The sequence below is a fragment of the Amycolatopsis sp. MtRt-6 genome (genome assembly GCF_017308975.1).
Classification (GTDB): domain Bacteria; phylum Actinomycetota; class Actinomycetes; order Mycobacteriales; family Pseudonocardiaceae; genus Amycolatopsis.
Map to the genome: position 1 here is coordinate 1 of NZ_JADWPD010000014.1, position 111,215 is coordinate 111,215.

Below are 111,215 nucleotides of genomic sequence, written 5' to 3' on the forward strand. Positions count from 1 at the left end.
CTCTCCAGGCCCTCGAACATCCCGACCTCGTCCGCGTGCACCGTCACCCCGCGATAACTCTCGGGCACCGGCAACGAGCCGACCACGGCCGCCTCACCGGTCAGGATGGCCTGCTGGATCTCGCCGAGCTGCGTCATCGGTTCCTCCGCGGAGATGGGGGGCGTTGGCGGCAGAAATTACTCGCCGGTAACACGCGTCCACAACTGTACGAGACGGACAGCACGATTACACGCCGAACTGTGATCGGGCAGACTTGACCGGTCGGCCAGTCAAGCGGATCATCGACGTCGGGTACACCCACCCGACCAGCAGTTTCACCGACGGAGGTGAGCACGAATGAGTGAAGTCTCTACGCGCGCGTGGTCCCGGCCCCACGACTGGGCCGAGGTCGTCATCGGGGTGGTCGCCGCTCTTTCACCCCTTTGGCTGAGCACGGACACGACCGCGATGTGGACGATGGTCGTCCTGGGCGTGCTGATCGCACTCGACGGCCTGGTTTCGCTGGCGATGCCGGGCATGGTCTACGGCGAAGGCATCCAGATCGCGCTCGGCGTGCTGCTCTTCATCGCGCCGTGGGTGATGGGGTACACGGAGTTCAACGGCGCGTCCTGGACGTCCTGGATCGCCGGGGTCCTGACGGTCATCGCCGGCGCGGCAGCGATGCCGGTCGCGAACGCCGCGCACCGCACGGCAGGACAGCACTGACAACACAGGAGGCACAGGCATGACCGAGGATTCGGCGAAGGAGCGCATCCTCTGCGCAGCCGAGGCGCTCTTCGCCGAGTCCGGCTTCGACGCCACCCCGACGTCCCGCATAGCGGAGCAGGCGGGTGTGCCGAAGGGGCTGGTGCACTACTACTTCCGCCACAAGTCCGACCTGCTGACGGCGCTGGTCGAGCGCCTGCCGGACGAGCGCATCGAGCCGGCGGTGGTGGTGGTCCCCGGCGACCTGGTGGGCAGCCTGCGCCGGCTGGTCCGCGAGCTGGACCACCGGTTCAGCAGGTCGTTGGGGCTGTCGCACCTGCTGTGGCGGGAGGCGGACACGCACCACGTGGTCCGCGACGCGCTGCACGAGCGGTTCCAGGTGCTGGTGAGGCAGGTCCGAGCGGTGATAGTGGCGGCGACGGGCGGCGGGTTGCCGACGGCTGATGTGGACCGGGCATCGGGTCTGCTGGCCCGGGCGGTGAGCCACCGGCACGCGACGGCCCGGCACTCGGAGGATGACCTGCCGGCGGAGTTCGACGGCGAGTTGACGTTCATTGCGGACGCCTTGGCGTCCAAGTCCGCGCCGGCTTAGCCGGGCCGCGCCGGCTTAGCCGGGCCGCGCCGGTTTGGCTGGGCTGGGCTGGCTTGGCTGGGGCTGGGCTGGGCTGGGCTGGGCTGGGTCGGCTTGGCCGAGCTGTGCCGGCTTGGCCAGGCTGCGCTGGTTGGGCTGCGCCGGTGGCCGGGCTGGCTTCGCGGAGCTGCGCCGACTTGACTGGGCTGCGCCGGTTAGCCGGGCCGTGCGGGCTTGGCCGGGCCGGGCTGGCGGCTGTGCCGACCTGGCCGGACTGCTTGACGCCCGGGCCGGTTCGGCGGGCTGGGCCTCGGGCGTGCCTGCGCCGCTCAACCTGGCGTGTCCGCGCTCGAGGCCCGCGGTCGTCCCGTCGGCGGTTGCCGGTGCTTGGCCGCCCGCCCAGGGCTCGCCGGCGTGCCCGGCCGTGTCCCCGTTGCTTGTTACGGGCGTGCGGCTCCGCGTCGAACCGTTGTGCCGGAACGGGTCAGTGCTCCGTCGCTTTCTTGGCCGGCTCCACCAGCTCCACCAGGACTCCGCCCGCGTCCTTGGGGTGGATGAAGTTCACCCGGCTGTTCGATGTGCCCCTTTTCGCCTCCTCGTACAGCACGCGCAGGCCCATTTCGCGCAGGGCCGCCGCCGCTGCGTCCACATCGGACACGCGGTACGCCACCTGCTGCAGGCCCGGGCCGCTCTTGGACAGGAACTTGCCGATCGCCGAGTCGTCCCGGATCGAGGCCAGGAGCTGGATCTGCGTCTCCGTGCCCGCCGAGCCCGGGGCGCGCAGCATCGCCTCGCGTACGCCCTGCTCCTCGTTCACCTCCACGTGCGTGACCTCCAGGCCGAAGTGCGCGCGGTGGAACTCGATGGCCGCGTCGAGGTCGGGGACCGCGATGCCGACGTGGTCGATGGCCGTCACGAACGGCCGCAGGGCGTCATTCATGGAGGCAGGATAGGGGACCCGCGGGCCGCGTCGAGGCGGAATCGGCGCGTGCCTCGCCTCACACTGGCTCCATCAAGAAGCCCTGCTCCCGGGTATGGTCGGGAAAACTGCCCATGCGCCGATGCTTGGAGGACGCCGTGTCCGGTTCCGTGATCCTGGGTGCCGCCCGTACGCCGATCGGGCGCCTGCTCGGCTCCCTCAAGGACTTCACGGGCGCTCAGCTGGGCGGGGTCGCGATCAAGGCGGCCCTCGAGCGCGCCGGGGTGTCCCCGGACGCCGTGCAGTACACGATCATGGGCCAGGTGCTGACCGCCGGCGCCGGGCAGATCCCGGCCCGTCAGGCCGCGGTCGCCGCGGGCATCCCGATGGACGTGCCCGCCCTGACGATCAACAAGGTCTGCCTCTCCGGCCTCGACGCCATCGCGCTCGCCGACCAGCTCATCCGCGCCGGCGAGTTCGACCTCGTCGTCGCCGGCGGCCAGGAGTCGATGACCCAGGCGCCGCACCTGCTGCCCAAGTCCCGCTCCGGCTACAAGTACGGCGACACCTCGCTCGTCGACCACATGGCCCACGACGGCCTCTTCTGCGCCTTCGACCAGGTCGCCATGGGTGCCTCGACGGAGAAGTACAACGCCCGCTACGGCGTCACCCGCGAACAGCAGGACGCGTTCTCCGCCCGCTCCCACCAGCGCGCCGCCGAAGCCGTCAAGAACGGCTACTTCGCCGACGAGATCGCGCCGGTCTCCATCCCGCAGCGCAAGGGTGACCCGGTCGTCTTCGACACCGACGAGGGCGTCCGCGCCGACACCACCGCCGAAGGCCTCGCCAAGCTGCGCCCGGCCTTCGCCTCCGACGGCACCATCACCGCGGGCTCGGCCTCCCAGATCTCCGACGGCGCCGCCGCCGTGGTCGTGGCCAGCCGCGCGAAGGCCGAGGAGCTCGGCATCACGCCGCTCGCCGAGATCGGCGCGCACGGTGTCGTCGCCGGGCCCGACGCGAGCCTGCACGAGCAGCCGTCGAACGCCATCCTCGCCGCGCTGGCGAAGGCGAACCTGACCGCCGACGCACTCGACCTCGTCGAGATCAACGAAGCCTTCGCCGCGGTCGGGCTCGTCTCCACCGAGAAGCTCGGCCTCGACCCGGAGAAGGTCAACGTCAACGGCGGCGCCATCGCCCTCGGCCACCCGATCGGCGCCTCCGGCGCCCGGCTCGCCGTGCACCTGATCCACGAGCTGCGCCGCCGCGGTGGCGGGCTCGGCGCGGCCGCGCTGTGCGGTGGCGGCGGCCAGGGCGACGCCCTCCTGCTGCGGGTGCCGTCCGCGTAAGTGGCCGGACCACTCGACCTCGACGACCTCGTCGGCCGCGCGCGGGACGGACAGCCCCGTGCCGTCGCGCGGATGCTGTCGCTCGTGGAGGACGCCCACCCGCGCGTCGCCGAGATCGCGCGGGCGCTGACCCCGCACACCGGGCGGGCCCGGGTCGTCGGGCTCACCGGCCCACCCGGTGTCGGCAAGTCGACATCGACCTCGGCGCTGCTCACCGCGTTGCGCGCGGAGGGCAAGCGGGTCGGGGTGCTCGCGATCGACCCGTCTTCGCCGTTTTCGGGCGGGGCATTGCTCGGCGACCGGATCCGGATGACCGAGCACGCCACCGACCCCGGCGTGTTCATCCGCTCGATGGCCACGCGCGGGCACCTCGGCGGGCTCTCGTGGGCGACCCCGCAGGCGGTGCGGGTGCTCGACGCCGCCGGCTTCGACGTGGTGCTGATCGAGACCGTCGGCGTCGGCCAGTCCGAAGTGGACGTCGTGAAACTGGCCGACACCACGGTGGTGCTGCTCGCCCCGGGCATGGGTGACGGCATCCAGGCGGCGAAGGCCGGCGTGCTGGAGATCGCCGACGTCTTCGTGGTGAACAAGGCGGACCGCGAGGGTGCCGACGCCACGGTGCACGACCTCAAGCAGATGATTTCGCTGGCCCGCCGGGAGATCCGGGGACCGAGCTGGCGCCAGCCGATCGTGCGGACCGTCGCGGCGAAGGGCGAAGGCGTCGACGAGGTCGTGCAAGCGCTGGCCGCGCACCACGACTGGCTGGTGGCGCACGGCGAGCTGGCCCGGCGCCGGGTGGCCCGGGCGCGCGACGAGGTCGAGGCCATCGCGCTCCGGCGGCTGCGGGCCGAGCTGGTGGACCTGCGCGGCGGGGGACGGCTCGCCGGGGTCGCCGAGCGGGTCGTGGCGCGGGAGATCGATCCGTTCGCCGCCGCCGAAGAGCTGATCGCGGACCTGCGGGGTTAGCGCACGCCGGATCGCCGACGCGAGCCGTGTGAGCAGAAACCGTGCCACTGCAACGGTTCTTCGCCGAACTGCCATGATGCCCTCCCTGCGTCCGCGACGGGTTTGCCGCGTGCCGACCATCGTGCGCCGGGGGTCCGACAATTTCCGGGGTATCGGCCGGCAGGTTCACCCGACCGGCTGACACGGGCGACTTTCGCCGGTTCTGGCTGTCGGTGCCGCGCCCTAGACTGCGGGGCGCTCCGGAACCGGGCGATCACTGGGAGGGCGTGCAGGATGAAGAAGACACTCGTCACCGCGCTGGCAGCGGGCGCGTTGTTCGTGGCCGGGAACGGCGTCGCCACGGCGGCCGACGCGCCGCCGCCGAAGACGACCCACGGGCCGTGCCAGTACACCGAAACCCCGGACGAACCGCCCGCGCGGCCGGTGCCGCTGCCGCCCGACCCGCGGCACACGCCGAACCGCGGCCAGGTCGACGTCGCCATCCCGACCAGCCAAGGTGCGCTGCCGCTGAAGCTGGACCGCGCGAAGGCGCCGTGCACCGTGCAGAGCTTCCTGCACCTGGCGCGGCACCGGTTCTACGACCACACGGTGTGCCACCGGCTGACCGCGTACCCGACGTTGAAGGTGCTGCAGTGCGGCGACCCGACCTCGACCGGCGAAGGCGGGCCGGGCTACAAGTACAAGGACGAACTGCCGGTCGACCTGCCGCCGGCGCCGACCGACCCGACCGGCGCCCGGCGCGTCTACGCGCGCGGCCTGCTCGCGATGGCCAACGCGGGGCCGGACACGAACGGTTCGCAGTTCTTCGTCGTCTACGGCGATTCCGCGCTGCGGCCGAACTACACGGTGTTCGGCACGGTCGGTGCGGAAGGGCTGAAGACGCTCGACAAGGTCGCGGCCGGCGGGATCCAGCCGACCGCGGAGGACCCGGCGCCGGTCGACGGCACGCCGGTGCTGCGGACGGAACTGCTTCGGGTTCGGCCGGACTGCTGGTTCTGACCGTGGTCGCGGGGCGCGCCGCGTGGGGGGCCCCGGCGGCCCCGGGGGGGGGGGGGGGGGGGTGGGGGGGGTCGAGGGCTCGCGGGTGTGGCGCTCGTACTTGTTTGGGGTTGGGGGGGGGGGGGGGTGGGGGGGGGGGGGGGGGGGCGCGCGGGGGGGCGCCCCGCGGCTCCCCGGGGGTGCTCGGCGGGGGATTCGGCGTGATCCGGCGGGCTTCATGCGTGATTGAGGGGGCATCACGCGTGATTGGAGGGGCATCACGCGTGTTTGGGGGCGGACTTGGGTGGTGGGGCGGGGGTCAGGGGGTTATTTCTGCCAGGGCCTCCACCAGGTTTTGGGTTGCTCCGGTGAACGCGTGTTTCGGGGTTGCCGCGTAGCCGACGATGAGGCCGCCGGGGGCGTTGGGGGTCATCCAGTGGCCGGCGAGGCCCTCGATGCCGATGGCTCGGCGGCGGCAGGCCGCCAGGGCCGTGGCCTCCGACGGGCCGTCCGGGGGGAGCATCAGCAGCAGGTGCAGGCCCGCCGCGATGCCGTGCGGGCGCACCGAGTCCGGCAGGGCCGCCAGCAGGCGCGTTCGGCGCGAACGGTACTCCGCGCGGCTGCGGCGGACGTGCCGGTCGTAGGCACCCGAGTCGATCAGCTCGGCCAGCGCCAGCTGGTTCAGCAACGCCGGGCGGGAACCGCTGTCGGCCATCGCCGCGCGGACCGGCTCCACCAGCGAACGCGGCAGCACCAGCCACGCGAGCCGGAGGGCCGGGGCGAGCGTCTTGCTCGCCGTGCCCGCGTACACCACCCGCTCCGGCGCCAGCGCCTGCAACGCCCCGACCTGCTGGCGGTCGAAGCGGAACTCGCCGTCGTAGTCGTCCTCCAGCACGAACGCGCCCGACTCGCCCGCCCAGCGGGCCAGTGCCGCGCGGCGCGGCGGGGCCAGCGTGACGCCGGTGGGGTACTGGTGCGCCGGGGTGACGACCACCGCCGGACTGTCCAAAGCGGACACGTCGAGGCCGTGGCCGTCGACGTCCACGCCGACTATTCGCGGGCCCTGCGCCGCCGTGATCGACCGGTACAGCCCGAGCGAAGGGTTTTCGAACGCCATTTCGCGCGTACCCAAAGAGAACAAGGCTCGGGACACCACCGCGATGGCGTGCGAAAACCCGTGGCACACCACGATCCGCGCCGGGTCGGCGACCACTCCGCGAGCCCGGGCCAGGTACCCGGCGAGCGTGTCCCGCAGCTCCGGCGCGCCCAGCTCCGACTCGTAGCCCAGCGCCGACGCCGGCGTCCGCAGCAGGGCCCGGCGGGTGGCCGTGAGCCAGGCCTGCCGGGGGAACGCCGTCAGGTCCGGACGGCCCGGCCGCAGGTCCCAGCGCGGCGCCGGGTCGCGCGGGGCCTGCCGCGGCGCCGACTGGGGCAGCGATCCCGCCGTCGCCACCCGGGTCGGCGCGCCCTGGGCCGTGCGCAGGTAGCCCTCGGCGGCGAGGTCGGCGTACACGCGGGTCACCGTGCCGCGGGCGACGCCGAGGTCGTGGGCCAGCGCGCGGGTCGAGGGCACCGCCGCGCCCGCCTGCCAGCGGCCGTCCCGGATGGCCGCGCGGATCGCCGCCGCGAGCCCGGCGCGGCCGGAAGCGGGCTGCCAGCCGAGGTGGACGTCGAGCCCGGAACTGGACCACGATTCCGTCATGTGACTGGACCATACTCGTGGACCAGTTCGCACTAGCCTGGACGGCATGACCAAGCGAATCGGGCTCGGGGGCGCACCCGAGCTCTACCAGGCGATGGCGAACCTGCAGGCCGAGGTGAACAAGGCCGGCGCCAACGCGGGGCTCGACCCCAAACTGCTGGAACTGGTGAAGAACCGCGCGTCGCAGATCAACGGCTGCGCGTACTGCCTCGACATGCACTCCCGCGACGCGCTCGAGCTGGGCGAGTCGCCGCGGCGGCTGTTCGTCCTCGACGGCTGGCGCGAGACCGACCTGTTCACCGAGCAGGAGCAGGCCGCTCTCGCCCTCACCGAAGCGATGACGAAGCTGTCGGCGACGCAGACCGTGCCCGACGACGTCTACGAGCAGGCCGCGAAGGTGTTCACCGAGGACCAGTACCGCGCGGTGGCGTGGGAGATCATCGCCATCAACAGCTGGAACCGGATGACCATCACCAGCCACACGCCGCTGCCGAAGCGGGACGCGTGAGCGCCGCCGCGCTGAAGGCGCTGCACGTCCCCGGCAAGCCGCTCGTCCTGCCGAACGTCTGGGACGCCGACACCGCGAAGCTCGTCGAGGCGGCCGGGTTCCCCGCCGTCGCGACCAGCTCGGTCGCCGTGGCGGCCGCGCTCGGGTTCCCCGACGGCGAGCAGGCGCCCGCGGCCGAGATGTTCGCCGCCGCGGCGCGGATCGCCAAGGCGGTCGGTGTCCCGGTGACCGTCGACGCCGAGTCCGGCTACGGCCTCTCCGGCGCCGAGCTGGCCGGACGGCTGTCCGACGCCGGCGCGGTCGGCTGCAACTTCGAGGACACCGACCACGCCACCGGCGACGTCCGGCCGGTCGCCGAGCAGGCGGAGCGGATCGCCGCCCTGCGTGCGGCGGCGGGCGACGGCCTGGTGATCAACGCCCGCGTCGACTCCTTCCGCGGGGTGGACCCGGAGGAAGCGCTCGAAGCGGGCATCGCCCGGGCGAAGGCCTACCTCGAAGCGGGCGCCGACTGCGTCTACCCGATCCACCTGCGGACGCCGGAACTGATCGCCGAGTTCGTCCAGGGGGTCGGCGGGGCGGTCAACACGGCCGCCTGGCCGGGCAGCCCCGGTCTCGGAGGCCTCGCCGAACTGGGGGTGGCGAGGATTTCGCTGGGCGGCGGGCTCTGGCAGCACCTCCGGAAGCAGTTCGAGGCCGCCGTGACAGGCGTCGCGCAGGGCAAACTGCCGTACTGAAACATGGCCGAAGGCCGCCGCGAGGGGATCGGGAACACCCTCGCGACGGCCTTCGGGGTCGGTGAAACTAGTGCGCGACGGCCTTCTCGGCGCCCGCGCCGGTGAGGGAGCGGACCTCCATCTCGGCGTACTTCTTCTCGTCGTGCTCCTTGGACAGGATCGTGCCCAGCCAGCCCAGGATGAACGCGGCCGGGATCGAGACGATGCCCGGGTTGCTCAGCGGGAACCAGGCGAAGTCCGCGGTCTTGATCATCGACGTGCTCTTGCCCGACACCGCGGGCGAGAAGATGATCAGGATGACCGTGATCGCCAGGCCGCCGTAGATCGACCACAGCGCGCCCTGGGTGTTGAACCGCTTCCAGAACAGCGAGTAGAGGATCGTCGGCAGGTTCGCCGACGCCGCGACCGCGAACGCCAGCGCGACCAGGAACGCCACGTTCTGCCCGTTGGCCAGGATGCCGCCGCCGATGGCGACGATGCCGATCACCACCGCGGTGATCCGGGCGACCTTGACCTCCGAATCCGGCGACGTCTTGCCCCGCTTGATAACGTTCGCGTAGACGTCGTGGGCGAAGGACGCCGACGCCGTGATCGTCAGGCCGGCGACCACCGCGAGGATCGTCGCGAAGGCGATCGCGGAGATCAGGCCCAGCAGCACCGGCCCGCCCAGTTCGAGCGCGAGCAGCGGTGCCGCGGAGTTCACCCCGCCCGGCGCCTTCTTGATCGCGTCCGGCCCGACCAGCGCACCGGCGCCGTAGCCGAGCACCAGCGTGAGCAGGTAGAACAGGCCGATCAGGGCGATCGCCCAGACGACCGAGCGGCGCGCGTCGCGGGCCGTCGGCACCGTGTAGAAGCGCATCAGGACGTGCGGCAGGCCCGCCGTGCCCAGCACCAGCGCGATGCCGAGGGAGAAGAAGTCCAGCTTCGACGTGCCGGTGGCGCCGTACTGCTTGCCCGGGCCGAGCAGCGACTCCCCGGCCTTGCCCGCCTTGTCGACGGCGGCCTGCAGCAGGCTGGAGAAGTTGAAGCCGTACTTGCCGAGCACCCAGAGGGTGATCGCGAGCGTGCCGACGATCAGCAGCGCGGCCTTGATGATCTGCACCCAGGTGGTGCCCTTCATGCCGCCGATCAGGACGTAGGCGATCATGACGACGCCGACCACGGCGATCACCACGGCCTGCGCGAAGCTGCTTTCGACGCCGAGCAGCAGGGCCACGAGGCCGCCGGCGCCCGCCATCTGCGCGAGCAGGTAGAAGAACGACACGGCCAGCGTCGACGTCGCGGCCGCGGCCCGCACCGGGCGCTGCTTCATCCGGAACGCGAGGACGTCGCCCATCGTGAACTTGCCGGTGTTGCGCAGCAGTTCCGCGACCAGCAGCAGCGCGACGAGCCACGCCACCAGGAAGCCGATCGAGTAGAGGAAGCCGTCGTAGCCGTTGATCGCGATCGCGCCGGCGATGCCGAGGAACGACGCCGCCGACAGGTAGTCACCCGAAATGGCGATGCCGTTCTGCGGGCCGGTGAACGCGCGACCGGCGGCGTAGTAGTCCGACGCCGTCTTCGTGTTGCGGCTGGCCCGGAACACGATCACCAGCGTGATGATCACGAAGAGGGCGAAGACACCGATGTTGAGGAGCGGGTTGCTGCCCTCAACGCTCGCGGCGAGGGTGGCGTTCATTCGTGCTCCTTTGCAGTGCCCTTTTCGATGTCCTCACGGATCTTCTCGGCGACCGGGTCCAGCTTCCGGTTCGCGTAGCGGACGTAGAGCCCGGTGATCACGAACGTCGAGACGAACTGCAGCAGGCCGAAGATCAGGCCGATGTTGATGTTGCCGACGACCTTGGTGCTCATGAAACCGTGCGCGTAGTCCGCGAGGAGCACGTACAGCAGGTACCAGACGAGGAACACCGCCGTCATCGGGAAGACGAACCGGCGCAGGCGGCTGCGCAGTTCGCGGAACTCGGTGCTCTCGTGTGCTCGTTCCCAGATCGTTTCTGAGGTCTCCGGGGGCCCGCCGGTGCCCGTCGTGCTCATCGCTGCTCCCTGCGACGCTGCGGAAAGTGACCTGCGACACCGTAGGGACGTGTGAGAGCTGAGTGAAGGTTCAACGGTTCAACAGCCGGGCCAGACGACGAACGGTTGACGAACGGTCGCGCGGCCGGGACGAACGGGGTTCGTCGAGGTGCAGGCGCAGCATGGCCGACGTCGACCAGGCGGGTGGCCTGCCCCGCAGCGAGACCAGTGCCATTACGCCGAACGCCAACGGTACCGACCAGGGTGCCGGTTGCTGCACCAGGATCGCCACCCAGCCGCGCAGCGGCGGCCCGGCCAACGCGAACAGGATCGAGCCGGACGACGCCACCAGCCCGGTCAGCACGCCGGCGATCCCGCCGGTCGCGGTCAGCCGCGGCCACCAGATGCCGAGCACCAGCAGGGGGCAGAAGGTCGACGCGGCCACCGTGAACCCCCACGTCACCAGGACGCCGGCGTCGAGCGAGGCCGAACGCAGCGCCAGCAGCACCATCACCCCGGCGACGCCGAACACGGCGATCCGCAGCCGGCGCAGCCCGCCGGGGACGAGGTCGTGCGCGAGCGCGCCGGACATCACCAGCAGCAGCCCGAGCGACGTCGCCAGGAAGGCGGCGAACGCGCCCGCGGTCAGCAGCGCCGTGAACAGCCCGCCCGCCCAGCCGCTGTCCACCTGGGCCGGCAGCGCGACGACCACGGTGTCCGTCGCGCCCGAGAGGTAGAGCCCGGGGACGAGCACCCGGCCGAGCACGCCGTAGACGCCCGGGAAGAGGTAGAAGACGCCGAGCAGGGCGACGGTGATCGCGGCGGTGCGGCGTGCGGCACGGCCGTCCGGGCTGGTGTGGAAGCGCATCAGGATGTGCGGCAGGCCCATCGTGCCCAGCATGGTCGCGATGAGCACGGCCCACGTGCCGAGCAGCGGGTAGCCCTGGTCGCCGAGGTCGAGCAGCGGGCGCTGCCAGTCGGGGCCGCCGAGCGCGGCGCCGCCGCGGACCGCCGGGACGGCCGCGCCCGTCCCGAACACGACCTCGTCCTGGCTGTGCGCGGTGAACTCGCCCGGGGGCAGGATTTCGACGACGCCGTTGCGGCGCACCGGGGTCGGCTCGCGGATCTCCATGGTGACGTCGACTTCGAACCGCACCGGCGTCTCGCGGGCGAAGTGGGTGAACTCGACGGGGTTGAGCGCGTCGGTCCGGTTGACCGCGCCGGCCTGCAGCACCAGCCAGATCGCCGGGATGAGGAACAGCACCAGCTTCAGCACGAACTGGAACGCCTGCACGTACGTCGCCGCGCGCATGCCGCCCAGCGCCAGGGTGACGCTGACCGCGGCGCCGGCCACCACCACGCCGACCCAGTACTGCGTGCCGCCGACCGCGGCGAGCACCAGGCCGGCGGTGCGGAACTGCGGGACTACGTAGATCGTGCCGATCACCAGCACGACGACGGCGGTGAGGCGGCGCAGCGCGGGGGAGTTGAGTCGGGCTTCGGCGAAGTCGGGGACGGTGAGGGCGCCCGACCGCCGCATCGGCGCGGCGACGAGCACGAGCATGGCGATGTAGCCGGCGGTGAAGCCGACCGGGTACCAGAGGGCGCCGATGCCGTCCTTGACGACGAGCCCGGCGATGCCGAGGAAGGAGGCCGCGCTCAGGTACTCGCCGGAGACGGCGGCCGAGTTCACCAGCGGCGAGATGCGGCGCGAGGCGACGAGGAAGTCCGACGTCGTGCGCATGGCGGCGACCCCGCGGACGCCGATCAGCAGCGTCACGAGCACGACCGGCGCGACGGCGAGCGCGACGCCCACTACCGTCCCCTGCCGTACTCATGCGCCCCAATGTGGCCTTCGGTGCGTTGGACGCACCGAAGGCCACATTGGGTGCGTTGGACGCAACCAAGGCCACATTGGGGCGCTCGGGTCACTGGTCGTCCTCGAGGCGCTCGGCGCGGCGCAGCTGCCAGCGGGCCAGCAGCGCCATCGCGGGGTAGGGGAGGACCGCGAGCATCAGCCAGGACAGGGGAATGCCCAGGAGGCGTACGGAGTCCAGGGCCGGGAAGAGCGCGAAGACGCCGGGGAGGCCGAGCAGCAGCGCGAACATGAGGACCAGCGCGGGGATGCCGCGACGGCGCTGGGCGGTGTAGAGGGCGGTGGCGCGCTGGGTGTCGCCCGCGGGGAGCCGGGGCTGGCGCCAGCGGCCGCGCGACCGGCGGCGGGCGTGGGCGAGGCGGGTCTGCGGGCTGGTGACGGCGACCCGGCGGATCTTGCTCATCGCGAGTCCGGCCGGGCTGCGGCGGCTCGGGGGTGCCGGTCGCGGCCGATCGCGGGCCGGCCGGGCCCGCGGGCGGGGGCTTCAGGCCGCACGCCGCTCATCGCGAATCCGATCCGAGCTGGCCGCGCTGGGCCGCCTCCAGCAGCCGGTCGCGCAGGTCGCGCGCGTGCCTGCGGCTGACCGGGACGTCGCCCGCCTCCGTGTGGGCCAGCAGGCCGCCCGCCGTGTCGCTGCGCAGCTCCAGCACCGCCCCCACCGCCAGCAGGAACCCGCGGTGGACCCGGCTGAACCCGGTGCCCTCCCAGTACTCCTCCAGCCGCGAGATCGGCATCCGCACCAGGTGGACCCCTCCTCGCGTGTGCAGGCGGACGTAGTCGCCGTGGGCCTCGACGAACAGGACGTCGTCGCGGCGGACGTACCGGGTGCGGCCGCCCGACTCGACCGGCAGGGCGGCCATCGCGTCCGGGATCGGCCGGGACGCCGGGGTCGCCATCCGCAGCACCTTCGCCAGCGCCGCCGACAGCCGTTCGGTGCGGACCGGCTTGAGCAGGTAGTCGACGGCGCCGATGCCGTACGCCGCCACCGCGTGGCCGTCGTGCGCCGTCACGAACACGATCACCGGTGGCTCGCTCAGCTTCGCGAGCAGCGACGCGAGTTCGAGCCCGTCGAGGCCCGGCATCGAGATGTCGAGGAACACCGCGTCGAAGCGATCCGCCTGAAGCAGCTTCAACGCCTTCAGCGCGTCACCCGCCCCGACCACTTCGCCGACTTCGGGCGCTTCGCGCAGCATGGTGCAGAGTTCGTCCAGCGCGGGCGGCAGGTCGTCGACCGCGAGCACGCGGAGCCCGGTCACGGCAGCACCCCCGGCTGGAACCGCGGGACGCGCACGATCACCCGGGTGCCCGCGCCGACCTCGGTTTCGACGGTCAGGCCGTACCAGGCGCCGTAGACGTCCCGCAGCCGTCTGTCCACATTGGCCAGCCCGAGCCCGGCCGGGTCGTCCTCGCCGGTGCGCCCGGCCAGGATGTCCGCCGCCCGTTTCGGGTCCATCCCGACCCCGTCGTCTTCGACGAAGATCACGCAGTCGTTCCCTTCCGCCTGGCCGTGCACCTGGACCTGGCCGGTGCCCGACCGCGGCTCGATGCCGTGCCGGATCGCGTTCTCCACCAACGGCTCCAGCACGAGGTACGGCACCGCGACGGCGAGGATCTCCGGCGCGACCCGCACCTGGACGCGCAGCCGTTCGCCGAGCACCGCCTTCTGCAGCGCCAGGTACGTCTCGATCGCGCGGAACTCCTCCGCGACCACGGTGTACTCGCCGTGGCGAGCGAGGCTGTAGCGGGTGTAGTCGGCGAAGTCGAGCATGAGGTCGCGGGCGCGGTCGGGGTCCGAGCGCACCAGCGACGCGATCACCGTCAGGGCGTTGTAGACGAAGTGCGGTGACATCTCCGCCCGCAGCGCCCGCAGCTCGGCCTGCGCCGCCTGCTCCGCCGACGCCTCGAGCCGCCCGCGCTCCAGCGCCTGCACGACGAGGTCGGCGGCCTGGGCCGCGACCGCCTCCCGGACGTCCCCGACGACCAGCAGCGCCCCGGCCAGCTCGTCGCGGACGTGCAGCGGCAGCACCAGGACGTCCGGCGCGGACTCCGGTTCCTCGCTGTGGAGCACGCTGTCGAGCACCCTCGCGACGACCGCGTCCGGGCCCGGCCGTCCCGACCACAGCAGGGACCCGGACAGGTCGGTGAGGCCCAGGCCGGGGAAGCCGAAGAGCCGGCGCAGGTGGTGCGCGGCGCGGCGGGCGGCGGTGCCCGCCAGGCCGTCGCGCAGCTCGTCGGTGACGCGGCGGGCGGCGGCGAGCACCGGCAGCGGGTCGGCGCGGGACGCCGGGCGCAGGTGCACGGTCTTCGGGCCTCCCCTCGGCGACGGTGTCCAGGGCAGTAGATCCTACGGCTACGCGGGGCCGTCGCGGTCGGCCAGCACCTGGGCGTGGCGGCGGAAGCGGCGCCAGGTCCGGTAGTGGTCGATCGACGTGACATTGCCGAGCAGGCTCGAGTTCGCCGGGTACGGCCGGTCCGGCAGCGAGATCCACCCGGTCGTGCGAGTCTCCTTGACGGCCACCGGCACCGGCCGGAACGTCGTCGGGTCGAGGCCGTCGCTGTGCCGGACGACCTCGTCGAAGAACCACGCCGACGTGATCAGCGCCAGCACGCCGCGTGACGCCTTGAGCGCCTCCTTCAGCGGCTTCGCCTCCAGCAGCCGGAACGTCTGGTTGATCGCCGGCGCGGTGACGCCGTGCTCGTCGTAGGCGATCTCGCCCGCGTGCAGCGCCATCCGGAGCCGGATCCGGGCACCGGGGTCGTGCGTCCGGTTGTGCCGGTGCAGCGCGACGGCGAGCGCGGCGGGCAGGAACTCGACGAAGAGCCCCTTCGGGACCTCCGGCGGGACGAGGACGAAGACGCCGTCGCCGCAGTCCTCGCGCCGGCAGGCCGCCCACGGGACGCCGGCGTCGTCGAACGCCCGGCACAGCGCGCGGTACAGCCCTTCGCGCAGCGCCAGCCGGTGTGGTGTGGTCCTGCGCTGGTCGCCGTAGCCCTCGACGTCCACGGCGAAGATCGTCCGGTGCATGGCCGGCCGCTCGTACTTCATCGCACCCTCCCTGCGATCATGCATTTGGAAGTGCAGATGCATGTGCAGATGAGTGTGACGCCAGACACCCGTCCGGGCAAACGGACAGTGCGGTGAGCGGTTCCCCCACCGCGGTGACCGGCAGGCAGTGTTCACCGGCGGTGAACACCGCTGGTCAGGGCCCTGTGAGCGGCGCGCACCACCCACAGGACCCTGACGGACGCGATCAGCAGCTCTGCTTGTAGAAGTACTGCGAGTTGGCGTCCATGTCCGCCTTGGTGATCGAGTGCAGCTCCGCGGTGAGGTTCCGCGTCACCGGCTTGCCCTCGATGGCCGCGACGGCCTGCTGGACGCCCTGGGTGCCGATCGCGGCCGGGTCCTGGGCGATCAGGGCCTGGTACTGACCGTTCTTGAGGCCTTCGACCTCGGACGGGCTCGCGTCGAAGCCGACCAGGTTGACCGCGCCGACCTTGCCCGCGTTGCGCAGGCCGGTCGCCGCGCCTTCGCCGGTGTTGAGGTTGGTCGCGAAGATGCCGATGAGGTCCGGGGTCGACGACAGGGCCGCGGTCACCTTGGACGCCGCCTGGTCGGGCTCGTTCTGGGTGAACTGGACGCCGATCGACTTGAGGTTCGGGGTGTTCTTCAGCTCGTCCTCGAAGCCCTTGGCGCGGGCCGCCGTGGTGGAGGTGCCCGCGATCGTGTCGAGGACCAGCACCGAACCGCTCTTGCCGGCCGCGAGCTTCGCCATCGTCTGGGCGGCGAGCCTGCCGCCCGCGGTGTTGTCCGAGGACACGGACGACACGGCCACGCTCGTGTCCTTCAGCGAGGTGTCGACCTCGACGATCTTCGCGCCGCGGTTCTTGACCTGCTGGATCGGCGCGAGCATCGCCGTGTCGTCGGTGGGGGCGATGAGCAGCGCGGCCGGCGGGTTCGAGCCGAGCGCGTTGACGAGCTGGGTCTGCAGGGCCGCGTCGAACTTCTGCGGCGCCTGCGTGGTCAGTTCGTAGCCGAGCTTCTTCGCTTCGGCCTGCGCGCCGCACTGCAGCGAGATGTAGAACGGCTCGGCCTGCACACCCGGGATGAGCGCGAGCTTCTTGTTCCCGGGCTGGGCCTGATCGCCGGACCCGGTCTGGCCGACCGTGCCGGAGCCGCACGCGGTGAGCAGCGCCGCGGCGGAGACCACGGCACCCAGGGCGGTGAGAGTCTTGGTCAGCTTCATAAGCACCTCTTTGTACTCAGTGGGGAACTCAGCGGGAATTGCGCCGGCGGCGGCGTCGCTGGTCGAACCAGACGGCGGCGATGAGGACCGCGCCGACGGCGATCATCTGCCAGAAGTCCTGGACGTGGGTGATGTTGAAGCCCTTCTTGAGCACGGCCGGGATGAACACGCCGATCACCGTGCCCAGCACCGAGCCGACGCCGCCGAACAGGCTTGTGCCACCCATCACGACCGCGGCGATCGCGTTGAGGTTGTCGGTGGTGTGCGCCGAGATCGTGGTCGACGCGTAGTACGCCAGCGAGAGGAACCCGGCGATGCCGGCCAGGAACCCCGTCAGCGTGTACACCTTCAGCAGGTGCCGGGTGACGCCGATGCCGGCGCGCCGCGCGCCCTCGGCGTTGGACCCGACCGCGAAGGTGTACCGGCCGAACTTCGTCGTGTGTAGCAGCCACGCCCCGATGAGCGTGATCACCACGGCGACGATGACCAGGTTCGGCACGACGCCGAACGACGTGCCGTAGCCGAGGGTCTGGTTGAGCGCCACCGGCACGCTGCGCACGTCCGACCCGTTGTTGAGCAGGTAGGCCGCGCCGAGGGCGGCACCCATGGTGCCGAGGGTGACGATCAGCGGCGGGATCCCCGCCACGGCGATGAGGAACCCGTTGACCAGGCCCCAGACGGTCCCGGCGACGACCGCGGCGATCAGGCCGGCGGTGATGACGCCCCAGCCCGCGTTCGACGCGTTGCCGCCGGACATCGCCTCCATCACCTTGCCGGCGACCATGCCGGCGAAGATGAGCACCGAGCCGACGGACAGGTCGATGCCGGAGGTGATGATCACGAACGTCATCCCGACCGACAGCACCAGCAGCACCGACGTCTCGATGAGCAGTGTCTGGAAGGTGAACAGCGTCGGGAACTCGCCGGGGGCGATCGCGCTGAACACGACGATCAGCGCGACCAGGACCAGCGCGATCCAGAACGTGTTCGCGCCGGCCAGGCGCTTGCCCAGCGGCCGCTTGCCGAAGCCCGCGTCGGGAGCTTCCTGGATGTCCTTCGGGGGACTGGACACGCTCACGCCGCCTCCTCCTGCACGAGTGCGCCGGTCATCGCGGCGACGAGGTCTTCGAGCTTCGTGTCCGAGCCGGCGAACCGGGCGACGCGCTTGCCGAGCCGCAGCACCTCGACGCGGTCGGCGACCGACAGCACCTCGGGCATGTTGTGGCTGATCAGCACGACGGCGATGCCCTTGTCGCGCACCTTCTTGATGACGTCGAGCACGCGCTCGCGCTGCACGACACCCAGCGCGGCCGTCGGCTCGTCCATGAACACGACCTTCGACGCCCACACGACCGAACGCGCGACCGCGACGCTCTGCCGCTGGCCGCCGGACAGCGAGCCGATCGGGACGTCGGTGCTCTGCAGCGTCACGCCGAGGCGCTGGAACTCCTCGATCGCCCGGCGCCGCATCTCGTTCTTGTCGAGCATGCCCAGCTTGCCGAGGATGCCCTTGCGGTGGATCTCGCGGCCGAGGAACAGGTTGGCCGCGGGGTCGAGCTCGGGGGCGACGGCGAGGTCCTGGTAGACCGTCTCGATGCCCAGCCGCCGGGCCGTGGTGGGGGAGTCGAAGTGCACCGGCGCGCCGTCCAGGAGGATCTGCCCCGACGTCGGCTGTTCCGCGCCGGACAGGCACTTGACCAGCGTGGACTTGCCGGCGCCGTTGTCGCCGATCAGGGCCGTCACCTCGCCCGCGCGGGCCTGGAAGGACGCGCCGCGCAGGGCTTCGACGGAGCCGTAGCGCTTGGTCAGGTCAACCGCGTCCAGGAGGATTTCGCTCATCCGTGCCTCTCTTCCGGCGCCGGCGGGCGGCAGCGGATCACCGTCGCCGTGCCGGACAGCTCGGTCTGGCCGGCGTCGAAGGGGACGACGTAGGTGTCGCCCTTCGCCAGCGCGTGCTCGCCGCCGTGCTCGGTCCGCAGGGTGCCTTCGCCGTCGAGAACGACCAGGACGGCGAAGGACGGATCGAGTGACAACGTTGTCATCTTGTCGGTGCGCAGCTGTTCGGCTCGGAAGAACCGCTCCGATCCGCCGGCCAGCAGGTCCACAGTGGACGCGGGGTCGCCCGCGGTGCGCTTGATGATGGTCTCGAGCCGGTCGGCGTCCCAGCCGGACGTGTCCAGCGCCTCGATGGCGGTGTCGAAGCCGAGGCCGAGGTGGCCTTTCTCCGGCGAGGCGAGGAAGTCGCGCCACTCGATGGTGAGCGAGAAGTCCGTCGGCTGCTGCAGCTCGACGACGAACACGCCCTCGCCGATCGCGTGCGGCAGCCCGGCCGGGATGTAGACGGTGTCGCCCGCGGACACCGGGATGCTGTTCAGCGCGCCCAGCATCGACGGCACGTCCTGTTCGCGCGTCCACTCGGACACCGTCGCCTTCGACAGCGTCTCCTTGAAACCCGGGTAGACACGCGGGTCGTCGCCGTGGGTGCCGACCACGATCCACGCCTCGGTCTTGCCGAAGTGGGAGTCGAAGTGCCGCTTCGCGAAGGTGTCGTCGGGGTGGAAGTGCACCGGCAGCCGCTGGCCCGCGTCGAGGAGCTTCACCAGCAGCCCGGTCGACGTCCCGAGCGCCTCGACGTGCTTCGCGCCGAGCCAGCCGTTCGCGTTCGCCTCGACGGCGTTGCGCAGCCAGGCGCCGCCGGGCAGGCGGGTGAGGCCGTTGGTCTCCTGGCCGAACATCGTGGTCGCCGAGGCGACCCAGTCCTCCGGGCCGAACTTCTTGTCCGAAGACGCGCCGCGCAGCGCCGCGATGGCGTCGCCGCCGCGGTAGAACTGCGGCGGCTGGTTGGCGGCGAGCCGGATCGGTTCGAGGGTCACGGGGCGACCTCACCGGAACCACGGGCGACGAGATGCACGGGCAGGACTACCTTTCTGGGCGGGGACTGGTCTCCTTGGACGCGGGCGAAGAGCAGCTCGGCCGCGGCGTGGCCCAGGGCGCTGACGTCGTGCGCGACCACGGTGACCGGCGGGTTCAGCAGGTCCGCCAGCTCGAAGTCGTCGAAGCAGACCATCGCCGGGCGGCGTTCGGCGTGCGCGAGCGCGCGCAGGAGGTGCACGGCGATCCGGTTGTTGCCGGCGACCACCGCCGTGGCGGCGTCCGGCCCGGTCAGCAGCCGCCTGACGGCGTCGCCGATCGCGTCCGGTGTCGGTGTCCCCATCGAAACCAGCGACTCGTCGTAGGAGATCCCGTTGCGCACGCAGCCTTCGCGGAACCCGCGCAGGCGCTCGGCCGCGGTGAAGATGTCCGGGCTGTCGCCGAGGAAGGCGATCCGCCGGTGCCCGTGCTCCGCCAGGTGCGTGACGGCTTCGATGGTGCCGCCGAGGTTGTCCACCAGCACGGTGTCGGCCACGATGTCGCCGGCCGGCCGGTCGATGAACACCACCGGCGTGCCCGCGCGCATCTCCGGCACCAGGTAGCCGTGCTGGAGCCCGGCCGGGACGACGAGGATGCCGTCCACCCGCCGCGCGCAGAACTCCAGGACGAGCTCGCGCTCGCGGTCGGAGTTCTCCTCGGACGAGCCGGTGAGCACCTGGCGCCCGAACGACGTCGCGATGCGCTCGACCGCGCGGTTCAGCTCGGAGTAGAAGGGGTTGCCGACGTCCTCGACGATCAGCCCGATGGTGCCGGTCGTCGACCCGCGGCGCAGGTTGCGCGCGCCCAGGTTGCGCCGGAACCCCAGCTGCTCGATGGCCGCCATGACCCGCTCGGCGGTGTCGGGGTGGACCGCCGGTTCGTCGTTGACCACGCGCGAGACGGTCTTGATGCTCACGCCCGCCAGCCGGGCCACGTCGCTCATCGTGGCCCGTCTGCTCGCGGTGCGCGTGCTGCCGTCCCGGTCCCGGCCGAGAGGAGACAACGTTGTCATAGTGACCGGGATTGAACTCCCCGACCGGCGCCTTGTCAACGCTTCGTGCGTGGATTGTGCCGATTCGGTTCCGCGATCGGCGGATCCCGCTGTCCGGAAGTGGACAGGTCTTCACGTGTCCCTTGACTGTCCGGTGAGCCGTTGCCGAAGGTGGCCCGGCGCGACAAGGTTGTCATGTCACCCGGTTCCGGTCGCGCTGACGAGGTGGAGAGGCGATGGCCATGGCGCGAGCGCGCTTCAGAGCCGGTTTAGCTTTCCTGACATTGGCGGTGACCGCGGCGGTGGCTCCCGCCGTGCCCGCCGCGGCGGCCACGAGCACGGATTTCGCGAAGTGGGTCAACCCCTTCGTGGGCACCCGGCCCGGCGGGGCCGACCACGGCACCGGGGGCGGTGCCGGCAACACGTTCCCGGGCGCGGTCGCGCCGTTCGGCATGGTCCAGTGGAGCCCGGACACGGTGAAATCCCAGCCGGGCGGCTACTTCTACGACGACGACGCCCTGACCGGGTTCAGCCTGACGCACCTGTCGGGCGCGGGCTGTTCGACCTATCAGGACATTCCGTTCATCCCTTATGTCGGTGAAGTGACGACTTCCCCGGCCACCGACCCGGGCCACTACACGTCGAAGTTCTCGCACGCCAACGAACACGCGACGGCCGGCGCGTACGACGTCACCCTCGACAGTGGAGCGAAGGTCGAGCTGAGCGCGACCCAGCGCACCGGCTCGGCGCGCCTGACGTACCCGGCGGGCGCGTCCTCGACGCTGCTGGTCAACACCTCCGGCTCGGTCAACGGCACCGACGACGCGTCGATCACCATCGGCAAGGACACGATCAGCGGCTGGGCCACGAGCGGCCGCTTCTGCGGCGCGCGCAACAGCTACCGCGTCTACTTCTCGGCCAAGTTCGACACGCCGTTCGCGTCGATCGGCACCTGGAAGAACGGCGCCGTCACGCCGAACAAGGCCGCCGAAACCGGCGGGGCCGGGGCGAAGGTGGCGCAGCCCAACGGCGTCGACGCCTCGATCGCGCGCCCGGCCAAGGTCACGCCGCAGAACACCACCGTCAGCGGCCCGGGCAGCGGCGGGTACGTCACCTTCGCCAACCTCAACGGGGCCCAGGTGAACGTCCAGGTCGGACTGTCCTTTGTATCCGTCGACGGCGCGAAGGCCAACCTCAAGGCGGAGAACACCGGCAAGTCGTTCGACACGGTCGCGTCGAACGCGCGCAAGGCGTGGAACGCCCAGCTCGGCAAGATCGCCGTCACCGGCGGCTCCGACGCCGATATGACGACGTTCTACACCTCGCTGTACCACTCGCTGATTCAGCCGAACGTGTTTTCCGACGTCAACGGCCAGTACATCGGCTTCGACGGCCGGATCCACACCGCCGACACGGGCCACGCGATGTACACCAACTTCTCCGGCTGGGACATCTACCGCTCGGAGATCCCGCTGCTGGCGACGATCGCGCCGAAGGAGACGTCGGACATCGTCCGGTCGATGATGGCCTACGCCGAACAGGGCGGTTCGTGGGACCGCTGGACCGTGGCCAACGACTACACCGGCGTGATGAACGGCGACCCGTACCACATCATCGTGTCCAGCGCGTACGCGTTCGGGGCGCGGGACTTCGACGCCCGGAAGGCGTTGCTGCTCATGATCAAGGGCGCCACCCAGCCGACCCAGGGCTACACCGAACGGCCCGGCCTGGACGACTACCAGAAGCTGGGTTACGTGCCGGGCGCCGGCGCGGACACCCTCGAATACACCAGCGCGGACTTCTCCATCGCCCAGTTCGCGAAGCGGCTTGGCGACAGCGCGACGTACACGACGTTCATGAAGCGCGCGCAGTACTGGCAGAACCTCTACAACCCGGGAACCGGGCACCTGCAGCCGCGCAATGCCGACGGCTCCTTCGCCGGCACCTACGACCCCGCAAGCTCGCAGGGCTGGGTCGAGGGCAACGGCGCGCAGTACGACTGGATGGTGCCCTACGACCTCGGCGGCCTGGTCACGGCGTTCGGTGGCAACACCGCGGTCCAGTCGCGGCTGGACACCTTCTTCACCCAGCTCAACGCGGGCACGCAGGAGCCGTACGCCTTCATGGGCAACGAGCCGAACTCCAACGCGCCGTACGTGTACTCCTACGCGGGCGCGCCGGCCAGGACCCAGGCGATCGTGCACCGCTCAATGGACGAGCTGTACAACCCGCGTCCCGAAGGCCTGATCGGCAACGACGACCTCGGCCAGATGTCGGCCTGGTACGTGTGGTCGGCGCTCGGCATCTACCCGGAGATCCCGGGCCGCGCCGAGACGCTGCTGGTCACGCCGCGCTTCTCCCGCGCCGTGCTCACCACCGGCGCCGGCAAGAAGATCACGATCAACGCGCCGGGCACCGGCGACTACGTGGGCAGCCTGAAGGTCAACGGCGGCGCGGCCGCGAAGGCGTGGCTGCCGGAGGCGCTGATCTCCGGCGGTGGCACGCTCGACTACACCCGCTCCGCCACGGCGACCTCATGGGGGAGCGCGGCGGCCGACGCCCCGCCGTCCTTCCGCGAGCAGGAGAAGCCGAGCCTGTCCTTCGTGGACCCGGCACGGGCGGTAACGCCGTCGGGGTCGACGTCCCAGGTCTCGGTGGGTGTCCAGGACCTCTCCGGCACCGCCCGGAGCTGGACGTACTCCGCGGGCAGCGTCGACGGGATCACGCTGACCCCGGCGACCGGCGGCATCGCGGTGCCCGCCGCGGGAAAGGCGAGCGCTCAGCTCACGGTCAGCGTCCCGGCCGGGCTCGCCGACGGCGCCCGGCGCATCCCGGTGACGTTCTCCGCACCGGGCGTGGCCTCGTCGCAGGCCGTGCTGACCGTGCTCGTCGCGCAGCCGGACAGCTGGCTGGCCACGGTGAACAACGCCGGCATCTCCCCGGACTCGAACTCGGGCGCGGCCAACTTCGACGGCGGCGGCTGGAGCTACTCCGCCGACGCCCTCGCCGCGGCCGGCGCCACCCCGGGCGGCACGGTGACCAGTGACGGGCTGAAGTTCACCTGGCCGACATACCCGGCCGGGGACCCGGACAACGTGGTCGCGGGCGGCCAGACGGTGAACGTGAGCGGGGCCGGGCGGCTGGCGCTGCTCGGCTCGGCGTCCAACGGCAACGCGTCGGGCACGCTGACCGTCACCTACACCGACGGCAGCACGTCCAACGCCACCATCGGGTTCTCCGACTGGACGCTCGGCGGCGGCAACGCCCAACCGGCGTTCGGCAACCGGATCGTGCTGTCCACGCCGTACCGCAACGCTTCGGGCGGTGATCCGCAGCCGATCCGCACGATGGTGTTCGGGACCAACCCGATCACCCTCGACGCGGGCAAGACCGTGGCGAGCGTGACGCTGCCGTCCAATGTCAGCGGCGGTGCCCTGCACGTCTTCGCGATCGGAATCGGCGCATGAGGGGCAAGATCCTGGCGGGTTTCCTGACGCTCACCGCGGCCGCGACGGGGCTCATCCCCGCCGCGGCCGCGGCCGGCGGGGACGCCCTGGACGCCGTCAACACGTTCATCGGCACGCAGGACGAGGGCAACACGTTCCCCGGCGCTTCGGCGCCGTTCGGGATGACGCAGGTCAGCCCGATCACCTCGCACTACGCCGGCTACCGCTACACCGACACCGCGATCCGCGGGTTCGGGCACTTCTTCCTGTCCGGCGCGGGCTGCTGGGAGCAGGGCGGCCTGGTCTCGACGTTGCCGACGACCGGGGAAGTGGGTCCCGGCAAGGCGTTCGACACGACCAAGCCGGCCACTTTCGACCAGAAGCAGTACGTCTCGCCGTTCACCCACGACGGCGAAGTCGGCAAGCCCGGCTACTACAAGGTGCGCCTGACCGGCTACGGCGGCGTCGACGTCGAGACGACGGCGGCGACGCGGGCGGGTGTCGAGCGGTACACGTTCGCGAAGCCGGGGGACGCCAACGTCTTCGTCAACGTCGGGCAGGCCAACGACAAGGAACCGGTGACGGGCAGCAGCATCCGCGTCGTCGACGACCGGACCGTCGAGGGCACCGTGGAGTCGCAGGCGTTCTGCGGCGGCAAGGCCTACACGACGTACTTCACGACGAAGTTCGACAAGCCGTTCAAGGCGTTCGGCACGTGGTCGCCGGACGGCGGCACACCCGGCTCGCGCTCCTCCGCAGGCGGAGCGGGCCTGCGTGGCGCGTGGCTCACGTTCGGTGGCGGGCAGGTGACCGCGACCACGGCGATCTCCCAGGTCGACGCCGCCGGCGCGCGGGGGAACCTCGCGTCGGAGCGGATCCGGTCGTTCGACGCGGCCAAGGACGCCGTCCAGCGCACCTGGCGGCGTGAGCTGTCCTCTGTGGACATCAAGGGCGGGACGACCGACGACCGCACGGTCTTTTACACGTCGCTCTATCACGCGCTGCTGCAGCCGCTGACGGCCAACGACGCCGACGGCCGCTATTACGGCTTCGACAAGAAGGTCCACCGCGCGGTCGGCTGGACGTACTACGACTTCTTCTCGCTGTGGGACACCTACCGCACGCAGAACCAGCTCCTGGCGTTGCTGCGGCCGGACCGCGCTCGCGATATCGCCAAGAGCATCCTGGCCATCCACGACCAGGGCGGCTGGCTCCCGCGGTGGGCGTACGCGAGCCAGGAGACGAACACGATGACCGGCGACCCGGTCACGCCGTTCCTGGTCGACCTCTGGCGCTTCGGCGCGTTGCCGGGCGAGGAGATGCACGCCTACCAGGCGCTGCTGCAGAACTCGCGCGAGCTCCCGCCCGCTGCGTTGCCGTTCCAAGGGCGTTCGGGCAACGAGAGCTACCAGAAGGACGGATTTGTCCAGTACGACCCGAATTTCCCGAAGAAGGGCCAGGACACCGATCCGAACCACGGCGCTTCGGCCACCCTGGAGTACGCGCTCGGTGACTGTTCGCTGTCGGTGATGGCGGCCGCGCTCGGCAAGGAGGACGACGCCGCCGCGCTGGCCGCGAAGGGCCGGACCTACCGGACGTTGTGGGACGAAACGCTGACCGACCGCGGCTTCACCGGCTTCTTCCGGCCGAAGGTGCTCGGCGGCGCGTGGTTCTCGCCGGCGGACAAGCCCTACAGCCCGCAGAGCCAGGACGGCTTCCACGAGGGCACGGCCTGGCAGTACCAGTGGCTCGTGCAGCAGGACGTGCCCGGGCTGGTGCGGCGGATGGGCGGCCCGGCGGCCACCGGGAAGCGCCTCGACGACTTCTTCGCCTACGACGAGCTCGTGAAGAACCCGGCGACGGCGGTGCGCGAGAACTGGGTCGTCGGTCCGTACGACTACTACGACCAGTTCCGGTACAACCCGAACAACGAGCCGGACCTGCACTCGCCGTGGATGTACGCGCTCACCGGGCAGCCGTCGAAGACGTCGACGGTCGTGCGGGCGGCGCACACGCTGTTCACGAACGCGCCCAACGGCGTCACCGGGAACGACGACCTGGGCACCATGTCGGCGTGGTACGTCTTCAGCGCGCTGGGGCTGTACCCCGCCGTCCCGGGGACTGGGAACTTCGTGCTCAACGCTCCGCGTTTCGCGAAATCCGTCCTGCACCTGGAGAACGGGCGCGACATCACGATCCAGGCGCCGGGTGCTTCCGGTTCGCGGCTGCAGTACGTGTCGTCCCTTCGCGTGGACGGCAAGGCCAGTGACCGCGTGTATGTGAACGTCGACCAGTTCAACCGCGGGACGACGCTCGATTTCGGGCTCACCGGCGACGCGACGGCGAAGTGGGGGACGTCACCTTCGTCCGCCCCGGCTTCGCCCTGCGCGGAGTAGACAGCGGCGCTCACGGCCGTGGTTCAGACCACAGTGGACCACGGCCGTGAGCATCGTCACGGGCCCCGGTGTTCCCGTGAGGGCCGTCACGCCTCACACTGGTCTCAGCACGTCCGACAGCGCCGTTGACGTCCACAGGCAGTCCGCCGTGGACGGTGCCGTCGGACGTTTGTCATGTCACGAACCAACGTGGTGAGACCCCACAGGAGGAAGAAGTGTCCAGCAAGGCCGCTCTAGTGTTCCGCGTGGCCGCGGTAGCCGAAGCCCTCTCCTGGGCCGGGCTGCTGGTCGGGATGTTCCTCAAGTACGTCGTCCACGCCTCCCACGAGGGTGGTGTGCCGGTCCTCGGCATGGTGCACGGCGTGATCTTCGTCCTTTATGTGGTGATCTCCCTGTCCGTGGCGAAGCCGCTCGGCTGGCGCCCGAAGACGCTGGTGCTGGCCCTGCTGGCGAGCATCCCGCCGCTGTTCACGTGGCTGTTCGAGAAGTGGGCGCTGCGCAACGGCAAGCTCGACGGCCCGCAGCGGCTGTCCCACGGCGGTGTCGGCCTGTTCCAGGCGAAGGAACCCGTCGCCGCCTGAGTTCCCAGGACGTGAGAAAGGGCTCGCACTCCGGTGCGGGCCCTTTCTGCTTACTCGCTGAAGTCGCCGGCGGCGCGGCGCACCTTGGTCAGCAGGTCCGTCAGCTGTTCGGTCTGCCGTTCGGTCAGCCCGTTCAGCCCGAAGTCGATGGCGGTGACGGCTTCGGTGGCGGCCACGCGGCGGTGGCGGCCCTCGTCGGTGATCTCGACGAGCGTCGTGCGGCGGTCCGTCGGGTGCGGCACGCGCTTCACGAGCCCGTCGCGCTCCAGGCGGTCCACTATGTTGGTGACACTGGTGGGGTGCAGCTGGAGCCGCTCGCCCATCACCCGCATCGGCAGGCTGGCGCTGCGGGCGAAGGTGAGCAGCACCAGCGCTTCGTACCGGGCGAAGGTCAAGCCGTGCGGCTTGAGCGCGCCGTCCACCGCGGACTGGATGATCTGCTGGACCCGCATCACCCCGGTCACCGCGGCCATGGTCCCGGAGGGCCCGATCCGGTCCTCCCAGATCCGGGCCGCGCGGGCGATCGGGTCGAACGGCAGCGGACGGTTCATGACACGCGAAGTTACCAGCGGGTACCGGCGGGTGTCGCACGACTGGCGGAAATGACCACGAAGAAGGGACTTCCGAGCATGATCGTCGCGTTCAGCGTGAGCCCGTCCGGCGGGGAGCCGGACGGCGGGGTGAGCGAAGCCGTGGCCCGCGCGGTGAAGGTGGTCCGCGAGTCCGGGCTGCCCAACTCGACCAACGCGATGTTCACGAACATCGAAGGTGACTCCTGGGACGAGGTCATGGACGTGGTCAAGCGCGCGGTCGAGGCGGCGGGCGAAGGCTCGTCCCGGGTCAGCCTGGTCCTGAAGGCGGACATCCGGCCGGGCTTCTCCGGTCAGCTGGAGGCGAAGGTGGACCGGATCGAAGCCCACCTCCGCGAGTCCTGAGCCCAGAGCGCCCCAATGTGGCCTTGGGTGCGTTGGACGCACCGAAGGCCACATTGGGTGCGTTGGACGCACCGAAGGCCACATTGGGTGCGTTGGACGCACCGAAGGCCACATTGGGTGCGTTGGACGCACCGAAGGCCACATTGGGTGCGTTGAGCGCACCGAAGGCCACATTGGGGCGCTTGAGCCGGGTCAGGGGAGGGGCGGGGTGAAGGCGACCGTCCACCGGCCGTCTTCGCTGGTCACCGTCAGCGGGTAGGTGAACGGCCTGCCGTCGCCGAGCGCGCCCGAGACGGTCGCGCGGGTCGGGGCGCCGGCATCCGGCCCCAGCTCGACCCGCACGTCGCGCACCCCGCGGCCGGCGAGCACCGAGACGTAGTCCTTCGCGAAGTCGCCGCCGCCCGAGCCGGGGTAGTCGAGCAGATCGGCCAGGGCGTCGGCGTCGTGCCCGGAGAGGGCGGCGGCGAGCCGGTCGCGCAGTTCGGCGGGCGAGGTGGCCCCGGGGTCCGGTTCGTGCACGATGAGCAACGTCACCGCACCGATCCAGACGACGGCGGCCACGATCGACAGGACCACCTTCACGTCACGCCGGATGTGCACCCGGCCGAGCCTGCCCCAGCGCCGCCGTCCTGCCAAGCGGACGGGGCGCGCGGGTGCCGAACCCCGCGGCCCGCCGTCCTGCCCAGCGCGAGGGCCGGGCACCCGGTGAAACTCCTCCGGCGCGCGTGCCAGGATGGAACCGTGACACAACCACGCGGATCTGCAGCGAAGTCAGCGGCCCTGTCCGCCGCCCTGTCCGGCGCGGTCGACCTTTCCGCGCTCAAGGCCCGTGCCGAAGCGGCGCAACGGCAGCCGGCGGCCCCGCCCGCCCGCCCGGCCGGTGACGGGCCGCCGCGGCCCGGCTCCGGCGAGAGTGGCGCCGTGATCGATGTCACCGAGGCCACCTTCCAGGCCGAGGTCGTGGAGCGGTCCCTGCGCCAGCTCGTGGTCGTCGACCTGTGGGCCGAGTGGTGCGGCCCGTGCAAGCAGCTGTCCCCGGTCCTGGAGCGGATGGCCGCCGAGTCCGGCGGCGCGTGGGTCGTCGCGAAGGTCGACGTCGACGCCAACCCGCGGATCGCGCAGCTGTTCGGCGCGCAGTCCATCCCGACGATCGTCGCCATCGCCGGCGGCCAGCCGGTCGACGCCTTCTCCGGCGCGCTGCCCGAGCCCGAGATCCGGAAGTGGATCAACTCGCTCCTGGACGCCCTGCGCGACAAGCTGCCGGGCATCCGCGACGCGGAGGCGGCCGCCGGCCCGGTCGAGGAGCCGGAGGACCCGCGCTTCACCGAGGCGGAGGAGGCCTTCGAGCGGGGCGACTTCGCCGCCGCGCAGGCCGCCTACGAGCGCATCCTGGACGTCGAACCGGCCAACGAGCTGGCCAAGAACGCCCTGGCCCAGGTCAAGTTCACCGCTCGCGCCGAAAGCGCCGACCCGGACGCCGTCGCCAAGGCGGACGCCGACCCGTCCGACCTGGCGGCCCAGCTCGACGCGGCCGACCTCGAGATCGCGGCGAACGACGTCGAAGCCGGCTTCAAGCGCCTGATCGACACCGTCCGCCGCACGGCGGGCGACGACCGCAACAAGGTCCGCGAGCACCTGGTGGCCCTGTTCGACCTGTTCGACCCGGCCGACGACCGCGTCATGAAGGCCCGCCGCGACCTGGCGAGCGCTCTCTTCTAAGACGAAGGGGCCCCCACCGCGCGGTGGGGGCCCCTTTCACAAAGCGTCAGGCGTACGCCTTCGAGCAGACCGACGAACCTTCGAGATACCCCTTGCGCAGCGCCTCGACCCGGTCGAAACCGCTGTCCGGGCGCTTCCCGTTGACGTCCGCAGACACGAGGCTCTCCGGCTGCAGCAGGTCCGCGATGGCCTCGTCGAGGTCACCGGCCGAAAGCCGCAGGTCGCCCGGGCGGTTGGTGAACGCCGCCCACGCGCCCACCAGGCACGCCGTGCGCAGGCCCGCGTTGGCGTTGTCGATCGACGCGCCGACGCCCTTCTGGATGCCCAGCGCGTACCGCGCCGCGACCTCCGAGAACGCCGCGAAGTCACCCATGCCGCCCGGGTCCTCGCCCTTCATCTCGGCCTCGCGGTCGATCGGCTGGGCGAGCTGGGCCAGCTTGGCCATGTCGATGCTCACCGTGTTGTCGTCCGGGCAGTACGACGCCGGCGGCGTGGTCTGGCAGCTGCCGCTGTCGGTGATCTCCGGCGCGGCCACCCCGGCGCCCTTGAACGCCTCGTCGAGGCTCTTCTTCAGCAGCGCGACGGTCTGGGCGTTGAACTTCGCGTCGCCCTTGCCCTTGTCGCCCTTGTCGAACGGGCGCTCGGTGAGCCGGGGCTTGATGTTCTCGGCCGTCATCCCCGCGCACTCCTTCGGGCCCTTCTCGAACCCGGCCTGGAACGCGTAGGTGCGGTCGAACGCCGTGCCGTGCGCGCCCTTGTCGGCGGCGCTGGTGCCCGCCTGGTCGCGGATCAGGAACATCGACGCCATCACCTGGTTGAGGCCTTCGGACGTCGACACCCGGTAGTACTTGCTCTTGTCCTCGGCGACCCAGCGGAAGTAACCGCCGGCGAAGCAGTCGGCCTGCTGCTCCTTGACCACGGTCGGGGTGTTCTTGGCGATCCCCGCCTTGTCCCCGAGCCGGTACTGGACGGCGTGGCCGAACTCGTGCGCGAGCACGACGACCACCGACATCGGGCCGAACCGCTGGCGCAGCATCGGCAGCAGCACGCCGCGGTCCCACGCCACCGAGTCGTCGACCGGGCAGTAGAACGCGTTCACGAGCTTCTTCACGCTGCCGCAGCCGGTTTCCTCGGTGTCGCTCTGCGCGTCGTAGGACAGCAGGGACTTCACCGGCTCGAACTGGTCGCCGAAGTTGGCCGGCAGCGTCTCGGCCCAGTAGGTCTGGACGTCGGCGATCGCGGCCGTGGCGAGCTTGTCGTCCTCACCGCCGTCGGCGTTGCGGACGTTCAGGTCCGGCGTCGGCGCGTCCGGCTTGAGGCCGCTCTCGAAGTGCGTCACCGGCAGCCCGGAGACCGAGCCCGCGCCCGTGTCCTTGGCCGGGTCGCCGCTCGCGCCGCCCTTGCTGTTGCACCCGCTCACGGCGACCGCCGCGACGGCCAGCAGCGCGACCAGCGCCCGCCGTCCTCCCCCTGGGATCATTCTGTTCACTCGCTCTCGTGCCCACCCGGTACCCGACGGGCAGGACCATACCCAGGGCATACGCGGAGCGTGCACGTTATCCCCGAACTACTCCCTGCGCAGGCCGGGCGGCGGCCCGATATCGTCGCTTCCCATGCGTGCAGTCCGCCGGTTCACCGTCCGCGCCAGCCTCCCGGATTCCCTGTCCGGCCTGGGCGCGCTGGCCACCAACCTGCGCTGGACGTGGCACCCGCCGACGCGGGACCTGTTCGCGTCGATGGACGCCGAGCTCTTCAACGCCGTGCGCGACCCGCTGCGGATGCTCACCGCGCTGCCGCCGGCCCGCCTGGACGAGCTGGCGGTCGACGACGATTTCCTCGAGCGTGCGAGAACCGCGGCCGAAGACCTGGAGCAGTACCTGACCGAGCCGCGCTGGTACCAGCAGCGCGACGACGACGGCCTGCCGCCGGCGGTCGCCTACTTCTCGATGGAGTTCGGCGTCACCGAAGCGCTGCCGAACTACTCCGGCGGCCTCGGCGTGCTGGCCGGCGACCACCTCAAGGCCGCGTCCGACCTGGGCGTGCCGATGGTCGGCGTCGGCCTGCTCTACCGCAACGGCTACTTCCGCCAGTCGCTGTCGCTCGACGGCTGGCAGGTCGAGCACTACCCGGTGATCGACCCGAACGCCTTCCCCCTGGAACTGCTGACCGCGGGCGGCCGCCCGGTGCTGATCGGCGTCGCCATGCCGGGCGGGCGCGAGCTGTGCGCGCAGATCTGGCAGGCGCGCGTCGGGCGCGTGCCGCTCCTGCTGCTCGATACCGACACCGAGGCCAACGACGAAGACCTGCGCGGCGTCACCGACCGGCTCTACGGCGGCGACGCCGACCATCGGCTGCGGCAGGAGATCCTGGCCGGCATCGGCGGCTTCCGCGCGGTGCGGAAGTACTGCGAGCTGACCGGGCACCCGCAGCCCATGGTGTTTCACACGAACGAGGGACACGCGGGGTTCCTGGGCCTCGAACGCGCCCGCGAGATCGTCCAGGCCGACGGCCTCGCGTTCGACGAAGCCATGCCCGCGGTCCGCGCCGGGACGCTGTTCACCACGCACACGCCGGTCAGCGCGGGCATCGACCGCTTCCCGGTCGACCTGGTGCAGCGCTACTTCGCCGACGGCAGGCTGGTGCCCGACATCGACCCGCGCCGCGTGCTCGCGCTCGGCGCCGAGGACAACCCCGGCCTGTTCAACATGGCGCACATGGGCCTGCGGCTGGCGCAGCGCGCGAACGGCGTCTCGCAGCTGCACGGGCGCGTCACGCGCAAGATGTTCTCCCGGCTGTGGCCCGGCTTCGACCACGACGAGGTGCCGATCTCGTCGGTGACCAACGGCGTCCACGGCCCGACGTGGGTGGCGCGCGAGCTGAGCACGCTGCTCGGGCGCGAGTGGGGCCTCGACGTCGGCGAAGGGCCGCTGCGCGACGGCGTGTCCGACGCCCAGCTGTGGGAACTGCGGCGCGAGCTGCGCGAGAAGCTGGTGCACGAGGTGCGGCGCCGGGTGCGCGCGGCGTGGCTGCAGCGCGGGGCGTCCCCGCTGGAGCTGGGCTGGGTCGACTCGGTCTTCGACCCCGACGTGCTGACCGTCGGGTTCGCCCGCCGCGTCCCGACCTACAAGCGGCTGACGCTGATGCTGCGCGACCCCGACCGGCTGCGGACGCTGCTGCTGCACGAACAGCGGCCGATCCAGGTCGTCGTCGCCGGCAAGTCGCACCCGGCCGACGAGAACGGCAAGCAGCTGATCCAGCAGATCGTCCGGTTCGTCGACGGCGCGGACGTCCGGCACCGGATCGTCTTCCTGCCCGACTACGACATGTCGATGGCCCGGTACCTGTACCGCGGCTGCGACGTCTGGCTGAACAACCCGGTGCGGCCCCTGGAGGCGTGCGGGACGTCGGGGATGAAGTCGGCGCTGAACGGCGGGCTCAACCTCTCGATCCGCGACGGCTGGTGGGACGAGTGCTACGACGGCAGCAACGGCTGGGCGATCCCGACCGCGGACGGCGTCGCCGACCCGCTGCGCCGCGACGACCTCGAGGCCGCGGCGCTGTACGAGCTGCTCGGCCAGCAGATCGCGCCGCTGTTCTACGACCGTTCCGACGGCGGCGTGCCCACGGGCTGGCTGTCGATGGTGTGGCACACGCTCGAGACGCTGGGCCCGCGGGTCCAGGCATCCCGGATGGTCCGCGAGTACGTCGACAACGGCTACCTGCCGGCGTCGAGGATGGTGGCGGCGGCCACGGGCGACGGCTACCGCGGCGCGCTGTCGCTGGCGGACTACCGCACGAAGCTCGAGGTGTCGTGGCCGCGGCTGCGCATCTTCGACTCGGAGCTGCTGGTGGCGGCGACCGAGCCCCTGGTGGTGGGCACCGAGGTGACGATCAGGGCCCGCATCGACCTGGCCGGCCTCGATCCGTCCGAAGTGGACATCCAGGCGGTGGTCGGCCGCGTGGGCGACGACGACGAGCTCCGCGACCCGGTGACGGTCCCGATGACCGGCGACGGCATCGGCGCCTTCTCGGCCCGGGTGAAGCTCCCGCGGCCGGGATCGATCGGGTACACGGTCCGGGTGCTGCCGAAGCACGGCCTGCTGGCGACGCCGGCGGAGCTCGCGCGGGTCGTGCTGGCCTGACGCCGCCCCGTGCGGGGCGGCGCCGGACGTCACTCACCGGTGGGCCGCCGTGCAGCAGCAGGTGCTCGGCCGCCGGCAGCCGGCATCCTCGCGCGGTGGTTCGCGGCGCACCTCGCCGGGCCGGTGCCGGGACCACCACGTGGCGGCCATCGTGGCGGTCAGGCCGCCCGCCAGGAAGGCGAGCGCGGTGACGAGGACGATCAACGTGTTCTCCACGGTTTCTCCCGGGTTCGCGGGCCGCTTTCGCCGCGGCCGTCGAAAACCACGGTAAGCAAGCGCCGCCATTCCGAGCCCGTGATCAGCGCTTTCGGTCAGAAACACGTCATCGAACGGACGTACGGTTTGCCGTGACCGGAAAACCGGTCACGGCAAACCGATCGGACGTCGCTCCGGAACTGTCCACAATCTGGCAAAACCGCAGGCAGGGGCGGTTTGCTGAACCCGTCCGCGGAAACGAACACACAGTGCGCAAAAGGCGAAACGGTCCTTTATGATGTTCACTCCGGTGAGGGACGAGGGGGAACCATGATCGGCACGGCTCAGCCCGGAACCGGCGGCGTGCCGTCCGCTGCCGCGATCGCCCGGGCCGCCGACGCCGCCGCGGGCCTGCAGAAGGGGGACGGCGTCCGGCGCCTCGACCTCCACGGCGATCTGGGTCCGGACCTGCGGCACATCTGGCACATCGCGGCCGGAGACCCGCCGTCCCGGGTGGCCGCGATCGTGTTCCTGCGGCTCGAGGCCGTCCTCGACCGGCTGAACCGGGCGAAGCTCGAAAAAATCGTCCGGACCGCGTACAACACGGGTACCCGCCCGCTCGCCGGCAACAAGGGCGACCGGTTGAGAAGCCTGCCCGACGGCCCTTCGCCACGAACCTGCGACCGGCGGCTGGAGCCGTTCCAAAAGCTGCTGGCGAAAAGCCTGGCCGGTCCGCAGCCGCGGCTCGACCCGGACGAACTCCGCCGGGCGGAACGCCGGTTCGAACCGCAAGCGGCGATCGCGGAATCCGGCGCGCGCGAAGACGGGCCCGCCGCGCTCAGCGTTCCGCGGAGCGAGGTCGACCATTTCCTCCGGTCGTTCGCGGTCCATTCCTGGTGTGCGCCGGCCGGCCGGGACGGCGATCCGGTGACCGTGGCACTGGGGGCGCGGGGCTCCTGGGTCTGCGTCTTCGACACCCCGGCCAGGCTGGCCGGCTACCGCGCGGCGACGGGCGCCCCGTGGCCGGCGGAGGTCGTCCGCAAAGGACGTGAGCTGGTCGGGACCGCGCTCCTGCGGCCGGAGCCCGCCGGCATCCTCGTCAACCCGAGCGACCGGCGGGGTACCGGGACCGCCGAATCGCTCGCCCTGCCCCCTGCCGTGCTCGTCGGGCTGATCACCGCCCACCGCTGACGACAAGGACCATTCGCGAATGAACGGCTTCGAAGCCGATCCGATCCTGCTGCGCGCCGCGGGGAGCCGGGTCCGCGCGCTGACGAAGGAATCCGCCGACCGTCCGGCACTGCGCTACGCGGCCCGTCCGGAACTCGTCGGCGACGTGCTGCTCGGCGCGGCGCTGAAGGAGTTGCAACGGGCTTCGTCCGCCGCGGCCGAGGTGCTCCTGGCCGACGCCGACGGGCTCGGCGAACGGCTCGAGCTGGCCGCCCACCGGTACGCCGACCACCAGGACGACGTGCGCGACCGGCTCGACCGGATCGCGCGCGGCCTCCGCGCGGCGGGCTGAGCGGCACGACATGGCAGCGGACCAGACGTGGTCACCCGGGACGATCAAGCTGCTGCGCGACGAAGCCGTCCGGCTCGCCGACATCGCGACCACGCTCGACGACCTGGCTTCCGACCTGCGGTCGGTGGAGCCCGAAGGCTGGGCCGGCCGGGCCGCCGACGCCTACGGAGAGCTGCGGGACCGGCTGACCAAGCAGTGCCTGACGGGCGCCGCGGCCTACGAAGCGGCGGCGGGGGCCGCCGACGACTACGTTCAGATCCTCGCCGAGCTGGAAGGACGCCGTCGTCACGAGACCGCGTCCGACGCCCTCGCCCGGCTCGAGCAGCAGCGGGTCGAGGCCGCCGAGCGCCTGGAAGCCGTGTGGCGGGCGGCCACGGAGGAGTTCGAGGCGATCCGTACGGCGCTGCCCGAGCCCGTCACCGCTCCGGCTCGGCCGGCCGCCGCGGTGCCGGAGAGTGGGCCCAGGGAGGCGCGTCTGCCACGGTTCGGCGACCCGCAGTACGTGCAGGACCTCTCCGACGCCGTTTTGGAGTACTTCGCGCGCCCAGCCTGACCTGGAGTGCGCTCCAGCCGGAAATCACGCCGCGCGGAACGCTGAGCAAAGCTAAGTTGGAGGCATGCGCTTCGGAATGTTCGTCCCGCAGGGCTGGCGGCTCGACCTGGCCGGCATCGACCCCGCGGACCACTGGAAGACCATGCTCGGCCTCGCGAAACACGCGGAGGCGGGCCCCTTCGAATCGATCTGGGTCTACGACCACTTCCACACCGTGCCGGTCCCGACCGAGGAGGCCACGCACGAGGCGTGGTCGCTGATCTCGGCGTTCGCGGCCGCGACGGAGACCATCCGGCTCGGGCAGATGTGCACCTGCATGGGCTACCGCAACCCGGCCTACCTGGCGAAGGTCGCGGCGACGGCCGACCTCATCTCGGGCGGCCGGGTCGAAATGGGCATCGGCGCGGGCTGGTACGAGCACGAGTGGCGGGCGTACGGCTACGGCTTCCCGTCCGCGGGCGAGCGGCTCGGCCAGCTCGACGAGGGCGTGCGGATCATGCGCGACCTCTGGACGACCGGAACGTCCACACTGGACGGCAAGCACTACCAGACCAATGGCGCGATCCTCCGCCCGCTGCCTCCGCAGGAGGGCGGTATCCCGCTGTGGATCGCCGGCGGCGGCGAGAAGAAGACGCTCCGGATCGCCGCGAAGTACGCGCGGTACACGAACTTCTTCCCGGAGCCGGAGGCGTTCACGCGCAAGTCCGAGATCCTCGCGGCGCACTGCAAGGACGTCGGCACCGACTTCGACGCGATCGTGCGCTCGGGCAACGTCAGCGTCGTCCTCGGCGAGACCGAGAGTGACGTCCAGGAGAAGCAGGCCTGGCTGAAGGCGCACTACGCGAAGTACGTCCCGGCCGAAGACGCCGAGCGGGCGGTCGCCACCTTCGCGAGCGGCCCGACGGCCGGCACCCCGGAGCAGGTCGCCGAGCACCTGGCCGCGTTGGGCAAGCGGGGCATGTCGTACACGATCGTCAACTTCCCGGAGGCCGCGTACGACCGGACCGGCATCGACCTGTTCACCAAGCACGTCGCTCCGGCCCTGGCGGACTGACAGCGCCGGCCGAAAAACTGTCGGTCCCCTTCGGTAGCGTGGAAAACGGGGGCTGCTAAGGCACCGCCGGGCTGCCGCCGTCCTGCACGGGCAGGCCGGCGGCGGCCCAGGCGCGGAACCCGCCTTCGAGGTCGGTCGCTCCCGGCAGCCCCAGCCGCTGCAGGTCCGCCGCCGCCAGGCTCGACGAATATCCCTCGTTGCACACCACGATCACTGTCGAGTCCGGCGTCACCGCGGGCAGCCGCCACTCGCTGTCCGGCGCCAGCCGCCATTCCAGGTGGATCCGCTCGACGATCACCGCGCCCGGGATCTCGCCCTCCGCCGCGCGGTTCGCCAGCGGCCGGATGTCGACCACCAGCGCGCCCGCCTCCTGCAGCTCGCGGGCCCGGACCGGTGTCACCCGGTCCAGGCCGGACCTCGCGGAAGCCAGCAGCGAATCGACAGCGCTCATGACCGGACGATAGCGGGCAGCGGCGGGATTTCGGCCGGAACGTCGGCGAGCGAGGCGTACTCCCGCGTCGCCACCAGCGGCGGCGAATACGCGTGGACGCTGGCCGCCGGCCGGTCGCCGAGGCCGGTCACCTGGTGGGCGCGGCCCGCGCCGAAGCCCAGGCCCTCGCCGGCGGCGTGCGTCCGCCGCCGGACCGGGCCGCCCGGGTAGCGGTACTCCTCGCCGAGCTCGCCCTGCAGGACGGTGAACGACCCGGACGCGCCGCCGTGGTCGTGCGGCTTCGTGTGCTGGCCCGGCAGCCACGACAGCAGCCACAGCTCGACGCCGTCGGTCAGCGCCAGCCGGGCCCACCAGCGGCGGTCCTCGTCGAACCGCAGGATGCCGCGCAGGCCCGCGGTCAGCTCGGTGGTCACGGTGGTGGTCAGGTCGGCCAGCTCGCGCGGCGTCCAGAGCAGCCGCGACGGGTGCAGCAGCTCGGGCAGCAGCGGGTCGGTCAGCTGCGGGTGGATCTCGATGGGCGGGCGAACCAGGGACGTGGTCAACGCGGGTGCTCCTCGCAACGTGGAGTGAACGGGTCGCGGGGTCAGCGCGGCACCGCACGCGTCACACGAGGACGCGAGGGATCAGCGGAGCCGCGCCCGCGTACACCCGGCCGAAGCGACGAGCAGCAGGTCGATCGCGCGACGGCGCCAGAACGAGCCCCGGGTCACCGGGGTCACGGGCGCGTCGGCGGACATACGGTGATACTGCCACACGCGGGCCGCCGGGCCGCGGCGTTCCATGTCGTGGAACACGCGGCGACCTGCGTGTTCACCATCTCACCCGGGCGGGTGCGCACGCGCGCGCGACGGCAGACAGAATGGGCCTCGTGAGCGAGCCGATCCAGCCCAGCGAACTTGACGACCTCGTGGTCCGGATGGCCGGTGTCGGCGTCCGCCGCGGGACCAACGACCTCCTCGCCGGCCTCGACTGGACCGTCGAACTGGACGAGCGCTGGGTGGTGCTCGGCCCGAACGGCGCGGGCAAGACCACCCTGCTGCGCCTGGCCGCGGCCGAGCTGCACCCGACCACCGGCGAGGTCGACCTGCTCGGCGAGCGGATCGGCAAGGTCAACATCTTCGACCTGCGTCCCCGCATCGGCTTCACCTCGGCCGCCATCGCCCAGCGCGTGCCGGGCGAAGAGCTGGTCAAGGACGTCGTGGTCAGCGCCGGTTACGCCGTGCTCGGCCGCTGGCGTGAGGAGTACGACACCCTCGACATGGCCCGCGCGACCGAGCTGCTGGAAGCGATGGGCATCGGGCACCTGGCCGAGCGCACCTTCGGCACCCTGTCCGAGGGCGAGCGCAAGCGGACCCTGATCGCGCGGTCGCTGATGACCGACCCGGAGATGCTGCTGCTCGACGAGCCGGCCGCGGGTCTCGACCTCGGCGGCCGCGAAGACCTGGTCGCTCGCCTCTCCGACCTGGCGATGGACCCCGACGCGCCCGCGTTGGTGCTGGTCACCCACCACGTCGAGGAGATCCCGCCGGGCTTCACCCACGCGCTGCTGCTGCGTGACGGCCACGCGGTGGTGTCCGGGCTGGTCGACGACGTCATCACCAGCGAAAACCTGTCGAAGACGTTCGACCAGGACCTGGTCCTCGAGCGTTCCGGGGATCGCTTCTTCGCCCGCCGTCGCTAGGCTGTGCCTACCGACCGGTAGCGTGCTGGCAGATCGTCAACGAGGAGGATGGGCGTGGGAGAGTTCGTAACCCTGGAGGTCAAGGACGGGGTCGGTACCATCCGGCTCGACCGGCCGCCGGTCAACGCCCTGAACGCCCAGGTCACCGCCGAGCTCGCCGAACTGGCGAAGGAGGCGACCGAGCGCGACGACGTCCGCGCGGTGATCCTCTACGGCGGCGAGAAGACCTTCGCGGGCGGCGCGGACATCAAGGAGATGGCCACCCGCACCTACCCGGAGATCGCCAAGTTCGGCGCGAACCTCACCGGCACCCTCGCGGCCATCGCGAACATCCCGAAGCCGGTCGTCGCGGCCATCACCGGCTACGCCCTCGGCGGCGGCCTCGAACTGGCGCTGACCGCGGACTGGCGGGTCGCCGGCGACAACGTCAAGGTCGGTCAGCCCGAGATCCAGCTCGGCGTCATCCCCGGCGCGGGCGGCACGCAACGCCTGGCCCGGCTGATCGGACCGAGCAAGACCAAGGACATCGTCTACACCGGCCGGTTCGTCAAGGCCGAAGAAGCGCTGCAGCTGGGGATCGTCGACCAGGTCGTCGCCCCGGACGACGTCTACGCGGCCGCGCACAAGTGGGCGGCGCAGTTCGCGAACGGCCCCGCCGTCGCCCTGCGCGCGGCCAAGGCGGCCATCGACGGCGGCCTCGACATGGACCTTCCGAACGCGCTCAAGCTCGAGTCGCACCTGTTCGCCGCCCTCTGGGCGACCGAAGACCAGCAGAACGGCATGAAGTCGTTCATCGAAAACGGGCCCGGCAAGGCCACTTTCGAAGGGAAATGACGCCTTGACCGACGTGAACGACCCGGCCCCGAACCCGCACGCCACCGCCGAAGAGGTCCAGGCGGCCTACGCCGACCCCAAGCTGGCGAACGTGCTCTACCACGACTGGGAAGCCGGCACCTACGACGAGAAGTGGTCGATCTCGTACGACGAGCGCTGCATCTCCTACGCCACCGACGTGTTCAACGCCGTCGCGGGCGAGGACGGCCAGCCCTACCAGCACGCGATGGAGCTGGGCAGCGGCACCGGCTTCTTCCTGCTGAACCTGATGCAGGGCGGCGTCGCCAAGAAGGGCTCGGTCACCGACCTCTCGCCCGGCATGGTCCAGGTCGCGCTGCGCAACGCCGAGAAGCTCGGCCTCGACGTCGACGGCCGGGTCGCCGACGCCGAGCGCATCCCCTACGACGACAACACGTTCGACCTGGTGGTCGGGCACGCGGTGCTGCACCACATCCCGGACGTCCAGGCGGCGTTCCGCGAGGTGCTGCGCGTGCTCAAGCCGGGCGGCCGGTTCGTCTTCGCCGGCGAGCCGACCAAGGTCGGCGACTTCTACGCGCGCAAGCTCGGCCAGTTCACCTGGTTCCTGACCACGCGCGTGACGAAGCTGCCCGCGTTGCGCGGCTGGCGGCGTCCGCAGTCCGAACTGGACGAATCCTCGCGCGCCGCCGCGCTCGAAGCCGTGGTCGACATCCACACGTTCGACCCGTCGGAGCTGGAGTCGTGGGCCCGCGGGGCCGGCGCCCAGGACGTCCGCGCGGTCACCGAGGAGTTCGCCGCGGCCCTCGCCGGCTGGCCGATCCGGACGTTCGAGGCCGCGGTGCCGTCGGAGAAGCTGACCGTGCGCTGGCGGCTGTTCGCCTACCACCTGTGGCTGCGGCTGTCCGCTGTGGACAAGAAGGTGCTCTCGAAGATCCTGCCGCGGGAGCTGTTCTACAACGTCATGATCACCGGGACCAAGCGGCCGTCCTGAGTTGGGATATTCGTTCAGCCTCGGCGACGTCGCCTACCTGCGTTCCGACGCGGGGACGGCGGCGCTCGCCGAGGTTTCGGCGCTGCCGCTGACCGACCCGATCAAGTCCGTGGCGCAGGTGCGCCGCCTGACCGGTGAACAGCACGCGGCCGCCGTCCTGGAAACCGTGCTGCTGCGGCGCAAAGCCGCCGGCAAGCTGTCCGGTGCGGACTGGTTCTTCACGTCTGAGGCGCTTCAGCAGGCGAGCGCGTCGGTCGTGGCGCGGCACCGGGCTTCGCGGCTGGCGGGTCTCGACGTCCACGACGTCACGTGCTCGGTGGGCGCGGACCTCGTCGAAATCGCCCGTGTCGCGCGGCGCGCACTCGGGTCCGATGTGGACCCGGTGCGGCTGGAAATGGCACGGCACAACGGGACCGCGGCAGGTGTCGCGTTCGGGCTCGCGCGGGCCGACGCCCTGCGTCCGGTCAGCCGGTCCGGGGTCGTCGTCGCCGACCCGGCGCGGCGTGACTCCGCCGGGCGCCGGGCGTGGCAGCCCGCCGACTTCGCCCCGCCGCTGGACGGGCTGGTCGAGGCCTACCCGGGGCGAGCCCTGTCCGTGAAGTGCGCTCCCGGCCTCGACTTCGCGCTCACGCCGTGGGCCGAGGAGGTCGAGCTGGTGTCCCTGGACGGCCAGGTGCGGGAATCCTGCCTCTGGCGGGGCCTGGGCACCGGCGTCGCCCGCCGGGCGACCGTGCTGCGCTCGGACGGGACACAGTGGACGGTCACCGACGACGAACCGGACGAACTGCCCGCAAAGGACCCGGGAGAGTGGATCGTCGATCCCGACGGCGCCGTCGTCCGGGCCGGGCTGGTCCGCCACTACGCGGCGCGGCACGGGTTGTGGCAGCTGGACGAACGCATCGCGTACCTGACCGGGCACACCCCGCCGCCGGGGGTGCGGGCGTTCCGCGTCCTGGAACACGGGCCGTACACGGAGAAGGCGCTGAAGTCCGTCCTCAAGCGACACGACGTCGGACGGCTGGAAATCCTGGTGCGGGGCCTGGACGTCGACCCGGACGCGCTGCGGCGGCGGCTGAAACCCCGTGGTGGCGCGGAGGCGTCGGTGGTGCTGACCCGGATCGGCCGGTCGCCGGTCGCGTTCCTGTGCCGTGCCGAACGGATCACGTAGGCAGGAACTTTCGAGGGGTGGAAGTCCCGCTGCGGGTGACGTAGGTTCCTCCGGTTGCCGAGTTTCACCGGAGGGTCGTCGTGTCGAAGAAATGGTCTGGTCTCGTCAAGCTCGCCGCCGCCGCGGCCATCGGCGCCACCGTCGCCTCGGGGGCCACCGCGCTGGCCGGGTCCGACGACTCCACCGCCGCCCGCTCGAAGGAGCCGGCCAACATCGGCCAGGTCAAGCTGGACGTCAAGGCGTACTACGGCGACTACCTCGACGCCGCGGGCAAACACCACTATTCGGACACCAGCCAGTTCGTGAAGGACACCACCCGGATCGTCTCGGACGCGAAGCGCTACCTGCAGCAGCAGCTGGGCCGGGTGCAGAACCCGGCGGTCGTGCTGGACGTCGACGACACGTCCGAGATCACCTACGGCTGGGAGGCCGACAACGACTTCGGCTTCGACCCGGTCAAGCAGCAGCAGGCCATCGACAACGGCACGTTCGTGGCGAACAAGCCGGTGCTGGAGCTGGCCAACTGGGCGGCGCAGCGCGGCGTCAAGGTGTACTTCCTGACCGGCCGCAACGAGTTCCAGGGCCCGCAGTCGCTGAAGAACCTGGCCAACGAGGGCTACCCGGCCCCGGCCGGCGCGTTCTTCAAGCCGAAGACGACCGCGCCGGACTACCTGCCGTGCGGGCTGACCTGCACCACGGTCCAGTACAAGTCGGGCACGCGGGCGCACATCGAGGCGACGGGCGCGAAGATCGTACTGAACCTCGGCGACCAGTTCAGCGACCTCGAAGGCGGCTACGCGCTGCGTCCGGTCAAGCTGCCGAACCCGATGTACTACCTGCCCTGACCCTTCGAGCCGGAATATCGGCCGGGCCCGGCGCGCTGCACCTGAGACACAGGACTCTCAGGGAGCTGACATGGCGAAGCAGGTTCTGCAGCCGGGCCCGGACCACCCGATCACCGTCGAGCCGACGAAGGCGCGTGTGGTGGTCAAGGCGGGTGGGCGCGTCGTCGCGGACAGCCGCAACGCGTTCACCCTCCAGGAATCCACGTACCCGGCGGTCCAGTACATCCCGCTGGCGGACGTCGACGCGGGCGTGCTCGAGCGGACCGACCACGAGACGTACTGCCCATACAAGGGCGAAGCGAGCTACTACTCGCTCAACGTCGGTGCCGTGCGGGCCGAGAACGCGGTCTGGACGTACGAGAAGCCGTACGACGCGGTCGCGCCGATCAAGGACCACGTCGCCTTCTACCCGAACGTGGTCGACTCGATCGACCTGGTCGAGGACTGACTCCGCCGGGTGGTGGGTCAGCCGGTGTAGCCGGCGAAGATCTTCGCGAACTCGTACGGCGCCTGCGGCACGTTGGTGCACCGGTAGAGCGCGCCGGTGCACGCGTTGGCGTCGCGGCCCTGCTCCCAGAACGACAGCATGCCCAGGTGGACCGTCTTCGCGAAGGCCACCAGCGCCCGCGCGTCCTTCTGGGTGAAGATCTCGTTCTGCGAGTCGTTGACGCCGATCATCGGGGTGACGCCGACCTTCTTCCACGCCGCCGCGTCGCTCAGCCCGAACAGCGACTTGAGCTGCGCTTGTGTCGCCTTCGCCGCTGAGATCGCCTTCGCACCCTGGTCGGCGGGGCCCTGGTAGTAGTCCATGGCCATGATGTTGACCAGGTCGAGGTTCACGCCGGCGTCCTTGGCGGCCTTGACGACGTTGAGCCCGTCCGCGGTGAGGCCGGTCGGCAGCACCGGCAGGGTCAGCGAGATCTTCAGCCCCGGGTTGCTGTTCTGCAGCGTCTTCAGCGCCTGGGAGCGGCGCGCGATCGACGCCGGGTCCGCGACGGCCGCGCCTTCGATGTCGAAGTCGGCGTACTTGAGGTTGTAGGCCTTGACGACGGCGTCGTACTCGGCCGCGACCTGCGCGGACGTGCTGCACGCCTGGGCCAGTTCGATCCCGGACGCGCCGCCGAAGGAGATCTTGACGTCGCCGCCCGCGTTGCGGATCTTCGCGATCTCCTCCCGCTGCCACGCCGTGCGCGGGTCGTAGGCGCCGAACCAGCTGGCCTTGCAGCCGTAGGAGTTGACGAACGCCAGCGTGAAGCCCTTGACGCCGCTCGCGGCCGACATCGCCGACAGGCTGGGCGTCGGCCAGGCACCCATGTCGACATAGGGACCGACCGGGATCGGCGAGCCGGGCGCGGCGCCGGCGACCCCGCCGCCGAACAGGGTGACGCCGGCCAGGACGGCCAGCAGGGAACGAAGACGCACGGGAACCTCCACGACTCGGGCGCGGCGGCGGAAACGGTCCCTATTGGTATAGACCTTTTAGTGTGGTGTGGACCATAGGCCGAATGGGTCACCCCGGTCACGGTGCGTCGCTCAGGCGGGCGCGCGGCGGCGTCCCCGGCCTCGCTCCAGCCACCACTCGGCGAGCAGCAGCGGAAGCACCCAGCCGGTCCACGCGCTGATCCCGGCGATCGCCTGGCCCAGCGCGACCTCGCTGCCACCGAACGTCGTGTTCAGCTGGGGTTCGAGGGCGATCGTCGACACCGCGCCCCAGATCCGGTTGCTGATGATCGACATGCACAGCGCGAAGCTGCGGACCATCCAGCGCCGGTGGTCGCCGAAGCGCCGCGCCCGCGCCATCCGGTAGCCCTGCGCGGTGCAGCCGAACCAGAGCAGGGCCAGCAGCACCCCCGAAACGGAATTGACCGGGCCGAACGGCGACGCGAGCGCGATGGCGAACCCCGCGATCGACGCCGGGAGCACCCCGGCGAAGACGTACACACGTCCCGTGCGGCGGTGCACCGCCGGGTGTTTCTGCCGCAGCCACGGCCAGATCTGCAGCGCGCAGGCGACCATCGCGACGCTGGCGAAGCCGACGTGCGTGACCAGCACCGGGTAGTACCAGCCGACGCCCTCGGGCGCGGGGATCCGCGACCGCGCCGGGTCCAGCCCGAGGTAGGGCGGGAGCGAGAACGCCAGGAACGCCGCGACGAGCAGGCCCAGCGGGAACACCCACGGGCGGCGCCACCACGTCTTCGTGCGCCGGACCTCGGCGGCCGGCCGTTCGATCGTCGTCATCGGATCCTCACTTCGTACGGTGTATCCGGACCGTATTGAGTGTGGAGAAGTGGCGGCAATCGATGGTGGGAACAATGGGGGAGTACCCTGAAAGTGTTCTAGGTACTGTCGGCCAAGTGTTCTAGTACGGAGCCCGGGTTGTCCGAAGCGCCCTACCTGCGGATCGCGGCGGACGTGCGCCGCCGGATCGCCGCGGGCGAGCTGCGACCCGGCGACCGCGTCCCGTCGACGCGGGCGCTGGTCCGCGAGTGGGGTGTCGCGATGGCCACGGCGGCGAAGGCGCTTTCCGTCCTGGGCGAGCAGGGCTGGGTGCGCGCGGTGCCGGGCAGTGGCACGGTCGTCGCCGACCGGACGCCGGTCAAACCACCGCTGGGCCGCGACGCCGTGGTGCGCGCGGCGATCGCGCTCGCCGACGCGGAAGGCCTGGCCGCGCTGTCGATGCGGCGGCTGGCGGCCGGGCTGGGCGTCGGGCCGATGGCGCTGTACCGGCACGTTCCGGACAAGGAGGAGCTGCTGCGGCTGATGGCCGACGTGGCGCTGGGCGAGGCGGAGCTGCCGGACCCGGGCCCGGCGCAGTGGCGGCCGCGCCTCGAACTGGCCGCCCGCGCGCAGTGGCGGGCGTACCGCCGTCACCCGTGGCTGGCACCGATCGTGCTCAATTCCCTGGTCCGGCCCCCGGTGCTGGCGGCGGGCCTGAGGCTGGTCGACTGGTCGTTGCGCGCACTGGCGGGCACCGGCCTGAAGCGGCGCGTGAAGCTGCAGGTGGTCATGACGCTCAACGGCTGGGTCGGCGGGCTGGCGGTGAGCAACGCGTTCGAGGTCCAGGCGGAGCAGGACACGGGCATCACCGGCGACCAGCGGCTGGCGGCCGACATGGCGCTGCTCGCGGAGTACCTGGGATCGGGCCGGTTCCCGGTGCTGGCCGAGGTGATGACGGGCCTCGAGGACGTCGGCCTCGACGACGCGTTCGAGTTCGGCCTGCGGCGTCAGCTCGACGGGATCGCCGTGTTATTAGACTGGCAGCGGTGTTGATCACCACGGAGAGGCTCACGCTGCACGCGTGGTCCGAAGAGTTTTTCGACGGCTTGTTCGCCTTGGCCCAGCTCCCCGAGACGGTCCGGTACGTGGGAACCGGCGAGCCGTGGAGCCACGAGTACACGCTGGCCAAGCACCGCGCAACGCTGACGCACTGGGCAGAGCACGGCTTCGGCTGGTTCGCGGTCTCGGCGGCGCCGGGCTCGTTCGACGGAGTGGTGTCACTGGTCCGGCGCACCGCGACGGAGTCGGGCCTCGGCCTGCCGGCGGTGGAGATGGGCTGGTGGATAGCGCCCTCGGGCTGGGGCCGCGGCTACGCGACGGAAGCAACGAAGGCGGTGCGGGACAGGGCGTTCGAGTCGGGCTGGGCGGACCGCCTGCTGGCGGTGTACGAACCGGTGAACAAGTCGTCGGGGCGGGTGGTGGAGAAACTCGGGTTCGCGCCGCACAGCAGGTTCGTGCTGGACGGCCGGGTGGAGCAGCGAGCGGTCCTGGAACGCCCGAGCTGAGGGTGGGCGGGGAGTGCGCCCGCCCCGCCCTTTGGTCACGCCCCGGCGGGCACCGGAACATCGCCGACCCACCGGTGCACCGCCTCGGCCAGCCCCGCATCGCCGGAGCCCGGCGTGCCCACCCAGGCGACGTGCCCGTCCGGCCGCAGCAGCACCGCATCCACCCCGGCAGTGTCCGAAGTGGACGATACCGCGGCAACCACCGCAACCCCCGCCGACCACGCGGCGAACGTCCCCGACGAAGTCAGGTCCACCAGCACCGGCCGTCCGGTGTGCAGCAACTCCGCCAAGTGCGTCTCCGCTCCCGGCACCCGCAGCGGCACGTCCGGCGCCAGCCTGCCCAGCCACGCGTGTCCGCCCGGCTCGTAACACGCGTCCAGTCCCGTGATGATCTCCGCCAGTGCCCGGTTCCCCGCCGGGTGCGCGGCCACGCGGCGCATCAGGTCCGCCCACGGCTCGGCGCCCGCTTCCTCCAGCGCCACCTGCGCCTGCGTGTTCGCCAGGATCCGGGCACCCGCCGCGTGGCGCTCGGCGTGGTAGGTGTCCAGGAGGCCCTCCGGCGCCGTTCCGCGCACCGTTGCCGCCAGCTTCCAGCCCAGGTTGAACGCGTCGTCGAGGGCGACGTTCACGCCGATCGCCCCGGCCGGCGGGTGGATGTGGGCCGCGTCGCCCGCCAGCAGCACCCGGCCTTCGCGGTACCGCGATGCCAGGCGCGCCGCGTTGCCGAACCTGCTCAGCCAGCGGGGTGCGCGCAGCTCGACGTGCCGGCCGAGGACTGCCTCCACCTGCTCCTGCAGGCGTTCCAGCGTGATCGGCGTGTCCTTGTCCGGCGGCGGGTCGTCCTCGCGGACCACGATCCGGACGTACCCGGGCCGCGGGATGACGAACACGCTCCGCCCGTCCGGCCCCGTCGAAGGTCCGTACGGCAGCTCGCATTCGACGTCGCCGAGCAGTGCGTACCAGCGCGCGGCCACCCCCGGGAAATCGATTCCCGCCTGCTTGCGCACCGTGCTGCGGCCGCCGTCGCAACCGGCGAGGAAGCGGGCGTTGATCGTCCTTTCGGTACGTCCATTGTGGATCAGCGCGGTGACGTCGTCCGCGGACTGCGTGAACGACCGCAGCTCGTGGCCGCGCAGGATTTCGACGCCGAGCTCGAGCGCTCGTGCCTCCAGGACCTCTTCGACGCGCGTTTGCGGGATGCCCAGCGAGAACGGGTGATCGGTCGCCGTGCCGTCGAGCAGGAGCGGGCCGGGCAGGCCGGTGGCCGGTGCGTGCGGCACCCGGTGCCCCTCGGCCACCAGCCCCTCGGCCAGGCCGCGGCGGGCCAGCAGATCCAGCGCCCGCGCGTTGAGGTTGAAGCCGCGGCAGTACGGCGGACGCTCCGGCAGCCGTTCGACGATCGTGGTGCGGACGCCCGCCAGCGCGAGCTCCGCGGCGAGCAGCAGGCCGGCCGGACCGGCGCCGGCGACGAGGACATCGGACATGGTTTCCCCTCAGAAGTTTTCGGGCCACGGCAGGGAGCCGGACCGGATTTCGGCGGCCGTGCGGCGCGCCCAGTCGAGCTCCGCGCGCCAGGCGTGCTGGGCGAACTCGACTTCGATCATGAACAGCCGCGGCATGCCCTTGCCGACGGTTTCCGCCAGCGCGGTGCCGGCGCCGTCGATGCGTTCGGCGAGGTGGCGGACGCGTTCCTCCAGCGCGTCGGCGGCCCGCTCCGGGCCGAGTGCGCCGAGGTAGCTGACCGCCGCGACGAACTTCGCGTACTCCGCGACCGGCTCGCGGACCAGCTCGTCGAGCCAGGCGACGAACTCCTGGCGGCCGAGCTCGGTGTGCGCGTAGACGGTCCGCTCCGGCCGGTTGCCCTCCCGGACCGTCTCGACGGGCTCGATCCAGCGGTGCTTCGCCAGCGACTCCACGGTGTCGTAGAGCGAGCCCGGGTTGATCTTGAACGTCGAGTCCTTGTAGCGCTCGCGCAGCGTGGACGCCATTTCGTACGGGTGCATCGGGCGTTCCAGCAGCAGGCCGAGCAGGGCCAGCGCGAGGGTGTTGCGGATCTTGCGTGGCGGCACTAGTCGCTCCCTATTAGTCGGAACCGACTATACGACCGCCGTCAAGCCGGCTAGAAGCGCGTGTTCGCCAGCCAGTGGGTGAACAGCGCCGCGTCGCCGGACACCGCGAGCCGCGGGTCGTCCGCGGCGACGCGCCCGGTGAGCGCGAGGAGCAGGTCGGCGGCGCGACCCTCGACGACGACGTCGGCTTCGCCGCTTTCCTCGCTGACCTCGACCCCCGACGGCGTCCGCCGGGCCAGCCAGCCGGCCTCGGGTTCGGTGGCGTGGAACAGCAGCGTCTCGCCGGTGCCCCGCAACGCCGTCCGGTCCAGGGCCGGGTGCTGCTGCCGCGAGAAGACGGCGACCAGGCCCAGGCCCTCGGCAATCCCGTCCGCGGCGAGATCGGCGGCGACGTCGTAGGGCGTGCCCGTCGCGAAGGCGGCGTCCGCGCGGTGGACGACCGTTTCGTGGGTGAGCCGCCGCGTCCAGAACCCGGCGCGCCGGTCGGGCGTCCACGTCGAGGTCGGGGTCTCGGGGCCGACCTCGGTGACAGCGGCGACGAGCCGCTCCGCGCCGTCGCGCAACCAGGCGCCGAGGGCCTCGAACGCGGGCGGGTCGTCGATCGTGACGGCCTCGAACGGCACGTAGCCCGTGGGCCTGCTCGCGATGATCGCGGCGGACTTGTGGTAGGCGACGCCGACGTGGCAGGTCAGGTCCCGCAGTGTCCACTCCGGACACGTCGGGACGCGCAGGTCCGGATCGGCGCCGTCGATCGCCGCGCCGAACAGGTCAGCTTCGGTGACGAGGGCGCCGGCCAGCCGGTCGTGGCTCAGAGACTTCACCCCGCCACCGTAGGCCGGATGACGGCGGCCGTGGGGTCATGATCGGCTGCCCCGAAGACGACCTCCTCGTACCTGGACAACGAGGAAGCCCGCGTCCAAGATCCGTAGGGTGGCGGGGTGACTGGGGAGCTGAAGCGGGCTCGGGTGGGCGTTTCCGTCGTGTTCGCGGTGTGCGGTGCCGCGTTCGCGACCTGGCTGGCCCGGGTGCCCGCGGTGCAGGAACGGCTGGGGCTGAGCACGGGCGAGCTGGCGACCGGCCTGTTCGGGCTCGCCGCCGGTTCGGTGCTGGCGCTGCTGGGCGCGGGCGCGCTGCTCACCCGGATCGGCAGCCGGGCGGCTGTCGTGCTCGGCGCCGTCGTGCTGTGCGCGGGGCTGCCGCTGGTGGCGCTCGCGTGGTCGGCGCCGGCGTTCTGCGCCGCGCTCGTCGTGCTCGGGGTGGGCAACAGCCTGCTCGACGTCGCGATGAACGCGCACGCGGCCCGCGTCGAGGAGGGCTACGGCCGCCCGATCTTCGCCGGCTTCCACGCCTTCTGGAACATCGGCGGCCTCGCGGGCTCGGGCGCCGACGCGCTGCTGGAAGCCGCGCGAGTCCCGGTGACCGTGCACTTCCCGGTCGCCGGCGCGGCGCTGCTGGCGCTCGCGCTGTGGGCGGCGCGCACCCGGTTCCTCGACGGCGCCGACCGCGGCCAGGGCGGCCCGGCGTTCGCGTGGCCGAGCCGGGCGCTGGTGCCGCTGGGCGTGATCGCCTTCTGCGGCTTCGTCGCCGAGGGCGCGGTCAACAGCTGGAGCGCGGTGTACCTCGCCGACGTCACCGGCGCGACGCCCGCGCTGGCCTCGCTCGGCTACTTCGCCTTTTCGGGGACGATGATCGCGGTCCGCCTGGTCGCCGACCGCGTGGTGGCGCGGACGGGTGCGGTCGGTTTCGTCCGGGTCGCGGCCACGGTCGCGGTGCTGGGGTTCGCCGTGGTCCTCGCCGTGCCCTGGCCGGTCGCGGCGGTGTTCGGTTTCGCGGTCGTCGGGCTCGGCGTGGCCGGGATCGTGCCGATCGCCTGGAGCGTGGCGAGCCGGAAGCAGGCGGACGCGCCGGCCCGGGCGGTCGCCGCCGTCGCGGCCTGCGGGTACCTGGGGTTCCTGGTGGAGCCGGTGCTGGTCGGGGCGCTCGCCACCCGTGTCGGCCTGCACTGGGCCCTGTCGTCGGCGGTCGTGGTCACCTTCGCGATCGTCTTCCTCGCGCCCTCGCTGCGGGTGCGGGAGGCGACTTCACACCAGGTCGACGCCCCTTGACCTCCACCAAGGTCGAGCTTCAAGACTGACGGCATGACGATCTGGATCTGCGGAACCTGCGGGGTCGAACACCCCGACACCGAACGGCCACCCGCCGTCGACTGCGCGATCTGCGCCGACGACCGGCAGTGGGTGCCCGCCTCGGGACAGGTGTGGACGACCCTGGACAAGCTCGCGGCCGAGGTCCACGAAACGGTGCACCGGGAGCTGGAACCGGGCCTGCACGGGTTCCACCGCGAACCGGAGTTCGGGATCGGCCAGTGGACGCACCTGGTCCAGACCTCCGGCGGCAACCTGCTGTGGGACCCGCCGAACCACCTCGACCCGGCGCTGGCGGCGAAGCTCGAAGAACTCGGCGGGGTCGCGGTGATCGTGGCCAGCCACCCGCACATGTACGGCTCGCAGGTCAGCTGGAGCCATCGGCTCGGGGACGCCCCCGTCCTCGTCCACGCCGCCGACCGGCGGTGGGTGCAGCGGGAGGACGCCGTGATCCGGGAGTGGGCCGGCACCGAGCGGATCCTGCCCGGGGTGACGCTCGTCGAGGCCGGCGGACACTTCCCCGGCGCCGCGGTCGCCCACGTCGAGAACGACACCGGCGGTGCCCTACTGGTCGGCGACACCATGATCCCGGTGGCGGCCGAGGGGTGGGTGACGTTCATGCGCAGCTACCCCAACCGGATCCCGCTCTCCGCGGGCCTGGTGCGGCGGATCGTGGACCGGCTCGAGCCGTACGAGTTCGACCGGCTCTACAGCCTCCTCGGCGGCAAGGTCCTCGGGGACGCCAAGGGCGCGGTGCGCCGGTCAGCGGAGCGCTACATCGCCTGGGTGAGCGGGGCGAACGACCACCTCGGCTGAGCCGGTGATCCACCGGCGACCTCGGAGACGGCAGGCACCTGGACGTTCGGCGACCTGACGGTCGACCGCATCGGCTTCGGCGCGATGCGGTTGCCGCGAAACGACCAGGCGTTCGCCGGGCTTACGGCGAGGACCGCACGTGCTGGTCATCCCCGGCGCCGGCACCCCTGGTCGTTCGGCGGACAACGTCGCCGCGGGAGACCTCCGGCTCGAGCCGGCCCGCCGCGACGCCGTCCACGCGGCCTCACCGGAGCGGTGAGCCGAACCAGCGGGTCAGGTGGTCGTCCAGGTCCCGCTGGTCGTCGCCGGCCCAGGCGACGTAGCCGTCCGGGCGCAGCAGGATCGCCGGGACGTCGAGGGCCGCGGCCGGGTCGGTGAGGTGGTCGACGCGGCCGGCCCAGCCTTCGGCGGTCAGGCGTCCGGTGCGGTCCAGCAGCAGACCACGGCCGCGGTGCAGCCGGTCGTAGAGGCGGCCGTGCCGCACGTCGATGTCGCGCATGCGGCGGCCGAGCAAGTCGGGGCCTTCGCCGAAATCATACCGAAGATCGATCGCGGTGATCTTCCCGATCAGGTGGCGGTTGACCTCGTCGAAGTCCATCAGTTCGGTGAGCAGCCGGCGCACGGCCCGCGGGCCCGGTCCGGGCGACGACAGCTCCAGCTGCGCCCGGGTGTTGTCGAGGACGGCCTCGGCGACCGGACGGCGTTCGGCCTGGTAGGTGTCCAGCAGGGGACCGGGCGCCCAGCCGCGGATCCGCCCGGCCAGTTTCCAGCCGAGGTTGAAGGCGTCCTGGACGCCCAGGTTGAGGCCCTGGCCGCCGAGGGGCGGGTGGATGTGCGCCGCGTCGCCGGCCAGCAGCACCCGCCCGGCGCGGTACCGCTCGGCGAGCCGGGTGGCGTCGCCGAAGCGCGACAACCAGCGCGGGGAGTGCACGCCGAAGTCGGTTCCGGCGAGGGCACGCAGTTGTTGCCGAAAATCGTCCAGGGTCGGTGGCGTCGCGCGATCGCCGACGCCCGCGGCCGGGACGACGACGCTGTAGACGCCTTCGCCGAAGGGCCGGAGCCAGAACGGCCGGTGGAGCTCGCCGACCTCGGCCACCTTGGCGGCGATCTCCGCCGGCGGCGCCGCCGCGGCCATTTCGCCCATCAGCGTCTCGGTCCGCGAAGGCTCGCCGGGGAAGCCGACGCCGCTCAGCTTGCGCACCGTGCTGCGCGCGCCGTCACAGCCGACGAGGTAGCGGGCACGCAGCCGTTCGCCGTCGGCCGCCTCGACGGTCACGCCCTCGTCGTCTTGCTCGAAATCGACCACGGCGACGCCGCGCCGGACATCGGCGCCCAGCTGGATCGCGTGGTCTTCGAGGAGCCGGACGACGACCGGCTGCGGGATGCCCAGCAGGTAGGCGTGCGCGGAGCCGAGGTCCCGGGGCGCGGGCTTGGGGATCGCGGCGAAGAATCCGCCGGCCGGCCGCTGCCGTCCGTGGGCGCGGAGGCGGTCCAGCAGGCCGCGCATCGCCATCAGTTCGAGGCTGCGGATGTGCAGGCCGACGATCCGGACGAACGACGCGGGCTCGGTGTCCTGTTCGAGGACGAGCACCCGCACGTCGTGCAGCCGCAGCTCGGCGGCCAGCGTCGCACCGGTCGGCCCGCAGCCGGCGATGATGACGTCGAACGGCTCGGTGGTGAAGTCCATGGGTGGTGCCTTTCGGGAGTGCCTGGGGGCGCTCCCGGCGACACCTGCGTCAATCGCCCGGCCGTGACTGGCGGGGGAGCACCCACGTCGATCCAGCGTTCATGGGTCTCACCTCCTCGGGCGGTGTCACGGTCCCGGGCAAGCTACAAGCCCGGGCGTGACCCCGTCCACTCCTTTCCCGGCGGCCGGCCTCGCGGGCTGTGCTGCTCAGGTCCTGTCGAGTTCCGCGTTGACCATCGCCTCGAATTCGGCGCGGCCCTGGCTGCCCAAGGCGCCGCCGAGTGCGGTCGCCAGCCGGTCGAACGGTTCCTCCAGCGGCAGCGCGGCCAGGTTCTCCGCGAGCTCGGGAAGCGTCCAGAGCTCCCCGTCCTTGTCGATCCGCGCGCCCTGCGTCCAGCCGTGGTTGACCGCGATCGAGCCGCCGCGCACCGACAGGACCTGTCCGGTCACGGGACATCCCTCGCTGACCAGGTACGCGACGAGCGGGGCGACCACGGCAGGGTCCTTCGGGTCCGGGTGCCCCTCCGGCGCCGTCCGGTCCATGCCGGGGACGGCGGTCGTCAGCCGGGTGCGCACCATCGACGGGCTGACGCAGTTCACCCGGACCCCCAGCCGCCGCAGTTCCAGGGCGTGCACGGTTGTCATGGCCGCGACTCCGGCGTTGGCCGCCGCGTAGTTCGTCTGCGTCGGCAGCGGGTTGAGCAGGCCGGAGCCGGAAGCGGTGTTGACGATGGCGCGGCCGGCGCGCTTGCCCGCGTCCACCTGTTCGCGCCAGTAGGCCGCGGCCCAGCGGCTGACCGCGAAGGACCCTTTCAGCTTGACCGCCACAACGTCGTCGAACTCCGCTTCGGTCAGGCGCTCGAGCCCTTTGTTGACCTCGATGGTGGCGTTGTTGACCACCGCGTGCAGATCGCCGAACTCGGCGACGGCCAGCTCGACCATGCGCCGGGCGTCCGCCCAGTCGGCGACGCTGCCGGTGTCGGCCACCGCCCGCCCGCCTCGCGCGCGGATCTCGGCGACCACCGCGGAGGCGACACCCTCGTCGCCGCCGCGGCCGTCGATCTCCACGCCAGGGTCGTTCACGACCACGTTCGCACCGCGGGCCGCCAGGTACAGCGCTTCCGCCCGGCCGATCCCGCGCCCGGCACCGGTGATCAACACCGTCCGTCCGGTCAGCTCGCCCATCGCGACACCTCTCTCCGCGCTCGGCGCCGTCTCGCCGAGCATTGATGCACTCAGTGTACTCATTCACTGAGTGAATTGAGTTACGCGGTGCACTAGTCTTCCCTCTGTGACAGGCGAACTGGGACGTCGTGAACGCAAGAAGCAGCTCACCCGGCAGGCTCTGGTGGACGCGGCCGTCCGCCTGTTCACCGAACGGGGCTACGAGCAGACGAGCGTGGCCGACATCGCGGAAGCCGCCGACGTCAGCAAGCGCACGTACTTCCTGCACTTCGCCACCAAGGAGGACGTGCTGCTGGCCGACGGCGGCACGAGGATCGACCAAGCCGTGCGGGCCATCGAGGAACGGCGACCCGGCGCGCCGCTGCGCGAGGTCCTGGCCGAGGCGGCGAACCGCATGATCGACAATGCCGCCGGCGGCGACCTGCCGAACGGGCTGGCGGCGATCCGCGCCCGGCTCGTGGTCACCACACCCGCCGTTCAGGCCCGCGTACTGCACAGCCTGTTCACCGCGCAGACCCGCATCGCCGCGGCACTGCGCGAGGCCTACCCGGACACCCTCGACGACGTCACCGCGGCAGGCCTCGTCGGTGCGCTGACGGGCGCCGTCAGCGCCGCCGCCGTCGCCAGCCTCCGGCTCGGCGAGCCACCCGAACGGACCCGCGCCGTCATGCACCACGCGGCCGAGATCGCCCTGCGCCACATCGAATCGCTCGACGAGCACGACGCCGGGCACACCGCGGGCGCCACGCCACGACGATCGTGAGCCTGGCGCCGACCGGCGCGGCCGCGAACGGAACGCAAACCGCGGCTCAGGCCGTCGGGCGGCCGGCTCCCGCGTAGTCGTCGCCGGGCCGGCGGTACGAATGGACCTGGACCGCCTGGCCGGTCTGCGGCGCGTCGATCATCTGCTGGTTGCCGATGTAGAGACCGACGTGGTGGATCTTCGTCGCCGGCTCGCCGTAGAAGATCAGGTCGCCCAGCTGGGGGTCGGTCACGTGCGGCACGCTGCGGAACTGCGTGTCGGCCGTGCGCATCAGCTTGATCCCGGCGCTGCCGTACGCCGCCGTCGTCAGGCCCGAGCAGTCGAAGCCCGGGTCGTTGCCGCCGGTGCCGTTGCCGCCCCAGATGTAGGGGAGGCCGATCTTGTCGATCGCGAAGTTCACCGCGCTCAGCACCGCCGGGTTCGGCGCCGCCGAGCCCTGGCCGACCGTGCCGTAGACGTTGACCGTGGCCAGCGTCCGGTGCAGGAACAGCGGCGCCGGCTGCAGCGTGCCGACCGAGTCCCACCACACCTGGCCCTGGGACAGGTCGTGGCCGTCGGCGCACAGCGCGCGGCCGGTGGTCAGCGCGGCGTCGTCGATGTTTTGGACATCGGGCTTCCCGCCGGACGCGCTCGCCTGGTACTTGCCCCAGATCGCCGGGGACAGCTGCATCGGCCCGGCGGCGTTCGCCGTCGAGACGATCTTGTTGTAGAAGTCGCGCACCTCGATCGTGCCGAGCGGCTTGTCCATGACCCCGGTGGTGCCGAACTGCCCGCCCCGCGCCCGGCCGTGGTCCGTGGTCACTTTTCCGACCGCGGCCAGCGTGACCCACGAAAGGTGGCACCCGGGGATGTCCTTGCTCAGTTTCGTCGTCGCCTTCGCGTAGCCGACCATCGCGCGCAGCGGGACGTCGAGCCACTGGCTGGTCTTGGACGCCCAGGCGTCGAACTCGCTCGCTTCGGGCACCTTCGGCGGCGTCGAGGTCTGCGGCGGCGTGGTCGTCGGCGGCTTCGAGGGCGTCGGCGACGGCGACGACGCCGGGGTGACCGTCGCGGCGGCGTTCGTGGTCTCCTGCTGCTCCGGCGCGAGCAGGATGCCGGCCACCAGGGCACCCGCGACGACGACCACGGCCGCGATCACGACCAACGGCGTCCGGCGGCGGGGTGCGGGCGGTTCGGGCGACTCGGGTGTGTCGGGTGTGTCGGCCGGGACGACCTCGGGCTCCTCGCTCACCGGGCCGCCCCCGTGAGCCGGTCGAGCACGAAGCCGCGCAGGCCGTCGAGGTCGGTGTCCATGGCGACCTCGATCGGGCGGCCGGGGGTGAACTGCGGATCGTCCTCGCCCAGCCGCCGCCGGTCGACCAGGGTTTGACCACGCGCAGGGCCGAGGCCGCAGTCGACGTCGACCCGGTAGGTCTCGGTGCGCAGGATCCCGGGCGAAATCGCCTCGGCGACCGCGACGGCGTCGTGCATGACCATCCGGTCTTCACCGAACACGCGCGTGTAGTGCTGCCGGTAGGTCGACGTCAGCCCTTCGAGGGTCGCGCCGATCGGCCCCGACGCCGCGAGCTTCGCCAGCCACTCGCCGTCGACGGCGCAGCGGTGCGTGAGGTCCAGCGGCACCAGCACGACCGGGACGTCCTCCTCGACCAGCACCCGCCGGGCCGCCTCGGGGTCGCTCCAGATGTTGAACTCGGCGGCGGTCGTGCTGTTGCCGAACGTCACGCCGCCGCCCATGATCACCAGCCGGGCGATCTTGGCCGCCGCGCCCGGGTGCGCCGCGAGCAGCGCGGCGACGTTCGTCAGCGGCCCGATCGGGGCGATGGTCACCGGCTCGTCGGCGGCCTCGAGGAGGTCGAGCATCAGCCGGACGGCGTCCCGCTCCTCCAGCGGACGGCTCGCCTCGGGCAGCGTGTAGGAGTGGCCGGACAGGCCGTCGCCGCCGTGGACTTCTTTCGCGTCACGCGGCTTGCAGTAGACGAGCGGCCGCGCCGCCCCGGCGGCCACCGGCACGTCGTCGCGGCCGAAAAGCGCCAGCAGCCGCTGCGCGTTCGACGTCGTGCGGTCCAAAGGGACGTTGCCGAAAACCGACGTCACGCCCAGGAGGTCGACGTCCGGGGACAGCGCCGCCAGCGCGATCGCCAAGGCGTCGTCCACGCCCGGGTCGGTGTCGATGATCAGCTTCGTGCCCATCCCGCTCCCCTTGCCTGCGAACCCGTCCCGCACACAGGTTACGGTCACGGGCATGACGTCGATGTGGGGTGCGCCCGCGCTGTCGCGGGTGCGGGCCTGGCGCCGCGCCCGGCAGGACCCGCGGCAGGCCAAGTTCCTGACCGCCGACTCGCTGCGCTGGGTGCTGCGCAACCGCGCGTACACGCCCTGGTACCTGGTCCGGTACTACCGGCTGCTCAAGTTCCGGCTCGCCAACCCGCACATCATCCTGCGGGGGATGCTCTTCCTCGGGAAGAACGTCGAGATCCACTGCCGCCCTGGTTACGGGCGGCTGGAGATCGGCCGCTGGGTCCACATCGGCGACGGCAACGCCATCCGCTGCCACGAGGGCTCGCTGCGGATCGGCGACAAGTCCGTGTTCGGCCGCCAGAACGTGATCAACTGCTACCTCGACATCGAGCTCGGCGCGGCCACCCTGGTCGCGGACTGGGTGTACATCTGTGACTTCGATCACGTCATTTCGGACATCCACGTGCCGATCAAGGACCAGGGCATCGTGAAGTCCCCGGTCCGGATCGGTCCGGACACCTGGCTCGGCACCAAGGTCAGCGTCCTGAAGGGCACCCGTATCGGCCGTGGCAGCGTGCTCGGCGCGCACGCGGTCGTCCGTGGTGACATTCCGGACTACTCGATCGCGGTCGGCGCGCCGGCCCGCGTGGTCCGCAACCGCGAAGACGACTACGCGGCCGACGCCGCGCGTCGCGAGGCCGTCGCGGACATGGCCCGCAAGGCGAACAAGGCCCTGCAGAAAACCCTCGGAGAGCAGTAGGACTACTCAGGCCGCGTGGTCGCTTTTCGCGGCATAGTGGCGGCATGGGGGAGTACCGCGAGGCCGTCGTGTCCATCCTGCTCGCCCTGGCGGCCGTCGTCTGGCTGATCGTCGTCCCGCTCATGTTCGTCACGGGTGCGCTGACGGCATACGGCATCGGGTTCGGGTCCGGTGATCCCGCCGCGGCGAGTCCGACCTTCACGTGGGCGAGCTGGCTGGGTGCGGGCATCCCGGTCGTGGGCGTGGTCGTTTCGGTGACCACGCGGCGCCGGGGCTGGGCCTGGTTCTACGGGATCGCTGTCGCCGTGGTCGCCGTGGTGGCGCTCTGGTGGGCCGGGACCCACCCCGGCGCCGGGACCCACCCCGGCCCGCCGCCCTCGGAGCCGAGGCACTGCGTCGAGCGCAGCGGCGGCGACAGCGACTGCCCGGGCGGCTGACCCCTGCCGTGGCGCGCTGACCTGCGGTTTGTCGTGTGGTCGAGAAACGACCACGCTCGTTCCCGGCCGTTCGGCGGCGATCCTCGGCTGATCGGCCGATCTCCGCCACGCCCCGGTCTCGGCAGCCTGGGGCCCATGTCGATCACCCGGTTCGCCGTCCCGATGCTCGCCGCCGCGGCGCTGCTCCCCGTCGTCCCCGCGGTCGCCGCCGCGGACGGGCTCGCCTGGCAGCTCTGCGCCACTGTCGCGAAGGGCTGGGACCCCGACGACCACCGCACCGAATGCGCGCTCGTCCCGGTCCCGCTCGACTACGCCGACCCCGGTGGTCAAAAGATCGACATCGCCGTCAGCCGGATCCGGGCGACCGGGACGCGGACCGGCGCGATCCTGCTGAACCCCGGCGGACCCGGCCAGTCCGGCCTCACCATGCCCGGCGACATCGCCGACAGCCACGCCGGCGGCCTCGGCGTCCACCACGACCTCGTCGGCTTCGACCCGCGCGGCGTCGGGTACAGCGCCGACCTGCCGTGCCCGACCGAGTTCCCCGAGCCGGGCATCACCGACGAGGAGAAGGCCCGCGAGGCCGCCGAACGCGCCGCCGAGGCGAACCGCCGGTGCGTCGAGGCCCACCCGGCTTTCGTCCGGAATCTGACCGCGCCGACGATCGCCCGGGACCTGGACCGCATCCGCGTCGCGCTCGGCGAGGACAAGATCGGCTACTACGGCGTCTCGTGGGGGACCGCGCTCGGCGCGCAGTACCGGTCGCTCTTCGACGACCACGTCGGCAAGATGCTGCTCGACTCCGTCATGCCGCCGGACCTGAACGTCACCGCGATGGACGACGGCCAGGCGACCGCGGGTGAGAACACCTTCCACGAGTTCGCGGCGTGGATCGCCAGGTACGACGCCATTTACCGATTTGGGACCACGGAGCCGGAGGTCGCGAAAGCGCTGCTCGACCTGCGCGACAAGCACGGCGCGACCGTCAACGGCATGCTCGCCAACCCGCGCCGCGAGTGGGCCGGCCTGGCGAAGCAGCTCGCGGCCATCCGCGACGGCGGCGGGGTCGTCGCCGGAAAAGCGACCACGGGCGGCCTGGCCTGGGACGGCGAGCCGCACGCGTTCAACCACTTCCAGCAGACGGCGCTGCTCTGCAACGAGTCACCGAGCCCCCGCGACTTCGAGACCGTCTGGCAGCACCGCCTCGACCGGATGAAGCGCCTTCCGGTCGCGGGCGGCTACGGCTTCTACGAACAGCTCTGCGTCGGCTGGCCCCTGGCCGCCCGGCCGTGGTCGTTCGAAAAAGGGACAAGCCCGCTCCAGCTGGCCGGCCACCGCTACGAGCCCGTCACGCCCATCGGGTGGGCGCTCGCGATGCGGCAGCGGATCGGCGGCACGCTCCTGACCGTCGAGGACGACGCCCACGGTTCGCTGTCGTCGCTGCCCTGCGCCGACGCCGTGGTCACTTTCTTCGACACGGGCAAGACGACGTCGGCGTCGTGCGCGGGCGCGCCGGTCCCGGCGCCGTGAAGCCGTGACTCAGACGCGCGCCCGCAGCTGGTCGCGGACCTCCATCAGCGCGAAGCCGAGCAGGTTCAGCCCGCGCCAGTAGTCCGGCTTGGTCGCGTTCTTCTCCTCGCGCGCGAGGCCGGTGCCCCAGACGAGGTCCTTCTTGGACGCCTCGACGAGCACCGCCTCCCCGGTCCCGAGCAGGAACCGGCGCAGGTCGCGGTGGGCGCGGAACTTGGCCAGGTTGCCGTCGACGACGATGTCGAACCGGTGCGCCTCCCAGGTCGCGGCGTCGAAGCCGGCGACCTCGCGGCCGAGCACCTTCGCCGTCTTCGGGTCGGGCGTCTGCCGGATCAGCTCGGCCTTCTCGACGTCACCGAACAACAGCGCCTTGCCCGCCATCATGTAGTGCTCGGCGGTCGGGTAGACGACGCCGTCGGCCTCGAACGGGTCGAGCCACCACTGGCTCAGGCAGCTCGCCGTCACCCGGCCGGACTTCGCGGGCGTGTGCCCGTAGAACAGCAGGTACTCGGGCTCCGCACCTTCGTGGACTTTTTCGCGCAACGCCTCGACACTGCGGACACCGTCGACCTTCACCATCCGCCTAGTGGACCACGCGCTCAGAGCAGGAAGTGGAACAGGGGGCTGCCCGGCTCGATCCGCTCCACCTGCAGCGGGCTCGCGTCCATCCGGGCCAGCAGCCCCGGCAGGTCGGCCGGCCGGGCAATTTCGATGCCGACCAGTGCCGGGCCCATCTCGCGGTTGGTGCGCTTGACGTACTCGAAGCGCGTGATGTCGTCCTCGGGCCCGAGCACCTGCTCGAGGAACCGCCGCAGCGCGCCCGGCTCCTGCGGGAACCCGACGAGGAAGTAGTGCTTCAGCCCTTCGTGCATCAGCGAGCGTTCGAGGATCTCGCCGTAGCGGCTGACGTCGTTGTTGCCACCGGAGACCAGGCAGACGACGGTCTGGCCGGGCTCGACCTCGACGACCGTGCCGAGCGACGCCGCGGCGAGCGCGCCCGCGGGCTCGGCGATGATCCCGTCGGACTGGTACATCGCCAGCATCTCGGTGCACACCGCGCCCTCGGCGACAGCGGTCAGCTCGGCGCCGCTCTCGCGGATCAGCGGGTAGGTGACCGCGCCGGCCTCGCGCACGGCGGCGCCGTCGACGAACGAGTCGAGCTCCGGCAGCCGCACGGGGTGCCCCGCCGCGAGGGCGGCCGCCATGCAGGCCGCGCCCGCGGGCTCGACGCCGACGATCCGGACCTCCGGGTGCCGCTCGCGCAGCCAGCTGCCGACCCCGGCGAGCAGCCCGCCGCCGCCGACCGGGACGACCACGACGTCGGGCACGAAGCCGAGCTGCTCGATCACCTCGCACGCGACCGTGCCCTGGCCGGCGACGGTGCGGACGTCGTCGAACGCCGGGACCAGGGTCGCGCCGGTGCGCTGGGCGTCTTCGTTGGCCGCGGCGAAGGCGTCCTCGTACGTTTCGCCGACCACGACGACTTCGATGTGCGCGCCGCCGAGCGTCGCGATCCGTTCGCGCTTCTGGCGCGGCGTGGTGCCGGGGACGTACACGCGGCCGCGGGCGCCGAGCCGGCGGCACGCGTACGCGACGCCCTGGGCGTGGTTGCCGGCGCTGGCGCAGACGACGCCTCGCGCGCGGACGTCCTCGTCGAGCTGGACGATGAAGTTGTAGGCACCGCGGATCTTGTACGAGCGGACGGTCTGCAGGTCCTCGCGTTTCACCCAGACCTGGGCGTCCACCCGGGACGAGAGCCGGGCGCTCGGCTCCAGCGGCGTCCTGGTCACCACCCCGGCCAGCCGCTCGGCGGCCTTTTCGATCGTCGCCGCGGTCACCGTGTCGATGTCGTGCACCCCGGTGAATCTACGACTCGCGCGTCCCGGGCAACCGTTCGGGCCTCCGGGCGCATCAGAGGGGTGTCGAACGAGATGGGGGGCGCCGATGGACGCCGGATTCACCGAGTACGTGACCACGCGGGCGGCGTGGCTGCGCAAGGTCGCGTACTTGCTCTGCGGCGACTGGCACCGGGCCGACGACCTGGTCCAGTCGTCGATCACCCGGCTCTACGCCCACTGGTCACGGGTCTCCCGCGCCGACAACGTGGACGGCTACGCGCGCCGCACGCTGGTCAACACGTTCCTGGCCGAACAGCGGACGTCGTGGTGGCGGCGGGTGGATCTGCGCGAAAAAGACCACGACCCGACGGCTCCGGGCGCGGACGTCGAACTGGCCCTCGACCTGCGGGCCGCGCTGGAGCGGCTGCCGGCCCGGCAGCGCGCGACCGTCGTCCTGCGCTACTTCTGCGACCTCCCGGTCGCGGAGACCGCGCGGGCGCTGGGCTGTTCCGAAGGCACCGTCAAGAGCCAGACCGCGAAGGCCGTGGACACGCTTCGCGAGCTACTGCGGGAACCGATCCGGGAGGGACGAGCATGACCGACCACGAGCTGGCCACCAAGCTGAAGGAACTGGCCGAAGCGCCGGCCCCGCCGCCGCGGATCGACCTCGACCGCGCGCGCCGGATCGGGGGACGCCGTCGTCGCGCGCGGACCACGGCGCTGGCCCTCGGCTGTGCCGCGGTCGTGACGGCCGGCGGTGTGACGGCGGTGTCGCTGTTCCGGCCGGTCCCGCCGCTGGCGATCGCGCCGGCGGCCACGGGGCCCGGATCCGCGTCGGCCCCGATCACGCCCGTCACGCCGGTGCCCGTGGCCGACCCGATGGAGGCGAAGGCGAGCTTCGGCTGGCTGCCGGAGCAGATCAAGGGCATCGAGTACACCGTCGGCGCGCACGGCGACACCACGCTGGCCATCGGCCACGGCGAACTGGCGCCGATGATCTGGTTGTCGGTTTTCGACCAGGAGCCGCCGGTGCCTCCTGACCTGGGCGGACAGCCGTCGCGGATCCCCGTCCGGATCGGCGGCCAGGACGGCTACTGGCTCACGAACGCCCCCGGTGACCCGCTGAACCGCGGCGACAGCTACCTGCGCTGGCGGACCCGGGACGGCAAGTGGGCCCAGCTGCACGCGTACTACCTCGTCGGCCCGGACCTGCAGCAGGTGCTGACGCGGGTCGCCGGCGACGTCACGGTCGGGATCCACGCGGTCCCGTTGCCGCTGCACATCACCAGCCTGCCGAGCGGGTTCTCGCTCACCGACGGTTACCTGCAGCGCCGCCCCGACCAGGACGGCGTCCCGTGGCGGCTGGTGCTGCAGTACACGGCGGAGGGCGGGCTGGCGACGATCAACGTCTCGCCCCCCGGCGGCCCCACGGACGGCCTCGGCAAGCCGGAGTGCGTGACGAAGAACGAGCTGCAGGCCTGCGTCTCGTTCAACCAGCCGAAGATCGGCGGCGTCACCGCGAAGGAACTGCTCAGCCGGATCACGCTGCTCGGCCCGGACGAGACGAAGTGGACCACGCGCGTGATCGGCTGATCAGCCCTTGGGCACCGCCGGGTAGGGGACGAAGGTGCTCGTGTTCTCGTCGACGGTGAGCTGCTTGCCGATCGTCGGGAACGCGCGCTGCGAGCACGCCGGGCGTTCGCAGACCTTGCACCCCATCCCGATCGGCGTCGCCGCGGCGGGCTCGTCCAGGTCGAGGCCGGTCGAGTAGACGAGCCGCCCGGCGTGCCGCAGTTCGCAGCCGAGCCCGACGGTGAACGTCTTGCCCGGGCTGCCGTAGCCGCCGATGTTGCGCGACACCGTGCGCGCGACCCAGAAGTAGCTCTTGCCGTCGGGCAGGGTGGCGATCTGGGTGAGGATCTTGCCCGGCTGGGTGAACGCCTCGTAGATGTTCCACAGTGGACAGGCCCCGCCGACGCGGGAGAAGTGGAACCCGGCCGCCGACTGCCGCTTCGACATGTTGCCGGCCCGGTCCACCCGCACGAACGAGAACGGCACCCCGCGCTGCTTGGGCCGCTGCAGCGTGGACAGCCGGTGGCAGACCGTCTCGAAGCCGACGCCGTAGTGGTCGCACAGCCGCTCGATGTCGTAGCGGAAGCGCTCGGCCGCGGCCAGGAACGGGCCGTAGGGGAGGATCAGCGCCCCGGCGAAGTAGTTCGCCAGGCCGACGCGGGCGAGCGACCGGGCGGCCGGGCCGGAGAACGCCCACGAGTCGGCGAGCTCGGTGATGAGGTCGTCGTATTCGAGCAGGGCGATCTGCGAAGCCATCCGGAATGCCTGCTGCCCGACCCGCAGGCTCGGCGCCAGCCGCAGCACCCGCGTCACCGGCTCGTAGCGGTGCTGCTGGCCGGCGGCTTCGTCGATGCCCTCGCTGGTGACCTCGACGCCGTAGCGCTGGAACAGCCGTTCCTTCAGCGCGCCGAGGACCTGCCCGCGCTGCAGCGGGATGTCGGCGGCCATCCTTTCGGCGCGTTCGTCCAGCTCGGCGACGTAGTTCTCGCGCTCGTAGAAGAAGTCGCGGACCTCCTCGTGCGGCAGCGGCGCGGCGGCGCTGCCGTGCAGGCCGAGGCCGTTTTCCGTGGTCAGCACGGCGGTGTTCTCGACGGCGTTGCGGTAGCTGCGGTGCAGCTTGACCAGCGCCTGGGCGATGGCGGGCAGGTTGGTGGCCAGCTCGTTGAGCTCGCTCGTGGTGACGTCGACGCCGAGGGCCTCGTCGAGCAGCGCTTCCTTGACGTCGGCGACCAGCCGGGACGTGTCGTTGTTGGCGAAGAACTCGGTGTCGACGCCGAAGGCCTGGGTGATCCGCAGCAGCACCGGCACGGTCAGCGGGCGCGAGTTGTGCTCGATCTGGTTGAGGTAACTGGGTGAGATCTCCAGCACACGAGCGAGATCGGCCTGGCTCATCGAGCGGCTTTCGCGGAGGTGCCGCAGCCGCGCGCCGGCGAAAGTCTTCTCCATTCGTGCCCTCCTTTCCGGAAGGTTTCCGGTCCTGAACGGTTACGTGAACGGTCAAGAACGCGGATTTTCGATCACTTGCGAACCACTCGATTCGCAACCTTTGCAAAGAGCCTACGGACCCTTCGCACAAATTGGCAAATTGGACAACTGGACCGCGTTTTCGCTGGCGTGTCAGGGTCATGGCAAGCAAGGCGAGCAATCGCAAACTTCGCAACACCGGGAGAGTCCGATGACGGAACAGGCCAAGCAGGCGGCCGCGGAGCTGGCCGCGCAGTGGGCGAGCGACCCCCGCTGGGCGGGCGTGCAGCGCTCCTACTCGGCCGAAGACGTGATCAAGCTGCGCGGCAGCGTCGTCGAGGAGCACACCCTGGCCCGCCGCGGCGCGGAGAAGCTGTGGGACCTGCTGCACACCGAGGACTACATCCACGCGCTGGGCGCGCTCACCGGCAACCAGGCCGTCCAGCAGGTGCGTGCCGGTCTGCAGGCGATCTACCTGTCCGGCTGGCAGGTCGCGGCCGACGCCAACCTGTCGGGCCAGACCTACCCGGACCAGAGCCTCTACCCGGCCAACTCGGTGCCGGCCGTGGTCCGCCGCATCAACAACGCGCTGGGCCGCGCCGACCAGATCAGCTGGGCCGAGGGCACTACCGACATCGACTGGTACGCCCCGATCGTGGCCGACGCCGAGGCCGGCTTCGGCGGACCGCTCAACGCGTTCGAGCTGATGAAGGGCATGATCGCGGCCGGCGCCGCGGGTGTGCACTGGGAAGACCAGCTCGCGTCCGAGAAGAAGTGTGGTCACCTCGGCGGCAAGGTCCTCATCCCGACCAAGCAGCACGAGCGCACGCTGAACGCCGCGCGGCTGGCGTCCGACGTGCTGAACGTGCCGACCCTGGTCGTCGCCCGCACCGACGCCCAGGCCGCGACGCTGCTGACCAGCGACGTCGACGAGCGCGACCAGCAGTTCCTCACCGGCGGCCGCACCGCCGAGGGCTTCTACGAGGTCCGCAACGGCATCGAGCCGTGCATCGAGCGCGGCCTGGCCTACGCCCAGTACGCCGACCTGCTCTGGATGGAGACCTCCGAGCCGGACCTCGAGGTGGCGCGCAAGTACGCCGAGGCGATCAAGGCGAAGTTCCCGGACCAGATGCTGGCCTACAACTGCTCGCCGTCGTTCAACTGGAAGAAGCACCTGGACGACGCCACGATCGCGAAGTTCCAGCGCGAGCTCGGCCACATGGGCTACAAGTTCCAGTTCATCACGCTGGCCGGCTTCCACGCCCTGAACTACTCGATGTTCGACCTGGCGCACGGCTACGCCCGCGAGGGCATGACCGCCTACGTCGACCTGCAGGAGCGCGAGTTCGCTTCGGAGAGCCGTGGCTACACCGCCACCAAGCACCAGCGCGAGGTCGGCACCGGCTACTTCGACAACGTCGCGACGGCGCTGAACCCGGAGAGCTCGACCACCGCGCTCAAGGGCTCCACCGAAGAAGCCCAGTTCCACTGATCCCGGCCGCGGCCCGGCGGCGGCAACCCCCTCCGCCGCCGGGCCGCGACCCTCCCCTTCTTCCCCGCACAGCTCGTGGAGGCATCCCATGGTTGATCGGCTGAACTACCGCATCGAGGTCACCGGGCCGGTCGAGGGCCGGTTCGCGGAGATCCTGACCCCGGCGGCACTCGACTTCCTTGCCAAGCTGGACAACACGTTCGCCGGTCGCCGGCGCGAGCTGCTCGACGCCCGCCGCGTGCGGCGCGAGGAACTGCAGTCGGGCGAGAAGCCGCTCGGCTTCCTGCCCGAGACCCGCCGGATCCGCGACGACGAGTCGTGGCACGTCGCCCCGACCGCGCCGGGCCTGGAGGACCGCCGCGTCGAGATCACCGGCCCGACCGACCGCAAGATGACGGTCAACGCGCTGAACTCCGGCGCCAAGGTCTGGCTGGCGGACTTCGAGGACGCGACGTCGCCGACGTGGCACAACGTCATCGACGGCCAGCTCAACCTGTACGACGCGATCCGCCGCAACATCGACTTCACGACCGAGGCGGGCAAGCGCTACACGATCGGCGACGACCCGGCGACGATCGTCGCGCGGCCCCGCGGCTGGCACCTGGTGGAGAAGCACATCCGCATCGACGGCCGTCCGGTGTCGGCGAGCTTGGTCGACTTCGGCCTGTACTTCTTCCACAACGCGCGCCAGCTGCTCGCCCGCGGCGCCGGCCCGTACTTCTACCTGCCGAAGCTGGAGAACCACCTCGAAGCGCGCCTGTGGAACGACGTCTTCCTGCTGGCGCAGCGCGAGCTCGGCATCCCGCGCGGCACGATCCGCGCCACCGTGCTGATCGAGACGATCACCGCCGCGTTCGAGATGGACGAAATCCTCTACGAGCTGCGCGAGCACGCCGCGGGCCTGAACGCCGGCCGCTGGGACTACATCTTCAGCCTCATCAAGAACTTCGCCGCGCACGGCGCCGACTTCGTGCTGCCGGACCGCGCGCAGGTCACGATGACCGTGCCGTTCATGCGGGCCTACACCGAGCTGCTCGTGCGCACCTGCCACCGGCGCGGTGCGCACGCCATCGGCGGCATGGCCGCGTTCATCCCGAGCAAGGACCCTTCGGTCAACGCCACCGCGGTCGAGAAGGTCCGCGCGGACAAGGAACGCGAGGCCGGCGACGGTTTCGACGGCTCGTGGGTCGCGCACCCCGGCCTGGTCCCGATCTGCCGCGAGGTCTTCGACGGCGTGCTCGGCGGCTGGCCGAACCAGCTCGGCAAGCTGCGCGAGGACGTCCACGTCACCGCCGAGGACCTGCTCGACGTGGCCAGCGCCGGCGGCGAGGTCACCGAGGCGGGCGTGCGCGCGAACATCAACGTCGCGCTGCGCTACGTCGACGCGTGGCTGCGCGGCACCGGCGCGGCGGCGATCCACAACCTGATGGAGGACGCGGCCACCGCGGAGATCGCCCGCTGCCAGGTCTGGCAGTGGATCCGCAACGGCACGAAGCTCGAGGACGGCACGGCGCTGACCCGCGAGCTGGCTGTCGAATTCTTGGACGACGAACTCGCCTCGGTGCGCGCCGAGCTGGGCGCGGGCAACCGCCTCGACGACGCGTACGAGATCTTCACCGAAACCGCGCTGGGCGAGAAGCTGCCGAGCTTCCTCACCACGGGTGCCTACGCGCGGTACCTCACGGACGCCCGGTAGCAGGGGCCCCGGCCTCCCCTACCTGACGAGGGGAGGCCGGATTCCACACTGTTGGGATGGTGTGGGTCCGGACCGGTCCCGGTGGCGGTGGCTCCCCGCCACCGGGACCGGTTCATTTGTGCGTCAGCGAGACGAAACCGCCACTTGACGAACGCCGGCCCGTCGTCCGGCGACGCGTGCAGGCTCGCCCGCCGGCCTCGACGACGGAACAGGCGCACAGGGGCCCCATCCGGGCGACCGTCACCCGGCTCGCGCTCGATCCGGGGCTGACGCTCACCCCCGCGCGGCCAGCAGGACCTTCGCCGCCTCGCCGGCCGTCTCCGCTTCGCGCGGATCGCCGGTGATGGCGGCGAGCACGGTCGCGCCCTCCATGAGCGAGAACAGCTGGTCGGCGAGGTTCTGGTCGGAAACGAGACCACGGAGGTAGGCCCGGACCTCGTCCTTGTGCTTGCGGATCGCGGCGGCGATGCCCGGCGTGGGCTCGCCGAACTCGCCGAAGGAGTTGATGAACGCGCAGCCGCGGAAGCCGGGCTCGGCGAACCAGTCCTTCAGCCACGCGAACACGGCCAACGGGTCGTCGCCGCGGGCGTGGACGAAATCGCGCAACGACCCCCGCCAGCGTTCGTCGCGGCGAAGCAGGTACGCCTCGACCAGGTCGTTCTTCGCCGGGAAGGTCTGGTAGAGCCGCTTGAGCGAGACGCCGGAGCGTTCGCGGACGGCGTCCATCCCGACCGCCTGCACGCCGTGGGCGTAGAAGAGGTCTTCGGCGGCCGCCAGCAGCCGGTCGGTCGCCTCCGTGGAATCCATGTCACCTGTCCCTGGCGCTGAGAATGATCGTTCTCTAGTCTAGCGGGAGCAGTGGAGAACGTACGTTCTCCGCGTTCGGAAGGAGCTCTCATGACCCCGCGCCCACCGTTCCCGCCGTTCGACGAGGACACCGCCCGGCAGAAGGTCCAGGCCGCCGAAGACGCGTGGAACACCCGCGACCCGGAGCGCGTCTCGCTCGCGTACACCGAGGACTCGGTCTGGCGCAATCGCGACCAATACGTCGTCGGACGCGCCCGGATCGTCGAGTTCCTGACCGGGAAGTGGGCGCGCGAGCTCGACTACGCGCTGCGCAAGGAGCTGTGGGGCTTCCGCGGCAACCGCGTCGGCGTCCGGTTCCAGTACGAGTCCCGGACCGCTGAGGGCCAGTGGTTCCGCAGCTACGGCAACGAGCTGTGGGAGTTCAGCGACGAAGGCCTGATGCGCCGCCGCGAAGCGAGCATCAACGACGTCCCGATCACCGAAGCCGACCGCCGCATCTTCGGCCCGCGGCCGGAGTCCGAGCACGGCGTGCTGTTGCCGATCTTCTGAGTCCGCTCTCGGCGGAACGACGTCCGGCCGTTCCGGACCGTGGGCATGCTCGGGCCATGACGACCTCGGCGTTCGGCGGCGAAGTGAGCGAGTACTACCAGCGGTTCCGCCGCGGCTACCCGCCTGAGGTGGCGGAGGAGGTGGCGACGGCGTTCGCGCTCACCCGCGACGACGTCGTTCTCGACCTCGGCTGCGGCACCGGCCAGCTCACCCGGGCCCTGGCTCCGCGCGTCGGGGCGGTACTGGGCATGGACCCGGAACCGGCGATGCTGGCCCAGGCCCGCCAGGCGACGACGGAGCCGAACGTCAGCTGGCTGCTCGGCGCGGACTCCGACGTCGGCGCGCTGACGTCGGCCCTCGGGCCGGGACGCCTGGCCGTGGTGACGGTGGCGCAGGCGTTGCACTGGATGGACCCCGAGCGGCTGTTCGCGGCGGTCCGCCCGCTGCTGCGTCCCGGCGGCGGTGTCGCGGTGGTGACCAACGGCGAGCCGCTGTGGCTGCAGGACACGGCGTGGTCGGCCGCGCTGCGGGAGGTCGTCGCCGCCTACCTCGGCGTCCCGCTGCACCGGACCTGCGGCACGGACGACGCGAGCCAGGAGCGGTACGCGAAGGCCCTCGCGGCCGCCGGCTACGCCGTGGCCTCGACGGTTGTCGAGTACTCCGCGCCGCTCAGCGTCGAGGAAATCGCCGGTGGTCTTTTTTCGGCCATGAGCCCGGAGCAGCTGCCGGGCCCGGACGCGAGGCCGGCGTTCACTGAACGCATCCGAGCGGCGGTCGCTCCGCACGGTCCGCTGCGGGAACGCGTCCGGGTCCGGCTGCTGACCGGAACCCGGTGAACCGAGGCGCCGATCGCCGCCGTTCCCCGAGTCCCCATGACCATCAGGTTGAGAGTTGCCGTCGCCATCGTTTTCGCCGAGTTTTCGCTCGCGTTCGCCGTGGACGGAATTGCGACCACGACCGTCCCGGCCGGTCCGGACTGCGTCCGGCCGTGCCGGTTCTGAGGTTCCGGCTACCTAGACTTCCGGGATCTCGGCCGGGACCGGTTCAAAGGCGTTGCCGGTGGCGATCTTCGGCCGGGGCAGCTCGATCGGTTCGCCCGGCTTCGCCCGCCGGTAGACCTCGGCGGTCGCTTCGGCGATCCGGCCCCAATCGAAGTCCGCGGCCAGCCGGGACTGCGCGGCCCGCGCGCGCTCGGCCGCGGCGTCGGCATCTGAGAGCACCGTCGTCACCGCGTTGGCCAAGGCCGCGACATCGCCGGGGCTGAAGGCCAGCCCGGTCTCGCCGTGCACGACGACCTCGCCGAGCCCGCCGGCCGTCGAAGCGACCAGCGGCGCCTTCGCGGCCGCGGCCTCCAGCGCGACGATCCCGAACGGCTCGTACCGGCTGGGCAGCACCACGGCGTCGGCCGCGGCCAGCGCCGCGCGGAGGTCGCGGTCGGAGAGGTGGCCGACGAAGTCGACCGCGCGCCGTACCCGCAGCTTCCGCGACTGTTCGACCAGCTCGTCGAAGTGTCGTCCTTTTCCGGCAACGACCACGCGGGTGCCCGGGTGGCGCCGCCGGATGCGGGGGAGCGCGGCCAGCAGGTCCTGCACGCCCTTCTCCCACTCGAGTCGTCCGAAATAGAGCAACAGCGGCGCACCGGCGGGGCTGTAGACCTCGCGGGCGCGCGCGATCTCGTCCGCGGGCACCTGCCAGCCGCGCTCCTCGATGCCGTTGTGGATCACCGTGACGTCGGCCGCCTCGACCTCGAAGAGGTGCGCGACCTCGCGGCGCATGGCCTGGGAGCAGGTGATCAGCGCGTCGGCGCGATTGGCCAGCCACCACTCGACCGAGTGAACCTGCTGGTTCAGCGGGTGCGACAGCCAGCCGGAGTGCCGGCCGGCCTCGGTCGCGTGGATCGTGCCGACCAATGGCACGCGCGCGGCCTCGGCGATCGCGATGGCCGGGTGGGCGACCAGCCAGTCGTGCGCGTGGACGACGTCGGGCTGCCAGGTGCGCAGCATGTCCTGCGCGGCGCGGATCATGGCATGCCCCATGGCCAGCGTCCAGGCGACGAGGTCCCGTTCGAACGTCACGTGCATCGGGTCTTCGGCGACCCGGACGATCCGCACGCCCTCGACGACGCGGTCGGTGCGGGGATGCGTCCCGGCGTCGGTGCCCGCGGCGTGCCGGCAGAGCACCACGACTTCGTGGCCCTGGCGGGCGAGGTGGGTGGCGAGCGCGTGGACGTGCCGAGCCAGGCCCCCGATGGCCACGGGCGGGTACTCCCAGGACAGCATCAGCACTCGCATGGGCAGAGGTTACTCGCGAGTCAGAAGGCCTCGACGCGCCCGTGCTCGCGAAGTGTTCACATGTGACCTCGATCACTGGCGAGCGTGGCGATCTCTGTCACCATCGGCCGGGATGACACCTCCCGAGGACCTCGCCTGGCGCCGGCTCGACCCGACTCTGCCGACCCCGTGGAGCGGCGACGTCGCTCCGGACAACGCCCTGCCCGAGTACCCGCGGCCCCAGCTGACCCGCCCGCGCTGGCTGAACCTCAACGGCGTCTGGGAGTACGCGGGCTGGCCGTCGTCGCCGGACGAACCACGGCCGTCGGGTTACGCCGAGCGCATCCTGGTCCCGTTCCCGCCCGAATCGGCGTTGTCGGGAATTCGACGACGCGACGAAGTCCTCTGGTACCGGCGCCTGGTCGAAATTCCGCCGGACTGGCGTGACCAGCGGATCTTGCTGCACTTCGGCGCGGTCGACCAGACGGCGAAGGTCTGGGTCAACAACCAGCTCGTCGCCACCCACGAAGGCGGCTACACGGCGTTCAGCGCGGACATCACCGACGTCCTGCGCGCCTCGGGACCGCAGGAGCTGACGGTCCGCGCCGAAGACCGCACCGACATCGAGCCCTTTCCGGTCGGGAAGCAGCGCAACGCGCCCGGCGGGATCTGCTACACGCCGTCGTCGGGAATCTGGCAAACGGTGTGGCTGGAGCCGGTCCCCGAGACCCGGATCGAGCGGCTGGACCTGACCCCGGACTTGACCGGTGTGACGGTGTTCCCGCAGGTCACCGGCGGCGCCGAGGTCGTTGTCGTCATTTCGGCAAATGGCACCGAGGTGGCGCGGGCGTCGGGTCCGGCCGGCGCCGCGGTGCGCGTGGACGTTCCCTCGCCGCGCCTCTGGACGCCCGACGACCCGCACCTCTACTCGCTGTGCGTCCAGCTGCTCGACGACCGTGGTGTGATTTCGGACGAGGTCGGCAGCTACGCCGGCCTCCGGACGATCGGCCTGGTCCCGGACCGGCAAGGACGCCCGCGGATCGCGCTCAACGGCCGTGTCACTTTTCTGCACGGCCCGCTCGACCAGGGCTACTGGCCGGACGGCATCTCGACCGCGCCCACCGACGACGCCCTGCGGTTCGATCTCGAGAAGACGAAGGAGCTGGGCTTCAACTTCGTCCGCAAGCACGTCAAGGTCGAGCCGGCCCGCTGGTACTACTGGGCCGACACGCTGGGCTTGGTCGTCTGGCAGGACATGCCGTCGCTGACCGTGTCGTTCGACGGCCCGCCGGGGATCGCGCCGGACCCCGTCCCGCGGGCACGCGAGCGCTTCGAGGCGGAGCTGGCCGAACTGGTGACCCAGCTGCGCGCGGTGCCGTCGATCGTCGGCTGGGTCCCGTTCAACGAGGGCTGGGGCGAGTTCGACACGGCCCGTGTCGCGGAACTGGTCAAAACCCTCGACCCGGCCCGGCTGGTGATCGCGAACAGCGGCGTCAACTGCTGCTTCTCGCGGCCGGACAGCGGCGCGGGCGACGTCTACGACGACCACACGTACGTGGGTCCGGGCGCCCCGTCGGTGCGCGACGGCCGCGCGATCGTCGACGGCGAGTACGGCGGTCTTGGTCTGGTTTTGGACGACCACCGCTGGCCCGGCCCGCCGAACGCGTACGAGATGACGCCGACGCGGGAGCGGCTCACCGAGCGCTACGCCGAGGTGAGCGCCGCCCTCGAGCGGGTCGTGGCGGAGCGCGGTTTGTCCGGGGCCGTCTACACCCAGACGACGGATGTCGAAAACGAGGTCAACGGGCTACTGACTTACGACCGTCGCGTGGTCAAGGTGGATCCGGCAGTGGTCGCGAAGTGCGTGCGTGCGGTGATCGAAATGGGCTCGTCCTGATTTCGGCTGTTCCGCGAAATGCGTGAAGGTGCCGGGGCGGCGGCCGCCCCGGCACGGTCGGGACCTACAGGTGCAACCAGAGGTGAAGACCCAGGATGTGGATGTGCCCGTGGTGGTGGTGATGGTGGTGGTGGCCCACACATACCAGCAGGCAGTGGCGAGCCTGGACGTCCGCCCCGTATCGCGGCGCGGCCGACGCCGTGCCCGCCGCGGGGCCGGCCAGGAGCAGTCCGAGTGCCACGGGGAACGCGGCCAGCGCGGCCCGGTGTCTGGTTGTGCTCATCGGTGATCCCTTCTCGCCCGAGACGGCGCCGGAATGGCGCCGGGAGAATTATTCGGGGCGATCCGGGGAAAACGACAGGCTGGTCACCCGCAATTCGACCGTCCGGCTCACGACAATCATTTTCGGTTGCGTTTGCGTGATACCTGAACGGCCGCTGATTTCCACCGATCCGGTGAATTCCGGCGACGAGCGGGGGACTGGTGTCCCCCGCCGTGCTGTCACGCGGGCAGTGCGGCTTCGATGGCCTTGACGACCGTCTCGTCCTCGGGCTCGGTGCGCGGCCGGAACCGTGCCAGGACCTCGCCGTCGGCGCCGATCAGGAACTTCTCGAAGTTCCACTGGACGTCGCCCGCCATGCCCTCGGCGTCGGCGGTCTCGGTCAGCTCGGCGTAGAGCGGGTGCCGGTCTTCGCCGTTGACGTCGATCTTCTCGAACAGCGGGAACGTGACGCCGTAGGTCGTCGAGCAGAACGTCTGGATCTCCTCCGCGCTGCCCGGTTCCTGACCGGCGAACTGGTTGCACGGGAACCCGACGACGGAGAAACCCCGCGCGCCGAAGCGTTCCTGAAGCCGCTCGAGACCGGAGTACTGCGGGGTCAGGCCGCACTTCGACGCCACGTTGACCACGAGCAGCGCCTTGCCGGCGAACTCGCCCAGCGAGCTGTCCCGCCCATCGAGGGTCTTGAGCGGAATTTCGTGGATTCCCATCGGGTGAGTCCCTTTCAGTCGTGCTTCAGCGCTCGGGCGTCGAGGTGCCCGAACGGTCCGTCGTCGGCCCGGTAAGCGGCGGCGAGCTCCTCGGCCCGCGCGCGATCGCCGCGGCGCAGCAGTCCGGCGAGCGCGTCGAAGCGCTCGGTGTGGACCGCCGCGCGACGACGGGCGTAGTCCGCGGCCGAGTTCTTGGTGACCATGAACGCCCAGTCGCTTTCCAGCGCCAGCATGGCCTCGGCGACGGCCTGGTCGGCGACGACGTCCCGAGCCGTCCGGTCCAGGCCCCGGACCAGGTCGAGCAGCCGGTCCTGCAACGCCGCGTTGGCGGCCACCATGTCCTTGACCTGCTCGCCGTCCCAGACGCGCCAGTCCTTGCCCGACCCCCACGACGAGGAAGGCAGGTCGATCGGCGCGCCGACGTGCCCCGCTTCCATCGCGCCCCGCAGGGTCGTCACCCGCACGCCGGCCTCGGGAAGCGCGCGCAGCACGCCTTCCAGCCACGCCGGTCCTTCGTGCCACCAGTGCCCGAACAGCTCCGTGTCGTACGCGGCGACCACGAGCGCCTCACGCCCGTGTTGCCGCTTCAGCGACCGCAGCCGCGTCACGACGGTCTCGACGAAGTCCTTGACGTGCGTTCCCAGCACGTCGGCGGCGAGCGCCGGGTCGTAGGGCGCCTTGTCCTGCGGCTCGACCGTCTTGCCGGTGACCCGCGCCGCCTTGAGCCCGACCTCGTGCTGCCAGGTGTGGAAGTCGCGGTAGGCGGCGTGACCGGGGTAGCCGGCCTTCGGCGACCAGACGCGGTAGGTGACCTCGAGGTCCCGGCCGAACGCGAGGACGTCGGTGTCGCCGACCGGCCGCGCCGCCCAGGTCTCGCCACGCAGCGACGGGCCGTCGACCAGGAACCGCCGCACGCCCGCGGCGGCGTAGTCGTTTTCCATACCAGGCGCGTAGCCGCACTCGGGCGCCCAGATTCCCTCGGGCCGCGTCCCGAGCCGCAGGGCCGTGTCGGCGAGCCCGGCGTTCAGCGCGAACTCCCGCACCCGCGGGTCGAGCAGCGGCTGGAACGGGTGGGCCAGCGGGCCGCCGAGCAGCTCGATGGTCGCATTGTCGACCAAGGACCGGAGGACGGGGGAGAAGCCGTGCCGCCAGCGCGTCCCGAGCTCTTCGGCCGCGCGGACGGCGGTCCGGTGTTCGGCCGCGGCGAGCTCGCGCAGCAGCGGGTCGCCGCGCCACAGCGTCGCCGCGTGCTGGGCGCGCAGCTGCCAGTGGCCGAGCCAGTCGTGGAACGCGCGGATGCTGTACGGGTCGTCGAGCTGCGCGGCCAGCACCGGCGTGACACCCAGCGTCAGCACGTCCTGGCGGCCCTCGTCGGCGAAGCGCTCCAGGAGCTCGACCATCGGCAGGTAGGAGTGCGCCCACGCCTGGTAGAGCCACTCCTCGCCGACCGGCCAGCTCCCGTGGTGCGGCAGCCACGGCAGGTGGCTGTGCACGACGAGGCAGAAGGTGCCCTCGCTCATCGGCGCACCGCCACGGCGATCAGGTCGAGGCTCGCGTCGAGGTCGTCGCCGTGGATGTCGAACCCGGTGGCCTCGATCGCGGCGACGTCGGCGAGCAGGGCCTCCGGCCACTCGGCCTGCCCCGGCAGCTTGCCCATGACCACGTCGAGCTGGGCGTCGATGATCGAGCCGCCGTAGCGTTCGTCGAGGGCGCGCACGGCCTCGCCGTGGTGCAGCCCGTGCAGCGTCTCGACTTCGAAGCCGGCGTCGGTGAGCAGCCCGGCCAGCTCCGACGGCGCCAGCTCGCGGGTGTGGAACGGGTTCAGCGGCGTGTCGCTGTCCGGGGTGAAGGTCAGCCGGTTCGGCGTCGTGACCAGCAGTTTGCCGTTTTCCGGCAACACCCGCCGGCACTCGGCGAGGAACCCGGCCTGGTCCCACAGGTGCTCGATGACCTGGAAGTTGGCCACGACGTCGACCGCGCAGTCCCGCAGCGGCAGGAAGGCCAGGTTCGCCCGCGCGACGGCGGCCTCGGGGTAGCGGCGGGCGACGTGCTCGGTGGTCGGGACGTCGTAGTCCAGCGCGAGCACCCGGCGGGCCGTCGTCGCGAGGAGGCTCGCGCCGTAGCCCTCGCCGCAGCCGGCTTCGAGCACCGTCGCGTCCACGCAGTGGGGGAGCAGGGCGGCGTACGCGGCTTCGTGGCGGCGGAACCAGTAGTTTTCCTCGGCGATGCCGGGGACGGTCCGCTCGCCGGTCAGGTGCAGCGCCTCGGCCCGGGTGGCTGGGGTGGTCACCTCCGCGACCCTAGCGGGTGTCACGTCCGGCACCGCCGTCTCGTTCCGTGGTCATGCAACGAACCATCACCCGCGTACTGCTCGTCGTCTTCGGCCTGGTCGAGGCGGTGGTCGGAATCTGGCCACTGGTGTCGCCGACCGGGTTCTACCAGGACTTTCCCGGCTTCCGCACCGGCTGGGTGTCGATGGACGGACCGTTCAACGAGCACCTCCTGCGCGACTTCGGCGGCCTCAACCTGGGCCTCGCGGCGCTGCTGATCGGGGCCGCCGTGATCGGCACCACAGCGGTCGCGCGGCTCGCGGCCGTCTCGGCGCTGCTGTTCGGCGTCCCGCACTTCCTCTACCACCTCGGCCACGTCGCGCACTTCGAGCGGATCGACCAGGTGCTCGTCATCGGGACGACCGGGCTCGGGGTACTGCTGCCGCTGGTGGTCCTGCTGCTCCCGGCGCGGCGGGTCAGCCCACCGGCGACACCGTGATGCCGAGCGCGCCGGGGCCGAGGTGCGCGCCGATGACCGTGCTCGCCTCGACGACCATGCTTTCGGCCATCGCCGGCACCCGGCGCTCGATCTGCCTGCCGATCTCCAGCTCGTGGTCGCTGGCCCCGAAGCGGGTCACGGCGATGTCGGCGCGGAAGCCGCCGGACTTCTTGACCGCGAGATCGACCATCTTCGCCAGCGCACGGCGTGTGCCGGGGACGCGGGCGAGCGGCGCGACCTCGCCGTCCTTGACCGTGAGCAGCGGCTTGATCGAGAACGCGGTGCCGAGCATGGCCTGCGCGGCGCCGATCCGGCCGCCACGGCGGAGGTACTCGAGGGTGTCGACGTAGATGAACTCGGTGCTCGTGGTGCACCGGCGTTCGGCGGCTTCGATGACGCGGCCGGCGTCCGCGCCGGCCGCCGCGGCCCGTGCGGCGGACACGGCGGCGAAGCCGAGGCTCATGCCGGTGGTCCGGCTGTCCAGGACGTGCACCGGGATGCGGATCTGCTGGGCGGCCTCCCGGGCCGCGCGGACCGTGTCGGACATGCGGCCGGAGATGTGGATGCTGACGATGGCGGTCGCGCCGGCGGCGGCCGCCTCCTGGTAGGTCCAGAAGAACGCCCCCGGATCCGGGGGCGCGGTGGTGATCGTCTGCCCGGCTCTCATGGCGTCGAGCACCTCGCCGCGGTCGAAGCGGTTTTCGTCGTCGAAGTGACCACCCAGGTTCAGCTGGATCTGGACGACCCCGATGGCCCAGCGGGAGGCGACGAGGTCAGGCAGGCAAGAGCTCGAGTCGGTGATGACGGCGATGCGCGCGGGCATGGTGGGGGAGGTTAATGCCTGACACCCACTGCGAGTAGGCCGTGGTTGGTCCGATCGGACGAACGGCAGTTCGGGTGGGGTAACCGGTCGACTACCGGGACGATCGTCCCAGTAGATTGCTCATCCAGGTGAATGGCGTCACCTCGACGGGTACTCCAGGCGGAAAGCCCCTAATCTACCGGCCAGTAGAGCACTGTCCCGTGGTCGACCGCGGGCCACGAACCGGGAGGTCGAAGCAGACCCATGACCAACATCGTCGTCCTGGTCAAGCAGGTACCGGACACCTACTCGGAGCGGAAGCTCAACGGGTCCGACCACACCCTTGACCGCGAATCCGCCGACGCCGTGCTCGACGAGATCAACGAGAAGGCCGTCGAAGAGGCGCTGAAGATCAAGGAAGCCGGCGAGGGCGAGGTCACCGTGATCTCGGTGGGCCCGGACCGCGCGACCGACGCCATCCGCAAGGCGCTGTCGATGGGCGCCGACAAGGCCATCCACGTCTCCGACGAGGCGCTCCACGGCTCCGACGCGATCGCCACCGCCAAGGTGCTCGCCGCCGCGATCGGCAAGGTCGAGGGCTTCGACCTGGTCATCGCCGGCAACGAGTCGTCCGACGGCCGCGGTGGCGCCATCCCGGCGATCCTCGCCGAGCTGCTCGGCCTGCCGCAGGTGACCTACGTGCGTGAGCTGACCGTCGACGGTTCGACGATCAAGGCCACCCGCGAGACCGAGGACGGCCTGACCCACCTCGAGGCGAGCCTTCCCGCGATCGTGAGCGTCGGCGAGAAGATCAACGAGCCGCGCTACCCGTCCTTCAAGGGCATCATGGCCGCGAAGAAGAAGCCGGTCGAGACGTTCACCATCGCCGACCTGGGCGTCGACGCGGGCGAGGTCGGTCTCGCCAACGCGTGGTCCCAGGTGACCGAGTCCGCGCCCAAGCCGCCGCGCACCGCCGGCGAAAAGGTCGAGGACGAGGGTGACGGCGGCACCAAGGTCGCCGAGTACCTGGTCGGCCAGAAGCTCATCTGACAACGGCTCTTCGAGGAGGAAGTAGAACCATGGCTGAAGTACTCGTCCTCGTCGACCACGTCGACGGTGAGGTCAAGAAGGTCACGCTCGAGCTGCTGACCGCCGCCCGCGCGCTCGGTGAGCCGTCGGCCGTCGTCGTCGGCCCGACCGGGACCGCCGCGAAGGCGAAGCAGGCCTTGGCGTCGCACGGCGCCGCCAAGGTGTATGTCGCGGAAGGCGACGACGCCGCGAACTACCTGGTCACGCCGAAGGTGGACGTGCTCGCCGCGCTGGCGCAGCAGGCGTCCCCGGCCGCTGTGCTCGTCACCGCCAGCGGTGAGGGCAAGGAGGTCGCCGCCCGCCTGGCCGTGCGCCTGGGCTCCGGCCTGATCTACGACGCCGTGGGCGTCAACGGCGACGGCGTCATCGACCAGTCCATCTTCGGTGGCGCGTTCTCGGTGAAGTCCAAGTCCGCGAAGGGCGCGCCGGTCGTCTCCATCCGCCCGGGCGCGGTCGAGGCCGAGCCCGCCGAGGGCGCGGCGGCCGAAGAGACCGTCGAGCTCCCCGCCGTCGACGCGGCGAAGGCCACCAAGATCACCGGCGTCGAGCCGGTGACCGGTGGCGACCGGCCGGAGCTGACCGAGGCGTCGATCGTGGTCTCCGGTGGCCGCGGCGTCGGCTCGGCGGAGAAGTTCGACGTCGTCGAGAAGCTGGCCGACTCGCTCGGCGCGGCCGTCGGCGCGTCGCGTGCCGCCGTCGACTCCGGCTACTACCCGGCGCAGTTCCAGGTGGGCCAGACCGGCAAGACGGTTTCGCCGCAGCTGTACATCGCGCTCGGCATCTCCGGCGCGATCCAGCACCGCGCCGGCATGCAGACGTCGAAGACGATCATCGCCGTCAACAAGGACCCGGAGGCGCCGATCTTCGAGATCGCCGACTTCGGCATCGTCGGCGACCTGTTCAACGTCGCGCCGCAGCTGACCGAGGCGGTCGAGAAGCGCAAGGGCTGATCTTCGCCCCACGAAGGGCCTTCCGGGATGCCCCGGAAGGCCCTTCGCGCGTTTTCGGGACAGAGAACCCGCCATTAACTGAACGTGCATTTATCGGTCATCGGATGGCACTCTCCGCGGCTTCCTCCGCGCAGGTACACCTTGACCATGACGACGTCACAGCTCCTCGTCAGCACTGATCAGGCGGGTGCCGAACTCCCCGCCGACGCCCCCCGGTACTCGCTTCTCGTCGCGCACGCGAACGACGAAGTGGTCGCCGCGCAGAAACTGCGGCACCGGGTTTTCGCCGAGGAAATGGGTGCGCGCCTCCACTCCCCGCGGCCCGGTCTCGACGTCGACGAGTTCGACGAGTTCTGCGACCACCTCGTGGTCCGCGACGACAACACGGGCGAGATCGTCGGCTGCTACCGCATGCTGCCGCCGGAGCGCGCGGCCCAGGCCGGCAAGCTCTACGCCGACAGCGAGTTCGACCTGACCGCCATCGACGCCCTGCGCCCGTCGCTGGTCGAGACCGGCCGGTCGTGCGTGCACCCGGACCACCGCAGCGGCGCCGTCGTGAGCCTGGTCTGGGCCGGGATCGCCCGCTACATGCTGCTCTCCGGCCACCGCTACCTCGCCGGCTGCGCGTCCGTCCCGCTGGTGGACGACGGCGCCGTCGCCGCCGGCGTGTGGGACGTCCTGCGCACCAAGCACTACTCCGGCGAGGCCACGCGCGTCAGGCCGTTGATCCCCTGGGACCCCTCGGGCATCGAGCGCCCGGCGCGAGCCATCCTGCCGCCGTTGATCAAGGGCTACGTCCGGCTCGGCGCCAAGGCCTGCGGGCCGCCCGCGCTCGACGCCGACTTCGGCGTCGCGGACTTTTTCGTGGTGCTGGACCTGCACAACGTCGACGAGCGGTACCTCAAGTTCTTCCTCGGGGGCCGGGGATGAGCCACGCCTGGATGCCGTCCTCGCCGTGCGGCGACGGCTGCCTGACGGCCGACGACCCGGTGGTCGGTTTTTGGCGACGGGCCCTGCGCTTCACGGCGGCGATCTCGGTAGTCCTCGCGGCGGTGGTGTCCGCGCCCCTGCTGCTCGTCGCTCCGGGCCGTGACCGCCTGCTCCGGTTGGTCTTCCGCGGCATGCTGCGGGCGTTCGGCGTCCGGCTGGACATCCGGGGCGGCGCCGACTTCCTGACCGCGCCCGCCGGCCGTGGCGCGCTGGTGGTCAACAACCACATCTCCTGGCTGGACATCGTCGCGATCAACGCGCTGCGGCCGATGCGCGCGCTGGCGAAGAAGGAGATCGCGGGCTGGCCGGTGCTCGGCGGCCTGGTCCGCCGCGGCGGCAGCATCTTCCTCGACCGCGAACGGCTGACGACGTTGCCCGCCACGATGGCGTCGCTGGCCGACGCGCTCCGGACGGGCTCACTGGTGAGCGTGACGCCGGAGGGCACGACGTGGTGCGGCCTGGCCTCGGGCCGCTTCACGACGGCGACGTTCCAGGCGGCCATCGACGGCGGCGTCCCGGTGCGCCCGATCGCACTCCGGTACCGCCTCGCCGACGGCCGCGAGACGAGCCGTCCGGCGTTCATCGGGCCGGAGTCGCTGATCGCGTCCCTGCGCCGCGTCGCGGCCCTGCGCGGCCTGGTGCTCGAGATCCATGTCTGCCCGGAGATCGCCCCGGGTCGCGCGGAGACCCGCCGCGAGCTGGCCGCCCTCGCCGAGGCAGCGGTCCACTCGGCACTGGGCACGGTGCAGATCCCGGCCCAGCAGCGGCGCCGGACCCCACGCCGCCAAACGGCCCCGCTGGCTTCGCCTCCCGCGAAGTGACCCGGGTCCTGTCGCCGCGACCCGGCGACAGGCCCGGGTGGGGTCGCGTCGGTCAGCCGATGGCGATGGTCAGTTTTCCGCCAGGGTGGCCGCTCTCGCTTTCGACCTGCGCCGCGGCCGCCTCGGCCAGCGGATAGCTGTTGCCCTGCGCGACGCCGACACCGCGGTCGGTCACCCAGCCGGCGATCCCCTCGAGGACCGCACGGGACTGTTCGCCCCCGCTGGAGAACGGGATCCCCAGCTCGAACGCGGCCGCATCGGCGATGGTGATGATCCGGTCCTTGGTGCCTCGCAGCTCGACGGACTCCGGCAGCACCCCGTGCCCGGTCGCGTCGAACACGGCGTCCACCGGGCCGGACGTGGCCTCGCGGACCCGCTCCACCCAGCCGTCGCCGTAGCGGACGGGCACGACACCCAGCGACTTCAGGTCGTCGAGGCTCCGGCTTCCCCCGGTCCCGATGACAGTCACCCCCTGCGCGACGGCGACCTGAGCGGCGAACCGCCCGACCGTGCCGCTGGCGCCGTGCAGCAGCAGCGTCTCGCCCTCGCGGACCCCGAGCAGCCCGAGGACGCGAAGCGCGGTCTCGCCGGCGACCGGCAGCGCGGCGGCATCGGCCCACGAGAGGCTCGCGGGCTTGGGCGCGATCGTCTTCGCGAGCGCGTACTCGGCGTAGGCGCCGGTCTCCGACCAGCCGAACACTTCGTCGCCCACGGCGAAGTCCGCGCCCGCCCCGACGGCGTCGACGACCCCGGCGACTTCGAGGCCGGGGATGTGGGGGAACGGGACCTGGAAGTTCTGCTGCATGGCGCCGTTGCGGATCTTCCAGTCGATCGGGTTGACCCCGGCGACCCGGACGGCCAGCCGCACTTGTCCCGGGCCGGGCTCCGGCACCGGGACGTCGGCCTGCCCCAGGACTTCCGGCCCGCCGTATGCGGAGAAGGTGATCGCTCGCATGGTGTTGTCTCGCTCCTCGGTTCGTGACCTTCGGTTCGAATGTCCTCTCTCGCAAGTCAACCCGCCCGGCCGAGTGGCCGAACCGCCCGGACGAGCAGTGTTCACTAGCCGGACGAGCAGGTCGCCGCATCGCGGACGCGCCTACCTTGGAGGCCATGGACGCTTCCTGGTCGGATCCCCGGCACGTACTGGACGTCGTCGAGCGGCTCCTGTCGGCACCGCGGCCCCAGTTGCTCAGCCGGTTCGCCGCCGAGCTGGGCAAGCTGATCCCGCACCGTGCGGCCGCAATGCAGACGGGCGACTGCCCCCGCAGCCCGCTCAAGGTCATCGGCGACGAAGCGGTCACGCAGGCCGTGACGAGCGTCGAGCTGCAGCGGCTGGCCGACCGCAGCGAGCCGGGCAAGGCGCTGGTCATCGACGGCATGCTCGGCGGCGCCGAGCGCCGGCTGGTCCTGCTCACCTCGACACCGGCCGTCGGCAAGGGTGCGGTGATCGCCGTGGTACCGGTGGCCGCGGAGCCGCCGTCCGCGGAGCTGGAGCTGGCGGCCCAGCTGTGGGACATCGTCAGCACCGACGCGGGCCAGCGGGCGACGGACCCGGGCCCGGACGTCCTGGCCAGCAGCATTGCCGCGGCGTCCGCGCGCGCTCAGGCGATCACCGACCTCGGTCAGACGCACGCGGCAACCCTGACCACGCTCCTGGCGGTCCTCCGCTCCGGCCGGCTTTCCGACGCCGTCGCCCGCCGCACGGCGGTCGACCTCGCCGCCGACGCGCTGCTCGAGCTCAGAGGGGCCGTCGACCGCGACGAGGTCCTGTCCGCAGAGCAGGCGGACGCGGCGTTCGCCGTCCTCAAGACCCAGCTGGCCGACCTGGTCCGGCACACCGAGGTCGACGTAGAGCTCGTCGACCCGGTTGGCGACGCGTCCCTCCCACAGGACATCGCCCACACGGCACGGACGCTGACTCGCGGCCTGGTACTCGCCGCCCTGGACCGTTCCGCGACCACGCGCTTGCGGGCATCGTGGCGCCTGGACGGCTCGATGCTCGGGATCACGGTCCGCGACGACTGCCCCGACGTCGCCGACGCGATCCCGCCCCGAGGCTTGACCGAGCGGCTCACGGCCCTTGGCGGCCGCTGGGAGGTCGACGCCGCGCCGGGCTGGGGCACGACGGTCACCGCGGTCCTCCCGCTCGGCGTGGCCGAACCGCCGGAGCTGCGTCCGCTCGATCGGCTCAACCCGCGCGAACTGGAAGTTCTGGCGGGTATCTCCCAAGGTCTGCGCAACCGGCAGATCGCCGAACAACTGCAGCTCAGCGAGCACACGGTCAAGTTCCACGTCCGCAACATCCTGGACAAGCTCGACGTGAGTTCCCGCGGCGAGGCGGCCGCGCTGGCCCGCGACCTGCCGCTGGAGCCGGTGGCACACCGCTCCGCCTGAGTCCGCCTTGACCTCCAGCGGGCTGGAGGTTGCACGCTGCTGATCATGGCCTCGACGATCGACTCGACACCCCGTCGCCGAAGTGTGCTCTGGAGTGCGGAACACCGGCTGACCACCATCGCGCTGCTGCTTGTGGTCACCTTGGTCGCGTTCGAGAGCATGGGCGTGGCAACGGCGATGCCCACCCTGGTCGCCGACCTCCACGGGGCGTCGCTCTATTCGTGGCCGTTCACGATCTTCCTGATCTCCAGCGTGGTGGCAACGGTGCTGTCAGGCCGGATCGGCGACCGCCGCGGCCCAGCGCCGGCACTACTGGCGGGACCCGTGTTGTTCGCCGTCGGCCTCGTGGTCGCGGGGACGGCGAGCGGGATGCCGATGCTCCTGCTCGGCCGCGCCCTGCAGGGCTTCGGCTCGGGCTTGCTCCTGGTCTCGGTTTCGCTTCTGATCGCGCTGACATTCACCGACCACGAACGCCCGGTCATCTACGCGGCGAACGCTGCCGCCTGGGTCCTGCCCGCGGTCATCGGGCCGTCGGTGGCCGGGGTCGTCACGGTCAGCGTCGGCTGGCGGTGGGTGTTCCTCGGCTTGGTTCCGCTCGTGGCCGTCGGTGTGCTCATGCTCGTGGTCGTCGTCCGACGCTTGCCCGCACACGCATCCGCCACGGACGGCCGCCAAGCGAGTGTGTCCCAGGCGATCATCGCCGCCCTCGGCGTCGCAGCGCTGACGTGGGCGGCCCAGCACCAGTCGCTCCTCGCGCTCGGCTACGGCACGGTCGGGCTCATCGCATTGGGGTACGCCCTCCGTAAGTTGTTGCCGGCCGGGACGTTGACGGCCCGTCCCGGCCTGCCGACGGTCATCGCCTCCCGCGCCCTCATCGCCGGCGCGTACGCAGGCATGGAGGCGTATCTGCCGCTGACGATGAGCGCGGTCCACGGTTACAGCCCCGCTCTCGCCGGCCTGCCGCTGACCATCACGGCCCTGGGCTGGTCCGCCGCGTCGGCGGCGCAGGGCCGGTTCCTCGACTGGTCGCGGGAGGCATCGCTGCGCACCGGGTTCTGGCTGGTCGCGGCCGGTCTGGTCGGCTTCGGCCTGGTTTCGCAGCCATGGTTCCCCGGCTGGGTCGCGTTCGTGGCGTGCGCGGTCGGCGGTGCCGGCATGGGGATCGCGATGCCCGCCATCTCCGTCCTCCTGTTCCGATACTCGCCAGAAGGCGAGCGCGGGTTCAACACCTCGGCGCTGCAGCTCGCGGACTGGGTCGGCTCCGCGCTGCTCATCGGCTTGGGCGGTGTCCTGCTCGGCGTGGTCGGCTCGGTTCTCGACCCGTCACCGGCGATGGCCCTGCTCACCGTGGCCTTGGTGGCGCTCGCGATGGTGGGTGTCCGGCTGACCGGGCGGTGGCCGTCAAAGGTGTGACAGCCCACTTCGAGGACCAGGGTGGGCTTCGTCACGCGCTGGAGCGGACTACCCTGGAGCGGCGATGACCTATCTCGACCACGCGGCGACCACTCCGATGTTGCCCGAAGCCATAGCGGCGATGACCGAGGCGCTGTCCACCGTGGGCAACGCCTCGGCGCTGCACTCTTCGGGCCGCCGGGCCCGCCGGATGGTCGAGGAAGCCCGCGAAACCATCGCCGAGGCGCTGGGCGCCCGTCCGTCCGAGGTGATCTTCACCGGCGGTGGCACCGAGAGCGACAACCTCGCGATCAAGGGCATTTACTGGGCTCGCCGCGACGAGCAGGAGCGCCGTCGCCGCATCCTGTGCGGCGCCGCCGAGCACCACGCTGTGCTCGACACCGTCGAATGGCTCGAAACTCACAGCGGCGCCGAGGTCGTTCTGCTCGACGTGGACAGCCAGGGGCGGGTGTCACCTGACGTCCTGCGCGCAGCCGTCGCGGCCGATCCCGAGACCGTGGCCTTGGCCACCGTGATGTGGGCGAACAACGAGGTCGGCACGATCAACCCGATCGCCGAGCTGGCGGCCGTGTGCGCCGAGTTCGACATCCCGTTCCACACCGACGCGGTTCAGGCCGTCGGGGCCGCTGCGGTCGACTTCGCGGCCAGCGGCGCCGCTGCGCTCACCTTGACCGGTCACAAGCTCGGCGGTCCGTTCGGAGTGGGGGCGCTTCTGCTGGGGCGTGACGTGCCTTGCACGCCCTTGCTGCACGGCGGAGGCCAGGAGCGCAACGTCCGCTCCGGCACCTTGGACGTCCCGGCGATAGTGGGTTTCGCGACTGCTGTCCGAATCAGCGTCGCGACCCGAGCCGAATACGCGAAGCGCGTCGAGGAACTCCGAGACGAGCTCGTCGAGGCCATCCAACGCGAGGTACCCGACGCCGTCCTCAACGGTGGAGACGGCGAGAGGCTGCCCAGCCACGCCCACTTCACGTTCCCCGGGTGCGCCGGCGACAGCCTGCTGATGCTGCTCGACGCCAAGGGCATCGAATGTTCGACCGGATCTGCGTGCACCGCAGGCGTCGCCCAGCCGAGCCACGTGCTGCTCGCCATGGGGGCGGACCCGGCTGCGGCCCGTGGTTCCCTCCGTTTCTCCCTCGGCCACACATCGACCGGCGCGGACGTCGAGGCCGTGGCCGCGGAGATCGGCGGCGTCGTCATGCGCGCCCGGCAAGCCGGTCTCGCCGGAATGCGCAAGCAGACCCAGAAGCAAGAGGTGTAAGACAATGCGGGTTTTGGCCGCGATGAGCGGAGGAGTGGACTCGGCGGTCGCCGCGGCACGCGCGGTCGACGCCGGGCACGACGTCGTCGGTGTGCACCTGGCCCTGTCTGCCAAACCGGGAACCTTGCGGACCGGCTCACGCGGGTGTTGCACGATCGAGGACTCGCACGACGCCCGCCGGGCCGCCGACATCCTTGGGATTCCTTTCTACATCTGGGATTTCGCCGAGCGCTTTACCGAAGAGGTCGTTGAAACCTTCGTCGGCGAATATGCCGCCGGCCGCACACCGAACCCGTGTGTCACCTGCAACGAGAAGATCAAGTTCGAGGCGCTTCTCGAGAAGGCGATGGCACTCGGATTCGACGCGGTCGCGACCGGCCACTACGCGCGCCTCTCTGTGGTCGACGGTGTGCCCGAGCTGCGCCGCAGCGCGGACAGCGGCAAGGACCAGTCCTACGTGCTCGCTTCGCTGACACCGGAACAGCTCAGCCACGCCATGTTCCCCCTCGGCGACTCCTGGAAGACCGAGGTGCGGGCCGAGGCGGAGCGCCGAGGCCTGTCCGTCGCCAACAAGCCGGACAGCCACGACATCTGCTTCATCCCGGACGGCGACACCAAGAAGTTCCTGGAGAACCGGCTGGGGCAGCGTCCCGGCGAGCTCGTGGACGCGGAGACCGGTGCGGTCCTCGGCCGGCACACCGGGGTCCACGGGTTCACGGTCGGTCAGCGCAAGGGGCTTGGGATCGACGCTCCGGCGCCGGATGGCCGTCCGCGGTACGTCCTGTCGCTCGAACCGGTTTCGGGCTCCGTCAAGGTCGGCTCCGTGGCCGGGCTCGGCGTCAAGGTGATCGAGGCCGACCGGGCGATCTGGCCCAGCGGCCGGCATCTGACCGAACCCACCGAATGTGTGATTCAGGTCAGGGCCCACGGAGGCATCGTGGAGGCGGTCGCCGACGCGGACGTCGACACCATGACGCTGCACTTGCGCGAGCCGTTGCGCGGAGTCGCTCCGGGCCAGGTCGTCGTTCTCTACCGTCCTGATCCCGAAAGCGGGGACGTCGTCCTCGGCAGCGCCAAGATCTCAGGCACTCGCTGATCGTCGGTCGTCCCGTGGCTTCTTCCGGAGGCGGTTCGCTCGTCGGCGACCGGGGTGCATCGACGGTGGCGTTGTCGAATGCACCCGTCCTGACGGTGTCGCGACGTTGACGGTGCCGTCCGAAGAGGCTTCGTAGTCCCAACCAGGCTGTTCGTGCAGCTTGCTGTGTCGCGAACAGAACGTGACCGGCTGGTCCGTGGCTCCTTCGGGGCCGTCCTTTGGCGGAGTCGCCTTGATCCCACAGCTTTGCGCAGGACGTGTGCATCCGGGTTGCCGGCACTCCTGGTCGCGAACTCGGATGAACTCGTCCTGCTCGAGCCGGTAGCGCGTCGGAGACAGTTCGGCTGCGTGACCGGTTCGCGGATCGGTGAGCACTCGTCGCAGGGTCGTGTTGGCTCCGCCGAGGATGTGGCGAGCGAGCGCGGCCGCGATGGGGCCGCGACCGGCCAACGCAGCCGGTGACTGGTTGATGCCGACGTATGTGGCCAGGTCAATGTGCAGGAAGACTTCGGTGCGTTCGCTCGGGCCTCCCGTGCCGCTGAGCAGCAGATCGATGGCCACATCCGCTCGGAGCTGATCCAGCGTTCGCGGTTCGTCCGGCGTCTTCAACGCCCGGGCGGCCTGGTCGACGCGGGCATAGGCGGCGGTTGCCTTCTCCGTCGGTGCGTTGTTGACCGACAGGTGGGTCAGGCCGCTGTCCTGGTGGTGCAGGGTGAACCGCCGCTCGACGAGCTTTCGCTCGGTGCGGAGCGCTGCGCCTTCGGGGTCGACCTGCGCTGCCGCGTAGGTCGCGGCCCGGCGGACCTGGGTGGCGTTCCGGCCCGGCACCCGGTCCACAAGCGTCGCGTCGACGACACGGACGTGATCTCCCGACAGCCATGCCGTCGCGTCGGTGACCTTCATGGCGCGATAGAGGTCGAGCCGGCCGTCGTCCATGAGGTTGAGCATGCAGGGGAGACGAGCGATCAGCGCGTTGGCCGCGGAAACGATGGCGCTGGCGCGATGTTCCGTTATGGACAAGGCCAAAGCGACTTCCGATGACGCGCTGGGCGCCCGTCTCCGGCGCACACTCAGGTCCGCGATCGCTCTCAGCTGCAGTGCTTGCAGCTTCGAGATCTCCGCGTCGGTGTCGCGGATCAGGTCGATGACTTGGTCGTCTTTCATGCGCTGCAACGTGTTCGGGTCGTTGCGGACCGCAAGCAGCACGAACGGAAGCTCGCCGTTGGCACCGGGGGAAGCGGCCGCAGGGATGATCTTGCCGACTGGTTGTGAAGTCATGAGCCCGACCGTACGACGGCTCGCGGGGAAAGTCATCGAGATTCAGGAGAATGGGTGGTAAAACGTCGCGAACCAGCCCTTTCGCGCCCTCCGAAGCTTGACGGATCGCAATTGTTTCGGGATCGTGCGCGTGCGTGGACGTCCGCGTTGTCATCAAGGGAGGGCAAATGTCCGAAATGGACAGGCGTTGGCTTGTGGTGTGGAAAGGATTCTCTGGCTCAGAGCTTGAGCTTGAATCCCGTGTGGCTCGGCGCGAATCCGAGACGCTCGTAGAACCGGTGAGCTTCCGCCCTGGACGTGTCCGACGTGAGTTGCACGAGGGTGCACCCGCGCCGCCGCGACTCGTCGATCGCCCAGCGCACGAGATCGGCGCCCAGCCCGGAACCCCGATGGTCGGAGTGGATCCGGACGGCTTCGATCTGACCGCGAAGGGCGCCGCGCCTGGCCAGGCCCGGAATGATCGTCAGCTGCAAGGTGCCGACCGGTTCGTCGCCGGACGCGACGACCATCAGGAGCTGATTCGGATCCGCGTCGATCTGGTCGAAGGCGTGCAGGTATGGCTCGAGATCGGCGGGATCGTCGCGGGTGACGCCGAGCTGGTCGTCCGCCAGCATGTGCACGATCGCACCGACGTCTTCACGTTGTGCCCTGCGGATGGTGTAGTCGGCCACGACGTCAGTATCACAGGGCGCGGGCGAATCCCTGGTAGCTGTACTCGAATCCGAAGCGTGCGTAGAAGTCCCGCAGGTCGCCGCGGTTGAGGCCCGAATCGAGGTGGATACGCGTGCAGCCGCGTCGGCGGGCTTCGTCGATGCCCCAGGTCAGGAGTGCGCTCGTCACACCGCGCCGGGCGGCACGGATGCCCTCGAGCAGACCGCGGGGCGCGCCGTCCCAGGCGAGGCCCCTCAGCACTGTCAGTTGTGCGGTGCCGGCGACGCCGTTGTCGTCTTCGGCGACGACCAGCGTGACGTGCGGCGTGTTCGTGAGCTCCCGGAGGGCGGCTGCTAACGGCTCGCCCGGTGCGCCGAACAGGCGCACCAGCGCCTCGATGTCCGTTGCCCGGGCACGTCTGATGACCTCCATTTCACCCAGTATGCAGGAGGTCCGACGGTGGACATAACTGCGACGAGGCGGCTACCCGGAGTGCCTGCCGCACATGCCTCAGGTCAGCCTGTATCGCCGGACCCCATCGGCGACCTGGGCGCTCAGTTTGCCTTGCGAGACCAGGAGATCCAGGTGTGCGGCGGTTTCAAGTACCGCCAGCATCTGGTTGAAGTAGTCCATTTCGGACAGTTTGCGGTTGCGGCGGGTCCAGCTGATCCGGTGTGCGGCTTCATACGCGCAGCTGGCGCCGGCCGCGATCTGCGAGGCAATCGTCTCGAGGCGCTGCCGATGGTGTTCCAGCAGTTCGTCGACCCGGGTGTGCACGCTTTCCGACACCGGGCCGTGGGCGGGGAGCATGCGGCGATCCGGCATCGCGCGCACCAGGCGAAGCGAGTCGATGAAGTCGTTGAGCGGCAACTCGGCCGGCACCGGCTGGAACCCGATGGAAGGGGTGATGTGCGGCAGTACGTGGTCACCGGAGAACAACAGGTCGGCGGTGTCGTCCACGAAGACGACATGCCCGGACGTGTGCCCCGGCGTGGCGACGACTTCGAATTCGCGCCCCGGCAGGATCGGCCGTGGCCCCGGTGTCAGCCATTCGTCGGGTGCCTCCCAGAGGTCGGCTTCCGTGTGCCGCCGGTTCGTGCCGAACTGCCGGGCCAGTGCCTCCACGACCTCGCCGGCCCCGGCCTGGAACAACAGGTCGACCTGGGCTTCCATCGGCAGCCGGTCGGGATTGCCGGACGCCTTGAGGGACGGCTCTTCGTCCTGGCCGAGGGCGATCTTCGAACCGAAGTCACGACGGAGGACCACTGCTTGCGAGTAGTGGTCCCGATGCACGTGGGTGACGAGGAACTCGCTGACATCGGCGAGCTCGGCGCCGATTCCGCCCAGGGCGTCCGCGAGCTGCTGCCGGGCCACGGTCAGCGCCCACCCGGAGTCGACCAGAACCAGCTTCTCGCCGTCGGTGACCGCGTAGACGTTGACCGCGCGCAAAGCGTCATTGGGCAGCGGCAACGGGATCCGGTAGACGCCGGCCGAGACCTCGTAGATGCCGGGTTCGGTCCAGTTCCTGTCGCTGCTTTCCGGCAACGGTTCCACGGTGACCTCCGTCCCGGCGAGACTGCGGTGTCCCGGCCTTTCTTCACCCTGAGCCGTGCCGGTCCCGCTGTCCACCGGCAGGAGATGAGACGCCGGTCACTTGGTCAGTCGGTGTCCTGCTTCAGGGCGGTGTCGATGGTCAGAGCCGCGGCGACCACCATGCTGGCCAGCGGATCGGGCAGCGGGTGAGGGATTTCCACGACGTAGTTGTCCGCCGTGGTGAACGCGGCTTTGAGGAAGCCGCCCCAGGTCTTGGTCACCCGGGCGACCTCGGTGCCGGCGTGGTCGCGAATCGAGAAGTTCCAGGCACGCCAGTTCTCAGCGAAGATCCCGCCGACCGAGCGGCCGTCGACGACGAAGCCGAACCGGATCTTGCCGAAGACGTTCTCCTGGACGATCTCGCCGATGGGGGTCTCGTCGGCCCTGGTGACGAGGAACCGCGACTTGAACACCTTCGCCGGCCGGGTCACCTTGAGCACCGTGCTGTGGTTGGCGTCGCGGACCTCGAACTTGTGGGTCAGGAACTGGTCGTAGTTGGTCAGGAGCCGGATCGCCTTCTTCAGCGTGCTCTGGCCCACCTCGACGACCCCGCCGAGCTGGTTGCCGTGCTGGTCGAAGACGCCGAACTCGTTGGCCATTTCGATCAGCTTGGCGCGCTGGTTGACGACGAGGACCGGCTCGGTGAACAGGGTCCCGCCGCCGCTACGAGCGCCGCCTCGGCCGCGTGTCGCGCGATTGACCTGGTTCTGGATCCGCGCCGGGTCGTGGGCGCGTTCGATGTCCAGCTCGATCGGCGCGGAATCGCCGGGTGGCGCGGATGGGTAGGCCGGCCGCGTGTCGGCAGTCCAGGCCTGGCCGTCCCACCATCGGTGCAGACGGGGGTCCCGCGCGTCCGGGTACCAGCCCGGCTGCGGTGGCGAACTCGTCATGACCGGTCAGCCTATCGCCGTGGACCCGTTCATGGTGCTGCTCAAGGGAAATGCGGTATATGTCCGCATCCTGGCGCCCCGGGTGGGACCGGCGCTCAGGGGACGACCAGAATCGGTGGTCGTGAGTGAGCGAATCTGGCCCAGCGGAGCCGCGACGGCGATCGGCTCGATGCCGGGCAACGATCCCGCCGAAGCGGCCGCGGTCGTGTTCGGTGAGCTGCCCGACTTTCCGCACCTGCCCGAGCTGCCGGCCCGCGGAGTCGGAGCTGACCTGCTCGGCCGGACGGCCGCGCTGCTCGTCGACCTGGCCGTCGACGTCGTGCCGAGTGGCTACCGCGTTGCGCCCAGGCCCGGGCGCGAGCACCGCCGGGCTGTCGACCTGCTTCGCTGGGATCTCGACGCCGTGCAGGAGGCGCGGGAGAAGGCGGGGGCCACCCCGCCGGTCTTCAAGATCCAGCTGGCCGGGCCGTGGACGCTCGGCGCGGGGATCGAGCTGCCCCGGGGGCATCGGGTGCTGACCGACCGCGGGGCCTTGCGGGATTTCACGTCGTCGCTGCTGGACGGCCTCGCCGAGCATGTCGCGGAAGTGCGGGCCAGGACCGGTGCGCCGGTGGTGGTCCAGTTCGACGAGCCGTCCCTGCCCGCGGTGCTGACCGGCGGCCTGTCGACGCCGTCCGGCTACGGGAACGTCCCGGCGGTGCCGGCGCCCGAGGCCCGCCAGCTGCTCACCACCGTGATCGACGGCGCCCGGCGGATCACCGACCGCCCGGTGATCTTGCACTGCTGCGCTGCGAAACCGCCTCTGGGGTTGCTGCGTGAGGCGGGTGCGGATGCTCTGGCGTTCGACCTCGCCGCGCTCGACGGGGCTTCTGCGGCGTTCCTCGACGAGATCGGCGAAGTGTGGGACGGCGGGGCAACACTGTTCCTGGGCGCGGTCCCGGCCACGACGCCCGGATCCTCGCCGAGCCTCAAGGACGTCGGCGAACCGGCGTTCCGGCTGGCCGACCGGCTCGGCTTCAACCGCAGCGTCCTGGCCGAACGGGCCGTCCCGACACCCGCCTGCGGCCTCGCCGGCGCGACGCCGGAATGGATGCGCCGTGCCCTTTCGCTGACGCGGGACCTCGGCAAAGCCTTCGTCGAGCCGCCGGAAGGCTGGTGACGGAATCCGCCAACTCGCCGACGTCCGCCTCGGCCGGCAAGTAGCGTTGCCGAGGTAGCCGACTGAACGAGGACCACCCGAGATCATGCGTCTTTTCCGCCGAAAGAGCACCGCTGCCGACCCGCCCGATCCGCGCACCGCGTGGCCCGAGCAGCCCGTGCCGGACGACCCGGCCGCCGCCGCGGAGGCGTTCTGGCACGGCTGGTTCGAGCTGCTCCCGATGGTCAGTGCGGCACTGGGCGAGGGCGAGCCGCACCGGGTCGAGCACGAACTCTGCGGGCTTGTCGAGGCGTTGCACCCGCGGCTGCACTTCTCGCTGGAGCGTGGTCGCCAGGCGATCTACGCCCTGGTCGTGACCGGTCAGGAAGACCCCGAAGTGCGGCCGTTCACCGACGCTTGGCGGGCAGCCGCGCCGCCGGACGACGCGATCTGGGAGTACCACGACTCCGTCCCGCCGGTGCCGGATCCGACCGAGGTCACGGTGAACCTCGGCGAGCACCGCATCGCGCTGGCCGACGTCCGGGTCGTCGCTCAGGTGGACGACGACGAGCACGTGGTCGACGTCGCCGTCTTCCACCCCCGCTTCGGCGACCTCGACGACGCCACCCGGCGGACCATGACGTTCCTGCCGCTCGACGCGACATTGGGTGAACGGCTCGCCGCCGAACGGTTACGGCGCGTCGAGACGGCGGCGGTCGAGCCGGCCGGGGCCATCACCCTTCTGGAGTTTCGTGAACTGGTCCGCGGACTAGGCAACGGACCGAACGAAATTGTCGGTACCGCCGACTAGGGTTACCACCCGTGAGCAGCACCGAACTTCCCCAGGACCAGGTCGCGGCGGTCGACGCCCCGGTGGCCGCGGAGGACGTCGCCGACGTCCCGGCCGACGTGCGTGAGCGACACAGCGCACTCGCCGAGGAACTGCGCGACCACCAGTTCCGCTACTACGTCCTGGACTCGCCGATCATCTCCGACGGGCAGTTCGACGAGCTGCTGGGCGAACTGCAGCGGCTCGAGGACGCGCACCCGGCGCTGGTCACGCCCGAATCGCCGACCCAGCGAGTCGGGGGCACGTTCTCGACCGAGTTCACCGCGCACGACCACCTCGAGCGCATGCTCAGCCTCGACAACGTGTTCGACCAGGACGAATTCCTGGCGTGGGTGGAACGCGTCGAGAAGGAGGTCGGGCGCACCGAATTCCTGGCCGAGCTGAAGATCGACGGCCTGGCGATCAACCTGCTGTACGAAAACGGCCAGCTGACCCGGGCGCTCACGCGGGGCGACGGCCGGACCGGCGAGGACGTCACGCTCAATGTCCGGACTCTCGACCAGGTGCCCCAGACGCTGACCGGCACCGACCAGTTTCCGGTGCCTGCCCTGGTCGAGGTACGTGGCGAGGTCTTCTTCCGCGTTGAAGACTTCCTCGAGCTGAACGCGAAGATGGTCGAAGCCGGCAAACCGCCGTACGCGAATCCGCGCAACACCGCGGCCGGCTCGCTGCGGCAGAAGGACCCCAAGATCACTCGCGAGCGCCGGCTGCGGCTGATCTGCCACGGGCTCGGCAAACGTGAAGGGTTCGAGCCCCAGCGCCAGTCGGAGGCGTACGACGCGCTGGCCGCGTGGGGGCTGCCGGTCTCGCCGCACAGCAAGGTCCTGACCTCGGCCGAGGAACTCACCGCGCACATCGCCTACTGGGGCGAGCACCGGCACGACGCCGAGCACGAGATCGACGGCGTGGTCATCAAGGTCGACCAGGTGACCCTGCAGCGGCGGCTGGGCACGACGTCGCGCGCGCCTCGTTGGGCGATTGCGTACAAGTACCCGCCGGAAGAGGCGATCACCACGCTGCTGGACATCCAGGTCGGCGTCGGGCGGACCGGGCGGGTGACGCCGTTCGCGGTCACCGAGCCGGTCACCGTCGCGGGGTCGACCGTGGCCAGGGCGACCCTCCACAACCAGGAGGAGGTCAAGCGCAAGGGTGTGCTCATCGGCGACCGGATCGTCATCCGGAAGGCGGGTGACGTCATCCCCGAGGTCCTCGGGCCGGTGGTGGACGCGCGCACGGGCGAGGAGCGCGAGTTCGTCATGCCCACCCATTGCCCGGAATGCGGCACGGAGCTCGCCTATCAGAAGGAAGGCGACAAGGACATCCGCTGCCCGAACACCAGGTTCTGCCCCGCGCAGCTGCGGGAGCGCCTCTTCCACCTGGCCGGGCGTGGCGCCTTCGACATCGAGGTCCTCGGGTACGAGGCGGCGGTCGCGCTGCTCGACGCGCGGGTGGTCGCCGACGAGGGCGACGTCTTCGACCTGAACGAGGACAGCCTCGCCGAGGTCGCGCTGTTCCGCACCAAGGCGGGCGAGTTGTCGGCGAACGCGCGGAAGCTGCTCGCCAACCTCGACGCGGCGAAGGACCGGCCGTTGTGGAAGGTGATCGTCGCCCTGTCGATCCGGCATGTCGGGCCGACCGCGGCGCAGGCGCTGGCCCGCGAGTTCGGTTCGATCGAACGGATCGAGCAGGCCACCGAGGAGGAGCTTTCGGCGGTCGACGGCGTCGGTCCGACCATCGCCCACGCGACGCAGGAGTGGTTCGACGTCGCCTGGCACCGCGAGATCGTCGAAAAGTGGCGACGCGCCGGCGTGCGGATGGCGGAGGAGCGGGACGAGTCCATCCCGCGCCACCTCGAGGGGCTGTCGATCGTGGTGACGGGCTCGCTCGAGGGCTTCTCCCGCGACGAGGCCAAGGAGGTCATCATGGCCCGCGGCGGCAAGGCCGCCGGGTCGGTGTCGAAGAAGACCGCGTTCGTCGTCGTCGGTGACTCGCCTGGTTCGAAATACGACAAGGCGGTTCAGCTCAAGGTGCCGGTGCTCGACGAAGCCGGCTTCCGGATCCTGCTGGAACAGGGGCCCGACGCGGCGCGGGAGGTGGCGCTGCCGGCCGGCGACGAGACCGCCGAAGACGTGACTGGGGGAACGGATGAGTGATGTCGAAATCCGGCCCCCGCGGCCCGAGGAGTACGCCGCGGCGGGCGAGGTCACGGTGCTGGCGTACGAAGCCGACGGTCACCTGGCCGACGACGTCGGCTACGACGCGATGCTGCGTGACGTCGCGCGGCGGGTCGAGGAGGCCGAGGTCCTCGTCGCGGTGAACGGGACGGGGGAGGTGGTCGGCACCGTGACCATCGTGCACCCGGGGTCCGGGTACGCCGAGATTTCACGCCCGGGCGAGCTGGAGTTCCGGATGCTGGCGGTGGCGCCGTCGGCGCGGGGCCGCGGGATCGGCGAGGCCTTGATCAAGGCCGTGTTCGACCGCGCTCGCGCGCTGGGGCTCGGGAAGGTGGTGCTGAGCAGCGTCGACCGGATGCACCGCGCGCATCGGCTCTACGAACGTCTCGGGTTCACGCGCCTGGCAGAGCGGGACTGGCGGTTATATCCGCACATCACCCTGATCGCTTATAAGATCGACGTCTGACCTGGGCGTTGTCGAAAAAGGGACGAGCCGCGCGGGCTCGTCCCTTTCGAGGACGTGACGGATTTCTCGCTAGCCGTCGAGGACGACAGCGACGATGCCGGCGAGGTGAGCGAGGCGAGCGACCTCGGCGGCGCGGAAGTTCGGGCCGCCGGGGCGGGCGACCAACAGGGCCTTTCCCGGCTTGCCGAGCGGGGTCGCGGCCAGCTCGGTGCCGAGCTCCTTCCACGTCTCCGGGATCCAGGCCTCTTCGCTGTCGAGGACCGTTGCTCGCTCGAGGGGCAGCCACGGCAGGTCGGTGATCGCGGTCTCCGGGGCCGCGCTGGACGACGCCAGCCGGACCGCGCCGGTCTCCGAGTGCTCGACGATCATCGCCCAGCCGGCGCGCACGATGCGGGGGACGCCTTCGGCGAGGATGTCGAGGCCGGACTTCGGCTGCGCGGCGATTTCCTCGACGAGCTCGAGTTCGCGGTGCGTGTCCAGGACGCCCGCGTAGGGACGGACCGCGTCCACTTCGACGCCTTCGACGCTCTCGGCCGCCGTGATCAGCGCGTCGGGCAGGCGGCCCGACGGCAGCTCGACCACCAGGTCGTCGACCGCGACGCCGTTGCCGCGCTCGACGACGTCCACGCTGAGGATGTCGGCGCCGACCGTGCCGAGCGCCGTGGCGACCGCGCCGAGGGTCCCCGGGCTGTCCGGAAGGAGGACCCGGATCAGGAACGACACCACGCGCCCCTCTCGCCTCTGGCGTCCCATCCTTGCCGTGGGACGCTCGATGCCGGTCGCCGATTGTGACAGACCCGCCCGGCCCGCGGGACCTGCTGTCCGCCGGGCGGGATGTGAGCGTCGCCGGACGGCAGCCGGCCTGCGCCGGGCGTAACCCAGTCGAGTGCGCCCGCGCCGCCACCATAGACTTGCAGCTTCCGAGACAACCCGCACAGCACAACCCGGGAGTCACCCGCGTGCCCAACATTTCCCGAGACGAGGTCGCGCACCTCGCGAAGCTGGCCAGGCTGGCCGTGACCGACGACGAAATCGACGTCTTCGCCGGCCAGCTCGACCAGATCCTGGACTCGGTGGCCAAGGTGAGCGAGGTCGCCGCCGCCGACGTGCCGCCCACGTCGCACGCCGTGCCGCTGACGAACGTCTTCCGACAGGACGTCGTCGTCCCCGGGCTCACGCAGCAGCAGGCGCTGGCCGGAGCGCCGGCCGCCGAAGAGGGCCGTTTCCGGGTGCCGCGGATCCTGGGGGAAGAGCAGTGACCGAGCTCATCAAGCTGACCGCCGCCGAGCTGGCGGGCAAGATCCACTCGCGCGAGGTGTCCGCGGTCGAGGTCGCGCAGGCCCACCTGGACCGGATCGCCGAGGTGGACGACCACATCCACGCGTTCCTGCACGTCGACACCGAGGGCGCGCTGGCCGCGGCCAAGGCCGTCGACGAGGGCCTCGCCGACGGCAAGGCGCCCGCGTCGCCGCTGGCCGGCGTGCCGCTCGCGCTCAAGGACGTCCTGACCACCCAGGGCGTGCCGACGACCTGTGGTTCGAAAACGCTCGAAGGCTGGCTGCCGCCGTACGACGCGACCGTGACGCGCAAGCTGCGCGAGGCCGGTGTCGTCATCCTCGGCAAGACCAACATGGACGAGTTCGCCATGGGGTCCTCGACCGAGAACTCCGCGTACGGTCCGACGCACAACCCGTGGGACCACGCCCGCATCCCGGGCGGGTCGGGCGGTGGCTCGTCGGCGTCGATCGCGGCGTTCGAGGCCGCCATCGCCATCGGCACCGACACCGGTGGGTCGATCCGGCAGCCGGGGGCCGTCACCGGGACCGTCGGGGTCAAGCCGACCTACGGCGGGGTGTCGCGGTACGGGCTGGTCGCTTTTTCGTCGTCGCTCGACCAGGCCGGGCCCTGTGCGCGGACGGTGCTCGACGCGGCCCTGCTACACGAGGTCATCGCCGGGTACGACCCGCGGGACTCGACTTCCATCGACGCTCCGGTGCCGCCGGTCGTCGCCGCTGCGCGCCAGGGCGCGAACGGCGACCTGAAGGGCGTCAAGGTCGGCGTCGTGAAGGAGTTCGGCGGCGACGGCTACCAGCCGGGCGTGCTGCGGTCGTTCCAGGCCGCGGTCGAGCAGCTGCGGGCGCTCGGCGCGGACGTCGTCGAGGTGTCTTGTCCGAATTTCGTCTACGCGCTGCCCGCGTACTACCTGATCGCGCCGAGCGAGTGCTCGTCGAACCTCGCGCGGTTCGACGCCATGCGCTACGGCCTGCGCGTTGCCGATGACGGCACGCACAGCGCCGAAGAGGTCATGTCGCTCACCCGCGAGAAGGGCTTCGGCGCCGAGGTCAAGCGGCGGATCATGCTGGGCACCTACGCGTTGTCGTCCGGCTACTACGACGCCTACTACGGCTCGGCGCAGAAGGTGCGCACGCTCATCACGCGCGACTTCGACGCCGCCTTCGAGCACGTCGATGTCCTCGTTTCGCCCACGACGCCGACCACGGCGTTCAAGATCGGTGAGCGCGTCGACGACCCGATGGCGATGTACCTCGCCGACCTGTGCACGATCCCGTCGAACCTCGCCGGCAACGCCGCCATGAGCGTGCCGAGCGGGCTGTCCGACGAGGACGGCCTGCCGGTCGGGCTGCAGATCATGGCCCCGGCGCTCGCCGACGACCGGCTTTACCGGGTCGGCGCCGCCTACGAGGCCGCCCGCGACGCCGCCGCCGGCGGGGCGCTCATCCACAAGGTCCCGGAGCTGGGAGGAACGAAGTGACTGCCGTGGCCGAGTTGATGGACTACGCCGACGTCGTCGAGCGGTTCGACCCGGTGCTCGGGCTCGAGGTGCACGTCGAGCTGAACACGAACACGAAGATGTTCTGCGGCTGCCCGAACGAGTTCGGCGGCGAGCCGAACACCAAGGTCTGCCCGACCTGCCTGGGGCTGCCCGGGGCGCTGCCGGCCGTCAACGGCAAGGCCGTCGAGGGCGCGATCCGGATCGGTCTCGCGCTGAACTGCGAGATCGCCGAGTGGTGCCGGTTCGCGCGGAAGAACTACTTCTACCCGGACATGCCGAAGAACTTCCAGACGTCGCAGTACGACGAGCCGATCGCCTTCAACGGCTACCTCGACGTCACGCTCGACGACGGCGAGGTCGTGCGCGTGGAGATCGAGCGCGCGCACATGGAGGAGGACACCGGCAAGTCGCTGCACGTCGGTGGCGCCACCGGGCGAATCCACGGTGCCGAGCACTCGCTGCTCGACTACAACCGGGCCGGCGTACCCTTGATCGAAATTGTGACGAAGCCGATCGAAGGCACCGGCGCACGGGCGCCCGAGGTCGCGCGGGCCTACGTGAGCGCGCTGCGTGACCTGCTGCGTGCCCTCGACGTCTCCGACGTCCGGATGGACCAGGGCTCGCTGCGGTGCGACGCGAACGTCTCGCTGATGGCGAAGGACGCGACCGAGTTCGGGACGCGCACCGAGACGAAGAACGTCAACTCGCTGCGCAGCGTCGAGCGCGCCGTCCGCTACGAGATGACGCGGCAGGCGGCCATCCTCGCCGAGGGCGGTTCGATCAAGCAGGAGACGCGGCACTTCCAGGAGGCCGACGGCACGACGTCGTCGGGTCGGACGAAGGAGACCGCCGAGGACTACCGGTACTTCCCGGAGCCCGACCTGGTCCCGATCGCGCCGTCGCGCGAGTGGGTCGAGGAGCTGCGCGGGACGCTGCCGGAGATGCCCTCGGAACGGCGGAAGCGGATCCAGCAGGAATGGTCACTTTCCGACGAGGCCCTGCGTGACCTGCTGAACGTCGGCGCCGTCGACCTGGTCGCGGCCACCGTCGAGGCCGGCGCGTCGCCGGATGACGCCCGGGGCTGGTGGGTCAACACCCTCGCCCAGGAGGCCAACGCCCGCGAGGTGGAGCTCGCCGAGCTGGCGATCACTCCGGGCCAGGTGGCCGAGGTGATCGGGCTGGTGACGTCCGGCGAGCTGACGAACAAGCTCGCCAAGGAGGTCGTCCAGGGCGTGCTCGCCGGCGAAGGCGAGCCGCGCGAGGTCGTCGAGAAGCGCGGGCTGAAGGTCGTCTCGGACGACTCGGCGCTGCTCGCGGCGATCGACGAGGCCCTCGCGGCGCAGCCGGACGTCGCGGACAAGATCCGCGGCGGGAAGGTCGCCGCGGCGGGTGCCATCGTCGGTGCGGTCATGAAGGCGACCAAGGGACAGGCGGACGCCAAGCGGGTTCGTGAGCTGATCATCGAGCGCGTCGGTTCCTGACCGGTTTCATGACACAGCCGGGATTCGTCAAAAGCGTCACCTGGCGCGAGTGGCTCGGCCTGGCGGCCGGGCTGCTCGCGCTGGGTTCGACGTTCCTGCCGTGGACCACGCTGAGCGCCACCAAACCGGACATCGAAGACATCCTCGCGCAGCTGCCGCGGGGTGACGTCGTCCGCGATGCGTGGCACTCGAGCTTCTTCGCCTGGTGCCCGCCGCTGCCGTTGCTCCTGGCCGGGGTGGCCGTGGTCGTTTTCGGGCGAATCCGGAACCTGCGGGTCAGCGGCCTGCCGCACCTGTGGCTGGTCGTCGCCGCGGCGTCGCTGCTGCTGATGGCGCTGGGCTGGTTGACCCTGGACTGGGAGTTCGACGCCGACCAGCGCGGCATCTTCGAGGCGGCCGGGGTCGCCATCGGACCCGGCTTCGGCCGGTTCCTCGGGTTGTTCGCGGCGCTGGTGTCCGGCGTTGTCGCTTTCCTGGACGTGCGGGCCATGCGGGCCGAGAGCCGGCAGCCGCGGAAGAGCCGTAGCAAGCGGGCGTGATCTTCGCGGGTGCCGTCCGGGCACTTCGGTAAGAGTCCTGCCGCGGGAGAATTTCCGACCGGGTGCCCGGAGCGTCCGACCGGTGGATCGCGATCGTTGACAACGTTGACATCGTGGTCGCCCGTTGCATGAGAAAGCGCTTTCTGGAACGGTCGGAGAGGCGCAGCCCGGCCGCGGAGGTCGCCGTCCCCGCGGGCGGACGGGCGGCGCGGATCGGCGCTGCTGGGGCGCCGGAGCCGAGGAGGGAGACCCGGGTGGTCCAGGGAAAGCGCTTGCGGGTGGCCGTCGTCGGAACCGGGGCCATCGCGGAAAGCCACCGGACCGCTTACGAGGCCCACCGCGACGACGTCGACATCGTGGCCGCGGTCGACGTCGACGAGGGAAGGGTCGCCGCCTTCTGCGCCGAGACCGACCACGCCAAGCCGTATCTCGAGCTGGGCGCGCTGCTCGCCGAGCAGGAACCGGATCTCGTCTCGATCTGCACGCCGCCGAGCCTGCACGTCGAGCAGACCCGGCAGGCGCTCGAGAGCGGCGCCTGGGTCTGGTGCGAGAAGCCGCCGTGCCGGTCGCTCGCCGAATACGACGAGATGACCGTCGCCGAACGAGACGGTGGGCCGTACGTCGCCTTCGTCTACCAGCAGCGGTCCGGTTCGGCCGCCGCGCACTTCCGGGAACTGCTCGCCGGTGGGGAGCTGGGGCGGCCGCTCGTCGCGCACTGCCAGACCACCTGGTACCGCGATGCCGCCTACTACGCGGTGCCGTGGCGCGGGCGCTGGGAGACCGAGGGCGGCGGGCCGGCCATGGGGCACGGCATCCACCAGATGGATCTGCTGCTCCACCTGCTCGGCGAGTGGGCCGAGGTGCGCGCGATGACCGCCCGGCTGGTGCACGACGTCGAGACTGAGGACGTCTCCACCGCGCTGGTGCGGTTCGCGTCGGGGGCGCTCGCGACCGTCGTCAACAGCGTCCTCTCGCCCGACGAGGTGAGCCGGATCCGGATCGACTGCGAACACGCCACCGCGGAGCTCACCCACCTCTACGGCTACGGCGTCAAGGACTGGCGCTACACGCCGGCGCCGCACGTCGCCGGGGAGGCCGTCGAGCGGTGGCACAGCCCGGCCACCGACCTCGACAGCTCGCACGCCGCCGCGTTCACGCCGATCCTCGCCGCCTACCGGGCCGGGCGGCGGCCGCCGTGCAGCGGGGACGACGGGCGGCAGGTGCTCGAGTTCATCGCCGCGCTCTACAAGTCCGCGGCCACCGGGCTCGGTGTGCGCCGCGGGGAGATCGGGCCGGGTGACCCCTTCTACCGCTCCATGGCGGGCGACCAGGCAGGAGACCGCGGATGAGCGCGACGATCACGGTGACCCACCGGTACGGCGAACGCGTGTCCGTCGAGGCGGGCGGCGTCGAGCTGATGTCCTATGTGTACAAGCCCGATCCGGTGGCCTTCGAGTCGCGCAAGCCCTACGCCCACCCGCTGCGGACCCTCGGCGGCCGGCACGTCAGCGGGTACCGGCCCGCCGACCACCGGTGGCACAAGGGCCTCCAGATGACGTCGAGCCACCTGTCCGGGCAGAACTTCTGGGGCGGCCACACCTACGTCCCCGGCGACTGGTACCAGGAGCTGCCCGACCGGATCGGCTCCATGCGGCACGACGAGTTCGCCGCCTTCACCGTCGAACACGATCGGCTGAACTTCACCGAAAACCTCACCTGGGTCGCCAACGGCGGCGAAGAATGGGCTCGGGAACGACGTGACATCGCCGTCCACTCCGTCGAGCCGGACGACGGGTCCTGGGCACTCGACTGGGCGATCGAGCTGACCAACGTCCGCGACGTCCCGCTCGTGTTCGGCAGCCCGACCACCGCCGGTCGTGAGCTGGCCGGCTACACCGGCCTGCACTGGCGAGGGCCGCGGGACTTCGGTGGCGGCCGGGTGCTCGGGCCCGGCGACCTCGAGGGCGAGGCGATGATGGGCGCGCAGGCGCCTTGGCTCGCGTTCGTCGGCGAGCACGACGACGTCGACGGGCATTCGACGCTCGTCTTCGCGCACGCGCCCGAGAACGACAAGGCGATCCACGAGTCGCACTGGTTCGTCCGATCCGGGGACCAGCCCATGGTCGCCTTCTCGTGGGCGTTTTTTGACGAATTCGAACTGCCGCCGGGTGAGAGCTTCGCCTACCGCTACCGGATCGTCGTCGCCGACGGGGCCTGGGACCGCGACCGGGTGGGCCGCTACCTCGACGGGCACGGCTGGTCATGACCGATTTTCCGCTGCCGGGTGGCGTCGGCCTCTCGCACCTGCGTGCCTACGACTGGGCGGCCGAGGACGGCGTCTGTGGTGGCAGTCCGCACGTCCACCTGGCGTGCACCGAGGCCTACGTCGTCACCGGCGGCCGGGGTGCCGTCCAGACGCTGAGCGCCGGCGGCTACGCCGAGACGGCCCTGGAAGCCGGCGTCGTCGCGTGGTTCACGCCCGGCACCGTGCACCGGATGGTGCAGGACGACGGTCTGCGCGTCACGGTCCTCATGCAGAACAGCGGGCTGCCGGAGGCCGGGGACGCCGTCTTCACCTTCCCGCCCGACGTGCTCGCCGACCCGGCCGCCTACGCCGAGGCCGCCGCGTTGCCGAAAACCGACCAGGCCGCTCGACAGCGCCGTGACCTGGCCGTTCGCGGGTACCTGCCGCTGCGTGACGCGCTGCGGGACGGCGACCTCGAACCGCTGCGGGCATTCCACCGGGCGGCCGTCGCACTCGTCGGGCCGAAGGTCGCAGAGTGGGTACCGCGCTGGCGGGCCGGGGCGTTGCAGGCCGCCGAGCTGACCGGGGCGCACCTCAAGGCGCTCGCCGACGGCGACGGGAGCCACCTCGAGAAGTCCGGGCTGCGGGTCGCGACGCCGTCGAACCCGGACGGCTACGGCATGTGCGGCCGCCGCACCGAATACGACATCCCGCTCGACCAGGAAGGCTTGCAGAGATGAACCAGTCCAGCATCGGAGTGCTGCTCAACGGGGTGACAGGCCGGATGGGTTACCGGCAGCACCTGCTCCGGTCGGTCCTGGCGATCCGCGAGCAGGGCGGCGTCGCCCTGCCGGACGGCAGCCGCGTCCAGCTCGAGCCGATCCTCGCCGGGCGCAACGCCGCGAAACTCAAGGACCTCGCCGACCGGCACGGCCTGACGGCGTGGACCACCGACGCCGATTCCGCGCTGCAGGACGTCGACATCTACTTCGACGCGCAGCTGACGTCGGCGCGCGAGCCGTCGGTGCGGTCGGCGATCGCCGCGGGCAAGCACATCTACGCCGAGAAGCCGCTCGCCGAGACGCTGCCGGCGGCGCTGGAGCTGGCCGGGCTCGCCCGGGATGCCGGGATCTGCCACGGCGTCGTGCACGACAAGCTGTTCCTGCCCGGGCTGCTGAAGCTGCGGCGGCTGGTCGACGGCGGGTTCTTCGGCCGGATCCTGTCGGTGCGCGGCGAGTTCGGCTACTGGGTCTTCGAGGGCGACTGGCAGGAGGCGCAGCGCCCCAGCTGGAACTACCGAGCCGAGGACGGCGGCGGGATCGTGCTCGACATGTTCTGCCACTGGAACTACGTGCTCGAGAACCTCTTCGGCCGCGTCTCGGCGGTGACGGCGAAGGCCGTGACACACATCCCGCGTCGCTGGGACGAGCAGGGCGCGGCGTACGCGGCGACGGCCGACGACGCCGCGTACGGCATCTTCGAACTCGAGTCGGGGGTCATCGCGCAGATCAACTCGTCGTGGTCGACGCGGGTTTTCCGCGACGAGCTGGTCGAATTCCAGGTCGACGGGACCGAGGGCAGCGCGGTCGCCGGTCTGCGGCGCTGCCGTGTCCAGCACCGCTCGGCGACGCCGAAGCCGGTCTGGAACCCGGACCTGCCGGCCACCGAGCCCTTCCGCGACCAGTGGCAGGAAGTGCCGGACAACGCCGAGTTCGACAACGGCTTCAAGGCGCAGTGGGAGGAGTTCGTGCGGGACGTCGTCGCCGGGCGGCAGCATCGCTACGACTTCTTCTCGGCCGCCCGGGGGCTGCAGGTGGCGGAGGCCGGGCTGACGTCGTCGGCCGAGGGGCGGCGGGTCGAGCTGAAACCTCTCGCCTGAGCCGCCGTGGCTCGCCGGCTCCGGGTGGCGGTCCGGAGCCGGTCAGCCAAAAGGAAGTGATCGACGTCACTTCCGATGACGAAAAGCGCAGCCGGCCGGCTCAGTCCTTGCCGTTGCCGCCGCCGGAGGTGGCCGGGGTGATCAGCACCACGCGGTCGTCGCTGGAGACCGGGGCGCCGCCGTCCTTGTTGACCGTGCCCGCCACCGCCAGCTGCGGGTTGATCATGCTCATGCCGGCCAGCCGCCCGTACGTCACCGGCGGCTTGCCGGTCTTCCCGTCGAGGCTCACCGTCGGCTTGCCGCTGATCGCGCCGTCCGGCGCCACCGGCAGGTTCTGCAGGCTGCCGGTCAGCGACGTGCCGATCGAGAGCGCGCCGTTGGCGTCGACGAAGTCGGCGCAGCCCGCGACGCCCGGTTTGTCCGGCCACGTCCACGCCGGCGTCGTCAGCGGCTGGCCGACCTGGACGCGGTAGAGGGCGTCCTTGTCGGGGAGCCGGTCGGTGACCCAGACGCGGCCGCCGTCGGCCGACGCGCACACGCCGCCCGGGGCGTGCAGGCCGGCCGCCACCACGAGGGAGCCGTTCGGGTTGCCCGCCGGTGCCTTGCCGGAGGTGTCGATCCGCAGCAGCTTCCCGGCGAGGGAGTTCGGGTCGGCCGCGGCGTTCGGATTGCCCGCGTCGCCGGTCGCGACCAGCAGCGCGCCGCGGTTGTCGGTGCCGATCGTGCCGCGGTTGCCCGACGCGCCCTTCGGGATGCCGGTGAGCACCGGCTTCGGCGCCTGGCCCTTGGCGAACCGCACGACGCGGTTGTCGGTCGCGGTCGTGATGTAGGCGAACACCAGCTGGTCCTCGACGTAGGACGGCGAGAGCGCGAGCCCGGTCAGGCCGCCGTCGCCGTCGGCTCGCACGTCGAGCTTCGCGAAGTCCGTCGCGTCCTTGCCGGCCGTCGCCAGCAGGACGCGGCCGCTCTTGCGCTCGCCGGCCAGCGCGCTCGGCGTCGAGCCGTCACCGGGCAGGCCGGCCACCGCGGCGACGGTGTCGAGGCACGTCGCGATCACCGACGGGTCGAAGTCCTTGCAGCCCTGCGGCGGCGGCACCGGCGCGGCCGACTGGCCGGGCCGGGCGGGCTTGGGGCCGCTGCCGGAGTCCGCGCCGGGGCCCTGGACCTCCGGCGGCGACTCGGGGCTCGGCACGGGGGCGGGGCTGAACGTCTGGCCCGCCGCGGTGTCGTCGAACCGCGCGCACCCGGCGGGCAGCAGGACGCCGCAGGCCAAGATCGCCAGCAGGGCCGAGCGGTACCGGGTGCGCATGATCCCCCAGCCTAGGCGCCGGTGCGTGAACCATGGGTGAGTACTCCTCGATTACGTTGGGGATCATGACGCTGACCGTGCTGGTGCCCGACGACGAGGGCATGAACGTGCTCGCCGAGGTCCCGCGGGTCCTGCCCGTGCGCTACCAGTGGGGCGAGCCGGTGCCGCCCGAGGCCGCGAAGGCGGAGGTGCTCATCCCCGGCAAGCACCCGCCGGGCGAGCAGCTGTGGCGCGCGCTGCCGAACCTGAAGCTGATCCAGCTGCTGTCCGCCGGCGCCGAAGACTGGATCGGCAGGGTCCCCGACGGCGTCCTGCTCTCCACCTGCCGCGGCGCGCACGGCGGGAGCACCGCCGAGTGGGTCGTCGCCGCGCTGCTGTCGATGTACCGGAAGCTGGACGTCTTCGCCGCGGCGCAGCGCGAAGGCCGGTGGGAGCGGCAGACGGCCGACACGCTGCAGGGCAAGCGCGTGCTCGTCATCGGCGCCGGCGACCTCGGCCGGCACCTGCGGCGGCGGCTCGAGCCGTTCGACGCGCGCTGCACGATGGTCGGGATGACCGCGCGGGAGGGCGTGCACGGCGTGCGCGAGCTGCCCGGGCTGCTCGAACTGCACGACGTCGTGGTGCTGATGGTGCCGCTGACGTCCCGCACGCGCGGGATGGTGGACGCGGAGTTCCTGTCGCGGATGCGCGACGGGGCGGTGCTGGTCAACGTCTCGCGCGGCGCCGTCGTGGACACCGACGCTTTGGTCGCCGAACTGACCACGGGCCGGTTGCGGGCCGCCCTCGACGTCACCGACCCCGAGCCGCCGCCCGCCGGGCACCCGCTGTGGACGGTGCCGGGCCTGCTGCTGACGCCGCACGTCGGTGGGGCGGTGCGCGGGGTTCGTGGTCGTTCGTACGCGGTCGCCGCGGCCGAGATCGCGCGGTACGCCGGCGGCGAGCTGCCGGACAACCTGGTGCACGGCGAATACTGAGCTCGCCAGGCCCGCGGGATTCCCCTAACCTGCGCGGGTGAACAGTGGAGACGACTTTTCGCAGCAGCCCACCAGCCTCCTGTCGGGCGTCGAGGACGATCGGTCGGACGACACGCCGCGCCAGGGCGGGCTCGGTCTCGGCCTGCTGATCCTGCGGCTGGCGCTCGGCGTGACCATGGGCGCGCACGGCCTGCAGCACCTGTTCGGCCTGTTCGGCGGGCCGGGCATCGGCGGGTTCGCGCGGGTGCTGGAAACGTTCGGCTACCACAAGCAGACGACGCTGCTGTCGTGGATCACGGGCATCACCGAAGTGGGTGGCGGGGTGCTGGTGATCGTCGGGCTGTTCACGCCGCTGGCCGCGGCGGGGCTGCTCGGGGTGGCGGCGAACGCGGTGTACGCGAAGTTCCACGGGGGGTTCTTCGAGGGGGCGGGGCAGGGGTTCGAGTTCGAGCTGGTGCTGGGGGCCGTGGCGTTGAGCTTGCTGTTCACCGGGGCGGGGCCGATTTCGCTGGAGCGGAACACGCCGTGGCGGAAGCGGCCGTTGCCGTTGGGGCTGGTGTCGCTGCTGCTTGCCGCGGCGGCGACTGTGGTGGTCATCGTCCTGACGCGGTAGCGGCCGGGTTGGGGACAACTCGGTGGCTCCGGCCGCGGTTGTGGACAACTGCGGTGCGCGGGGCCGGAAATGTCGGTGGCCGCGAGTAACGTTGAAATCGGGGGTCCCCCGAGCGGCTGGGGGGCAAGGGAAGCTTCCCGGGCGGCCGGGAGTGCTGGGGAAAGGGAGCTCCCCGAGCGGCCGGGGTGTTGTGGCAAGGGCGGCACCCGAGTGGCCGCAGGGGCCCAGCAAAGTCGAACTCCAGGGGCCCCTCGCGGGAGACCGAGGGCGCGCTGAGGGCCGGTGGAGCTGTTGCCGGTGCGCTGAACGAGTCGTTCAGGACGTTCGAACCCGCTGCCACGACCGGCTCACGACCGCCCGGACGAACCCGGCCGAGGTGTTGCGGCAAGGGAACTCGCCAGCGCGGCCGGGATGTTGTGGCAAGAAAAAAGCCGCCCCGGCGAGCCGGGACGGCCTTCTCGAAAACGGCCTGACCTACTTGTTCACGTCGCGCACCGCGCCCGTGTCCGCCGACGTCGCCATCCGGGCGTACGCGCGCAACGCCGCCGTCACCGGGCGCTGGCGGTCCTTCGGCTGCCACGGCCTCTCGGACGCCTCCATCTTCGCGCGGCGCTCGGCCAGGACGTCCGGGGCGACCAGCAGCTCCAGCCGGCGCTCATGGATGTCCAGGAGGATCCGGTCGCCGTTCTCCACCAGGCCGATCAGGCCGCCCGCCGCCGCCTCCGGCGAAATGTGGCCCACCGAGATGCCCGACGAACCGCCCGAAAACCGGCCGTCCGTGATCAGGGCGCACTTCTTGCCCAGGCCCGATCCCTTCAGGAATGCCGTCGGGTGCAGCATCTCCTGCATGCCCGGGCCGCCTGCCGGGCCCTCGTAGCGGATCACCAGGACCTCGCCCGGCTGGATCTCCTTCTTCAAGATCGCCGAGACCGCTTCCTCCTGGCTCTCCAGCACCCGCGCCGGGCCCTCGAAGTGCCACAGGTCCTCGTCGATGCCCGCGGCCTTGATCACCGCGCCGTTCTCCGCCAGGTTGCCGCGGAGGATCGCCAGGCCGCCGTCCTTCGTGTACGCGTGCTCGACGTCGCGGATGCAGCCCTCCGCCGCGTCCGTGTCCAGCGACGACCAGCGGTTCGACGTCGAGAACGCCTCCGTCGTGCGGACCCCGCCCGGCGCCGCGTGGAACAGTTCGAGAGCGGCGGGAGAGGGCGACGAAGCCCGGATGTCCCACTGAGCCAGCCAGGACTCCAGGTCACGCGAGTGCACCGACCACACGTCCGTGTTGAGCAGGCCGCCGCGGTACAGCTCGCCCAGGATCGCCGGGATTCCGCCCGCGCGGTGGACGTCCTCCATGTGGTAGTCCGAGTTCGGCGCGACCTTCGACAGGCACGGCACGCGGCGGCCGATCGCGTCGATGTCGGCGATCGTGAAGTCGACCTCGCCCTCCTGGGCGGCCGCCAGGATGTGCAGCACCGTGTTCGTCGAACCGCCCATCGCCATGTCGAGGGCCATCGCGTTCTCGAACGCCGCCTTCGACGCGATCGAGCGCGGCAGCACCGAGGCGTCGTCCTCCTCGTACCAGCGCTTGCACAGCTCGACGACCGTGCGGCCGGCCTCCTCGAACAGCGCGCGCCGGGCAGCGTGCGTTGCCAGCGTCGAGCCGTTGCCCGGCAGCGACAGGCCGAGGGCCTCGGTGAGGCAGTTCATCGAGTTCGCCGTGAACATGCCGGAGCACGATCCGCACGTCGGGCAGGCCGAACGCTCGACGATCGCCAGCCCGTCCTCGTCGACCTCCGTGCTCGCCGACGCCGCGATCGC

Annotated in this window: 110 protein-coding genes and 1 pseudogene (1 of these 111 running past the window's edge); 62 read left to right on the forward strand and 49 right to left on the reverse strand. The window is 71.2% G+C overall.

Annotated features, from left to right (window positions below; all coding sequences use genetic code 11):
* Positions 1–137, reverse strand: a pseudogene (locus I4Q55_RS49335) (crotonyl-CoA carboxylase/reductase); the annotation flags it as partial.
* A 199-nt stretch (positions 138–336) separates the two neighbouring features.
* Between I4Q55_RS49335 and I4Q55_RS23400 the strand changes: the two are divergent.
* Positions 337–705 carry an SPW repeat protein gene (locus I4Q55_RS23400; protein ID WP_206790545.1) on the forward strand — a complete coding sequence of 123 codons (369 nt, stop codon included), beginning with the start codon at positions 337–339 and terminating at the stop codon, positions 703–705.
* 19 nt (positions 706–724) lie between these two features.
* Positions 725–1,297, forward strand: coding sequence for a TetR/AcrR family transcriptional regulator (locus I4Q55_RS23405; protein ID WP_206790546.1), 573 nt, complete (start codon positions 725–727; stop codon positions 1,295–1,297).
* 463 nt (positions 1,298–1,760) lie between these two features.
* Here the strand turns inward: I4Q55_RS23405 and mce are convergent, their stop codons facing one another.
* On the reverse strand, positions 1,761–2,216 hold the full coding sequence (gene mce, locus I4Q55_RS23410; RefSeq protein WP_206790547.1) for a methylmalonyl-CoA epimerase: 456 nt from the start codon (positions 2,214–2,216) through the stop codon (positions 1,761–1,763).
* A 137-nt stretch (positions 2,217–2,353) separates the two neighbouring features.
* On the opposite strand from mce, the gene I4Q55_RS23415 reads away from it, so the two are divergent.
* The 3 genes from I4Q55_RS23415 to I4Q55_RS23425 all read left to right on the forward strand — a co-directional run bounded on the left by I4Q55_RS23415 (position 2,354) and on the right by I4Q55_RS23425 (position 5,506).
* Positions 2,354–3,541: an acetyl-CoA C-acetyltransferase gene (locus I4Q55_RS23415; protein ID WP_206790548.1), complete on the forward strand. Its 1,188-nt coding sequence runs from the start codon at positions 2,354–2,356 to the stop codon at positions 3,539–3,541.
* Positions 3,542–4,507, forward strand: a complete 966-nt coding sequence (gene meaB, locus I4Q55_RS23420; protein ID WP_206790549.1) for a methylmalonyl Co-A mutase-associated GTPase MeaB — start codon at positions 3,542–3,544, stop codon at positions 4,505–4,507.
* 273 nt (positions 4,508–4,780) lie between these two features.
* The gene (locus tag I4Q55_RS23425) at positions 4,781–5,506 is read left to right on the forward strand and encodes a peptidylprolyl isomerase (protein WP_206790550.1); all 726 of its coding nucleotides are present in this window, start codon (positions 4,781–4,783) and stop codon (positions 5,504–5,506) included.
* Between the two features lie 298 nt (positions 5,507–5,804).
* On the opposite strand, the gene I4Q55_RS23430 is transcribed toward I4Q55_RS23425, so the two are convergent.
* Positions 5,805–7,187 (reverse strand): PLP-dependent aminotransferase family protein, encoded by a 1,383-nt coding sequence (locus I4Q55_RS23430; protein WP_206790552.1) that lies wholly within the window; start codon positions 7,185–7,187, stop codon positions 5,805–5,807.
* Positions 7,188–7,233: 46 nt separating this feature from the next.
* On the opposite strand from I4Q55_RS23430, the gene I4Q55_RS23435 reads away from it, so the two are divergent.
* Both I4Q55_RS23435 and I4Q55_RS23440 read left to right on the forward strand, forming a co-directional pair.
* Positions 7,234–7,695, forward strand: a complete 462-nt coding sequence (locus I4Q55_RS23435) for a carboxymuconolactone decarboxylase family protein (RefSeq protein ID WP_206790553.1) — start codon at positions 7,234–7,236, stop codon at positions 7,693–7,695.
* The gene (locus tag I4Q55_RS23440; protein ID WP_206790554.1) at positions 7,692–8,429 is read left to right on the forward strand and encodes an isocitrate lyase/phosphoenolpyruvate mutase family protein; all 738 of its coding nucleotides are present in this window, start codon (positions 7,692–7,694) and stop codon (positions 8,427–8,429) included. Before I4Q55_RS23435 ends, I4Q55_RS23440 begins: the two co-directional genes overlap by 4 nt.
* 67 nt (positions 8,430–8,496) lie before the next feature.
* Here I4Q55_RS23440 and I4Q55_RS23445 read toward each other — a convergent pair whose 3' ends face one another.
* The 12 genes from I4Q55_RS23445 to I4Q55_RS23500 all read right to left on the reverse strand — a co-directional run bounded on the left by I4Q55_RS23445 (position 8,497) and on the right by I4Q55_RS23500 (position 20,415).
* A complete protein-coding gene (locus tag I4Q55_RS23445) occupies positions 8,497–10,107 on the reverse strand; it encodes a cation acetate symporter (protein WP_206790555.1) in 1,611 nt (536 codons plus the stop codon).
* Complete coding sequence (locus I4Q55_RS23450; RefSeq protein ID WP_206790556.1) at positions 10,104–10,463, reverse strand: DUF485 domain-containing protein; 360 nt, start codon at positions 10,461–10,463, stop codon at positions 10,104–10,106. The genes I4Q55_RS23445 and I4Q55_RS23450 overlap by 4 nt, the downstream gene beginning before the upstream one ends.
* Positions 10,464–10,533: 70 nt before the next feature.
* Complete coding sequence (locus I4Q55_RS23455; protein ID WP_206790557.1) at positions 10,534–12,258, reverse strand: cation acetate symporter; 1,725 nt, start codon at positions 12,256–12,258, stop codon at positions 10,534–10,536.
* A gap of 112 nt (positions 12,259–12,370) precedes the next feature.
* Complete coding sequence (locus I4Q55_RS23460; RefSeq protein WP_206790558.1) at positions 12,371–12,721, reverse strand: hypothetical protein; 351 nt, start codon at positions 12,719–12,721, stop codon at positions 12,371–12,373.
* Between the two features lie 97 nt (positions 12,722–12,818).
* A complete protein-coding gene (locus I4Q55_RS23465) occupies positions 12,819–13,574 on the reverse strand; it encodes a LytTR family DNA-binding domain-containing protein (protein WP_206790559.1) in 756 nt (251 codons plus the stop codon).
* The gene (locus tag I4Q55_RS23470) at positions 13,571–14,617 is read right to left on the reverse strand and encodes a sensor histidine kinase (RefSeq protein ID WP_206790560.1); all 1,047 of its coding nucleotides are present in this window, start codon (positions 14,615–14,617) and stop codon (positions 13,571–13,573) included. The genes I4Q55_RS23465 and I4Q55_RS23470 overlap by 4 nt, the downstream gene beginning before the upstream one ends.
* A 51-nt stretch (positions 14,618–14,668) precedes the next feature.
* The gene (locus I4Q55_RS23475; protein ID WP_206790561.1) at positions 14,669–15,364 is read right to left on the reverse strand and encodes a hypothetical protein; all 696 of its coding nucleotides are present in this window, start codon (positions 15,362–15,364) and stop codon (positions 14,669–14,671) included.
* 205 nt (positions 15,365–15,569) lie between these two features.
* A complete protein-coding gene (locus I4Q55_RS23480; protein ID WP_206790563.1) occupies positions 15,570–16,562 on the reverse strand; it encodes an ABC transporter substrate-binding protein in 993 nt (330 codons plus the stop codon).
* A 28-nt stretch (positions 16,563–16,590) separates the two neighbouring features.
* Entirely contained in the window at positions 16,591–17,640 is a 1,050-nt protein-coding gene (locus I4Q55_RS23485; RefSeq protein ID WP_206790565.1) for an ABC transporter permease, read from the reverse strand.
* Entirely contained in the window at positions 17,637–18,401 is a 765-nt protein-coding gene (locus tag I4Q55_RS23490) for an ATP-binding cassette domain-containing protein (protein ID WP_206790567.1), read from the reverse strand. The genes I4Q55_RS23485 and I4Q55_RS23490 overlap by 4 nt, the downstream gene beginning before the upstream one ends.
* Positions 18,398–19,435: a class I mannose-6-phosphate isomerase gene (locus I4Q55_RS23495; RefSeq protein WP_206790568.1), complete on the reverse strand. Its 1,038-nt coding sequence runs from the start codon at positions 19,433–19,435 to the stop codon at positions 18,398–18,400. Before I4Q55_RS23495 ends, I4Q55_RS23490 begins: the two co-directional genes overlap by 4 nt.
* Positions 19,432–20,415 (reverse strand): LacI family DNA-binding transcriptional regulator, encoded by a 984-nt coding sequence (locus tag I4Q55_RS23500; RefSeq protein ID WP_206790569.1) that lies wholly within the window; start codon positions 20,413–20,415, stop codon positions 19,432–19,434. Before I4Q55_RS23500 ends, I4Q55_RS23495 begins: the two co-directional genes overlap by 4 nt.
* Before the next feature lie 290 nt (positions 20,416–20,705).
* On the opposite strand from I4Q55_RS23500, the gene I4Q55_RS23505 reads away from it, so the two are divergent.
* The 3 genes from I4Q55_RS23505 (at position 20,706) to I4Q55_RS23515 (ending at position 26,886) form a co-directional block, all read left to right on the forward strand.
* A complete protein-coding gene (locus I4Q55_RS23505; RefSeq protein ID WP_206790829.1) occupies positions 20,706–23,930 on the forward strand; it encodes a GH92 family glycosyl hydrolase in 3,225 nt (1,074 codons plus the stop codon).
* Complete coding sequence (locus I4Q55_RS23510) at positions 23,927–26,305, forward strand: GH92 family glycosyl hydrolase (protein WP_206790570.1); 2,379 nt, start codon at positions 23,927–23,929, stop codon at positions 26,303–26,305. Before I4Q55_RS23505 ends, I4Q55_RS23510 begins: the two co-directional genes overlap by 4 nt.
* 215 nt (positions 26,306–26,520) lie before the next feature.
* Positions 26,521–26,886 carry a DUF3817 domain-containing protein gene (locus I4Q55_RS23515; protein ID WP_206790571.1) on the forward strand — a complete coding sequence of 122 codons (366 nt, stop codon included), beginning with the start codon at positions 26,521–26,523 and terminating at the stop codon, positions 26,884–26,886.
* 50 nt (positions 26,887–26,936) lie between these two features.
* Here I4Q55_RS23515 and I4Q55_RS23520 read toward each other — a convergent pair whose 3' ends face one another.
* Positions 26,937–27,437 (reverse strand): MarR family winged helix-turn-helix transcriptional regulator, encoded by a 501-nt coding sequence (locus tag I4Q55_RS23520; RefSeq protein WP_206790572.1) that lies wholly within the window; start codon positions 27,435–27,437, stop codon positions 26,937–26,939.
* Positions 27,438–27,515: 78 nt separating this feature from the next.
* Here I4Q55_RS23520 and I4Q55_RS23525 point away from each other — a divergent pair, with 78 nt between their 5' ends.
* Positions 27,516–27,821 (forward strand): thiamine-binding protein, encoded by a 306-nt coding sequence (locus I4Q55_RS23525; protein ID WP_206790831.1) that lies wholly within the window; start codon positions 27,516–27,518, stop codon positions 27,819–27,821.
* 192 nt (positions 27,822–28,013) lie between these two features.
* On the opposite strand, the gene I4Q55_RS23530 is transcribed toward I4Q55_RS23525, so the two are convergent.
* On the reverse strand, positions 28,014–28,421 hold the full coding sequence (locus I4Q55_RS23530; protein WP_206790574.1) for a hypothetical protein: 408 nt from the start codon (positions 28,419–28,421) through the stop codon (positions 28,014–28,016).
* A 141-nt stretch (positions 28,422–28,562) separates the two neighbouring features.
* Here I4Q55_RS23530 and I4Q55_RS23535 point away from each other — a divergent pair, with 141 nt between their 5' ends.
* Positions 28,563–29,540, forward strand: coding sequence for a tetratricopeptide repeat protein (locus tag I4Q55_RS23535; RefSeq protein ID WP_206790576.1), 978 nt, complete (start codon positions 28,563–28,565; stop codon positions 29,538–29,540).
* 46 nt (positions 29,541–29,586) lie between these two features.
* Here I4Q55_RS23535 and I4Q55_RS23540 read toward each other — a convergent pair whose 3' ends face one another.
* Entirely contained in the window at positions 29,587–31,020 is a 1,434-nt protein-coding gene (locus I4Q55_RS23540; RefSeq protein WP_206790578.1) for a neutral zinc metallopeptidase, read from the reverse strand.
* 133 nt (positions 31,021–31,153) lie between these two features.
* Between I4Q55_RS23540 and glgP the strand changes: the two genes are divergently transcribed.
* Positions 31,154–33,682: an alpha-glucan family phosphorylase gene (gene glgP / locus I4Q55_RS23545; RefSeq protein WP_206790580.1), complete on the forward strand. Its 2,529-nt coding sequence runs from the start codon at positions 31,154–31,156 to the stop codon at positions 33,680–33,682.
* 33 nt (positions 33,683–33,715) lie between these two features.
* Here glgP and I4Q55_RS23550 read toward each other — a convergent pair whose 3' ends face one another.
* Positions 33,716–33,898: a hypothetical protein gene (locus I4Q55_RS23550; protein ID WP_206790581.1), complete on the reverse strand. Its 183-nt coding sequence runs from the start codon at positions 33,896–33,898 to the stop codon at positions 33,716–33,718.
* A gap of 309 nt (positions 33,899–34,207) precedes the next feature.
* Here I4Q55_RS23550 and I4Q55_RS23555 point away from each other — a divergent pair, with 309 nt between their 5' ends.
* The 4 genes from I4Q55_RS23555 (at position 34,208) to I4Q55_RS23570 (ending at position 37,006) form a co-directional block, all read left to right on the forward strand.
* On the forward strand, positions 34,208–35,068 hold the full coding sequence (locus I4Q55_RS23555; protein ID WP_206790582.1) for a hypothetical protein: 861 nt from the start codon (positions 34,208–34,210) through the stop codon (positions 35,066–35,068).
* 19 nt (positions 35,069–35,087) lie between these two features.
* Positions 35,088–35,399 (forward strand): hypothetical protein, encoded by a 312-nt coding sequence (locus I4Q55_RS23560; RefSeq protein WP_206790583.1) that lies wholly within the window; start codon positions 35,088–35,090, stop codon positions 35,397–35,399.
* 10 nt (positions 35,400–35,409) lie between these two features.
* Positions 35,410–35,952 (forward strand): putative T7SS-secreted protein, encoded by a 543-nt coding sequence (locus I4Q55_RS23565; protein WP_206790584.1) that lies wholly within the window; start codon positions 35,410–35,412, stop codon positions 35,950–35,952.
* Positions 35,953–36,016: 64 nt separating this feature from the next.
* Positions 36,017–37,006, forward strand: a complete 990-nt coding sequence (locus tag I4Q55_RS23570; protein ID WP_206790585.1) for an LLM class F420-dependent oxidoreductase — start codon at positions 36,017–36,019, stop codon at positions 37,004–37,006.
* Between the two features lie 55 nt (positions 37,007–37,061).
* Here I4Q55_RS23570 and I4Q55_RS23575 read toward each other — a convergent pair whose 3' ends face one another.
* Positions 37,062–37,457, reverse strand: a complete 396-nt coding sequence (locus I4Q55_RS23575; RefSeq protein ID WP_206790586.1) for a rhodanese-like domain-containing protein — start codon at positions 37,455–37,457, stop codon at positions 37,062–37,064.
* On the reverse strand, positions 37,454–37,999 hold the full coding sequence (locus tag I4Q55_RS23580; protein ID WP_206790587.1) for a cysteine dioxygenase family protein: 546 nt from the start codon (positions 37,997–37,999) through the stop codon (positions 37,454–37,456). Before I4Q55_RS23580 ends, I4Q55_RS23575 begins: the two co-directional genes overlap by 4 nt.
* 317 nt (positions 38,000–38,316) lie before the next feature.
* Here I4Q55_RS23580 and I4Q55_RS23585 point away from each other — a divergent pair, with 317 nt between their 5' ends.
* The 6 genes from I4Q55_RS23585 (at position 38,317) to I4Q55_RS23610 (ending at position 43,403) form a co-directional block, all read left to right on the forward strand.
* Positions 38,317–39,138, forward strand: a complete 822-nt coding sequence (locus tag I4Q55_RS23585) for an ABC transporter ATP-binding protein (RefSeq protein ID WP_206790588.1) — start codon at positions 38,317–38,319, stop codon at positions 39,136–39,138.
* A 54-nt stretch (positions 39,139–39,192) separates the two neighbouring features.
* The gene (locus tag I4Q55_RS23590; RefSeq protein ID WP_206790589.1) at positions 39,193–39,972 is read left to right on the forward strand and encodes an enoyl-CoA hydratase/isomerase family protein; all 780 of its coding nucleotides are present in this window, start codon (positions 39,193–39,195) and stop codon (positions 39,970–39,972) included.
* A 4-nt stretch (positions 39,973–39,976) separates the two neighbouring features.
* Complete coding sequence (locus I4Q55_RS23595) at positions 39,977–40,942, forward strand: class I SAM-dependent methyltransferase (RefSeq protein WP_091306148.1); 966 nt, start codon at positions 39,977–39,979, stop codon at positions 40,940–40,942.
* A gap of 1 nt (position 40,943) precedes the next feature.
* The gene (locus I4Q55_RS23600) at positions 40,944–42,110 is read left to right on the forward strand and encodes a class I SAM-dependent methyltransferase (protein ID WP_206790591.1); all 1,167 of its coding nucleotides are present in this window, start codon (positions 40,944–40,946) and stop codon (positions 42,108–42,110) included.
* A gap of 80 nt (positions 42,111–42,190) precedes the next feature.
* Positions 42,191–42,955, forward strand: coding sequence for an HAD family acid phosphatase (locus I4Q55_RS23605; protein WP_206790592.1), 765 nt, complete (start codon positions 42,191–42,193; stop codon positions 42,953–42,955).
* Positions 42,956–43,025: 70 nt separating this feature from the next.
* Positions 43,026–43,403: a DUF427 domain-containing protein gene (locus I4Q55_RS23610; protein WP_206790593.1), complete on the forward strand. Its 378-nt coding sequence runs from the start codon at positions 43,026–43,028 to the stop codon at positions 43,401–43,403.
* A 17-nt stretch (positions 43,404–43,420) separates the two neighbouring features.
* On the opposite strand, the gene I4Q55_RS23615 is transcribed toward I4Q55_RS23610, so the two are convergent.
* Together I4Q55_RS23615 and I4Q55_RS23620 are read right to left on the reverse strand one after the other, a co-directional pair.
* Complete coding sequence (locus tag I4Q55_RS23615) at positions 43,421–44,377, reverse strand: chitinase (protein WP_206790594.1); 957 nt, start codon at positions 44,375–44,377, stop codon at positions 43,421–43,423.
* A 111-nt stretch (positions 44,378–44,488) separates the two neighbouring features.
* Positions 44,489–45,193, reverse strand: a complete 705-nt coding sequence (locus I4Q55_RS23620) for a DUF2306 domain-containing protein (RefSeq protein ID WP_206790595.1) — start codon at positions 45,191–45,193, stop codon at positions 44,489–44,491.
* A 138-nt stretch (positions 45,194–45,331) separates the two neighbouring features.
* Here I4Q55_RS23620 and I4Q55_RS23625 point away from each other — a divergent pair, with 138 nt between their 5' ends.
* Together I4Q55_RS23625 and I4Q55_RS23630 are read left to right on the forward strand one after the other, a co-directional pair.
* Positions 45,332–46,225: a TetR/AcrR family transcriptional regulator C-terminal domain-containing protein gene (locus tag I4Q55_RS23625; RefSeq protein ID WP_206790596.1), complete on the forward strand. Its 894-nt coding sequence runs from the start codon at positions 45,332–45,334 to the stop codon at positions 46,223–46,225.
* On the forward strand, positions 46,219–46,737 hold the full coding sequence (locus tag I4Q55_RS23630) for a GNAT family N-acetyltransferase (protein ID WP_206790597.1): 519 nt from the start codon (positions 46,219–46,221) through the stop codon (positions 46,735–46,737). Before I4Q55_RS23625 ends, I4Q55_RS23630 begins: the two co-directional genes overlap by 7 nt.
* 35 nt (positions 46,738–46,772) lie before the next feature.
* Here I4Q55_RS23630 and I4Q55_RS23635 read toward each other — a convergent pair whose 3' ends face one another.
* From I4Q55_RS23635 to I4Q55_RS23645, 3 genes are read right to left on the reverse strand one after another with little or no spacing between them, the layout of a single operon-like run.
* Entirely contained in the window at positions 46,773–48,221 is a 1,449-nt protein-coding gene (locus I4Q55_RS23635) for an FAD-dependent monooxygenase (RefSeq protein ID WP_206790599.1), read from the reverse strand.
* A gap of 9 nt (positions 48,222–48,230) precedes the next feature.
* Positions 48,231–48,806 carry a PadR family transcriptional regulator gene (locus I4Q55_RS23640; RefSeq protein WP_206790600.1) on the reverse strand — a complete coding sequence of 192 codons (576 nt, stop codon included), beginning with the start codon at positions 48,804–48,806 and terminating at the stop codon, positions 48,231–48,233.
* A 50-nt stretch (positions 48,807–48,856) separates the two neighbouring features.
* Complete coding sequence (locus tag I4Q55_RS23645; RefSeq protein ID WP_206790602.1) at positions 48,857–49,627, reverse strand: maleylpyruvate isomerase family mycothiol-dependent enzyme; 771 nt, start codon at positions 49,625–49,627, stop codon at positions 48,857–48,859.
* Positions 49,628–49,744: 117 nt separating this feature from the next.
* Between I4Q55_RS23645 and I4Q55_RS23650 the strand changes: the two genes are divergently transcribed.
* A complete protein-coding gene (locus tag I4Q55_RS23650; RefSeq protein WP_206790604.1) occupies positions 49,745–50,911 on the forward strand; it encodes an MFS transporter in 1,167 nt (388 codons plus the stop codon).
* Positions 50,912–50,944: 33 nt separating this feature from the next.
* Entirely contained in the window at positions 50,945–51,766 is an 822-nt protein-coding gene (locus tag I4Q55_RS23655; RefSeq protein ID WP_206790606.1) for an MBL fold metallo-hydrolase, read from the forward strand.
* Between the two features lie 244 nt (positions 51,767–52,010).
* Here the strand turns inward: I4Q55_RS23655 and I4Q55_RS23665 are convergent, their stop codons facing one another.
* Both I4Q55_RS23665 and I4Q55_RS23670 read right to left on the reverse strand, forming a co-directional pair.
* A complete protein-coding gene (locus I4Q55_RS23665; protein ID WP_206790608.1) occupies positions 52,011–53,453 on the reverse strand; it encodes an FAD-dependent monooxygenase in 1,443 nt (480 codons plus the stop codon).
* A gap of 207 nt (positions 53,454–53,660) precedes the next feature.
* Positions 53,661–54,701 (reverse strand): SDR family NAD(P)-dependent oxidoreductase, encoded by a 1,041-nt coding sequence (locus I4Q55_RS23670; protein ID WP_206790609.1) that lies wholly within the window; start codon positions 54,699–54,701, stop codon positions 53,661–53,663.
* 43 nt (positions 54,702–54,744) lie between these two features.
* Here I4Q55_RS23670 and I4Q55_RS23675 point away from each other — a divergent pair, with 43 nt between their 5' ends.
* A complete protein-coding gene (locus I4Q55_RS23675) occupies positions 54,745–55,401 on the forward strand; it encodes a TetR/AcrR family transcriptional regulator (RefSeq protein WP_206790611.1) in 657 nt (218 codons plus the stop codon).
* Positions 55,402–55,447: 46 nt separating this feature from the next.
* On the opposite strand, the gene I4Q55_RS23680 is transcribed toward I4Q55_RS23675, so the two are convergent.
* A complete protein-coding gene (locus tag I4Q55_RS23680) occupies positions 55,448–56,545 on the reverse strand; it encodes a bifunctional lysozyme/C40 family peptidase (RefSeq protein WP_206790833.1) in 1,098 nt (365 codons plus the stop codon).
* 83 nt (positions 56,546–56,628) lie between these two features.
* Positions 56,629–57,591 carry a nucleoside hydrolase gene (locus I4Q55_RS23685; RefSeq protein ID WP_206790613.1) on the reverse strand — a complete coding sequence of 321 codons (963 nt, stop codon included), beginning with the start codon at positions 57,589–57,591 and terminating at the stop codon, positions 56,629–56,631.
* 52 nt (positions 57,592–57,643) lie between these two features.
* Between I4Q55_RS23685 and I4Q55_RS23690 the strand changes: the two genes are divergently transcribed.
* The 3 genes from I4Q55_RS23690 (at position 57,644) to I4Q55_RS23700 (ending at position 60,366) form a co-directional block, all read left to right on the forward strand.
* Positions 57,644–58,399, forward strand: a complete 756-nt coding sequence (locus I4Q55_RS23690) for an acyltransferase (protein WP_091306164.1) — start codon at positions 57,644–57,646, stop codon at positions 58,397–58,399.
* 44 nt (positions 58,400–58,443) lie between these two features.
* Positions 58,444–58,836, forward strand: a complete 393-nt coding sequence (locus I4Q55_RS23695) for a DUF6234 family protein (protein WP_206790615.1) — start codon at positions 58,444–58,446, stop codon at positions 58,834–58,836.
* A gap of 135 nt (positions 58,837–58,971) precedes the next feature.
* Complete coding sequence (locus I4Q55_RS23700; RefSeq protein WP_206790617.1) at positions 58,972–60,366, forward strand: alpha/beta fold hydrolase; 1,395 nt, start codon at positions 58,972–58,974, stop codon at positions 60,364–60,366.
* A gap of 9 nt (positions 60,367–60,375) precedes the next feature.
* Here I4Q55_RS23700 and I4Q55_RS23705 read toward each other — a convergent pair whose 3' ends face one another.
* Both I4Q55_RS23705 and ilvA read right to left on the reverse strand, forming a co-directional pair.
* The gene (locus I4Q55_RS23705; RefSeq protein WP_206790618.1) at positions 60,376–60,945 is read right to left on the reverse strand and encodes an NADAR family protein; all 570 of its coding nucleotides are present in this window, start codon (positions 60,943–60,945) and stop codon (positions 60,376–60,378) included.
* Between the two features lie 20 nt (positions 60,946–60,965).
* Entirely contained in the window at positions 60,966–62,222 is a 1,257-nt protein-coding gene (gene ilvA, locus I4Q55_RS23710) for a threonine ammonia-lyase IlvA (protein ID WP_206790619.1), read from the reverse strand.
* Positions 62,223–62,310: 88 nt separating this feature from the next.
* On the opposite strand from ilvA, the gene I4Q55_RS23715 reads away from it, so the two are divergent.
* Both I4Q55_RS23715 and I4Q55_RS23720 read left to right on the forward strand, forming a co-directional pair.
* Complete coding sequence (locus I4Q55_RS23715) at positions 62,311–62,802, forward strand: SigE family RNA polymerase sigma factor (RefSeq protein ID WP_206790620.1); 492 nt, start codon at positions 62,311–62,313, stop codon at positions 62,800–62,802.
* Positions 62,799–63,797: a hypothetical protein gene (locus I4Q55_RS23720; RefSeq protein WP_206790621.1), complete on the forward strand. Its 999-nt coding sequence runs from the start codon at positions 62,799–62,801 to the stop codon at positions 63,795–63,797. Before I4Q55_RS23715 ends, I4Q55_RS23720 begins: the two co-directional genes overlap by 4 nt.
* Here I4Q55_RS23720 and I4Q55_RS23725 read toward each other — a convergent pair whose 3' ends face one another.
* Positions 63,798–65,222, reverse strand: coding sequence for a short-chain fatty acyl-CoA regulator family protein (locus I4Q55_RS23725; RefSeq protein ID WP_206790622.1), 1,425 nt, complete (start codon positions 65,220–65,222; stop codon positions 63,798–63,800).
* A 229-nt stretch (positions 65,223–65,451) separates the two neighbouring features.
* Here I4Q55_RS23725 and aceA point away from each other — a divergent pair, with 229 nt between their 5' ends.
* Positions 65,452–66,732 carry an isocitrate lyase gene (gene aceA / locus I4Q55_RS23730; RefSeq protein ID WP_206790623.1) on the forward strand — a complete coding sequence of 427 codons (1,281 nt, stop codon included), beginning with the start codon at positions 65,452–65,454 and terminating at the stop codon, positions 66,730–66,732.
* Between the two features lie 88 nt (positions 66,733–66,820).
* Positions 66,821–68,428 carry a malate synthase A gene (aceB, locus tag I4Q55_RS23735; RefSeq protein WP_206790624.1) on the forward strand — a complete coding sequence of 536 codons (1,608 nt, stop codon included), beginning with the start codon at positions 66,821–66,823 and terminating at the stop codon, positions 68,426–68,428.
* A 273-nt stretch (positions 68,429–68,701) separates the two neighbouring features.
* On the opposite strand, the gene I4Q55_RS23740 is transcribed toward aceB, so the two are convergent.
* Positions 68,702–69,235, reverse strand: coding sequence for a TetR/AcrR family transcriptional regulator (locus tag I4Q55_RS23740; protein WP_206790625.1), 534 nt, complete (start codon positions 69,233–69,235; stop codon positions 68,702–68,704).
* 90 nt (positions 69,236–69,325) lie between these two features.
* Here I4Q55_RS23740 and I4Q55_RS23745 point away from each other — a divergent pair, with 90 nt between their 5' ends.
* Genes I4Q55_RS23745 through I4Q55_RS50210 form a run of 3 tightly spaced genes read left to right on the forward strand, consistent with a single transcriptional unit; the run spans position 69,326 to position 70,785 of the window.
* Entirely contained in the window at positions 69,326–69,784 is a 459-nt protein-coding gene (locus I4Q55_RS23745; RefSeq protein WP_206790626.1) for a nuclear transport factor 2 family protein, read from the forward strand.
* 56 nt (positions 69,785–69,840) lie between these two features.
* Positions 69,841–70,620 carry a class I SAM-dependent methyltransferase gene (locus I4Q55_RS23750; RefSeq protein ID WP_206790627.1) on the forward strand — a complete coding sequence of 260 codons (780 nt, stop codon included), beginning with the start codon at positions 69,841–69,843 and terminating at the stop codon, positions 70,618–70,620.
* A gap of 36 nt (positions 70,621–70,656) precedes the next feature.
* Positions 70,657–70,785, forward strand: coding sequence for a hypothetical protein (locus I4Q55_RS50210; protein WP_277991952.1), 129 nt, complete (start codon positions 70,657–70,659; stop codon positions 70,783–70,785).
* Between the two features lie 12 nt (positions 70,786–70,797).
* Here I4Q55_RS50210 and I4Q55_RS23755 read toward each other — a convergent pair whose 3' ends face one another.
* Complete coding sequence (locus I4Q55_RS23755) at positions 70,798–72,075, reverse strand: glycosyltransferase family 4 protein (protein WP_206790628.1); 1,278 nt, start codon at positions 72,073–72,075, stop codon at positions 70,798–70,800.
* 112 nt (positions 72,076–72,187) lie between these two features.
* On the opposite strand from I4Q55_RS23755, the gene I4Q55_RS23760 reads away from it, so the two are divergent.
* A complete protein-coding gene (locus I4Q55_RS23760; RefSeq protein ID WP_206790629.1) occupies positions 72,188–73,951 on the forward strand; it encodes a glycoside hydrolase family 2 protein in 1,764 nt (587 codons plus the stop codon).
* A gap of 64 nt (positions 73,952–74,015) precedes the next feature.
* Here I4Q55_RS23760 and I4Q55_RS23765 read toward each other — a convergent pair whose 3' ends face one another.
* The 4 genes from I4Q55_RS23765 to I4Q55_RS23780 form a co-directional block, all read right to left on the reverse strand.
* Positions 74,016–74,234, reverse strand: a complete 219-nt coding sequence (locus tag I4Q55_RS23765; RefSeq protein ID WP_206790630.1) for a hypothetical protein — start codon at positions 74,232–74,234, stop codon at positions 74,016–74,018.
* A 218-nt stretch (positions 74,235–74,452) separates the two neighbouring features.
* Entirely contained in the window at positions 74,453–74,941 is a 489-nt protein-coding gene (locus I4Q55_RS23770) for a glutathione peroxidase (RefSeq protein WP_206790631.1), read from the reverse strand.
* A 14-nt stretch (positions 74,942–74,955) separates the two neighbouring features.
* Positions 74,956–76,461, reverse strand: coding sequence for a glycoside hydrolase family 57 protein (locus tag I4Q55_RS23775; RefSeq protein ID WP_206790633.1), 1,506 nt, complete (start codon positions 76,459–76,461; stop codon positions 74,956–74,958).
* Positions 76,458–77,231: a class I SAM-dependent methyltransferase gene (locus I4Q55_RS23780; RefSeq protein ID WP_206790635.1), complete on the reverse strand. Its 774-nt coding sequence runs from the start codon at positions 77,229–77,231 to the stop codon at positions 76,458–76,460. The genes I4Q55_RS23775 and I4Q55_RS23780 overlap by 4 nt, the downstream gene beginning before the upstream one ends.
* A 53-nt stretch (positions 77,232–77,284) precedes the next feature.
* Between I4Q55_RS23780 and I4Q55_RS23785 the strand changes: the two genes are divergently transcribed.
* Positions 77,285–77,710 (forward strand): hypothetical protein, encoded by a 426-nt coding sequence (locus I4Q55_RS23785; RefSeq protein ID WP_206790637.1) that lies wholly within the window; start codon positions 77,285–77,287, stop codon positions 77,708–77,710.
* Here I4Q55_RS23785 and I4Q55_RS23790 read toward each other — a convergent pair.
* Positions 77,688–78,533, reverse strand: coding sequence for a DegV family protein (locus I4Q55_RS23790; protein WP_206790639.1), 846 nt, complete (start codon positions 78,531–78,533; stop codon positions 77,688–77,690). The genes I4Q55_RS23785 and I4Q55_RS23790 overlap by 23 nt on opposite strands.
* Positions 78,534–78,776: 243 nt before the next feature.
* Here I4Q55_RS23790 and I4Q55_RS23795 point away from each other — a divergent pair, with 243 nt between their 5' ends.
* The 4 genes from I4Q55_RS23795 (at position 78,777) to I4Q55_RS23810 (ending at position 82,362) form a co-directional block, all read left to right on the forward strand.
* Positions 78,777–79,562, forward strand: coding sequence for an electron transfer flavoprotein subunit beta/FixA family protein (locus tag I4Q55_RS23795; protein WP_206790640.1), 786 nt, complete (start codon positions 78,777–78,779; stop codon positions 79,560–79,562).
* A gap of 29 nt (positions 79,563–79,591) precedes the next feature.
* On the forward strand, positions 79,592–80,551 hold the full coding sequence (locus I4Q55_RS23800) for an electron transfer flavoprotein subunit alpha/FixB family protein (protein ID WP_043780820.1): 960 nt from the start codon (positions 79,592–79,594) through the stop codon (positions 80,549–80,551).
* Between the two features lie 147 nt (positions 80,552–80,698).
* The gene (locus I4Q55_RS23805; protein ID WP_206790641.1) at positions 80,699–81,481 is read left to right on the forward strand and encodes a GNAT family N-acetyltransferase; all 783 of its coding nucleotides are present in this window, start codon (positions 80,699–80,701) and stop codon (positions 81,479–81,481) included.
* Positions 81,478–82,362 (forward strand): 1-acyl-sn-glycerol-3-phosphate acyltransferase, encoded by an 885-nt coding sequence (locus tag I4Q55_RS23810; RefSeq protein WP_206790642.1) that lies wholly within the window; start codon positions 81,478–81,480, stop codon positions 82,360–82,362. The genes I4Q55_RS23805 and I4Q55_RS23810 overlap by 4 nt, the downstream gene beginning before the upstream one ends.
* Positions 82,363–82,414: 52 nt before the next feature.
* Here the strand turns inward: I4Q55_RS23810 and I4Q55_RS23815 are convergent, their stop codons facing one another.
* Positions 82,415–83,317: an NADP-dependent oxidoreductase gene (locus tag I4Q55_RS23815; protein WP_206790643.1), complete on the reverse strand. Its 903-nt coding sequence runs from the start codon at positions 83,315–83,317 to the stop codon at positions 82,415–82,417.
* A 155-nt stretch (positions 83,318–83,472) separates the two neighbouring features.
* On the opposite strand from I4Q55_RS23815, the gene I4Q55_RS23820 reads away from it, so the two are divergent.
* From I4Q55_RS23820 to mnmA, 4 genes are all read left to right on the forward strand, one after another.
* Positions 83,473–84,756 carry a LuxR family transcriptional regulator gene (locus tag I4Q55_RS23820; protein WP_206790644.1) on the forward strand — a complete coding sequence of 428 codons (1,284 nt, stop codon included), beginning with the start codon at positions 83,473–83,475 and terminating at the stop codon, positions 84,754–84,756.
* Between the two features lie 45 nt (positions 84,757–84,801).
* The gene (locus I4Q55_RS23825) at positions 84,802–86,169 is read left to right on the forward strand and encodes an MFS transporter (protein ID WP_206790645.1); all 1,368 of its coding nucleotides are present in this window, start codon (positions 84,802–84,804) and stop codon (positions 86,167–86,169) included.
* A gap of 64 nt (positions 86,170–86,233) precedes the next feature.
* Positions 86,234–87,430, forward strand: coding sequence for a cysteine desulfurase family protein (locus I4Q55_RS23830; protein WP_206790646.1), 1,197 nt, complete (start codon positions 86,234–86,236; stop codon positions 87,428–87,430).
* A 4-nt stretch (positions 87,431–87,434) separates the two neighbouring features.
* On the forward strand, positions 87,435–88,526 hold the full coding sequence (gene mnmA, locus I4Q55_RS23835; RefSeq protein WP_206790648.1) for a tRNA 2-thiouridine(34) synthase MnmA: 1,092 nt from the start codon (positions 87,435–87,437) through the stop codon (positions 88,524–88,526).
* Here the strand turns inward: mnmA and I4Q55_RS23840 are convergent.
* The 5 genes from I4Q55_RS23840 to I4Q55_RS23860 form a co-directional block, all read right to left on the reverse strand.
* The gene (locus I4Q55_RS23840) at positions 88,512–89,804 is read right to left on the reverse strand and encodes a DUF222 domain-containing protein (protein ID WP_242546600.1); all 1,293 of its coding nucleotides are present in this window, start codon (positions 89,802–89,804) and stop codon (positions 88,512–88,514) included. The genes mnmA and I4Q55_RS23840 overlap by 15 nt on opposite strands.
* Before the next feature lie 218 nt (positions 89,805–90,022).
* Positions 90,023–90,475: a GNAT family N-acetyltransferase gene (locus tag I4Q55_RS23845; RefSeq protein ID WP_206790650.1), complete on the reverse strand. Its 453-nt coding sequence runs from the start codon at positions 90,473–90,475 to the stop codon at positions 90,023–90,025.
* Positions 90,476–90,485: 10 nt separating this feature from the next.
* Positions 90,486–90,887: a GNAT family N-acetyltransferase gene (locus I4Q55_RS23850; protein ID WP_206790651.1), complete on the reverse strand. Its 402-nt coding sequence runs from the start codon at positions 90,885–90,887 to the stop codon at positions 90,486–90,488.
* 78 nt (positions 90,888–90,965) lie between these two features.
* A complete protein-coding gene (locus tag I4Q55_RS23855) occupies positions 90,966–92,009 on the reverse strand; it encodes an MBL fold metallo-hydrolase (protein ID WP_206790652.1) in 1,044 nt (347 codons plus the stop codon).
* 104 nt (positions 92,010–92,113) lie between these two features.
* On the reverse strand, positions 92,114–92,938 hold the full coding sequence (locus tag I4Q55_RS23860; protein WP_206790653.1) for a phospholipid scramblase-related protein: 825 nt from the start codon (positions 92,936–92,938) through the stop codon (positions 92,114–92,116).
* Between the two features lie 121 nt (positions 92,939–93,059).
* Between I4Q55_RS23860 and I4Q55_RS23865 the strand changes: the two genes are divergently transcribed.
* The 4 genes from I4Q55_RS23865 (at position 93,060) to I4Q55_RS23880 (ending at position 97,566) form a co-directional block, all read left to right on the forward strand.
* Positions 93,060–94,097: a methionine synthase gene (locus I4Q55_RS23865; RefSeq protein ID WP_206790654.1), complete on the forward strand. Its 1,038-nt coding sequence runs from the start codon at positions 93,060–93,062 to the stop codon at positions 94,095–94,097.
* An 85-nt stretch (positions 94,098–94,182) separates the two neighbouring features.
* Positions 94,183–94,887 carry a hypothetical protein gene (locus I4Q55_RS23870; protein ID WP_206790656.1) on the forward strand — a complete coding sequence of 235 codons (705 nt, stop codon included), beginning with the start codon at positions 94,183–94,185 and terminating at the stop codon, positions 94,885–94,887.
* A gap of 11 nt (positions 94,888–94,898) precedes the next feature.
* On the forward strand, positions 94,899–97,079 hold the full coding sequence (gene ligA, locus I4Q55_RS23875) for an NAD-dependent DNA ligase LigA (protein WP_206790658.1): 2,181 nt from the start codon (positions 94,899–94,901) through the stop codon (positions 97,077–97,079).
* Entirely contained in the window at positions 97,072–97,566 is a 495-nt protein-coding gene (locus tag I4Q55_RS23880; protein ID WP_206790661.1) for a GNAT family N-acetyltransferase, read from the forward strand. The genes ligA and I4Q55_RS23880 overlap by 8 nt, the downstream gene beginning before the upstream one ends.
* Positions 97,567–97,635: 69 nt before the next feature.
* On the opposite strand, the gene I4Q55_RS23885 is transcribed toward I4Q55_RS23880, so the two are convergent.
* Complete coding sequence (locus I4Q55_RS23885) at positions 97,636–98,289, reverse strand: amino acid-binding protein (RefSeq protein ID WP_206790663.1); 654 nt, start codon at positions 98,287–98,289, stop codon at positions 97,636–97,638.
* Positions 98,290–98,525: 236 nt separating this feature from the next.
* Here I4Q55_RS23885 and gatC point away from each other — a divergent pair, with 236 nt between their 5' ends.
* The 8 genes from gatC (at position 98,526) to I4Q55_RS23925 (ending at position 106,504) form a co-directional block, all read left to right on the forward strand.
* The gene (gene gatC, locus I4Q55_RS23890; protein WP_043780795.1) at positions 98,526–98,825 is read left to right on the forward strand and encodes an Asp-tRNA(Asn)/Glu-tRNA(Gln) amidotransferase subunit GatC; all 300 of its coding nucleotides are present in this window, start codon (positions 98,526–98,528) and stop codon (positions 98,823–98,825) included.
* The gene (gene gatA / locus I4Q55_RS23895) at positions 98,822–100,339 is read left to right on the forward strand and encodes an Asp-tRNA(Asn)/Glu-tRNA(Gln) amidotransferase subunit GatA (RefSeq protein ID WP_206790665.1); all 1,518 of its coding nucleotides are present in this window, start codon (positions 98,822–98,824) and stop codon (positions 100,337–100,339) included. Before gatC ends, gatA begins: the two co-directional genes overlap by 4 nt.
* Positions 100,336–101,841 carry an Asp-tRNA(Asn)/Glu-tRNA(Gln) amidotransferase subunit GatB gene (gene gatB, locus I4Q55_RS23900; RefSeq protein WP_206790667.1) on the forward strand — a complete coding sequence of 502 codons (1,506 nt, stop codon included), beginning with the start codon at positions 100,336–100,338 and terminating at the stop codon, positions 101,839–101,841. The genes gatA and gatB overlap by 4 nt, the downstream gene beginning before the upstream one ends.
* A gap of 8 nt (positions 101,842–101,849) precedes the next feature.
* Positions 101,850–102,380 carry a hypothetical protein gene (locus I4Q55_RS23905; RefSeq protein ID WP_206790669.1) on the forward strand — a complete coding sequence of 177 codons (531 nt, stop codon included), beginning with the start codon at positions 101,850–101,852 and terminating at the stop codon, positions 102,378–102,380.
* 254 nt (positions 102,381–102,634) lie between these two features.
* Entirely contained in the window at positions 102,635–103,729 is a 1,095-nt protein-coding gene (locus tag I4Q55_RS23910; RefSeq protein WP_307793288.1) for a Gfo/Idh/MocA family oxidoreductase, read from the forward strand.
* The gene (locus tag I4Q55_RS23915) at positions 103,726–104,646 is read left to right on the forward strand and encodes a PmoA family protein (RefSeq protein WP_206790671.1); all 921 of its coding nucleotides are present in this window, start codon (positions 103,726–103,728) and stop codon (positions 104,644–104,646) included. Before I4Q55_RS23910 ends, I4Q55_RS23915 begins: the two co-directional genes overlap by 4 nt.
* Positions 104,643–105,365: a cupin gene (locus I4Q55_RS23920; protein ID WP_206790673.1), complete on the forward strand. Its 723-nt coding sequence runs from the start codon at positions 104,643–104,645 to the stop codon at positions 105,363–105,365. The genes I4Q55_RS23915 and I4Q55_RS23920 overlap by 4 nt, the downstream gene beginning before the upstream one ends.
* Positions 105,362–106,504: a Gfo/Idh/MocA family protein gene (locus tag I4Q55_RS23925; RefSeq protein WP_206790674.1), complete on the forward strand. Its 1,143-nt coding sequence runs from the start codon at positions 105,362–105,364 to the stop codon at positions 106,502–106,504. The genes I4Q55_RS23920 and I4Q55_RS23925 overlap by 4 nt, the downstream gene beginning before the upstream one ends.
* Positions 106,505–106,604: 100 nt before the next feature.
* Here I4Q55_RS23925 and I4Q55_RS23930 read toward each other — a convergent pair whose 3' ends face one another.
* A complete protein-coding gene (locus tag I4Q55_RS23930; protein WP_206790675.1) occupies positions 106,605–107,813 on the reverse strand; it encodes a sorbosone dehydrogenase family protein in 1,209 nt (402 codons plus the stop codon).
* A 65-nt stretch (positions 107,814–107,878) separates the two neighbouring features.
* Between I4Q55_RS23930 and I4Q55_RS23935 the strand changes: the two genes are divergently transcribed.
* Together I4Q55_RS23935 and I4Q55_RS23940 are read left to right on the forward strand one after the other, a co-directional pair.
* On the forward strand, positions 107,879–108,787 hold the full coding sequence (locus I4Q55_RS23935) for a 2-hydroxyacid dehydrogenase (protein ID WP_206790676.1): 909 nt from the start codon (positions 107,879–107,881) through the stop codon (positions 108,785–108,787).
* Between the two features lie 37 nt (positions 108,788–108,824).
* Complete coding sequence (locus I4Q55_RS23940; protein WP_206790677.1) at positions 108,825–109,400, forward strand: DoxX family membrane protein; 576 nt, start codon at positions 108,825–108,827, stop codon at positions 109,398–109,400.
* 474 nt (positions 109,401–109,874) lie between these two features.
* On the opposite strand, the gene ilvD is transcribed toward I4Q55_RS23940, so the two are convergent.
* Positions 109,875–111,215, reverse strand: partial view of a dihydroxy-acid dehydratase gene (ilvD, locus tag I4Q55_RS23945; protein WP_206790678.1) — the 3' portion only. 504 nt of this gene lie beyond the right edge of the window; the window shows 1,341 of its 1,845 coding nt (coding positions 505–1,845); its start codon lies off the right edge, out of view; the stop codon is at positions 109,875–109,877.

Excerpts from the sequence above, each read along its gene's own strand:
- I4Q55_RS23400 (WP_206790545.1), top strand. The coding sequence starts at position 337 with ATGAGTGAAGTCTCTACGCGCGCGTGGTCCCGGCCCCACGACTGGGCC.
- I4Q55_RS23405 (WP_206790546.1), top strand. The coding sequence starts at position 725 with ATGACCGAGGATTCGGCGAAGGAGCGCATCCTCTGCGCAGCCGAGGCG.
- mce (WP_206790547.1), bottom strand. The coding sequence starts at position 2,216 with ATGAATGACGCCCTGCGGCCGTTCGTGACGGCCATCGACCACGTCGGC.
- I4Q55_RS23425 (WP_206790550.1), top strand. The coding sequence starts at position 4,781 with ATGAAGAAGACACTCGTCACCGCGCTGGCAGCGGGCGCGTTGTTCGTG.
- I4Q55_RS23430 (WP_206790552.1), bottom strand. The coding sequence starts at position 7,187 with ATGACGGAATCGTGGTCCAGTTCCGGGCTCGACGTCCACCTCGGCTGG.
- I4Q55_RS23435 (WP_206790553.1), top strand. The coding sequence starts at position 7,234 with ATGACCAAGCGAATCGGGCTCGGGGGCGCACCCGAGCTCTACCAGGCG.
- I4Q55_RS23445 (WP_206790555.1), bottom strand. The coding sequence starts at position 10,107 with ATGAACGCCACCCTCGCCGCGAGCGTTGAGGGCAGCAACCCGCTCCTC.
- I4Q55_RS23450 (WP_206790556.1), bottom strand. The coding sequence starts at position 10,463 with ATGAGCACGACGGGCACCGGCGGGCCCCCGGAGACCTCAGAAACGATC.
- I4Q55_RS23460 (WP_206790558.1), bottom strand. The coding sequence starts at position 12,721 with ATGAGCAAGATCCGCCGGGTCGCCGTCACCAGCCCGCAGACCCGCCTC.
- I4Q55_RS23475 (WP_206790561.1), bottom strand. The coding sequence starts at position 15,364 with ATGAAGTACGAGCGGCCGGCCATGCACCGGACGATCTTCGCCGTGGAC.
- I4Q55_RS23480 (WP_206790563.1), bottom strand. The coding sequence starts at position 16,562 with ATGAAGCTGACCAAGACTCTCACCGCCCTGGGTGCCGTGGTCTCCGCC.
- I4Q55_RS23490 (WP_206790567.1), bottom strand. The coding sequence starts at position 18,401 with ATGAGCGAAATCCTCCTGGACGCGGTTGACCTGACCAAGCGCTACGGC.
- I4Q55_RS23500 (WP_206790569.1), bottom strand. The coding sequence starts at position 20,415 with ATGAGCGACGTGGCCCGGCTGGCGGGCGTGAGCATCAAGACCGTCTCG.
- I4Q55_RS23505 (WP_206790829.1), top strand. The coding sequence starts at position 20,706 with ATGGCGCGAGCGCGCTTCAGAGCCGGTTTAGCTTTCCTGACATTGGCG.
- I4Q55_RS23510 (WP_206790570.1), top strand. The coding sequence starts at position 23,927 with ATGAGGGGCAAGATCCTGGCGGGTTTCCTGACGCTCACCGCGGCCGCG.
- I4Q55_RS23520 (WP_206790572.1), bottom strand. The coding sequence starts at position 27,437 with ATGAACCGTCCGCTGCCGTTCGACCCGATCGCCCGCGCGGCCCGGATC.
- I4Q55_RS23525 (WP_206790831.1), top strand. The coding sequence starts at position 27,516 with ATGATCGTCGCGTTCAGCGTGAGCCCGTCCGGCGGGGAGCCGGACGGC.
- I4Q55_RS23540 (WP_206790578.1), bottom strand. The coding sequence starts at position 31,020 with ATGATCCCAGGGGGAGGACGGCGGGCGCTGGTCGCGCTGCTGGCCGTC.
- glgP (WP_206790580.1), top strand. The coding sequence starts at position 31,154 with ATGCGTGCAGTCCGCCGGTTCACCGTCCGCGCCAGCCTCCCGGATTCC.
- I4Q55_RS23555 (WP_206790582.1), top strand. The coding sequence starts at position 34,208 with ATGATCGGCACGGCTCAGCCCGGAACCGGCGGCGTGCCGTCCGCTGCC.
- I4Q55_RS23560 (WP_206790583.1), top strand. The coding sequence starts at position 35,088 with ATGAACGGCTTCGAAGCCGATCCGATCCTGCTGCGCGCCGCGGGGAGC.
- I4Q55_RS23565 (WP_206790584.1), top strand. The coding sequence starts at position 35,410 with ATGGCAGCGGACCAGACGTGGTCACCCGGGACGATCAAGCTGCTGCGC.
- I4Q55_RS23570 (WP_206790585.1), top strand. The coding sequence starts at position 36,017 with ATGCGCTTCGGAATGTTCGTCCCGCAGGGCTGGCGGCTCGACCTGGCC.
- I4Q55_RS23575 (WP_206790586.1), bottom strand. The coding sequence starts at position 37,457 with ATGAGCGCTGTCGATTCGCTGCTGGCTTCCGCGAGGTCCGGCCTGGAC.
- I4Q55_RS23585 (WP_206790588.1), top strand. The coding sequence starts at position 38,317 with ATGGGCCTCGTGAGCGAGCCGATCCAGCCCAGCGAACTTGACGACCTC.
- I4Q55_RS23610 (WP_206790593.1), top strand. The coding sequence starts at position 43,026 with ATGGCGAAGCAGGTTCTGCAGCCGGGCCCGGACCACCCGATCACCGTC.
- I4Q55_RS23620 (WP_206790595.1), bottom strand. The coding sequence starts at position 45,193 with ATGACGACGATCGAACGGCCGGCCGCCGAGGTCCGGCGCACGAAGACG.
- I4Q55_RS23635 (WP_206790599.1), bottom strand. The coding sequence starts at position 48,221 with ATGTCCGATGTCCTCGTCGCCGGCGCCGGTCCGGCCGGCCTGCTGCTC.
- I4Q55_RS23655 (WP_206790606.1), top strand. The coding sequence starts at position 50,945 with ATGACGATCTGGATCTGCGGAACCTGCGGGGTCGAACACCCCGACACC.
- I4Q55_RS23665 (WP_206790608.1), bottom strand. The coding sequence starts at position 53,453 with ATGGACTTCACCACCGAGCCGTTCGACGTCATCATCGCCGGCTGCGGG.
- I4Q55_RS23670 (WP_206790609.1), bottom strand. The coding sequence starts at position 54,701 with ATGAGTACACTGAGTGCATCAATGCTCGGCGAGACGGCGCCGAGCGCG.
- I4Q55_RS23685 (WP_206790613.1), bottom strand. The coding sequence starts at position 57,591 with ATGGGCACGAAGCTGATCATCGACACCGACCCGGGCGTGGACGACGCC.
- I4Q55_RS23690 (WP_091306164.1), top strand. The coding sequence starts at position 57,644 with ATGACGTCGATGTGGGGTGCGCCCGCGCTGTCGCGGGTGCGGGCCTGG.
- I4Q55_RS23695 (WP_206790615.1), top strand. The coding sequence starts at position 58,444 with ATGGGGGAGTACCGCGAGGCCGTCGTGTCCATCCTGCTCGCCCTGGCG.
- I4Q55_RS23700 (WP_206790617.1), top strand. The coding sequence starts at position 58,972 with ATGTCGATCACCCGGTTCGCCGTCCCGATGCTCGCCGCCGCGGCGCTG.
- I4Q55_RS23705 (WP_206790618.1), bottom strand. The coding sequence starts at position 60,945 with ATGGTGAAGGTCGACGGTGTCCGCAGTGTCGAGGCGTTGCGCGAAAAA.
- I4Q55_RS23715 (WP_206790620.1), top strand. The coding sequence starts at position 62,311 with ATGGACGCCGGATTCACCGAGTACGTGACCACGCGGGCGGCGTGGCTG.
- I4Q55_RS23720 (WP_206790621.1), top strand. The coding sequence starts at position 62,799 with ATGACCGACCACGAGCTGGCCACCAAGCTGAAGGAACTGGCCGAAGCG.
- I4Q55_RS23725 (WP_206790622.1), bottom strand. The coding sequence starts at position 65,222 with ATGGAGAAGACTTTCGCCGGCGCGCGGCTGCGGCACCTCCGCGAAAGC.
- aceA (WP_206790623.1), top strand. The coding sequence starts at position 65,452 with ATGACGGAACAGGCCAAGCAGGCGGCCGCGGAGCTGGCCGCGCAGTGG.
- aceB (WP_206790624.1), top strand. The coding sequence starts at position 66,821 with ATGGTTGATCGGCTGAACTACCGCATCGAGGTCACCGGGCCGGTCGAG.
- I4Q55_RS23740 (WP_206790625.1), bottom strand. The coding sequence starts at position 69,235 with ATGGATTCCACGGAGGCGACCGACCGGCTGCTGGCGGCCGCCGAAGAC.
- I4Q55_RS23745 (WP_206790626.1), top strand. The coding sequence starts at position 69,326 with ATGACCCCGCGCCCACCGTTCCCGCCGTTCGACGAGGACACCGCCCGG.
- I4Q55_RS23750 (WP_206790627.1), top strand. The coding sequence starts at position 69,841 with ATGACGACCTCGGCGTTCGGCGGCGAAGTGAGCGAGTACTACCAGCGG.
- I4Q55_RS50210 (WP_277991952.1), top strand. The coding sequence starts at position 70,657 with ATGACCATCAGGTTGAGAGTTGCCGTCGCCATCGTTTTCGCCGAGTTT.
- I4Q55_RS23755 (WP_206790628.1), bottom strand. The coding sequence starts at position 72,075 with ATGCGAGTGCTGATGCTGTCCTGGGAGTACCCGCCCGTGGCCATCGGG.
- I4Q55_RS23760 (WP_206790629.1), top strand. The coding sequence starts at position 72,188 with ATGACACCTCCCGAGGACCTCGCCTGGCGCCGGCTCGACCCGACTCTG.
- I4Q55_RS23765 (WP_206790630.1), bottom strand. The coding sequence starts at position 74,234 with ATGAGCACAACCAGACACCGGGCCGCGCTGGCCGCGTTCCCCGTGGCA.
- I4Q55_RS23770 (WP_206790631.1), bottom strand. The coding sequence starts at position 74,941 with ATGGGAATCCACGAAATTCCGCTCAAGACCCTCGATGGGCGGGACAGC.
- I4Q55_RS23775 (WP_206790633.1), bottom strand. The coding sequence starts at position 76,461 with ATGAGCGAGGGCACCTTCTGCCTCGTCGTGCACAGCCACCTGCCGTGG.
- I4Q55_RS23785 (WP_206790637.1), top strand. The coding sequence starts at position 77,285 with ATGCAACGAACCATCACCCGCGTACTGCTCGTCGTCTTCGGCCTGGTC.
- I4Q55_RS23790 (WP_206790639.1), bottom strand. The coding sequence starts at position 78,533 with ATGCCCGCGCGCATCGCCGTCATCACCGACTCGAGCTCTTGCCTGCCT.
- I4Q55_RS23795 (WP_206790640.1), top strand. The coding sequence starts at position 78,777 with ATGACCAACATCGTCGTCCTGGTCAAGCAGGTACCGGACACCTACTCG.
- I4Q55_RS23800 (WP_043780820.1), top strand. The coding sequence starts at position 79,592 with ATGGCTGAAGTACTCGTCCTCGTCGACCACGTCGACGGTGAGGTCAAG.
- I4Q55_RS23805 (WP_206790641.1), top strand. The coding sequence starts at position 80,699 with ATGACGACGTCACAGCTCCTCGTCAGCACTGATCAGGCGGGTGCCGAA.
- I4Q55_RS23810 (WP_206790642.1), top strand. The coding sequence starts at position 81,478 with ATGAGCCACGCCTGGATGCCGTCCTCGCCGTGCGGCGACGGCTGCCTG.
- I4Q55_RS23815 (WP_206790643.1), bottom strand. The coding sequence starts at position 83,317 with ATGCGAGCGATCACCTTCTCCGCATACGGCGGGCCGGAAGTCCTGGGG.
- I4Q55_RS23820 (WP_206790644.1), top strand. The coding sequence starts at position 83,473 with ATGGACGCTTCCTGGTCGGATCCCCGGCACGTACTGGACGTCGTCGAG.
- I4Q55_RS23825 (WP_206790645.1), top strand. The coding sequence starts at position 84,802 with ATGGCCTCGACGATCGACTCGACACCCCGTCGCCGAAGTGTGCTCTGG.
- I4Q55_RS23830 (WP_206790646.1), top strand. The coding sequence starts at position 86,234 with ATGACCTATCTCGACCACGCGGCGACCACTCCGATGTTGCCCGAAGCC.
- mnmA (WP_206790648.1), top strand. The coding sequence starts at position 87,435 with ATGCGGGTTTTGGCCGCGATGAGCGGAGGAGTGGACTCGGCGGTCGCC.
- I4Q55_RS23840 (WP_242546600.1), bottom strand. The coding sequence starts at position 89,804 with ATGACTTCACAACCAGTCGGCAAGATCATCCCTGCGGCCGCTTCCCCC.
- I4Q55_RS23850 (WP_206790651.1), bottom strand. The coding sequence starts at position 90,887 with ATGGAGGTCATCAGACGTGCCCGGGCAACGGACATCGAGGCGCTGGTG.
- I4Q55_RS23860 (WP_206790653.1), bottom strand. The coding sequence starts at position 92,938 with ATGACGAGTTCGCCACCGCAGCCGGGCTGGTACCCGGACGCGCGGGAC.
- I4Q55_RS23870 (WP_206790656.1), top strand. The coding sequence starts at position 94,183 with ATGCGTCTTTTCCGCCGAAAGAGCACCGCTGCCGACCCGCCCGATCCG.
- I4Q55_RS23880 (WP_206790661.1), top strand. The coding sequence starts at position 97,072 with ATGAGTGATGTCGAAATCCGGCCCCCGCGGCCCGAGGAGTACGCCGCG.
- I4Q55_RS23905 (WP_206790669.1), top strand. The coding sequence starts at position 101,850 with ATGACACAGCCGGGATTCGTCAAAAGCGTCACCTGGCGCGAGTGGCTC.
- I4Q55_RS23915 (WP_206790671.1), top strand. The coding sequence starts at position 103,726 with ATGAGCGCGACGATCACGGTGACCCACCGGTACGGCGAACGCGTGTCC.
- I4Q55_RS23920 (WP_206790673.1), top strand. The coding sequence starts at position 104,643 with ATGACCGATTTTCCGCTGCCGGGTGGCGTCGGCCTCTCGCACCTGCGT.
- I4Q55_RS23925 (WP_206790674.1), top strand. The coding sequence starts at position 105,362 with ATGAACCAGTCCAGCATCGGAGTGCTGCTCAACGGGGTGACAGGCCGG.
- I4Q55_RS23930 (WP_206790675.1), bottom strand. The coding sequence starts at position 107,813 with ATGCGCACCCGGTACCGCTCGGCCCTGCTGGCGATCTTGGCCTGCGGC.
- I4Q55_RS23935 (WP_206790676.1), top strand. The coding sequence starts at position 107,879 with ATGACGCTGACCGTGCTGGTGCCCGACGACGAGGGCATGAACGTGCTC.